General features: G+C 69.8%; 54 protein-coding genes and 2 pseudogenes (1 of these 56 cut by a window edge). 38 read left to right on the top strand and 18 right to left on the bottom strand.

Annotated features, from left to right (window positions below; all coding sequences use genetic code 11):
- The 3 genes from ACIBBB_RS25600 to ACIBBB_RS25590 form a co-directional block, all read left to right on the top strand.
- On the top strand, positions 1-4,697 hold the 3' portion of the coding sequence (locus tag ACIBBB_RS25600) for an amino acid adenylation domain-containing protein (RefSeq protein WP_398985819.1). Its footprint begins 4,177 nt before the window's first position; 4,697 of the gene's 8,874 nt are visible here — the last part of the coding sequence; the start codon falls outside the window, past its left edge; the stop codon is at positions 4,695-4,697.
- Positions 4,698-4,702: 5 nt separating this feature from the next.
- Entirely contained in the window at positions 4,703-9,661 is a 4,959-nt protein-coding gene (locus ACIBBB_RS25595) for an amino acid adenylation domain-containing protein (RefSeq protein WP_398985816.1), read from the top strand.
- A gap of 196 nt (positions 9,662-9,857) precedes the next feature.
- Positions 9,858-10,592 (top strand): thioesterase II family protein, encoded by a 735-nt coding sequence (locus tag ACIBBB_RS25590; RefSeq protein ID WP_398985814.1) that lies wholly within the window; start codon positions 9,858-9,860, stop codon positions 10,590-10,592.
- Positions 10,593-10,611: 19 nt separating this feature from the next.
- On the opposite strand, the gene ACIBBB_RS25585 is transcribed toward ACIBBB_RS25590, so the two are convergent.
- The 4 genes from ACIBBB_RS25585 to ACIBBB_RS25570 are packed head-to-tail and all read right to left on the bottom strand — an operon-like array spanning position 10,612 to position 15,191.
- A complete protein-coding gene (locus ACIBBB_RS25585; protein WP_398985940.1) occupies positions 10,612-10,932 on the bottom strand; it encodes a leucine zipper domain-containing protein in 321 nt (106 codons plus the stop codon).
- A gap of 15 nt (positions 10,933-10,947) precedes the next feature.
- Positions 10,948-11,223 carry a phosphopantetheine-binding protein gene (locus ACIBBB_RS25580; RefSeq protein WP_398985812.1) on the bottom strand — a complete coding sequence of 92 codons (276 nt, stop codon included), beginning with the start codon at positions 11,221-11,223 and terminating at the stop codon, positions 10,948-10,950.
- Between the two features lie 60 nt (positions 11,224-11,283).
- The gene (locus ACIBBB_RS25575; protein WP_398985810.1) at positions 11,284-12,666 is read right to left on the bottom strand and encodes a peptide ligase PGM1-related protein; all 1,383 of its coding nucleotides are present in this window, start codon (positions 12,664-12,666) and stop codon (positions 11,284-11,286) included.
- Positions 12,660-15,191 (bottom strand): amino acid adenylation domain-containing protein, encoded by a 2,532-nt coding sequence (locus ACIBBB_RS25570; RefSeq protein ID WP_398985808.1) that lies wholly within the window; start codon positions 15,189-15,191, stop codon positions 12,660-12,662. Before ACIBBB_RS25570 ends, ACIBBB_RS25575 begins: the two co-directional genes overlap by 7 nt.
- Before the next feature lie 696 nt (positions 15,192-15,887).
- On the opposite strand from ACIBBB_RS25570, the gene ACIBBB_RS25565 reads away from it, so the two are divergent.
- Together ACIBBB_RS25565 and ACIBBB_RS25560 are read left to right on the top strand one after the other, a co-directional pair.
- Positions 15,888-16,952 carry an LLM class flavin-dependent oxidoreductase gene (locus tag ACIBBB_RS25565; protein ID WP_398985806.1) on the top strand — a complete coding sequence of 355 codons (1,065 nt, stop codon included), beginning with the start codon at positions 15,888-15,890 and terminating at the stop codon, positions 16,950-16,952.
- Entirely contained in the window at positions 16,949-17,881 is a 933-nt protein-coding gene (locus ACIBBB_RS25560) for a 3-oxoacyl-[acyl-carrier-protein] synthase III C-terminal domain-containing protein (protein ID WP_398985804.1), read from the top strand. The genes ACIBBB_RS25565 and ACIBBB_RS25560 overlap by 4 nt, the downstream gene beginning before the upstream one ends.
- Before the next feature lie 75 nt (positions 17,882-17,956).
- Here ACIBBB_RS25560 and ACIBBB_RS25555 read toward each other — a convergent pair whose 3' ends face one another.
- The gene (locus ACIBBB_RS25555) at positions 17,957-18,916 is read right to left on the bottom strand and encodes a methyltransferase (RefSeq protein ID WP_398985801.1); all 960 of its coding nucleotides are present in this window, start codon (positions 18,914-18,916) and stop codon (positions 17,957-17,959) included.
- A 497-nt stretch (positions 18,917-19,413) separates the two neighbouring features.
- On the opposite strand from ACIBBB_RS25555, the gene dpgA reads away from it, so the two are divergent.
- The 10 genes from dpgA to ACIBBB_RS25505 all read left to right on the top strand — a co-directional run bounded on the left by dpgA (position 19,414) and on the right by ACIBBB_RS25505 (position 32,246).
- Positions 19,414-20,502 (top strand): 3,5-dihydroxyphenylacetyl-CoA synthase DpgA, encoded by a 1,089-nt coding sequence (gene dpgA / locus ACIBBB_RS25550; RefSeq protein ID WP_398985798.1) that lies wholly within the window; start codon positions 19,414-19,416, stop codon positions 20,500-20,502.
- 20 nt (positions 20,503-20,522) lie between these two features.
- Positions 20,523-21,248 carry an enoyl-CoA-hydratase DpgB gene (gene dpgB, locus ACIBBB_RS25545; RefSeq protein ID WP_398985796.1) on the top strand — a complete coding sequence of 242 codons (726 nt, stop codon included), beginning with the start codon at positions 20,523-20,525 and terminating at the stop codon, positions 21,246-21,248.
- Between the two features lie 95 nt (positions 21,249-21,343).
- Positions 21,344-22,648, top strand: coding sequence for a (3,5-dihydroxyphenyl)acetyl-CoA 1,2-dioxygenase DpgC (dpgC, locus tag ACIBBB_RS25540; RefSeq protein ID WP_398985938.1), 1,305 nt, complete (start codon positions 21,344-21,346; stop codon positions 22,646-22,648).
- Positions 22,649-22,665: 17 nt separating this feature from the next.
- Positions 22,666-23,943, top strand: coding sequence for a PLP-dependent aminotransferase family protein (locus tag ACIBBB_RS25535; protein ID WP_398985794.1), 1,278 nt, complete (start codon positions 22,666-22,668; stop codon positions 23,941-23,943).
- Positions 23,940-25,160 carry a cytochrome P450 gene (locus ACIBBB_RS25530; RefSeq protein ID WP_398985792.1) on the top strand — a complete coding sequence of 407 codons (1,221 nt, stop codon included), beginning with the start codon at positions 23,940-23,942 and terminating at the stop codon, positions 25,158-25,160. The genes ACIBBB_RS25535 and ACIBBB_RS25530 overlap by 4 nt, the downstream gene beginning before the upstream one ends.
- Positions 25,161-25,356: 196 nt before the next feature.
- On the top strand, positions 25,357-26,334 hold the full coding sequence (locus ACIBBB_RS25525) for a transcriptional regulator (protein ID WP_398985790.1): 978 nt from the start codon (positions 25,357-25,359) through the stop codon (positions 26,332-26,334).
- Positions 26,335-26,431: 97 nt separating this feature from the next.
- Positions 26,432-27,178, top strand: coding sequence for a class I SAM-dependent methyltransferase (locus tag ACIBBB_RS25520; RefSeq protein WP_398985788.1), 747 nt, complete (start codon positions 26,432-26,434; stop codon positions 27,176-27,178).
- 89 nt (positions 27,179-27,267) lie between these two features.
- Positions 27,268-28,698 carry an NAD(P)/FAD-dependent oxidoreductase gene (locus tag ACIBBB_RS25515; RefSeq protein WP_398985786.1) on the top strand — a complete coding sequence of 477 codons (1,431 nt, stop codon included), beginning with the start codon at positions 27,268-27,270 and terminating at the stop codon, positions 28,696-28,698.
- Between the two features lie 165 nt (positions 28,699-28,863).
- Positions 28,864-30,462 (top strand): ABC transporter transmembrane domain-containing protein, encoded by a 1,599-nt coding sequence (locus ACIBBB_RS25510; protein ID WP_398985784.1) that lies wholly within the window; start codon positions 28,864-28,866, stop codon positions 30,460-30,462.
- The gene (locus tag ACIBBB_RS25505; RefSeq protein ID WP_398985782.1) at positions 30,459-32,246 is read left to right on the top strand and encodes an ABC transporter ATP-binding protein; all 1,788 of its coding nucleotides are present in this window, start codon (positions 30,459-30,461) and stop codon (positions 32,244-32,246) included. Before ACIBBB_RS25510 ends, ACIBBB_RS25505 begins: the two co-directional genes overlap by 4 nt.
- A gap of 221 nt (positions 32,247-32,467) precedes the next feature.
- Here the strand turns inward: ACIBBB_RS25505 and ACIBBB_RS25500 are convergent, their stop codons facing one another.
- The 5 genes from ACIBBB_RS25500 to ddaH form a co-directional block, all read right to left on the bottom strand.
- Positions 32,468-33,406, bottom strand: coding sequence for a RimK family alpha-L-glutamate ligase (locus ACIBBB_RS25500; protein WP_398985781.1), 939 nt, complete (start codon positions 33,404-33,406; stop codon positions 32,468-32,470).
- A gap of 24 nt (positions 33,407-33,430) precedes the next feature.
- Positions 33,431-34,525 carry a DUF1611 domain-containing protein gene (locus ACIBBB_RS25495; RefSeq protein WP_398985779.1) on the bottom strand — a complete coding sequence of 365 codons (1,095 nt, stop codon included), beginning with the start codon at positions 34,523-34,525 and terminating at the stop codon, positions 33,431-33,433.
- A 113-nt stretch (positions 34,526-34,638) separates the two neighbouring features.
- Positions 34,639-36,534, bottom strand: a complete 1,896-nt coding sequence (locus tag ACIBBB_RS25490; RefSeq protein ID WP_398985777.1) for a condensation domain-containing protein — start codon at positions 36,532-36,534, stop codon at positions 34,639-34,641.
- 638 nt (positions 36,535-37,172) lie between these two features.
- Entirely contained in the window at positions 37,173-38,039 is an 867-nt protein-coding gene (locus tag ACIBBB_RS25485; protein ID WP_398985775.1) for a thioesterase II family protein, read from the bottom strand.
- Positions 38,040-38,121: 82 nt separating this feature from the next.
- Complete coding sequence (gene ddaH, locus ACIBBB_RS25480) at positions 38,122-38,964, bottom strand: dimethylargininase (RefSeq protein ID WP_398985773.1); 843 nt, start codon at positions 38,962-38,964, stop codon at positions 38,122-38,124.
- A gap of 782 nt (positions 38,965-39,746) precedes the next feature.
- Here ddaH and ACIBBB_RS25475 point away from each other — a divergent pair.
- The 11 genes and pseudogenes from ACIBBB_RS25475 to ACIBBB_RS25425 form a co-directional block, all read left to right on the top strand.
- Positions 39,747-39,977 (top strand): phosphopantetheine-binding protein, encoded by a 231-nt coding sequence (locus ACIBBB_RS25475; RefSeq protein WP_398985771.1) that lies wholly within the window; start codon positions 39,747-39,749, stop codon positions 39,975-39,977.
- The gene (locus ACIBBB_RS25470) at positions 39,974-41,224 is read left to right on the top strand and encodes a cytochrome P450 (RefSeq protein WP_398985769.1); all 1,251 of its coding nucleotides are present in this window, start codon (positions 39,974-39,976) and stop codon (positions 41,222-41,224) included. Before ACIBBB_RS25475 ends, ACIBBB_RS25470 begins: the two co-directional genes overlap by 4 nt.
- Positions 41,221-41,958: a thioesterase II family protein gene (locus tag ACIBBB_RS25465; protein WP_398985767.1), complete on the top strand. Its 738-nt coding sequence runs from the start codon at positions 41,221-41,223 to the stop codon at positions 41,956-41,958. Before ACIBBB_RS25470 ends, ACIBBB_RS25465 begins: the two co-directional genes overlap by 4 nt.
- A gap of 52 nt (positions 41,959-42,010) precedes the next feature.
- Positions 42,011-45,130: a type I polyketide synthase gene (locus tag ACIBBB_RS25460; RefSeq protein ID WP_398985765.1), complete on the top strand. Its 3,120-nt coding sequence runs from the start codon at positions 42,011-42,013 to the stop codon at positions 45,128-45,130.
- 38 nt (positions 45,131-45,168) lie between these two features.
- Positions 45,169-55,593: a type I polyketide synthase gene (locus tag ACIBBB_RS25455; RefSeq protein ID WP_398985763.1), complete on the top strand. Its 10,425-nt coding sequence runs from the start codon at positions 45,169-45,171 to the stop codon at positions 55,591-55,593.
- Between the two features lie 32 nt (positions 55,594-55,625).
- Entirely contained in the window at positions 55,626-62,177 is a 6,552-nt protein-coding gene (locus ACIBBB_RS25450) for a type I polyketide synthase (RefSeq protein WP_398985936.1), read from the top strand.
- A gap of 1 nt (position 62,178) precedes the next feature.
- The gene (locus tag ACIBBB_RS25445) at positions 62,179-65,298 is read left to right on the top strand and encodes a type I polyketide synthase (protein WP_398985761.1); all 3,120 of its coding nucleotides are present in this window, start codon (positions 62,179-62,181) and stop codon (positions 65,296-65,298) included.
- A gap of 49 nt (positions 65,299-65,347) precedes the next feature.
- Positions 65,348-68,599, top strand: a complete 3,252-nt coding sequence (locus tag ACIBBB_RS25440; protein WP_398985759.1) for an amino acid adenylation domain-containing protein — start codon at positions 65,348-65,350, stop codon at positions 68,597-68,599.
- Between the two features lie 355 nt (positions 68,600-68,954).
- Positions 68,955-70,301 (top strand): lysine N(6)-hydroxylase/L-ornithine N(5)-oxygenase family protein, encoded by a 1,347-nt coding sequence (locus ACIBBB_RS25435; protein WP_398985758.1) that lies wholly within the window; start codon positions 68,955-68,957, stop codon positions 70,299-70,301.
- Between the two features lie 224 nt (positions 70,302-70,525).
- Positions 70,526-71,296: a thioesterase II family protein gene (locus ACIBBB_RS25430; protein ID WP_398985756.1), complete on the top strand. Its 771-nt coding sequence runs from the start codon at positions 70,526-70,528 to the stop codon at positions 71,294-71,296.
- Between the two features lie 83 nt (positions 71,297-71,379).
- A pseudogene (locus ACIBBB_RS25425) lies at positions 71,380-71,514 on the top strand (IS630 family transposase); the annotation flags it as partial.
- 688 nt (positions 71,515-72,202) lie between these two features.
- Here ACIBBB_RS25425 and ACIBBB_RS25420 read toward each other — a convergent pair.
- Together ACIBBB_RS25420 and ACIBBB_RS25415 are read right to left on the bottom strand one after the other, a co-directional pair.
- A complete protein-coding gene (locus tag ACIBBB_RS25420) occupies positions 72,203-73,045 on the bottom strand; it encodes a DUF4097 family beta strand repeat-containing protein (RefSeq protein ID WP_398985754.1) in 843 nt (280 codons plus the stop codon).
- A gap of 909 nt (positions 73,046-73,954) precedes the next feature.
- Complete coding sequence (locus ACIBBB_RS25415) at positions 73,955-74,923, bottom strand: helix-turn-helix domain-containing protein (RefSeq protein ID WP_398985752.1); 969 nt, start codon at positions 74,921-74,923, stop codon at positions 73,955-73,957.
- A 466-nt stretch (positions 74,924-75,389) separates the two neighbouring features.
- Here ACIBBB_RS25415 and ACIBBB_RS25410 point away from each other — a divergent pair, with 466 nt between their 5' ends.
- A complete protein-coding gene (locus ACIBBB_RS25410) occupies positions 75,390-76,076 on the top strand; it encodes an LmbU family transcriptional regulator (RefSeq protein ID WP_398985750.1) in 687 nt (228 codons plus the stop codon).
- 128 nt (positions 76,077-76,204) lie between these two features.
- Here ACIBBB_RS25410 and ACIBBB_RS25405 read toward each other — a convergent pair whose 3' ends face one another.
- Positions 76,205-76,849: an FMN-binding negative transcriptional regulator gene (locus ACIBBB_RS25405; protein WP_398985748.1), complete on the bottom strand. Its 645-nt coding sequence runs from the start codon at positions 76,847-76,849 to the stop codon at positions 76,205-76,207.
- A gap of 627 nt (positions 76,850-77,476) precedes the next feature.
- Between ACIBBB_RS25405 and ACIBBB_RS25400 the strand changes: the two genes are divergently transcribed.
- From ACIBBB_RS25400 to ACIBBB_RS25380, 5 genes are all read left to right on the top strand, one after another.
- On the top strand, positions 77,477-79,036 hold the full coding sequence (locus tag ACIBBB_RS25400) for an FAD-dependent monooxygenase (protein ID WP_398985746.1): 1,560 nt from the start codon (positions 77,477-77,479) through the stop codon (positions 79,034-79,036).
- Positions 79,037-79,220: 184 nt separating this feature from the next.
- Positions 79,221-79,739 (top strand): hypothetical protein, encoded by a 519-nt coding sequence (locus ACIBBB_RS25395; RefSeq protein ID WP_398985744.1) that lies wholly within the window; start codon positions 79,221-79,223, stop codon positions 79,737-79,739.
- A 79-nt stretch (positions 79,740-79,818) separates the two neighbouring features.
- Positions 79,819-80,661, top strand: a complete 843-nt coding sequence (locus ACIBBB_RS25390; protein ID WP_398985742.1) for a DUF4097 family beta strand repeat-containing protein — start codon at positions 79,819-79,821, stop codon at positions 80,659-80,661.
- Positions 80,662-80,706: 45 nt separating this feature from the next.
- Positions 80,707-81,714 carry an ATP-binding cassette domain-containing protein gene (locus ACIBBB_RS25385; protein ID WP_398985740.1) on the top strand — a complete coding sequence of 336 codons (1,008 nt, stop codon included), beginning with the start codon at positions 80,707-80,709 and terminating at the stop codon, positions 81,712-81,714.
- A complete protein-coding gene (locus tag ACIBBB_RS25380) occupies positions 81,711-82,502 on the top strand; it encodes an ABC transporter permease (RefSeq protein WP_398985737.1) in 792 nt (263 codons plus the stop codon). Before ACIBBB_RS25385 ends, ACIBBB_RS25380 begins: the two co-directional genes overlap by 4 nt.
- A gap of 172 nt (positions 82,503-82,674) precedes the next feature.
- Here ACIBBB_RS25380 and ACIBBB_RS25375 read toward each other — a convergent pair whose 3' ends face one another.
- The gene (locus tag ACIBBB_RS25375; RefSeq protein ID WP_398985735.1) at positions 82,675-82,857 is read right to left on the bottom strand and encodes a hypothetical protein; all 183 of its coding nucleotides are present in this window, start codon (positions 82,855-82,857) and stop codon (positions 82,675-82,677) included.
- A 227-nt stretch (positions 82,858-83,084) separates the two neighbouring features.
- Here ACIBBB_RS25375 and ACIBBB_RS25370 point away from each other — a divergent pair, with 227 nt between their 5' ends.
- Positions 83,085-83,798 carry a DUF4118 domain-containing protein gene (locus tag ACIBBB_RS25370; RefSeq protein WP_398985733.1) on the top strand — a complete coding sequence of 238 codons (714 nt, stop codon included), beginning with the start codon at positions 83,085-83,087 and terminating at the stop codon, positions 83,796-83,798.
- Between the two features lie 259 nt (positions 83,799-84,057).
- On the opposite strand, the pseudogene ACIBBB_RS25365 reads toward ACIBBB_RS25370, so the two are convergent.
- The 4 genes and pseudogenes from ACIBBB_RS25365 to ACIBBB_RS25350 form a co-directional block, all read right to left on the bottom strand.
- Positions 84,058-84,240 (bottom strand): annotated as a pseudogene (locus ACIBBB_RS25365) (dsRBD fold-containing protein); the annotation flags it as partial.
- Between the two features lie 795 nt (positions 84,241-85,035).
- The gene (locus tag ACIBBB_RS25360) at positions 85,036-86,142 is read right to left on the bottom strand and encodes a zinc-binding dehydrogenase (RefSeq protein WP_398985731.1); all 1,107 of its coding nucleotides are present in this window, start codon (positions 86,140-86,142) and stop codon (positions 85,036-85,038) included.
- Positions 86,139-86,951 carry a phytanoyl-CoA dioxygenase family protein gene (locus ACIBBB_RS25355; protein ID WP_398985729.1) on the bottom strand — a complete coding sequence of 271 codons (813 nt, stop codon included), beginning with the start codon at positions 86,949-86,951 and terminating at the stop codon, positions 86,139-86,141. The genes ACIBBB_RS25360 and ACIBBB_RS25355 overlap by 4 nt, the downstream gene beginning before the upstream one ends.
- A 1,462-nt stretch (positions 86,952-88,413) precedes the next feature.
- Entirely contained in the window at positions 88,414-88,797 is a 384-nt protein-coding gene (locus ACIBBB_RS25350; protein WP_398985727.1) for a DUF5372 family protein, read from the bottom strand.
- Positions 88,798-88,880: 83 nt separating this feature from the next.
- Here ACIBBB_RS25350 and ACIBBB_RS25345 point away from each other — a divergent pair, with 83 nt between their 5' ends.
- The 5 genes from ACIBBB_RS25345 to ACIBBB_RS25325 form a co-directional block, all read left to right on the top strand.
- On the top strand, positions 88,881-89,342 hold the full coding sequence (locus ACIBBB_RS25345; RefSeq protein WP_398985725.1) for a reverse transcriptase domain-containing protein: 462 nt from the start codon (positions 88,881-88,883) through the stop codon (positions 89,340-89,342).
- A gap of 619 nt (positions 89,343-89,961) precedes the next feature.
- Entirely contained in the window at positions 89,962-96,051 is a 6,090-nt protein-coding gene (locus ACIBBB_RS25340; RefSeq protein ID WP_398985723.1) for an amino acid adenylation domain-containing protein, read from the top strand.
- 13 nt (positions 96,052-96,064) lie between these two features.
- A complete protein-coding gene (locus ACIBBB_RS25335) occupies positions 96,065-96,844 on the top strand; it encodes a thioesterase II family protein (protein WP_398985721.1) in 780 nt (259 codons plus the stop codon).
- On the top strand, positions 96,841-100,677 hold the full coding sequence (locus ACIBBB_RS25330; RefSeq protein ID WP_398985719.1) for an SDR family NAD(P)-dependent oxidoreductase: 3,837 nt from the start codon (positions 96,841-96,843) through the stop codon (positions 100,675-100,677). Before ACIBBB_RS25335 ends, ACIBBB_RS25330 begins: the two co-directional genes overlap by 4 nt.
- A gap of 250 nt (positions 100,678-100,927) precedes the next feature.
- Positions 100,928-115,343 (top strand): amino acid adenylation domain-containing protein (locus tag ACIBBB_RS25325; protein WP_398985717.1); only part of this gene is annotated, 14,416 nt, incomplete at its 3' end.

Raw genomic sequence — 115,343 nt, 5'->3', positions numbered from 1 at the left:
AGATCTTCGAGCACCCCACGGTCGCCCAGCTCGCGGAACTGGTCGAAGGACGCGCGGAGGAACGCGTGACCCTCGCCGAACTGCCTGGTGGCGGCACGGGATGGGCTCCGCTGATGCCGACGGCGAAGCACGTGCTCGCGCTCGGTGGTGGCCTTGGCCGGCTCTGCATGTCCGGCATGCTGACCGTGCCCGAGGGCATCGACCGTGCGGGGCTGATGGCGACGGTGCAGGCCGTGCTGGATCGGCACGACGTGTTGCGTTCCCGGCTCGATCGGGCGCGGCCGGGCCTGTGGATCGAGCCGCCCGGCAGTGTGGACGCCGGCGCGCTGCTGCGGGAAGTCTCCTACGGCGACGCCGATGTGAACGCCGAGCTGGACGCGGCCGCGGATCGGCTGGACCCGGACGCGGGTGTCATGGCGCAGTTCGTGTGGTTCACCTCCGACACGGGCGCCGGCCGGTTGCTGATCGTGCTGCACCATCTGGCCGTCGACGGGGTGTCGTGGCGGATCCTCGTACCGGACCTGGTCTCGGCCTGGCAGCAGGTCCGCGACGGCCGCACCTCGGAACCGGCGGACACCGGAACCTCGTTCCGCCGGTGGGCGCACGCCCTGGCCGACGAGGCGGCCAGTCCGGAGCGGGTGGCGGAACTGCCCGTGTGGCAGGAGATCCTGCGCGAGGACGATCCGGTACTCGGAGCACGGGAGCTGGACCCGGCGCGGGATGTCTCCGCGACCGTGGACACGGTGCGCATCCAGGTGCCGGCAGACGTCACCAAGACCGTACTGAACATGGGGCCCGCGGTCTTCCGGGGCGGTGTCGACGACGGGCTGCTGGCCGCTCTGGCGCTGGCGCTGGCCCGCTGGCGTCAGTCGCGGGGTGTGCCCGCCTCCTCGACGCTGGTCCGGCTGGAAGGGCACGGCAGGGAAGAGCAGATGGTGCCCGGCGCGGATCTGTCTCGCACGATCGGGTGGTTCACCGCGATGTATCCGGTGCGCCTCGACCTGGCCGGCGTCGACGTGGCGGACGCGTTCGCCGGTGGTCCGGCCGCCGGCCGGGCGATCAAGGCGGTCAAGGAGCAGTTGCGGGCGGTCCCGGACAACGGCATCGGCTTCGGCCCGCTGCGCCATCTCAACCCGAAGACCGCCGCCGCGCTGTCCACGAGCCGGGAGCCGCAGATCGGGTTCAACTACCTCGGCCGGACTTCCGGCGCGGACATCCCCGAGGAACTGCGTGGCCTGGGCTGGGCACCGGACACCACACAGCGCGACCTGATCGCCGCTCCCAACGCGGACATGCCGGTGCTGTCGGCGCTGGAGATCAACGCGGTGGCCACCAGCACCCCCGACGGTGAGGAGCTGACCGCCTACTTCGGCTTCCCCACCGGTGTGCTCTCCCGGGACGAGGTGACCGAGCTGGCCGGGCTCTGGGTCCAGGCGCTGACCGCCCTGGCCCAGCACGCCGCGACACCCGGAGCCGGCGGAATGACCCCGACGGACGCGCCCCTGGTCAACGTGAGCCAGGAGGAGATCGACACCTGGGAGGCCCGGTTCGGCCACCTGGCCGAGGTGTGGCCGGTGACCCCGGCGCAGTCCGGGATCGTCTTCCACTCGATGCTGGCCGGATCCTCGTTCGACGCCTACCACGTGCAGCTCGTGTTCCACCTCTCCGGTGAGGTCGACCCGGAGCGGATGCGCCGGGCCGGGCAGGCGCTGCTGGGGCGCTACTCCAACCTCCGTACGGCGTTCGTCAACCGGGCCGACGGCGATTACGTGCAGGTGGTGCCGGCGGAGGGGGTGACCCTGCCGTGGCAGCACCTAGACCTGACCGGGGGCGGCGAGGCGGAGCGAACCGAGACGCTCGAGGAGTTCCTCACCCAGGACCGGGCCGCCCACTTCGACGTGGACACCCCGCCGTTGATGCGACTGACGCTCGTCGTTCTCAAGCCCGATCGGGCCGAACTCGTGATGACCGTCCATCACGCCCTGTACGACGGCTGGTCCGCGCCCTTGCTGCTGCGGGATCTGCTGCTGCTCTACGCGTCCAACGGCGACGCGAGCGGTCTGCCCAGCACGCGGAGCTACGGTGAGTTCCTGGCCTGGCGCGCGAGGCAGGACCAGGACGAGGCGGCACGGGCATGGGCGGCCGAACTCGACGGGGTCGAGGAGCCGACCCTGCTCGCTCCGGGATCCGCGGGCGGCGACGGCCTCGACCAGGTCGAATTCCAACTCCCCCTCGACGTGGGGAACCAGCTCAACCGGCTTGCCTCCGAGCTGGGCGTCACCATCAACACCCTGGTCCAGGGCGCCTGGGCGCTGCTGCTCGGCCAGCTCACCGGCCGCCAGGACGTGGTGTTCGGCGCCACCGTCTCCGGGCGCCCGCCCGAGGTGCCGGGCATCGAGTCGATGGTCGGGATGTTCATCAACACCCTGCCCGTACGCGTGGAGTACGCGCCCGGCGATACTCTCGCCGAAGTCCTTACCCGGCTTCAGGGCCGGCAGGCCCGCCTTGTGGAGCACCACTACTACGGGCTCACGGAGATCCAGCAGTCCGCCGGTCTGCAGACCCTCTTCGACACGCTGGTCGTCTTCGAGTCCTACCCGGTCGACCAGGAGGGCATCGGCGCCGCCACCGAGGCCGCGGACGGAATCGCCTTCACCGGCCTGCGCCCGTCCAACGGCACGCACTACCCACTGGCCCTGATGGCGGCGGTCGAGTCGCACTTCCAGTTCCTCCTCCAGTACACCCCCGATGACTTCGCCCGGGACACGGTGGAGGCGTACGCGGCTCGATTCGTGCGCATCCTGGAACAGCTGGCGGCCGAGCCCGAACTGAAGATCGCGCAGCTCGATGTCCTGGAGCCGGCCGAACGCGACCGACTCCTCGTCGAGTTCAACGACACGGCCGTCCCGACTCCGGACATCACGATCACCGGGCTCGTCGAGGCGCAGGCGACCCGGACCCCGGACGAGGTCGCCGTGCTCGCCGGGGGCGAGTCGCTCACGTACCGGGAGGTGAACGCCCGGGCCGACCGCCTGGCGCGAGAACTGGCCCGCCGTGGCGTGGGCCCGGAGTCGGTGGTCGCGGTGTCACTGCCGCGGTCGTCGGACCTGGTGGTCGCCCTGCTCGCGGTCTTGAAGGCGGGCGGCGCGTATCTGCCGATCGATCCCAGGTACCCCAGCCACCGCCTCCAGGCCATCCTCGACGAGGCGCGACCGCGCCTCGTCCTGACGGACTCCACGACGGTCGCGGCGCTGCCGGAGCACGACGCCCCGGATGTCCTCCTCAACGCGCTCGACCTGTCCGGAGACGAGCCCGTCCTCGAACTGCCGCTCCACGCAGGCCAGTTGGCGTACGTGATGTACACCTCCGGCTCCACGGGCAAGCCCAAGGGCGTCGCCATCACCCACGGATGCGTGGTCAACGGCGTGCTGCGGCTCGCCTCTCGCGTGGGCATGGAGCCGGGCAAGCGGCTCCTCGCCGGCACGTCGGTCAACTTCGACGTCTCGGTGTTCGAGATCTTCACGGCCCTCGCCACCGGTGGCGTCGTCGAAGTCGTCCAGGACGTCCTGGTACTGGGCGAGCGGAAGGGCTGGAGCGGCAGCGTCATCTCCACGGTGCCGTCCGCCTTCGCCGAACTCGTCGACGAGATCTCCGACCGCACCAGCGTGGAGACGGTCGTCTTCGCCGGCGAGGCCCTCCCCTCGTCGCTCGTCGAGAAGACGCGGGACGCCTTTCCGGGCGTACGCATCGTCAACGCCTACGGGCAGAGCGAGTCGTTCTACGCCACCACCTTCACCATCGACGGCGACACGCGGGGCTGGGCGGGCAGTGCGCCCGTCGGCACCCCGCTCGGCAACATGCGGACCTATGTCCTCGGCCCCGGCCTGACTCCGGTGCCACCGGGCGCGGTCGGCGAGTTGTACGTCGGCGGGAACGTGGGCCGGGGCTACCACAGCCGCGCCGCACAGACCGCAGAGCGCTTCGTCGCCGACCCGTTCGGCCCGGAGGGCGCACGTATGTACCGCACCGGTGACCTGGCCCGCGTGAACCGCGCTGACCAGCTGGAGTACATGGGCCGCGGGGATACGCAGGTCAAGGTGCGCGGCTTCCGCATCGAGCCCGCCGAGGTCGAGGCCGCGCTCACCGCACACCCCGGCGTCGCGCAGGCCGCCGTCATCGCTCGCGACGGGCGCGGCAGCGGCACCGGCAGGCAACTGGTCGCGTACGTCGTGCCCGCCATGGGGGAGCACGGCGATTTCTCGGGCCCGGAGACGAAGGAACTGCACGCCTTCGCCTCGGAGCGGCTGCCGGACTTCATGGTGCCGTCCGCCTTCGTGGTCCTCGACCGGCTGCCGCTCACCCCCAACGGCAAGCTGGACCGGGCCGCGCTGCCCGAACCGGAGTACACCGGTGCCGCCTACCGGGCACCCCGCACCCCCCGCGAGGAGACCCTGGCCAACCTGTTCGCCGAGGTGCTCGGCGTGGACCGGGTCGGCATCGACGACGGCTTCTTCGAGCTCGGCGGGCACTCCCTGCTCGCCACCCGGCTGATCAGCCGCGCCCGCGCCGAGATGGCGATAGAGATACCCATCCGCAAGATCTTCGACCTGCCGACAGTGGCCGCGCTCGCCGCCTGGACCGAGGAATCGGCCGCTCCCCGCCGTCCCGGCCTGCGCAAGATGTTCGTAGAGGAGTAAACCCAATGATTCCGCTGTCATTCGCACAACGCCGCATGTGGCTTCTGCACCAGATGGAGGACGGGTCGGAGAACGGGAACATGCCGGCGGCCTTCCGGCTTACCGGTCCCCTGGACCGGGGCGCCCTCACCGCGGCGGTCCGTGACGTGGTCGACCGGCACGAGGTCCTGCGGACCGTCTACGTGACGAATGACGACGGTGAGCCTCATCAGCGGATCCTTCCGGCGGCGGAGGTCTTGTTGGAGGTGCCGGTCATCGAGGTGGCGCCCGATGACGTGTCCGACGCGGTCGCCGATGCCATTGCCTACCGGTTCGACCTGGCGGGCGAACTCCCGGTGCGGGTGCGCCTGTTCCGCAGTTCCCCCCAGGAACACGTCCTCGTCCTGGTGATCCATCACATCGCCACGGACGGCTCCTCGGGTGCGCCGCTGGCACGGGACCTGGCCGCTGCCTACAACGCCCGCAGGGACGGCGGGGCTCCGCGGTGGGAGCCGCTGCCGGTCCAGTACAAGGACTACACGATGTGGCAGCGCGAGCTGCTCGGTGATGCGGCGGACCAGGACAGTCTTGCCGCGACGCAGATCGCGTACTGGCGCGAGGAACTGGCCGGGGTGCCGCAGCCGCTGAACCTGCCCCTGGACCGCCCGCGGCCCGTGCAGAGGAGTTCGCGCGGCGGCGCGGTCGGGATCGTCGTGGAGCCGGAGGTGGCGGGCGGGCTGCAGAAGCTCGCCGACGAGCGCGGGGCGACCATGTCGATGGCCCTGCACGCCGCGCTGGCGGTGCTGCTGAGCAAGCTCGGCGGCGGGGAGGACGTGACGATCGGCAGTCCGATCGCCGGGCGGACCGACGAAGCGCTGGCCGATCTGATCGGGTTCTTCGTCAACACCCAGGTGCTGCGGGTGGACCTCTCCGGTGATCCGTCGTTCACCGAGTTGCTCGCGCAGGTGCGGAACAAGTCGCTGGCGGCCTACGAGCACCAGGACGTCCCGTTCGACATGCTGGTCGAGGCGGTCAACCCCGAGCGCTCCGCGGCCTACCAGCCGCTGTTCCAGGTGATGTTCGCCTGGCACAACTGGACGCGGCAAGAGCTCGAACTCGCCGGACTTCAGGTGGAGTTCGAGCAGTACCTTACGTCGACCGCCATGTTCGACCTGTTCTTCAACATGGCCATGGACGACTCGGGCTCGCTGCGGGGTGACCTTCAGTACGCTACCGAGCTGTTCGACCGGGGGACGGTCGAGGCCGTCGCCGCCCGGTTCGCGCTTGTCCTGGAGCAGTTGGTCGCGGATCCGGGCATGTGCGTCGGGGACGTCGACGTGGTGCTCGCGGGGGAGCGGCAGCAACTGGTCGTGGAGGTGAACGACACCGACGAGCCGCTCCTGGAACTGGACCTGGTGGAGTCGCTGGCCCGGCAGGCCGAGGTGTTCCCGGGGGCGGCCGCGGTGGTGTGCGGCGATGAGTCGGTGACGTACAGGGAGCTGGACACCCGGGTGAACCGGCTGGCGCGGTGGCTGGCCGACCGCGGTGTGCGCGCGGAGTCGCTGGTCGCCGTGTGCCTGCCGCGGTCCGTGGATCTGGTGGTGGCGCTGCTCGCGGTGCTGAAGGCCGGTGCGGCGTACGTTCCGGTTGATCCGGACCACCCGCGTTCGCGGATCGACCACATCCTCGAGGATTCGGATCCGGTGCTGGTGCTCGATGCCCAGCTGCTGGCGGGTGCGGATTGTTCGGGGTATCCGGACGTGGCGCCGACTCCGCGTGTCTCGCCGGAGAACACCGCGTACGTGATCTACACCTCGGGTTCGACGGGGAAGCCGAAGGGCGTGGCGGTCTCACGGGGCGCGTTGGCGAACCTGCTGGCCACGATGCGTCGGAGGGTTCCGCTGTCGTCCGCGGATCGAGTACTGGCGGTGACGACGGTCTCGTTCGACATCGCGGCGATGGAGTTGTACCTTCCGTTGATCTCCGGTGCGACGGTGGTGCTGGCGGGGAAGGAGGCCGTCGTCGAGCCGTCGGCCGTCGTGGAGATGATGCGTCGCCACGGGATCACCGTCGTGCAGGCCACACCGGCGTTCTGGCAGATGCTGCTCATGGACGAGCCGAACGGCGCGGAGGGTCTGCGGATCCTGGTCGGCGGGGAGGCCCTGCCCGCGCGGCTGGCCGAGACCCTGGCCGACCAGGCCGGTGAGGTGTTCAACGTCTACGGTCCGACCGAGACGACGATCTGGTCGACCGTGGCGCCCGTGAAGATGGGGGCTGGTGCGCCGCCGATCGGGCTGCCGGTCGGGAACACCCGGGTGTACGTGCTCGACTCGCGGCTGTGCCCGGTTCCGCGCGGGGTGCCGGGTGAGCTGTACATCGCCGGTGCCGGGGTGGCCCGCGGATACCAGGGGCGGCCCGACCTGACCGCGGAGCGGTTCGTGGCCTGCCCGTTCGGCGAGGCGGGCGCGCGGATGTACCGCACCGGGGACCTGGCGCGGTGGGACGGGAACGGCCGGCTGGAGTACATCGAGCGGACCGATTTCCAGGTGAAGATCCGGGGGTTCCGGATCGAGCTGGGCGAGATCGAGCATGCGCTGACCGGGCATCCCGGAGTGGCCCGGGCCGCGGTCGTGGTGCGGGAGAACCAGGACGGCGACAAGCGCATCGTCGCGTACGTGGTGCCCAAGCCGGATGCCGCGGCGGCCGATGCCGGTGCTCAGGTGGATGAGTGGCGCCGGGTCTACGACGACAGCTACGCCGATTCGGGCGATGCGGTGCTGGGTGAGGACTTCCAGCTGTGGAGGTCCTCGTACGACGGTGAGCCCATCGCGCGCGAGCAGATGCTGGAGTGGCAGGGCGCGGCGGTCGCGCAGGTGCTGCGGTTCGCTCCGCGACGGGTCCTTGAGATCGGCGTGGGTTCCGGTCTGCTTCTGGCGAGGATCGCCGGAGAGGTCGAGGAGTACTGGGGCACCGACATCTCGGCCACGGTGGTGGACCGCGTCCGCGCCCAGGCCGAGCAGAACGGCTACGGCCAACGCGTCCGGCTGAGCGTCCAGTCGGCCGACGACACCTCGGGACTGCCCCGGGCCGGGTTCGACACCGTAGTGCTCAACTCGGTGGTGCAGTACTTCCCCGGTGTCGACTACCTGGACCGGGTGCTGCGCCAGGCCATGGAACTGCTCGCACCCGGCGGCCGGGTCATCGTCGGTGACGTCCGCAACGCCACGACGCTCAGGGTCCTGCTGACCGCGGTGCAGCGTGCGGCGCATCCCCGCGCGTCGGACGACGAGTTGCGGACGCTGGTGGAGAGGGCGCTGCTCGCCGAACGGGAGCTGGTGGTCGCTCCGGAGTGGTTCGCCGCATGGGCGCGCGGTCACGCCGGTGGCGTGGACATCCGCCTGAAGGCGGGGAAGGCCCACAACGAGCTGACCCGGCACCGCTACGAGGTCGTCCTGCACAAGGAGCCGGCCGACGTGCTCGACCTGGCCGGAGTGCCCGCGGTGGCGTGGGGCCGGGAGGTGTCCGACCTGGCTGACCTGGGCGGCCGTGCGGACCGGGCGGGCGGCCCGATACGGGTGACCGGGATACCGAACGCGCGGCTGGTCGGGGAGGCCGCCGCGGTGCCGTCAGCCGGTGCGCCGAGTGCGGCCGCCCTCTCCGGCGGGCCGCTTGATCCGGAGGAGCTCGCCGCATGGGCGCGGCGGCAGGGCCGGGACGCGGTCATCACCTGGTCGGGCGAGGCCGTCCACGGCTTCGACGCGGTGCTGCTGCCCGAGCCGCGGACCGTCTCCGGAGGGTTCGTTCCCGGCGCTGTGGCCGGGCGGGCCCGGGCGAACGCCCCCGCTCTCGCCAAGTCGATCGGTTCACTGCTGGCCGAGCTGCCCGAGTACGTGCGCGGGCGCCTCCCGGACTACATGGTCCCGGCCGCGGTGGTGCCGCTCTCGGAGATTCCGCTGACTCCGAGCGGCAAGCTCGACCGGCGAGCGCTGCCGTCGGAGCACGCGGCCACCGTGGGCAGCCGAGAGCCGCGCAACTCCCATGAGGAAAAGCTGTGTGCGCTCTTCGGCGAGCTGCTCGGCCTGGAGCGGGTCGGCGTCGACGACGGCTTCTTCGATCTCGGCGGGCACTCGATCCTGGCCACCCGGCTCAGCGCCCGCATCCGCAACCAGTTCGGCATCGACGTCCCTCTCAGGACGATCATCCAGTACCCCACGGTGGCCGAGCTGGCCGCGCTGCTGCTCCTCGGCAGCGTTCCCGACGAACACGCCGACTCGTTCGCGGTCGTGCTGCCCCTGAACAGGGATCCCGGTACGGGCAAGCCGCCGGTGTGGTTCTTCCACGGAGGAGGTGGCCTTGGCTGGGCGTACTTCACCTTCGCGCCGTACCTGCAGGACCGGTCGGCCTACGCCCTGCAGTCCCGCGGCTCCGACGGTATGAGCGCGGTGGCGGGGTCGGTGGAGGAGATGATCGAGGACTACGTCACCCAGATGCTCAAGATCCAGCCGCAGGGGCCCTTCCACCTGGTCGGCTGGTCCTACGGCGGCACGGTCGTGCACGCCGTCGCGGAGGCGCTGGACCGGCGTGGGCACGAGATCGCCCTCGTGGCCATTCTGGACGCCCAACCGGCGAGCGCGTGGAAGCCGGTGGCCCGCTGGGCGCCGTCGGCCTACCGGAAGGACGTCGAGGAAGTCTTCGGCCAGTTCATCAATCCCGATGACATGGGCCACTTTCTGGACAACATGGCGCAAGTGGGGGCCAACAACCAGTCCAGGATGGCGGAGTTCGAATCGCCGGTCTACCGCGGCGATGTGCTGTTCTTCAACGCGAAGTCGGACAACAAGGAGGCGTCCTGGGCGTCCAGGTGGCGGCCTTACGTCCTTGGTGCCATCGAGGAGTACGACGTGGACGCCACCCACCACGACCTGCACATGCCCAAATCCGCGGCCCGGATCTGCGAGGTCATCAACCGCAAGCTGGCGGAGTGACCGGACAGCCCCGCGCTGTCGTCTCTTGCACGGGGATTCCGCAGCCGTTTACTCGGCGTGGACCAGTTCGGCATCGACGCCTGTTTCTTCGCATTCGGCGGGCACTGAGCCCTTTCCGAGTTCGCGATATGACCGGACACCGATTCTCCGGAATCGGTTTGACGAACCATCGAATGGATGATTGGGGTTGGTCGGGGTGAAGGCATCCGGCACGTCCGCGGACCACGGGGAGCGGACCACGCTGCTGTGCGTGCCGTTCGCGGGAGCAGGCGCTTCGTTCTTCCACCCGTGGCAGGCGTTGTCCGCCGGCCGGTGGCGCGTGGTTGCCTTCGAACTGCCCGGCAGGGAGCGGCGGATGCTGGAGACGCCGTACCTCAATGTCGTCGAGGCGGCCAAGAACGAGGTCGACGGCATTGCCGCGACCCTCGGTGAGGGGGCGCGGGTCGTGCTGTTCGGGCACAGCCTGGGCGCGGTGCTCGCCTACGAGTTGGCGCACCTGCTGAGCGCGCGCGACGTGCACGTCGAGCGGCTGGTCGTCAGTGGTTCGCCGGGGCCGTGGACACAGCGCGAAAGGCGGGCGACGGGGCTCCCGGACGAGGAGTTCCTCGCCCGGGTCGAGGAGTTCGCGGGATTCAGGCACGAGGCTCTCGATCACCCGGAGATGCGTGAACTCATCGTCCCCGTGCTACGGGCCGACTGCGAGATGCACGAGAACTACGTGCCGAGCACCGACGAACCGGTGTCGGTGCCGATCTGCTCGATACGGGGCAGCTACGACGGTCTGGTCAGCGCGGAACAGGGCCAGGAGTGGCGGAGAGCGACCACGGGCGCGTTCAGCTATGCGGAGTGCCCGGGGGACCACATGTACCTGGTCGATCGCGCGCGGGAGGTGCTGGACGTGATCGAGGCGGAATCCGCGCGCGATCGCTAGCGGGTGCGTCACCGGTCAGTCAGTAGCTGTCTCTCATTCTCGGTTCTGAGTAGCCTTCGCTCCTACGTCGGCTTGGTGTCCAAGGGCACCGGGCGGGCCGGGGAGAGGAACTGCCGGGCTTGTGTGGCGAACGGCTGAGGCCGGGTGCCCGGCCTAGTGACACTGAGGGGCGCTCGCGCTGCCCTCGTCGGCGAGGTCCACGTACTGTAGGCCGATCAGTGTGGTGCGGTGCGCTTGAGCGGTCCTTCAGCCCTTCCAGCCCTTCCAGCCCCTCGGCCTCGAAACGGCGGAGCCAGATGTAGTAGCACTGACGGCTGACGCCGTACCCGGGGCCGGGCAGCCCCGGGTAAATCTGTCAGGAAGGCGTGGTGGCCAGCCGGGAGTCGATCAGTGCGGCGAGACTGCCGAACTTCTTTTCGACGACCACCTCGATCGCGTCCACCGGGACGCCGAACATCGCCTGGATCCGTGCGGCCAGGTGGACGGCGGCGATGGAGGTGCCGCCGCAGTCGAAGAAGTCCGTGTCGTCGTTCACTTCGTCGCAGCCGAGCAGGTCCGTCCAGAGTCCGGCCAGCTTCTCCTGCACGCCTGCTGCGCCGTCCGTGCCTGCTGTGTGCGCTGTGCCTTCCACGGGGTGCCTCCGGGATTCGATGTGCTGGAAAGTGGTGCTTGGGACTGGGCTTTGAGAGCTTCAGGGCTTTCCGGCCGTGGTGAAGAGCGGGTCCAGGGCTCGGTCGCGGGCCCACGCCTCGTCCAGGTCCTCGGCGACGACGCAGTACATCACCCCGTTGGTGCCGTCGAAGGCGTTGGTCAGGACCACGCCCGTACGGGTCTCGGGGGAGTACGCCTGGCCCGTCTCGATCAGACGGGTCTCCGTTTCGGCGAATGACGGGGTTGACCAGCCCTGCGGCCAGACCCGTTCGAGGATGATCCGGTCCTTGCCGTACCCCGGGCCGACGACCGCTTCGCCGATCACCCCGTAGATGTGGGTCGACCCGGTGACCCGGCCGTTGAACTCGGTGAACAGCACCTCACGGTCCGGGGTGACGATCGCGTCCGGGCAGAGGACGCCCCGGTAGCCGATGGCATGCAGACCAAGGGCCAGCCGCTCGGCGCCCTCGATCAGGTCCTCGTACGCCACCGGCTCCAGGCCGGGGGCCGGCATCACCTGGCCGACGGCGTACGGTGCGGACAGCAGCTCGCCGGTTCCGGCGAGACGGGGGCCGTCGTCGTCCACCAGGTACTCGGCGAAGAAGGCGGAACTGTCCGGTACGTAGCGCTCGGCCACCGGACGTCCCCGGCCCTGCGCGGTCAGCCAGTCCCAGCGGTCCGCCAGGTAGCTGTGCACGTCCGCGCGGCCGTGGACGGTCACGGTACGGCGGGCACCGATCGGGCGGACGGGCGTTCCGGTGGTGAGGATCTCGTTGCCGTGGCCACCGGAGAGGAAGTCGTGCTTGACGATGACGGGCTCGCCCCCGTCGAGGAGGTCGAGGATGGCTTGTTCCGCCACCTCCCGGCTGGTGCAGACCTGCCCAGGAGGCATACCGACGCCCAGCCCACCGGCCACCATCCGGAACGCCGACTTGCTGTTGGTGAGCAGCCCGCCCGACTGGGCCACGAATCCGTGTCCCGGCATGGCGTGCTCCACGCCCAGCGACCGCGCGAGCCGGGCCACCGCCGGGTCCGGCCACAGCGCCGACAGGTGCACCACCTCGCGGTCGCCGACCGCCGCAGCCAGGGCGGCCGTGCACTCGGGAGCCGCGAGCCGCTCTGGCCTCAGCGTGCCCTCGGAGCCGGATGTGGCGGGTGGCACCACGAACGCGAGGGTGTCGGGGTCGGTGCCGGTCAGCCTGGTCACGTAGGAGAGGAAGCCATCCTCGGGGTCCGTCGGCAGCACCAGGATGTCACCGTCCCGGGCGAACCAGATCAGGCGCTGCACCCACCAGCCGGTCCAACCCCGGTCGTCGCGTACGTCCTCGCTGAAGTCGTTGCCGACGAGGATCCGGGTGGTACCGGGGAGCGCTTCCCGCCCGGCGGCCGGGCCGCCGTCCCGCTCGTGCGGCAGGTTCAACACGACTGCTCCTGTTCGACGTGTGTGCTGATCGCCCGGGCCACTGCGACCACGGTCGGGTCCTTGAGGAAATCGATCAGGGGGAGGTCCGCCCCGTACTTGTCGCGTACGGCGGACAGCATCTCCAGCACCCGCAGGGAGTCGCCGCCGCTGAGGAGGAAGTGGGAGTCGGCGCCTATCCCGGTGACTCCGAGGACGCGGCACCAGATGTCCGCCACCGACTGCTCGACGGGCGTCAGCGGGGCGGTGCCGGTGTCGCCGGACTCCTCGTGCAGGGGCAGGGCGGATCGGGCGAGCTTCCCGGTGGGGCCGACCGGCAGACTCTCCAGGGGCGTGATCCGCCACGGCACCGCGTAGTCGGGCAGGATCCTGGCCAGGTAGCTGGTCAGCTGCTCGGGATCGGGCGGGAACGGCGTCGAGGGGGTGACATAACCGAGCAGCCGGTCCCCGCCGGACCGCTCGTCGGCGACGATCGCCGCCTGGGCCACGGTCGGATGGGCACGCAGCGCGGCCTCGATCTCACCCGGTTCGAGCCGGTGCCCGCGGATCTTGAGCTGCCGGTCCTTGCGTCCCTCGAAGACCAGGGACCCGTCGGGCCTGCGGCGCACCAGGTCGCCGGTGCGATGGTGCCGGGTGCCGTCCGGGCCGGTTCCGAAGGCGCGGGCGGTCGCCTCGGGCTGCCGCCAGTAACCCGCCGCCACGCGGTCGCTGATGATCTCCAGCTCGCCGTAGACCTCGGCCGGGTGCCCGTCCAGGTCCAGCAGGCGGATCCGTACGCCGTCGACCGGGCGGCCGACCGGCAGCACGGCGCCGTTCAGGTCGGCGGGCCCGGCCAGATGCTGCAGGGCGAGCGTGCACTCGGTGGGGCCGAGACCGTTGACGAGGGCGGCTTCGGGCGGGAACGCGGACAGGAAGTGTCTGAGGTCCTGGCGGGTGGCCTGCTCACCGCCGAGGACCACCATGCGCACCGCGGCCAGCCGCGGGTCCCCGGGGCCGGAGTCCGGAAGGTCGCCGACCAGGTGGCGGAAGAGCGTCGGCGTGCAGTGCAGCACGGTGGCACCGGCCGCGGCGAGCCGCTCCCGCAAGGCATGTGCGGGCAGCAGCGGGTCGATGACGTGCAGGCTCGCGCCGCTCAGCAGCGCACCGAACAGATCCATGACGGCGGCGTCGAACGTGAAACGGGCCAGCAGCGGCAGCCGGTCGCCGGGGCCGAGGCGTATCCGGTCGGCGTAGACCAGCGCGTGTTCCAGGGCGTGGTGGTGGAGCTGCTCCACGGCTTTGGGCCGGCCGGTGGAGCCGGAGGTGAAGAGCAGGTACGCCGGGGCGTCGGGAGCTGCCGCCGTCTCCGATGCCTCGGAGACGGCCGGGGCGGGGGATCCGGCGTCCGGTTCGACGGAGCGCAGCGGCACGACCCGCTTGCCCTTGGCCAGTGCGGTGGCACGGCCGGACAGTGCCGGGCTGCAGGCGAGGGCGGCGATGTCGGCACCGGCGAGGATCCGCGACAGCCGACCGTCCGGCATCCGCGGGTCGAGCGGCACATAGGCGGCCCCTGTCTTGAGGACCGCCCACACCCCCAGCACGGCGTCCACGTCGTGGCCGCACAGCAGCGCCACCCGGGTGCCGGGTCCGGCCCGCCGGCGCAGCCGGGTGGCCAGGGCCGTGGTGATCCGGTCCAACGCGGCGTAGCTGTACGAGCCGCCGGGGCCGCTCAGCGCAAGCAGGTCTCCGTGCTCGGCCACCACCGTGCGCAGCCGCTGCGGCAGCGTCTCGTGCGGACCGGCGGGAGCGGGGGGCCGGTAGCCGGGCGGGGCGGGCGCCGACCAGGCCGGGGGTTGGGACCCGGTGGTCAGATGGTGCTCGCGCAGGGGTAGTTCGGGCTCGCGGGCGGCCGCCGTCAGCAGGGCTGCCAGGTGGCGCAGCAGCCAGGCGGCCGTCGTACGGGCGAACAGGCTCGCGTTGAACCCCAGGCAGAGCACCGCGGCACTGCCGGAACGTCCCAGGGTGAGGTCCAGCTCCGGCTCGCCGTCCGGGTCCGGCTCCGCACCGGGCGCCAGCAGGACCACCCGGACCGGGCCGGAACCGTCGGGGGCCGGGGACGGGGCCGCGGGCGGCAGACCGGCGGCCTCCTGCAGGTCGCGTGCGGTGCTGTCCGCGGTGCGCCGGGTGGACTCGGTGAACGTCAGGGAGGGGTCGAGGGTCACCCGGACCGGGAGCGGGCCGGTCGCCGGGGCGTGCGGTGCGAGTGCTTGTGCCGGGAGGGTCAGGCCGATGACGGGGTCGGTGGTGCCGGTGTGGCGGCGCAGCACTTCGGCGAACGCGGTGAGGAGCACCGGCACGGTGCCGTCGTGGCCCGGGGTGCCATCCGGTCCGAGAAGGGCCGTCGCCTCCTCGTCGAGCGCGATCTCCTCCGCGGCCCGCCGGTATGCGCGGGCGGTCAGCCTGGAGTTGTCCGTGGCGAGTTCGACCGGTGCGGCGTCGGCGAGCCGGGACTGCCAGTAGCCGGGCTCCCCGCCGAGCGTGCTCCCCATGCTCCTCCTCGATCTTCGTCCTTGGCCCTCGTCCTTGGCCCTCAGCGTCCTCGACCGCCATGGATGCCGGTGCCCATGGGGCGGCGATGCGCGCGGTTCATACCACGGGCAGAAGGCGACACCGATTCGGCGTTCCGTATCGGGTGGTAAATTCGGTGCCTGCGGCTCCCGCCACGGCTCCGGGGGAAGACCCGGGTCGATTCAGGGGGTGACGGGGATTCGGCGGCGGCGCAGGGGAATGACTGCGGTACGGCCGCATCCAAGCGCATCACCCGAACAATGTGAGGGACCGCCCGTGTATACCGTGCATCTGCTGCCTGAGCGCAGTCACTCTGACACGGGTCGTTTGGAGCGTCAAGGTTCGATCACGGAAGCCTGTCGCTATGCCCGAATTCAACACTGATTTTGGGAATATGGCGTTTCATTAGATTTTCCCCGGGCGTTCCTTTGCCGTCCTTGACGCCCCCTGGCGCCCGGGACCATAATTTGACTGTGCTCGTGATTCGTTCGTGATGCGCAGCATGGTTGTTATTGCGTGCTGATTTTTTTGATCGGGGACCTCTTTCCGGAATTCCCTGGTCCGCTTGAACGGTGCATTTGAGCGTTTCCTTTCCTGTCGCCCGCCTGGCTTTTGTGCCACTGCCGACCGGGAGGGCCGGACCCGTACCGGGAAGGCCGGACGGAGAAAGTCAGGAGATGACCACCCTGCGCGTACCCACCGGAGCAGCCGGCGTGGAGATCTGCTCGGTCACCCCCGAGTCGGCCGATGATCATGAAAAGTTCGCTATCGGGTTCCGGGACCGGCTGACGGTCACCGCACGGGCCTCCGAGGAAGCAGGCTGGTCCGGCATCCTCGTCCCGCACAACCTCCATGAGGTGGACCCCTGGCTGGTGTCGGCCCACCTCGGCTCGGTGACGACTTCCCTCGTGCCGCTGATCGCCCTGCAGCCTGCCGTCATGCCGCCGCACACCGCAGCCGCATGCGCCGCTGCCTACGCCACGCTGTACGGCCGACCGCTGGACTTCAACCTGGTGGCGGGCGCCCGTGACGACGAGATGCGCCGCATCGGCGACACCCTCAGCCATGACGAGCGCTACGACCGGATGCGCCAGTACGGTCGGATTCTGCGGGCGCTGCTGAACGGCGAGGAGGTCGACGAGTCCGGCCCGTACCACACCTACCGCGGCTACCGGCTCGAACCGCGTCCGAAGGTGCTGGAGAAGTGCCGGATCTTCGTCGCCGGCTCGTCGCCGTCGAGCCTGGCCGTCGCCCGGGAGATCGCCGACGTCGTCGTCACCCATCCCGCGCCGTTCGCCGAGTGGAACGAGTCGTTCCTCCAGCCGCTGCTGGCAGGTGGCTATACCGGCGGCGTAGGCATCCGCATCGGCCTGCTGTGCAGGCCCGACGGCGACGAGGCGTGGCGCATCGCCCAGGAACGTTTTCCGGAGTCGTGGCTCGGACGCCAGGAGACCCTGCTGAAGACCCAGTCGCAGAACGTCTGGTCGCGTGAGCTGGCCCGCAGGGCCGTCGCGACCGGTCGCGACAACGACGGCGGCGCGGAACGCGGGACGTACTGGCTCGGGGCCTTCAGCAGCGGCCGGGCCAGCGCACCGTTCCTCGTGGGCGACTACGACGAGGTGGCCGGGCGGCTTGCCGAGTACGTGGCCGCCGGGGTGGGCCACGTCCTGCTCAACGGCGGTCTCGAAGAGGACTATCCGTACATCCGCGAGGCGGTCGCACGCGCCGTGGTGCGGTCATGAGCGGCCCCTCGAATCCCGCGGATCCCGGGCCCGACGTGCCGGTCGTGCATCTGTCGGCCATCGGTCATGCGCACGGTGAGCCGCGCCCCGTACCGGAACTCGACGTGCTACTGGCCGCACCCCTGGCGCCCGGTGGCGGTCTGGAGACCTACCGGGTCAGCGACCTGGAGACCTGGGAGCTCGCGGCACTCGCCGCCGGACAGACCTTGCGGGCCTGTCCGGCCCCTCCCGACATGCTGTTGTACGTCAGCCAGAACGACGCCGACACGGTCGACTCACTGGCCCACCTCATGGAGCGTCTCGGCCTGCCGTCCGTCGACCACTTGGTGGTCGCCGGGCACGACTGCGGCAACTTCGGGCCTGCCCTGCGCCTCGCCCGTGACCTGCTGCGCGACCCGGCACGTGAGCGGGTGCTCCTGGTCATGGCAGACCGGGCAGGCAGGGCCAGGCAGCGTGCGATGGCCAACGGCATGTCGGTGTTCAGCGACGGCGCGGCCTCCTGCCTGGTGACCGCTCAGGAGCCCGCGGGCAGTGGCCCCTGCTTCGCGGTGGAGGGTGTCGCCACCCGCACCCGAGTACGGCCGGAGGCCGGCAGCGCACAGGCCGACATCCTCGCGACGGTGGAACTGGCCCGCGGCAGCGTCGCCGACTTGGTACGGCTCACCGGTCGGGCGGCTGACGAGCACGACCATGTGGTGTTCGCCAACTACCGCACCGATTCACAACAGTTTCTCGCCCAGGCCATGGGGTTCCCGGACACGAAGCTGCTGCTCGGCTCCGTCGGCCGGCTGGCGCACTGCTTCTCCGCGGACATCCTGGTCACCCTGGACGAGCAGTACACGGCCGGGGGGCTGAAACCCGGCAGCCGACTGCTCGCCGCGGCGACCGGCCCGGCCTCCTGGTCGACACTGGCGCTGCGCGTGCTGTGAGCCGCAGGCCCGCGCAGCTGCGGGGCCGCGGGCTGTTCCGTTCCGACCGGCTATGCCGCCACCACGTCTGACCGGCTATTTCGTGCCGACCGTGAGCCCGTGCTCGTACGAGAGGCCGCTCGTCGTCCTTACGTCGCCGAAGCCCGCGCGGCGCAGCCACTTCTCGTAGTCACGGGCCGGGTAGGCCATTCCGGTACCGCTGGCCAGCACGTTGAAGTACAGGCCGAGGCGGGCGCCGAAGATGCCCTCGGTCTCGTCGTCGGAGACGTTGTAGCCGTAGACGAGGACCTGTCCGCCCTCGGGCAGGGCGTCGTACGCCTTGCCGAGCAGGAGCAGGATCTGGTTCTCGGAGAAGATCTCCAGGACATGGCTGAAGAGCACCGCGTCGGCGTCCGCCGGGAAGTCGTCCCGGAACATGTCGCCCGGGTGCAGATCGACCCGGTCCGGGTAGGCCGTCGCCGCCCGGTCGAGCCGGGAGACGCTGGGCATGTCGAAGACGGTGCACTTCAGGTCGGGGTGGCGCGCGGCAAGGCGGGCCGACGTGGTGCCGTCCCCGCCACCCACATCCAGCAGATGCCGCACCACGGCGAACTCGGGTTGGGCGACCAGGGCGTCCACCGAGCGCAGCGTGAAGGCGCTCATCGCCCGGTGGAAGACGGTCTCCAGGGCAGGGTTGCGAGAAAGGCGCTGGTAGAGCGTCGGCTCGTCACCGGGGTGTGCGGCCAGGGCGGTGTTGGTGCCGGCCAGCAGCGCCGTGGTCATGTCGGCGAAGGCCGGATAGTAGACCTCTTTCCAGCCGACCAGGATGTGTGACCAGCTGTCCTCGCCGTCCGGCACCAGCAGGTCGGTCGCGACCGTGGAGTTGAGGTATCCGCCGTCGTCCCGGCGGGTCAGCAGCCCGGTGGTGCAGACCGCCTGGAGCAGGACGCGCAACTGGTGGGCCGGGACGCCGGTCGCCGTGCGGATCCGTTCCGCGTCGCAACCGGGCTCGTCGGCCAGCAACCGGAAGATTCCGAGTTCGACTGCCGTGGTCACCGCATTGAACAGCGCAGGCGCATTTACCAGGAAATGGAATCGTTCCAGAACGGGATGGTCATCCCCATATGAAACGGGCACTTTTGTCCTTGGTTTGAATGTCGGTATTTGGACGGCGGAACTCGGGCGTCGGGCGGCGAAAGGAGCTTATTTTCGCGATCGTATGGATGTGATGAGTCGGGCGTCAATGGCGCCCCAATGTGACGCACGTCACTTCGATTGCGGATTGCGGTAGCCAAGTCCGCTTGCTTGAATGCAGAAATAGATGCCTGCGACGGTTGATGTGGAATAGATAATCCCGCGCAGCGAGCTAAGCGCATTACCACAGCGCAATCCTTTCGGGGAAGCAGAGACTTTCTCGACAAATCACGAGCTCCACCTACGGAGTGTTTCGGGGGCGAGACGTGGCACAGACGGTCAGCACGCCCGGCCCGGCACGGCTGGACAGCATCGCGTTGAACACCGATTTATCAGAAAATGGCGCGGGGCAGGGAAAAATGTTTCCCAGGATCACCGGCGTCGCCACAGCAAGTCCAGAGACCTCCTACACCCAGCAGGAAATACTGGACACCTTCGGTGTCACCGACCCGCGGGTGCGGTCGTTGTTCCTGAACAGCGCCATCGAGCGGCGCGGACTCACCCTGCCCCCGGCGGCCGGTGACGGCCCTCCTGCAGCCGAGACCCAGGGAGAACTGCTGCGCAAGCATGTGCGCAGCGGCCTTGCCATGGGGCGCGAGGCCGTCACCGGGTGTCTCACGGACTGCGGGGCCGCGATCTCGGACATCCGCTACCTGTGCTGCGTGACCTCGACCGGCTTCGTCACGCCCGGGTTCTCGGCGCTGCTGCTGAAGTCCCTGGGTATCGCCCCGGACTGCGCCCGGCTCGACGTGGTCGGGATGGGCTGCAACGCCGGGCTCAACGGCCTGAGCGCGGTGGCCAACTGGGCCGCCGCACACCCCGGCGAGCTGGCGCTGATGGTGTGCATCGAGGCATGCTCGGCGGCGTACGTCTTCGACGGCACCATGCGCACGTCCGTCGTCAACAGCCTTTTCGGCGACGGCGCGGCGGCCGTCGCCGTCCGCGCGGAACCGGCTCCCCGCGCCCCAGGGGACGCCGATCCGGCGGCCGGCCCCGGAGGCCCCACAAGCCCCGCGATCCTGCGCTTCTCCAGCCGCATCATCCCGGACGCCATCGACGCCATGCGCTACGACTGGGACGACGACCAGGGAAAGTTCAGCTTCCATCTGGACCCGCAGGTGCCCTACGTCGTCGGGGCACACGCCGAACTCTCCCTCGCCCGCCTGCTGGACGGCACCCCCCTGCGCGCCTCGGACATCGCCCACTGGATCGTGCACTCCGGCGGCAAGAAGGTCATCGACGCGGTCCGGGTGAACCTGGGGCTGACCCGGCACGACCTCCGGCACACCACCGGGGTGCTGCGCGACCACGGCAACGTGTCCAGCGGGTCGTTCCTGTTCTCCTGCCGGCGGCTGCTCGACGAGGGCTGTGCCACACCGGGTGATTACGGGGTCCTGATGACCATGGGACCGGGCTCGACCATCGAGATGGCCTTGGTGGGCTGGTGACGGAAGGAATCGCTGCCGCGATGGCAAGGGAATTGGGCCTCAGTGAACTGCCCGACGGGCTCGGCATCATGGTGAGGTTCGACGGGCCGCGGTCCCTCGCGGACCTGACGTCGGCCGTCCACACCGTCTGTGCGGAGGCGGAGAGCCGCGCGAAGCCGACCGTCGTGGTGCTCAGCTTCGACGCGCTCTCGGCCGACTGCCGGGAATGGCCGGGCAAGGTGGACGTCCAGCAGGTCAACCGGTGGGAGCGTGCGGTGCGCCGGCTGGAGCGGCTGCCGGTGGTCAGTATCGCCATGCTGCGCGGCACATGCGGAGGGCCGACCCTGGACCTGCTGCTCGCCGCCGACTTCCGGATCGGCAGCTCCGACGTGCGGCTGCTGCTGCCGGTCAACGCGGAACACTTCTGGCCCGGCATGGCCGTCCACCGGCTGGTGCAGCACCTCGGCGTGGCCCGGGCCCGGCAGCTCGTCCTGTGGGGCACCGACATCCCCCTGGAGAAGGCGCTCGACCTGGGACTCATCGACCATGTCGACGACGACACCGACGAGGCCGTGCGCACCGCCGCCATCCTCACCGGGAGGGTGTCCGGCCGGGAGATGGCCGTACGCCGCCAGCTGCTGCAGGAGGCCGCGTCGGCCGAGTACGACGACGCGCTCGGCGCGCACCTGGCCGCCTGCGACCGGGAGCTGCGGCGGCTACGCGGGCTGACCGGCGACCTGCCGGTGGCCGTGACGGAGCGGCCGTGAGTACCGATGACCCCGTGTCCTGCCAACAGGACAGTGTGGAGACGCCCGCGGCCGGCGGGTTCACCGGGCCCGGCGGATCAGGCGTGCGGGCACCGGTGTTCACCGGCGACCCGGACGAGGACCGCACGGAATTGGCGCGGTACGCGGCCGCCGGTGCCGACGCGCTGGCCGCCCTGCCCGCCCGGCCCCTGCGCAGCCCGGCCGAACAGCTCGACGCCGAGACGGTCCTGACGGCGTGCCGGGCCGCCCGGCGCGCCTTCCTGGGGCGGCACGCCGAAGCCGTCTACGACCGGCTCACCGAAGGACTCACCCGCCGGGTCCGGCTCCCCGACCTGGTGTACGCGGCGGCCGACCGGTTCCCCGGACTGGTGCCGACCCGTGCCCAGATGGCCGCGGAGGCCGCCGTCGTGCAGGCGGAGAAGGACGGCCACGAGATCGACCAGGGACTGTTCGCCGGGGCGGTGCTGCGCTCGCCGGTGGCGGGCCGGCACCTGGTCGAGACGATGCTGATGCCCACCGAGGCCGCCCGTGGTCTGCTGGCGGACTTCCGGCGCACCGGCCGGACGGAGCTGGAGACCGTCGACGTCGAGCGCATCGGCCACGGCGCGCACCTCACCGTCCGCAACGCCCACTGCCTCAACGCCGAGGACAACCGTCTCATCCGGGACCTGGAGACGGCCGTCGACCTGGCCCTGCTCGATGACGGCGTCAAGGTCGGCGTGCTGCGCGGCGGACCGGTGGACCATCCACGCCACCGCGGCCGGCGGATCTTCAGCGCCGGTATCAACCTCAAGGACCTGCGGAACGGCGCGATCTCCTTCGTCGACTTCCTGCTCGGCCGAGAGCTCGGCTACGTCCACAAGATGCTGCGCGGCCTGCTGACGGACCCGGCCCCCGGAGCGTGGTCGCAGCGCACGGTCAGCAAGCCGTGGGTGGCCGCCGTCGACGCGTTCGCGATCGGCGGCGGGATGCAGCTGCTTCTGGTGATGGACCGTGTCATCGCCGAGAAGGACGCCTACTTCAGCCTGCCGGCCGCGGAGGAGGGCATCGTGCCGGGCCTGGGCAATCTGCGGCTGACCCGGCTCACCGGCGCCCGGCAGGCCCGCCGGATCATCCTCGGCGGCGAGCGGATCCCGGCCGCCGGACCGAAGGGTGAGCTGCTGTGCGACGAGGCCGTCCCGGCCGGGGAGATGGCGGACGCCGTCGAACGGGCGGTGCGCGACCTCGGTGCCCCCGCCGTCGCGGCCAACCGCCGGATGCTCCAGCTGGCCGAGGAACCCCTGGACCACTTCCGTACCTATCTCGCCGAGTTCGCGGTCGCCCAGATCGAGCGGGCCTACAGCGACGACGTCCTGGCCAAGGTCGAGCAGCGCTGGCAGCGCTCGCGGGCCCGGGGATGACGAGGCGGACGGCTGCCGTGTTCGACGTCACCGACCTGCACGGCTCCCTGAGCGACCCGCTCCTGGGCTCACTGGACTTCCTCAACCAGGTGATGGGCCGCTACCCGGACGCCGTCTCCTTCGCGCCCGGCGCACCCCACCCGGACACCCTGGAGGGCATCGACCTCGCCGCCTGCATCGGGCGATTCATCGAGCACCAGGTGCACCAGGGCACCAGCCCGGAGCGTGCCCGGCGCCTGGTGTACGAGTACGGGCCCGCCCAGGGGCTCATCAACGGCATCGTCGCCGACGCACTCCGGCGCGACCACGGGATCGACGTCCCGCCGGACAGCCTGGTCATCACCGTCGGGGCGCAGGAGGGCATGCTGCTGACGCTGCGTGCCCTGTTCGCTTCGGACCACGACGTGCTGGCGGTCGCCAACCCCTGCTTCGTCGGCATGACCGGTGCGGCCCGGCTGCTCGGCATCGGCCTGGTGAGCATCGACGAGGCCCCGGACGGCATCGACCTCGACGCACTGGCCGCCGCCTGCCGCGCGGCCCGGAGCGACGGACGCCGGGTGCGTGCCCTGTACGTGGCCCCGGACTTCTCCAACCCGGGGGGGACGACCCTCTCGCCGGAGTGCCGCCGCAGGCTCCTCGACCTCGCCGGACAGGAGGACTTCCTGGTCATCGAGGACAACACCTACGGATTCACCTCCCCCGACGCACAGCCGCCGCTGAAGGCGCGGGACACCGACCGGCGCGTGGTGCACATCGGCACCTTCGCCAAGATCGCCTTCCCCGGCGCCCGGGTCGGCTATGTGGTCGCCGACCAGCCGGTCACCAGGGACCACGCGGCCCGCCCGCTGGCCGTCGAGCTCGCCACGCTCAAGACCGTGGTGACCGTGAACACCTCACCGGTGAGTCAGGCGGTGATCGGCGGGCTGCTCCTGCAGCACGGCGGCTCCCTGGCCGCGCTGAGCCGCCGCAAGTGCGCGCTCTACCAGCGCAACCTGACTCATCTGACCAGTGCTCTCGACCAGCATCTCGGGGACCGTCCGCACGCGGACGTCACCTGGAACCGGCCGGCCGGCGGCTTCTTCGTCCGCATGCGGCTGCCGGTCCCCGCCGACACCGCACTGCTGGAGGTGTCGGCGCAGAAGTACGGGGTTCTGTGGACTCCGATGGCGCAGTTCTACCTGGACGGCGCGGGCGAACGGCAGCTGCGCCTGTCATGCAGCTACCTCACCCTCGACCGGATCGACGAGGGAGTGCGGCGGCTGGTTGCCTTCCTGGAAGGAGAAATCGGCACATGACCGAGACCGGAGAGTGCCCAGCGACAGGCGCGGCCGGCCACCCCACCGTCCGCACCTCGCCGTTCGACCCGCCCAGGGAGCTGACCGCCCGCATCACGGAGGAACCACTCCGCAGGCTCCGCTATCCGGACGGGCATGTGGGCTGGCTGGTCACCGGCCATGAGCTGGCCCGCGCCGTCCTGGCCGACCGGCGCTTCAGCGCCCGCTCGGAGTTCAAGCGTCCGCCTGTGTCCCGGCCCAGCATCGAGCCGTTCTACGGCGTGCCGGCGCTGCCCGGCTGGATGGTCGACATGGACGCCCCCGGGCACACCCGGCTGCGCCGGATGCTCATGGGCCGTTTCACGCTGCGCCGGATACGGGACCTGCGTCCACGGATCGAAGCCCTCGTCACGGAGTTGCTGGACGGCCTGGAGCACCGCGGCGGCCCCGTCGACCTGGTGGAGCACTTCTGCCTGCCGGTCCCGACCGTGATGATCTGCGAACTGCTCGGCGTACCCTACGCGGAGCGTGCCCTCTTCCAGCACCACACGGAGGTCCTGTTCAGCCTCTCCTCCACGGCGGACGAGGCAGCCGGGGCGATGGACAAGCTGTACGTGCTGCTGCGCCGCCTGGCGAAGGGCGGCCCGGACTCCCCCCGGGACGGTCTGCTCGCCGAACTCGCCGCGGGCGGCACGGACCCCGAGGAGACCGCAGGTATCGGCACCCTGCTGCTGACCGCGGGGCACGAGACGACGTCGAGCATGCTGAGCCTGTCCGTCTTCGCGCTGTTGTCCCACCCGGAACAACTGAACCGGTTCGTCGCCGCCGCCTCGGGCCCTGATGGCACCGGCAACGCCATCGAGGAACTGCTGCGCTATCTCACCGTCTTCCACTTCGGGGTGCCGCGCACCCCGCTGGAGGACGTGGAGCTGGCCGGTCGGCTGCTGAGGGCCGGTGAGGCGGTCACCGTGTCCCTGCCCGCCGCCAACCGCGACCCGCGGGTCTTCGGGGACCCCGACCGCCTGGACCTTGGCCGCCGGACCTCCACCCACCTGGCCTTCGGATACGGCGTCCACCAGTGCCTGGGCCAGAACCTGGCCCGCCTGGAACTGGCGGTCGCCCTGCCCGCGCTCTTCCGCCGCCTCCCGGCCCTGTCCCTCGCCGTCCCCGCCGACGAGGTCCCCCTCGGTGGTGACATGGGCGTCTACCGCCTGCACCGGCTCCCGGTCATCTGGTGAGCGAGGGTCGGCGCGGGCCGCGTGTCCAACTGCGCGCGCCGCTCAGTCGGACACCGTTTACGGGCCCGCCCGGTAGTCCCGTACTCCTCAGCCCTCTCAGTCCTGTCCGTCCAGCCACGCCTGCTCATTGCCACCGACCATCAGTGCCACCGACCGCATCAGACCACGCAGGGGAGAACGCATCGTGGGAACGGCCGTGCCAGCGGAGAAACCCGACCCGACCGGATCCGAGTACGTCGCGACGCTGTTCGAGAGGGTCGACCGGCTTCCGGCCCAGGCGGTGCCCATCGCCCGGCTCGGCGGCTCGCTGTCGGTGCGCGCGCAGGCCGAGGACGTCATCCATACCCGGCGGCTCGCCGACGCGGGCGCCGACATCCCGCCGATCCTGGTGCACCGGCCGACCTTGAAGATCATCGATGGCCTGCACCGGATGCGTGCGGCGGTCCTCAACGGCCGGGGGACCGTCGAGGCCAGGTTCTTCGACGGGACGGAGCACGACGCGTTCCTGCTCGCGGTGGCGGCCAACGTGAAGCACGGCCTGCCGCTCAACGCCGGCGAACGCCACGAGGCAGCGCAGCAGATCGCCGCCCTGCACCCCGGCTGGTCGAACCGGGCCATCGCGGCCGTGGCGGGCGTCTCGCCGCACCGGGTCGCGGAGATCCGCCGCCGTACCGGGACGCCCGGCACGGCCGCCACCATCGGGCTGGACGGCAGGAGCCGACCGGTCGACGGCTCGGAGGGCAGACGGCGGGCGGCCGAGCTGTTCCTGGACAACCCCGGGTACACGGTCCGTGAGGTGGCACGCCGCGCCGCCATCTCGCCGTCGACCGCGGCGGACGTCAGGTCCCGCATCGCGCAGGGCGACGACCCGCTGCCGCCCCGGATGCGCGGCGGCGAGCAGGACGCGGCGGGTTCCGAGAGCCTGGCGGCGCTCTTCGACGTGCTGCGCCGGGATCCGTCGCTGCGGTTCAGCGAGTCGGGCCGCACGCTGCTGCGGATGTTCGAGTCGTGCACCCGTGTCGACCAGCAGCACGACCAGATCCTGCACCACCTGCCCGCCCACCGCGCCGACACCATCGGCCGGCTCCTGCTCGCCTGTGCGGAGAGCTGCCTCGCCATGGCCGAGGAACTGCGCACGGCCCAGCGCGCACCGCGCCGGACCTCCGTCTCCTGATGCCACCCCCGTCCCTACCCCTGCGGCGCCCGGGCCATTAGGGTCACGTGCGCAAACCGGCCAACACATCGTTGCAAGACGGGAGTTCGAGTAGCACATGATCGATGACGGGTTCATGCGCGCCGTCTCCGGGCTGATCGTCCCGGAAATGGGCACGGACGCCACCGCGAACCTCCTGTACTGGCTCATCCGCACCACCCGCCCGCAGAGCGTCCTCGAAGTGGGCATGGGCTACACGACTCCGTTCCTGGCCCAAGCCCTGGTGGACAACGCCGAGGCGTACGAGTCGGAGAAGGCACTGCTCGACGACCCGCGGGGCGCCGAGACCCAGCCGATGGCGCACCGCGCGTACTACGACGAGCCCTACCGGCCCCAGCTGGTCTGCATCGATCGCATGACGGACCCGACGTCCTCGGCGACGCGGGTCCTCGACGTCCTCGACGAGCGCGGGCTCACCGGCGTCACGTCGGTGATCGAGGCTGATCTGCGCGAGGCGGCCGAGCAGGTGCGTGAGCGCCTCGGGCTGGTGGACTTCGCGTGGATCGACACCTGGGACACCCTTGCCTTCCTGCGACAGTACTGGCAGTTGATCAATCCGGCCGGCGGGGTGCTCGCCATCCACTATCTGATGACCTATCCCCAGGGCCGCGCGATCCTTGAGTACGCGAAGTCGCTCGCCGGTCCGGACGGCGGGAAGCTGGAGATCACCAATCTCCGTGAGCCGCACCGGTTCGGGCAGAACAGCACGACGCTCATCCGCCGGGTCCGGGACTACGCCGACCCCGAGGACCTCAGGCCGCAGGGGACCGAGAACGACCCGGTCGACGTCCTGGCGCGGGGCTGAGCACCCGGCGCCGCGAGGTTCCCGTACCACCAACTTTCGTTCCGTCAGATTTCGTTCTGTCAGCCAGCCATGCGAGTCGAGGAGTGGGAATGCCGAGCAGTCATGACGTGATTGTCGTCGGGAACGGCGCACTGGGATCGTCCATCGCCTTCGAACTCGCCCGCCGGGGGACCGATGTGGCCCGGGTCGGGGGCGGAGCCCGGCGGCACGCGGCCTCCACGGCTGCCGGTGCGATGCTCGGCTGCTTCGGGGAGGTGACGGAGCCCCTGATGGCCACGGAGCACGGGCGCTCGAAACTCTCCCTGGACCGCCAGGCCCGGGAGCTCTGGACCGGCTGGCTCGACGAGCTCTCGTCGTATTCCGGTGACGAAACCGGCCTCGTCACCGCGGACGGCACCTTCGTCTTCCTGAATTCCGTCGGCACGTCGGCGATCGACACGACCAATTTCGCCGTCATCCAGTCGGCTCTGACCCAGTACGACGAACCGTACGAACTGGTCGATGCGGAAAGCATCGACTGGATGCGGCCGAACGAGCTGTTCCGCCCCCTTCAGGCGCTTTTCATGCCCCGCGAGCACGCCGTCAACACCACCCGCCTCTTCCAGAAGCTGGACGCGGCCTTCATCAAGGCGAAGGGCCGGATCGTCGAGGAACACGTCACCACGCTCGTGACCGACGGCGACCGCGTGACGGGCGTGGTGCTCGCCGACGGCGGGACGCTCACCGCACGGCATGTGATCGTGGCCGCCGGCGCGCACTCGGTGGGTCTGCTCGCCGGCCTGGAGGACGTGCACCGCAGGATCCCGCCGATGGTGAGCGGATATGGCGTCTCCGCGCTGGTGCGCACCCAGGACCGTTCGCTGCCCCGTTCGGTTCTGCGGACGCCGAACCGTGCGCTCGCCTGCGGCCTGCACTGTGTGCCGCGCGGCGACGGGTTGCTCTACCTCGGCGCGACGAACATCATCTCCGACACCCCGCGTGAGCACCCCGACCTCAAGGACCTCAAGTTCCTGGTCGACTGCGCCATCGACCAACTCCACACCGGTCTGGAGGATGCCGCCCTGGTGGCCCCCCAGGTCGGCAACCGGCCCATCCCCGCCGACGGCTACCCCCTGTTCGGGGCCACCGGAGTGGACGGGCTGTGGCTGGCGAGCGGCACTTACCGCGACGGCCTGCACCAGTCGCCGCTGCTCGCCAGGGAAATGGCGGACCTCATCGAGAAGGGCACCGGAACGGTCACCGAACTCGCCGACTTCGCCCCGGTACGCGCCCCGCTCGCCCCCGGAACCCGCGACGAGGTCGTGGCCAACGCGGTGGCCCACATGGTGGCCACCGGATACGAGCGCAAATGGAGCATCACCGGCGAGTGGACCGCAATCATCGAGGAAGCGCTGACCGAGAAATACCGGACGAGGGCCCAGGAACTCGATGCGGAATTTACCCCTCCGGCGGAGTTCCTGGTGACCATGAACGACCATAAGCGGGCGGCGCTGCAACGATATTATGCCGCGTGGCGATAGGGCGCGGGGGCCAGGCGGGCTCGCGGGCATAAAACCTCTTACAACGAAGTTTCTTGGTGGCCCATGCGAGATCTTCCCTCCGGTGAGGAAATACCGGACTGTAGTTCCCCACACCGTTTCCTTCTGGGACTTGCGAAGGATCTGCGTACTCCGATCGCTCTCGGCGTGTTCTACGGGATCGTCACCATGCTGGCGCGTTCCTGCGTGCCGCTCGTGACCGGTCTCATCATCGACAGGGGCATCCTCGGCCACAGCCAGAAGGCGTTGCTGACCTGGGGCGCGGTGATGTTCGCCGTCGTTGTGCTCCAGGCGGCGACGACCACGCTCCAGGAGCGCTGCGACTGGGCGAACACCATGCGCGCCTCCTTCCGGACGATGCAGCTGGTCAACCGGCACGCGGCCCGTCTCGGCGCGACCCTGCGCGAGCGGACCTCCGCGGGCGAGGTGATGAACATCGGGGTCGGCGACATCACGCCGATCGGCTCCGCGCTGGCGGCGACCTCCCGGGGCGCCGGAGCCATCGTCGGCGTGGTCGTCGTCGCCGTCATCATGCTGACCTCCGCCTGGCAGCTCGGGCTGATCGTGCTGCTCGGCACCCCGCTGATCGTCTGGCTGCTCACCAAGATCCTGCTGCCCGTGAGGCGCAGGTTGCGGGAGGCGCGTGCACAGCAGGGCGCCCTGTCGGAGATCGCGGTCGACATCGCGGGCGGACTGCGGGTGCTGCGCGGTGTCGGCGGCGAGGAGCACTACGCACAGCTCTTCAGGACCGAGTCGCAGCGCGCCCGGGTGATAGCGACCGACGTGGCGCGGGTGCAGGGCGGTGTCGCCGGTGTGCGGACCGTGCTCACCGGCGTGTTCTCGCTGGCCGTGGTCTGGCTCGCCGCACGCCTGGTGCTGTCCGGCCAGCTGCAGGTCGGCGAGCTGGTCGCCTTTTACGGGTACACCGTCTTCCTCACCACCCCACTGCGCTGGATCACCGACTCGGTCGATCACCTGAACCAGGGCAGGGTCTCCGCCGACCGGGTCCGTACGTTCCTGACGCTGGAGCGGAACCTGCCGGACGGTCAGGAGGGCCGGGAGCCCGCGGCCGGGGCCGAGCTGGCGGACCCGGAGTCAGGCCTCGCCTTTCCCTCCGGCACGTTCCACGCGGTGGCCTGCGCCGCCCCGTCCGACGCCGCGGCCCTCGGCGACCGGCTGGGACGGTACGTCGACTCCGCGGCCACCGCCGACGGCACCCCGCTGGCGGACCTGTCCCTGGCAGCCGTACGCGAGCGTGTGCTGATCGTGCGCAACGACGACTACCTCTTCGCGGGAGTCCTCGGCCACGAACTGGATCCCACCCGCCGGGCTTCGCAGGAGCAGGTACGGGACGCCGTAGCGACCGCGTCCGCGCTGGAGATCATCGACGTCCTGCCGACGGGCCTGGAGAGCGAACTGCAGGCCGGCGGCGGGAACTTCTCGGGCGGCGAGCGCCAGCGGCTGCGGCTGGTCCGGGCGCTGCTCGCCGATCCGGAGATCCTGGTCATGATCGAGCCGACCAGCGCCCTGGACGGGGTGACCGAGGCGAAGGTGGCGCAGCAGCTGCGGGACCGGCGCACGGGCCGGACGACAGTGGTGTTCACCACCAGCCCGGCCGTCCTGGGCGTCGCCGACCGGGTCTGGTACGTGGAGGACCGCAAGGTGACCGCCTCCGGCACGCACGAGACCCTGCTGAGGAACACGCGCTACGAGTCGCTGGTGACAAGAGGAGTTGATCTGGCGTGACCGCGCTGCCCGTTGCGTCGCGGAAGACAGTGCGCAGCTACGCCCGCAGAGTCGTGCTCAAGCACCCGAAAGAGCTGGCCCTGGCGCTGGCCATGCAGGCCCTGACAGCGGCGTGCGCGCTCGTCACGCCCTGGCTGCTGGGCCGCCTGGTGGAGCAGGTGCAGGACGGGGTCGACCGGGTCACGGTGATGGCGCTGCTGATCATCGCCTTCCTGCTGCTGCAGGCCCTCACGCTGGGCCTGGCCACCTACTTCACATCCCGGCTGGCCGAGAAGGTCGTCGCCGAGCTGCGGGAGGACTTCGTACGTGACGTCCTCGACCTGCCGCTGGCCACGGTCGAGAGCGCCGGGGCCGGCGACCTTGTCAACCGCTCCACGCGGGACGTCGACGTACTCGCCCAGGCCGCCCGGGTGAACGTGCCGAGCACGCTGGTCACGCTCACCACCATGGTGGTGATGATCGGGGCCCTGCTGCTTGTGGGCTGGGTGATGATCTTCCCGTGCCTGCTGGCGGTGCCGGTCCTGTGGCCGATCGCCCGCTGGTACCTGTCCCGGGCGCGGGACGGCTACCTCCGTGAGCGGGCGTCGTATGCCAAGGCGACCGAGTCCCTGGGCGAGACGAGCGCGGGTGCGAGGACCGTCGAGTCCCTGGGCCTTGGCTCCTGGCGCGCCCGGCGGCTCCGTGAGGACATCGGGATCGCGTACGCCGCCGAGAGATACACGCTGCATCTGAGGTCCGTGTTCCTGCCGGTCACCGACACGGCCATCGCCATTCCCACGGTCGCCACCGTCGTCCTCGGCGGGCTGTTCTACGAGCACGGCTTGGTGTCGTTGGCCGGGATCACCGCCGCGACCCTCTACACCCAGCAGCTCGCGGGCCTCATCGACGTGCTGCTCTACAACCAGGACAAGCTCCAGCTCGCCGGTGCGTCCGTGGCCCGTCTGCTGGGCGTCGCGCAGGAGCGGTCCGAGGGGGCGCGCGGGCCGTCCGGGCCGCGCCGTGTTCCGGCCGCCGCCTCGCGGGACATCGAGGTGCGGGGGGTCTGCTACGGGTACACGGCGGACCACGACGTCCTGCACGACGTGAGTTTCATGGTGGGCGAGGGAGAGCGGATCGCCGTCGTCGGCCCGTCGGGTGCCGGCAAGACCACGCTGGGCCGGCTGCTCGCCGGGATCGACATACCGCGCACGGGCACCGTCTCGCTCGGTGGCGTGCCGCTGAGCGACATCCCCCGTGCCGAACTGCGCTCGGAGATCGCGCTGGTGACGCAGGACTACCACTTCTTCAAGGGGTCGGTCCGGGACAATCTGCTCCTTGCCAAGCCGTCCGCGGGCGACGACGAGCTGCGGGAGTGCCTGGAGGCGGTCGGCGCCTGGAACTGGGTGTCCGATCTGGGCCTCGACACCCGGCTGGGCAGCGGCACTCGGGAGATCTCCCCCGCCGAGGCGCAGCAGGTGTCGCTGGCCCGGCTGGTGCTCAGCGACCCACACACCCTGGTACTCGACGAGGCGACGTCGCTGCTCAACCCCAAGGTGGCGAGGAACCTGGAGCGCTCGCTCGCCGCGCTGCTGGCCGGCCGCACGGTGATCTCGATCGCCCACCGGCTGCACACCGCCCATGACGCGGACCGGGTGATCGTGATGGCGGAGGGCCGGGTCGTGGAGACGGGGTCCCATCAGGAGCTGCTCGCCGCGTCCGGCCCGTACGCCGCCCTGTGGAACTCGTGGCAGGGCACAGGGGAACTGTCCACCATGCCCGTCGGGGAGCCGGCCGCCGGCAGTTGACGCGGGGGGGGGGGGGGGGGCCCCCCCGCCCCCCCCCCCCCCCCCCCCCCCCCCGCCCCCCCCCGGGGGGCCCCCCCCCCGGGGGGGGGCGGGTTGGGGCGGGGGGGTGGGGCCGGGCCGCCCGGGGGGGGGGGGGGGGCGGCGGCGGGCTGGGGGGGGGGGGGGGGGGGGGGGGGGGGGGGGGGGGGCGGGCGCCCCCCCCCCCCCCCCCCCCGCGTCCGCTACCTCCGCTGCCCCGCCAGGTGTGCCCGTACATAGGGGAGTGCCGTGGTCTCCTCAAACGATCCGGGGGAGAACGCGGGGTGCACGTTGGCCTCGAAGACGACACCGCCGCCTTCCGGGGCCAGATCGACACCGGTGAACGGCAGCCCCATGGCCTTCGCGGAGGCGACGGCCAGCCGGCAGAGTCCGTCCGGCCATGCGTCGGTCGCCAGCGGCTCCACGGCTGCCCCCTGTGATTCGTTGCAGGGGGCGTCCGGGTCGTCCTGGACGTGCTCACAGACCTGGAGCACGGTGCCGTTCAGGACGATGATGCGGAACTGGTGCCGCTTTCCCCGCGCGTTGAAGTTGAGGGCGTCACGCGCCATCAGCCATTTCCGTTCCGCGTCGCCGTAGTACGCGGCCGCGCGGCGGAGCTGGGACGTCGAGGTGATGTGGAAGACGTCCGCACCGCCCATGCCGACCGCAGGCCGGGCCCATACGTTCCCGCCGAGCCGCCGGAAGGCGTCGAGTGCCTCCGCATCACCGGGCCCGTCGAGTACGACGGTCTCCGCGTAAGGAATGCCGTGCCGTGTGAACCTGTCCACCATCAGGTCCTTCTCGGTGGCCGCACGCCAACGCTCCGGAGCGGTGGCCAGCGGCCATGCGGCCTGCCGGTGCAGCACGTGCTGCACGTCCTCGAAGTCCCGCCGCCTCTCAGGCGGTATCTCATAAACGATGACGACGGAGGCCATCACCGGCCCCTCGGCCAGTGGCGTGGTGATGCTCAATCCCTTCGGCGCGCTCTCCACGCGACCTCCGCCACCGGGGAAGAAGTTCTGGGCGTCGACGAGTACGGGAGATCTCCCGGTGCAGTGCTTGACCGCGTCGACCAGATACTCCCGGCTTCCTTCCATCGAACTGTGATCGGTGATCAGCACCGGTCCCGCCTCGCTGTCCATCCAGGCCTCCGTCGTCGGATCCGTTCACTGAGACGCTTGGTCCCCGGCCCCCGGGCGGGTGCCGCCCGGGAAACCCGGGAGGGCGTCGAGCAGCGGGCCTGCGCCGAAGCGCACGACGTCCGTCACGGGGAGCCCGGTCTCCCAGCCCGTCCTGTCGATGGTCTTCCGCGCCTCGGCGTCGTCGAGCCCTGCGGTGTTGAGAGAGATCGCGACGACCCGGCTGCTGCGTCCGTGGTGCAGCCAGTTCACGGCTGTCTCGTTCATCTCCACCAGTTCGGTCAGCGGCGGGATACGGCAGTTGTCGTAATGCCGGACGTGGGAGTCGGCAACGCGGTGGCACAGGACCATGAAGTCGGGAAGCGCGCCGTGCAGCAGTCCCAGGGTGAGCCCTGTGGCTATGGGGCTGTTCAGTGCGGCCTGGCCCTCGACGAAGACCCAGTCACTGCGTTCCGAGGCGCTGCGCACCGCCTCGTCCATGTAGCCGTTGAGGAAGTCGCTCCTGATGGCGTCCGCGGGAATGCCGGAATGAGCGATCATTATGCCGATCTGTCCCGTGGCGACGAACTCGGAACCGACCCCGCGGAGTTGCGCCGTGCGATGCATCTCCAGTGTGGTGGTCATCTTGCCGACGTATGTGTCGCTGCCGACCGTCAGGACCACGTTGGTCCCGGGCCGGCGCGGCAGATACCGGGCCGAGCGCGCGCCCTCGGGCGGCTTGCGCACATCCCACAGGGCGACCCCCTTCGCCGCGGCGAGAGCGGAAAGCTCGGGGTCGTTGCCGAGGAAGTAGTGGAGGCCGCTGATCACGTGGAGGCCGTGTCCCACGGCCGTGCGGACGGCCTCCCGGAGTTTCGGGGGAAGCTCGGAATGCATGGGTTCGAGGCCCAGCAGCAGCGTGTCCGGTCCGTAAGCCAGGGCGGCCGCCAGGTCGGGCACGATGGGCACCCGGGCGGACAGCTTCGCGCGGAGGACGGCCGCCGGGTCCTGGCCGCTGGTGCGGCTGTCGATGATGCAGACGACATGCTCGCCCCGGTACCGCAGGACCCCCTCGGTGGTCTTCGAGTCCTGCCAGGCGAACTCACTATCGACATAAATCGCGATCTTCTCTGACTTGATCATTTTCGTCCACTGTGACGGATCCGGCTCGACCACCGGCTCCGCCTCCTGAGTGAGTGGGGTCCCGGGCGAGCCGGGTAGCCCCAGGGCTGTCGCGGGGGTGCTACAGGGGGCGTTCAGTCCAAATAGCTGGCGCCGTCGAGGTGCGGGCCGTTGCGGGGCGCAAGGCCGCGGGCGGCGCCGCGCAGCGTGCAGGCGGAGTTCAGGTGGTGTGATCTGAGGCCTACGAGGCCCCGTCTGGCCAGTGCCTCGACGACCGCGGGGCCAAGGATGACGCGGCCACCCGCGGCCACGTAGGTCTGTGCCACGCTGTCGACCTCATGGCCGTGCGTCTCGCGGATCGCCTCGCACAGCTCCTGTTCCGCCCGGGTGACCGGAGCCATCGGCGACGGTTTTGGGGGCGGTCGCCAGCCCTCCGCGGGAACCTCCGGCGGCCACCATCCCGACGCGTCGTCCTCCGGTACGTAACGCTGCGGTGCCGCCACGTCCAGGTGGTCGTGGAGCATGCCGCACACATGGTCGTGGACGTCGGTGAGCGGGGTGCCGGGTGTCAGTGCCACCCGGGCCAGCAGCTCGCCGGCCTCGACGCACACCCGCGCCGCGCGCACGCCCGGTGCGCCCTCCAGAACCCGCCGGAGGGTGTCGGGCGCTACCCAGTTCCCGCCGGTCCACCAACTGTCTGTCACCATGCCGAGGTCCGGCGGCAGCAGCACATCGGCGTCGCCGACCCGGGCCGTGGGCCGGTCGGCCATGAACTGCAGCAGGTCGGGCAGGACATCGGCGAAGGAGTGCGCAACACGCCGCGGCAGCATCGCGGCGTCCACGTCCAGGTCCAGCACGACCGTGTCGCCCCGCACATAGACGTAGACCATGAAGAGCCACGGCCGCCCGTTCACCTCCCAGGTGTCGCTGCGGGCGGCGATCCGGCCCGTGGACCCGGCTGGTCCGGCGGCGCCGGCGCCCCGGGACACCCCCTGGTAGTTGAAGCAGGGCGGCATCACGAAGCCCACGCCGCGCTCAGCCAAGGTCTGGGCCCGCTCCTCCGGTGCGACGGGGCCGTGCCGTAGGTCCTCCTCGTAGGCGCGCAGCATCCCTGTGCACAGGCCGTGCAGGGCGTCCTCGAAGGAGGCGTCGTCCTCGATCGCCAGTGGGATTTCCATGGGCCGCATCTGGCATTCGATCCCGTGGTCCTGCTGCGTCCGGTTGGACACATAGTTCGCGAACAGCATGGTGCGCTGACCGTGGTACCGGCTGAGCAGCCAGGCGACGGCGAACAGGAACACCATCGGCCGGGTGGCCGGGCCCCCCGCGCAGATGCGGTCCACCACGGGGAGCAGGTCCTCGTACGTGGTGGACGACAGCAGGAACCGTTCGGGGCCCGGCTCTCCGGCGGAGGGCAGGGGAGCGGGTATCTGAGGTGTACGGACGGCCACGTCGGGGCCCCTGCGGCCGGGTGACGGGGGGCGGCCGGACTGCCGGAGCTCGGCCAGGGCCCGGTCAAGCGGCTGGGTGAGCGGTGCCGGGGTGTCGCCGCCATGTGCCAGGTCCAGCAGTTGCTGCTGCCAGTTCGCCAGTCCGGTGCCGTCGCTGACGATGTGGTCGAACACCAGGTTCAGGCAGCGGACCTCGGGGCCCTCGGTGAACAGCCGGACAGCCCACAGCGGCCCCACCCGGTCCACCCCCGCGATCATGGGCCCTTCCTCCTGGGCCCGCCGGAACGCATCGAGCTCGGACACCCTGCTCAAGGACACCGGCGGTCGGAACGTCTCATGGCCGAAAACGATCTGCACCGGAAGCCCGTCCGGGCCCATGACGAAGACGGTACGCAGAATCTCGTGCCGCTCGGCGAGTACGGTCAGCGCCCTGATGACGCCGTCCGTGGACAGGCCCGGGGGCATCTCCCACCATTTGGACCAGGTCGCGAAGAGCTCTCCCTGACCTCGCCAGTACGAGCGCAGCCAGGTGCGTTGCTGAGCCAGCGTCAGGGGGCCGCTGCGCACGATACTCGTCAAGGTCTGGCCTTTCTGGCTCCCCGGCCGGAACATCACACCCGTCGGCCGTACCAAGAAATTGAAGAGGTGTGGCGCACCGGCTATTCATGCATCGACCTCGGGCGCCATCCGTTTTTCATTCCGCTACGCGCCGTGCCCGTGAATTCAAGACGCAATTTCATGCTGGCATGGCCTCTGAGGCCAGTCAAGAGCCGCCAGGAGCAGCCAAAGAGGGCCGGCGATACCGCACGGACTGCAGAATTTCGTCCGTTTCGGGGTAAATTCCAGGCAGATGGCACGCCTCGGTGTGCGACAGCGGTAAAGCACTCCGCGGCAATGCGAATCTCTTGACGGTGCAGCCCGGATCTCCTATATTGCGATGAGGATTCATTCGCTTTCTTTCGCCTCTCGATTGCATTTCGCTGCACTGAGGTTTTCTCAACGGAATGAACTCTGTGAAGCGGGTTGAACGCCGCGTTCGTGGCCGCGATGCACTGCCCGGCCCGCGCCGTACAAGGCGGCCGCCGGCGGTTCACTCTCAGCCCTCTTGGCGTCGGTCAAACCGCTACCCTGCGCGTATCTCACACCCCACAGCTACCGACCCGACTCAGACCCAGCCCGGCGAGCGTCGCCTGCGCCACGTCGGCCACGCCGGCGTTCTACGGCTGGGGGAGCGGCAGTTGGAGAAGCGGCGCGAGGGCGGGGGCGGAGGCGGCCGGCGAGGCAGTCGGCCGTGGTTCGCCTTCCGCTGTGTCCCGTGCGGTGAAGGCCGTCAGATCCTGGAGGATGGCCCGGCCGACCTCGCGCTCGCGCGTCTGCAGGTAGAAGTGGCCGCCGTCGAAGAGCCGGGCGCTGTGTCGCCCGGTGGTGTACTCGGCCCACTTCCCGAAGCCGTCACGCGGCACACCGGCGTCCTGCTTCCCGCAGTAACTGCTGATGGGGCACCCGACTTTGTGGCCTGCGTGGTCCTGGTAGGTCTCGACGGCCTTGTAGTCGGCACGCAGCGAGGGAAGCGCCATGGCCAGCAGATCTTTGTCGGCGAGCAACTCGGGTGGTGTGCCTCCGAGTCCGGCGAGATGACCGGTGAACTGCTCGTCGTCCATGGTGTGGACCCTCCGGCCGAAGGGGACGGAAGGGGCGGCCCGGCCCGAGACGATCAGCCCTGCGAGCGGGCGCCCCCGGTGTCGTTCGAGCCGCAGCGCCACCTCGTAGGCCAGGAGGGCACCCATGCTGTGTCCGAAGAGGGCCAAGGGCCGGTTCCGCCAGGGGCGCAGGGCGTGCGCGGCGTGGTCCGCCATTCGCCGGAGATCGTCCACGGCGGGCTCGGCCAGCCGGTCCTGCCTGCCGGGGTACTGCGCGATCAGTACCTCGGCCGCGGCGGACAGCTCCGCGGAGAGGGGAAGATGCGCCGACGCCGAGCCGCCGGCGTGGGGGAAGCAGACCAGGGTCGGGCCGTCGGCTCCGGGGTCGTGGAACTGCCGAATCCACGCGTTGTGGACGGTTTTGTAACGGCGTGTGATGGTCATTGTTCCTCTCGCACCTCTCAGCGCGGCTGTCCCGCCGACGGGACAGCCCGCGGACCGCACCGCCCTCACGCGGCTGTGCGCCTCACTCCCGGAGTTCGAGTGTGCAGCACTTGACGCTGCCTCCGGCCTTCAGCAGCTCGTTCAGATCGGCGCCGACAGGATGGTAGCCGCGCTCACGCAACCGCGCGGCGAGGCCTACGGCTGCCTGGGGCAGGACGACGTTGAAGCCGTCCGACAGCGCGTTGAGGCCGAACACGGCGGCATCGGCCTCCTCGGCGAGGATCGCGTCCGGGAACCGCTCGGCCAGCTCCGCCCGGCTCTGAAGGGAGAACGCTTCCGGGTAGTACATGATCTGCTCGTCCCCGAGCACGGACAGTGCCGTATCGAGGTGGTAGAACCGCGGATCGACGAGGGTCAGGCTGATCACAGGGCGCCCGAAGAATTCGCGCACCTCGTCGTGGGCCCGGGGGTCGGAGCGGAAGCCGGTGCCGGCCAGAATCGCCCCGCCGGTGAAGAGGAAGTCGCCCTCGCCCTCGTTGACGTACTCCGCCTGCCCGACCGTGGACCAGCCGCCGCGGCCGAACCACTCCAGGTAGGCCGCGGACTCGTCCCTGCGCTGAGGATGCCGAAAGCGCGCGACGAGCGCCTTGCCGTCCACGACGAGGGCGCCGTTCGCGGCGAAGACCATGTCGGGAAGTCCCGGTACGGGCTCGATCAGCTGTACGTCGTGGCCCAGGGTGACGAAGGTGTCGAACAGGCCTTTCCACTGCGCCAGTCCGGTCTGCGTCGAGGTGGGGCGGGCCGGGTCCATCCACGGATTGATCGAGTAGGTGACGTCGAAGTATATGGGGCGACACATCAGATAACGCCGGGGTGATGCCTTTCGCTGTTCGTACGTCGTCTGTTCCGCCTGTTCGTGCGGCACTTCAACTCCCTTCTGTCGGTGGAACTTCGAGAATTCAGGAACCCGTTCCGGAGCGGCTCCCGGAAGAGAAAGGAATAACGTAGCAAAACCAAAAGTCAATGCCCGCCCGGTCCAGGGCAGTTCGCGGCAGCCGTCCTGCGATTCGAGCGAGGCGCTGCGACACCATGACCCTGTTCGCCGAACCGACGATCGGTGGCCCGCTCGCGGACCTCGGGGGAGGGGGCCGGCTCGGCCGCAGCGTCTCCCGGAGGTGATCGACGGCGGCGCCGAGGCTGGGCCTTTCGCCGTACACCTTCCCGTGATTCCGGCTTCCGCATTACTGTCCTGTCGGCGGGACAACCGGTGCCCGGCGGGATACCCGTATCGTCGTCTCTTGCACTGTGTTTCTCCGGTCATTTACCTTGGCCTCACGATGGCCCGCCGGACGGGCCGGTGAAGAAGAGGTGCTTTCCACCTCGGGAGCGGCGACGCCGCGGCGCGAGTCAATTCCCGTACGGCCTGTGAGCGTCGGACACCATGCGGCACGGGTAAGCAGCGGATATTCACGAGATACTCGTTCCGGCCATTCAAAGGATTTTGTCTCGCCGGCGGGACAGCGGAAAGGGCTCCCAGCAGCCGTGTTGGTGGTGACGGGTCCGAGGGCCGGGCCGGCAATGGCGTGGGCGGGAGATCCCGTCCGGCGGAGGAAGGGAAGGCTGGCAATGGAATTGCCGCCGCAGGTTTACCAGCGAGGTGGACAGGACGAAGCGTCAGAGCGGCAGGCCGCGCCTTCGAGTGTGCCGGTGTCACTCGTGGAGGAGATCTCGGCGCTGTGGGGGGAGTACCTGGACGGCCGTGAAGTCGGGCCGGACGACGACTTCTTCGCGCTCGGCGGCAATTCGCTGATCGGGATAAGGATCATCGACCGGGTGTCCCAGGACTACGGTGTCGAGCTGTCCGTGCGCGCCTTCTACCTGGCGCAGACCCCGGCCCGGGTCGCCGAGCTGATCGAGCAGGAGAGGACACGGACGTGAGGTTGACGCCGGGCCCCGCGCGCGATGTCGACCTCGATCGCGTCGACCTGTTCGACCTGGACCTCTACACCTCGGGCGATCCGCACCCGATCTGGGACGTGATGCGGGCGAAGGCGCCCCTGCACCACCAAGTCCTGCCGGACGGCCGGGAGTTCTGGTCGGTGACCCGCTACGACGACGTCTGCCGGGTGCTCGGCGACCACCGGGAGTTCACCTCGGAGCGCGGCACGGTGGTCACACACCTCGGGGTGGACGACGTCGCCGCCGGCAAGCTGATGACGTCCACCGACCCGCCGCGGCACACCCAGGTCCGCAGGGCGATCGGCGCCAAGCTCACCGCGCGGGCCTTGGCGCCCTGGGAGGACCGGATCCGGCAGGCGATCGTGCGCTTCCTTGAGCCGGCTCTCGACGGCGGCACCTTCGACCTGGCCGAGCAGGCGCTGCTCCTGCCGGCGATCGTCACGGGCCCGCTTCTGGGGATCCCGGAGCGGGACTGGGCCGAACTCGTGCAGCTGACCGCGATGGTGACGGCCCCTTCGGACCCGCACTTCCAGTACGGCAGTGAAGCCGCGACGCTGGCCATCTCCCACCACGAGCTGGTCACTTACGTCACCGAGTGGGTCAAACGGCGGCGATCGGCCGGAGGCGAGGACGGGAGCCTGCTCGACCACCTCATGAGCGTCCGCGTGGAGGACGCGCCGCTGACCGACGAGGAAATCGCCCTCGACGGCTACAGCATTCTCCTGGGCGCCAACGTGACGACGCCGCACACCGTCTCGGGCACGGTCCACGCGCTCATCGAGCGGCCCGAGCAGTTCGCGAAGGCGCAGGCAGACCCGTCGCTGGTCCCGAACCTCGCCGAGGAAGGACTGCGTTGGACATCGGCCGCCTGTAACTTCATGCGGTACGCGGTGAGTGACACCCGGATCGGCGGGGGCACGGTCCCGGCCGGCGGGGCGGTTGTCGCGTGGATCGGGTCGGCCAACCGGGACGAGTCCCAGTTCATCGACGCGCACGAGTTCGACATCACGCGCAGCGGCGCGAAGCGCCAGATCGCGTTCGGGTTCGGGCCCCACTTCTGCATCGGAGCACCGCTGGCCCGGCTGACCCTGCGCGTCTTCTTCGAAGAACTGCTCCAGCGCTTCGGATCGATCGAACTCGATGGCGAACCGCAGCACCTGCGCTCGTACTTCATCGCCGGTATGACCCACCTCCCCATCGTCGCCAAGAAACGAAAGACGCCATGACCTCCGGCTTCACCACCGCCACGTCGCCGTGGTTCGTCCGGCTGCGACCCACCGACCACCCCGCCCGGATCTTCTGCTTCCCCTTCTCCGGGTCCGGGGCTTCGGCCTTCAGCGCCTGGCCGGCCGCGATCGACGACGTCGAGGTCTGCCCGGTGCAGTTCCCCGGCCGCGAGAGCCGGATGGCCGAACCCCACTACGGCACCTACGAGAACCTCGCCGCCGGCCTGGTCGAGCCACTGGTCCCGCTGCTCGACCGGCCGTTCGCGTTCTTCGGGCACTGCGCGGGTGCGCTGCCCGCGTTCGAGACCGTGGTCCGGCTCGCCGAGCAGGGTCTGCCCCTGCCGGACCGCCTCTTCGTGTCGGGCCAGCCGGCACCGCACGAGGCCTCGCGCGACCGGATGCTCACCATGACGGAGTCCGAGCTGCGCACCGAGTTGGAGACGTTCCTCCGCGGCCGGGGGATCCAGCCGAGGCCGGACATGATCGACATGGGCATGGCCGTGCTGCTCCGTGATCACGCCGCCGCGGGTGAGTACCGGCGGGCGGAGCCGGTCGCGGTGCCGTGCCCCATCGTCGTACTGCATTGGCGGGACGACTCCGACGTGAGCCTCGACGACCTCGAGGGGTGGCGTCAGTACTCGGACTCGGTCGATATCCGGGTCGTCGACGGCGGCCACTACGACTTCATGAACGCGCCGGAAGAGCTACGGGAGTTGCTGACCTCTTGGCGGTGAAAGCAGCGCAGCCCGCACGAGCCGTACACCGAGGGAACCGGAAGGGATACGTATGAGTGGCGCAGCCACCGATATCGCCGTCATCGGGATGTCGTGCCGCTTCCCCGGCGTGCGCGACCTGGGTGAGTTCTGGCGCTTGCTGCTCGACGGGAAGTCGACCGTCGGAACGTTTCCCCAGCAGCGGGCGGCCGGCTCGAAGTACCCGTCCCACCCGGACGCCGCCACCGTGAACTCAGGCTCGTTCTTCGACTCCATCGACGGGTTCGACGCGGAGTTCTTCGGTACGGCTCCGGCGGAGGCGGCCGCCATGGACCCCGTGCAGCGGCTGGGATTGGAACTCGCCTGGGAGGCGGTCGAGGACGCCCGTGTTCCGGCGACCGCACTCGCGGGCCGCGAGATCGATGTCGTGGTCGGCGCGGCGTCCTCCGGGTACGAGCTGCTGCGCAAGCTGTCCGGCAGCGACCAGGATGACCACTACGCCGCGCTCGGCTCCAGCGGCGCGTTGGTCGCGAACCGGATATCGAGCCTGTTCGACCTCCGCGGCATGAGTTTCTGCGCGGACTCGGGTCAATCCTCGTCACTCGTGTCGTTGGCGCTGACCTGCGACCGGATACGGAGCGGCGCGGTCGACATGGCGGTCGCGGGCGGCGTGCACCTGATCGTCGACCCGGAAGCGGGCCTCGGCCTGGCGAATCTGGGCGCCTTGTCGCCGGACGGCCACTGCTTCCCCTTCGACGAACGCGCCAACGGCTTCATCCGGGGAGAGGGCGGGGCGTTCGTCCTGCTGAAGCGGCTCGACCACGCCGTCGCCGATGGTGATCACATCTACGCGGTGGTTCGCGGCTGGGGCGTCAGCAGCGGTGGTGCGTCCTCCCGGATGCCGGATCCCAGCCCCAGCGGGCAGGCGGCAGCCGTACTGTCCGCTCTCCGGCACGCCGCTGTTCCTTTCGACGGTGTCGACTACGTCGAGGCCCACGGCACTGGCACACGACTCGGCGATCCGGCTGAGCTGTCCGGTCTGCGCGAGGTGTTCCGGCAGACCGGCCGGAGCCGCACCCTGACGATCGGCTCGGTGAAGGCGAACGTCGGGCACCTGGAGCCGGCCGCGGGGATTGTCGGCTTCGTGAAGGCAGTGCTCTGCGTGGACCGCGCTCACCTGGTTCCGAATCGGAACTTCCGGGCTCCGAACCCCGCCGTTCCTGACTTCCAGAAGGACTTCGACGTGCTCCGGGCCCCGCGGCCCTGGCCGAGCTCCCCGGGCCGGCCGCGGCGGGCAGGGGTGTCGTCGGTCGGGATGGGTGGCACCAACGCGCACGTGCTCATCGAACAGGCTCCCGAGGAGCAGCCGGAACCCCGTTCCACGGGCGAGGACTTGCCCTCCGCGGTCGTTTCCGGGGTGGTGCCGTGGGTGCTGTCGGCCCGTACGGAGTCGGCATTGCGGGAACAGGCGGCGCGGTTGCGGGGTCTCGTGGCCGCGGACGCGTCGCTGTCGACGGCCGACGTGGGGCATTCGCTGGTGTCGACGCGGCCGTCTTTCGAGCACCGGGTGGTGGTACTGAGCGGCGACCGTGAGGAGGCGCTGACCGGTCTCGACCTGGTGGCGGCGGGCGGTGACGCGGCACGGGTGGTTCGCGGCGTCGCCGCGGGATCGCTGGGCCCGGTCGTCTTCGTGTTCCCCGGCCAGGGGTCGCAGTGGCTGGGCATGGGAAGACAGCTGTACGCGGAGTCGGAGGTCTTCGCGCGCGGCATCGACGAGTGCGCGCGTGCTCTGGAGCCCTGGCTGGACTGGTCACTGGTGGACCTGGTGACCGGTGCGGAGTCGGCGCCGTCGCTGGAGCGCGGGGACGCCGTGGTGCAACCCGCGTTGTTCGCGATGATGGTGTCCTTGGCGAGGGTGTGGCGGTCGCTGGGAGTGGTCCCCGATGTGGTGGTGGGGCACTCGCAGGGCGAGATCGCCGCGGCGTGCGCGTCGGGCGCCCTCTCCCTCGACGACGCGGCGCGGGTTGTCGCCCTGCGCAGCAGGGCTCTGACCGATCTGGTCGGCCTGGGCGGGCTGAATGCGGTGGCCGCGCCCCTCGCATGGGTCGAGGACCGATTGGGGCCGTGGTCGGGGCGGCTGTCCGTGGGCGTGGTCAACGGGCCGGCCTCCGTGGTGATCTCCGGGGACCTCGAAGCACTGGGCGAATTCGCCGCGATGGCGGCCGATGACGGTGTCCGGGTGCGCCGGATCAAGGTCGCGTACGCGTCCCACTCCCACCAGGTCGAACGCATCCGCGATCAGGTACTCAAGGCCGCCGCGGAGGTCGCACCGAGGGAAACAGCGGTGGAGTTCCACTCCACGGTCACTGGAGGACAGCTCGACCCCCGGAAGCTCGACGCCTCGTACTGGTACGACAATCTGCGCTCGACGGTGCGCTTCGGCGAGGTCGTCGAGCGCCTGATGCGTGACCGCGGTGGCGTGTTCGTGGAAATCAGTCCGCATCCGTTGCTCCAGGTGGCGATGGAGGAGACCGCCGACGCGCTGGCGACTTCACCGGTGGTGGTGGGCACCCTGCACAAGGACGACGGGAGTGCGGGCAAGATCCTTACATCGCTGGCCGAACTGCACGTGCGGGGTGTGCCAGTGAGCTGGGAAGCGGTGTTCGCCGCGGACCGGCCGCGCCGGATCGGCCTGCCGACGTACGCCTTCCAGCGGCGGCGCTACTGGCTGACAGCACCTGATGAAACCCGCACCACGCATACGGGCCCCTCCGTGCACGCGATCGGAGCAGGTGCTCACCAGCCCGCCGGCGTCGGCAGCAAGGCAGCGGACCTGAGTTCGGAGTCATCGGCGCTCGATCTTGTATGCGCCGAAACGGCGGTGGTGCTGAGCGACAAGGACGCGGGTCTGACGGGCGCCGATCTGGCGGCAAGGTCGACCGAAACTTTCAAGGATCTGGGTTTCGACTCCTCGATGGCCGTGCGGCTCCGCAACCGGCTTGCCACGGCGGCCGGTGTGCGGCTCCCGGCCACTGTCGCGTTCTCCTATCCCACTCCGCAATCGCTCGGCGGCCACATCTTCTCCCTCCTGGAACCGGAGGCGCCCGACGTCACGGAGGTGACGGGGGAAACGAGTCCGGAAAACCGGAGTGATGACGAATTGTACGAATTGATCGACCGCGGATATATGTAGCACCACCTGTTCGTCAAGCAACGTTGGGGGAGGCCCTGGTGGAAGGCGTCGACAAGCTCCGGTCCTACTTGCAACGCGCCGTCGGCGATGCGCAGGCCCTGCGCGAGCGGGTGCGCGAGCTGGAGGAGTCCGGCCGCGAGCCGATCGCGATCGTGGGCATGTCCTGCCGCTATCCGGGAGATGTCCGCGCCCCCGAGGACCTGTGGCGCCTCGTCAGCGAAGGCGTCGACGCCATCACCGACTTCCCCACCGGTCGCGGCTGGGACACAGAGAAGCTTCTCGATACCGACCCGGATCGACCCGGTGCGTCCTATGTCACCAAGGGCGGCTTCCTGTCGGGTGCGGGGGAGTTCGATGCCGGTTTCTTCGGGATCAGTCCGCGTGAGGCGACGGCGATGGATCCGCAGCAGCGGTTGTTGCTGGAGACGGCGTGGGAGGCGTTCGAGCGGGCGGGCGTGGATCCGGCCGAGCTGCGTGGCAGCCAGACGGGGGTCTTCGTCGGCGCGATGAGTCAGGAGTACGGCCCTCATCTGCACGACGGTGCTGCTGGGTTCGACGGGTATTTGTTGACTGGCAACACCGCGAGTGTCCTCTCTGGTCGTGTCGCCTATTCCTTCGGGTTCGAGGGGCCGGCGGTGACGGTGGATACCGCGTGCTCGTCCTCGCTGGTCTCGATGCACCTGGCGGCGCAGGCGCTGCGCACCGGCGAGTGCTCCCTGGCCCTGGCCGGTGGCGTCACCGCCATGGCCACCCCGGGCATGTTCGTGGAGTTCAGCCGCCAGCGCGGGCTTGCGACCGACGGGCGGTGCAAGGCGTTCGCCGAGGCTGCTGACGGCACCGGTTGGGCGGAGGGTGTGGGTCTGCTGTTGCTGGAGCGGCTGTCCGACGCGCGGAGGAATGGTCATGAGGTGTTGGCGGTCGTGCGTGGTTCGGCGGTCAATCAGGATGGTGCGTCCAATGGGCTGACCGCTCCCAATGGGCGCTCGCAGGAGCGCGTGATCCGGCAGGCGCTGGCCAGCGGGGGTCTCACGCCGGGCGATGTCGACGTGGTTGAGGCGCATGGCACGGGTACGACGTTGGGTGACCCGATCGAGGCGCAGGCGCTGCTGGCGACTTATGGTCAGGACCGGCCGGAGGATCGGCCGTTGTGGCTGGGTTCGCTGAAGTCGAACATTGGTCACAGCCAGGCTGCGGCGGGTGTGGGCGGCGTCATCAAGATGGTGATGGCCATGCGCCACGGCCTGCTGCCCAAGACGCTCCACGTCGACGCCCCCTCGCCCCACATCGATTGGGCGTCCGGTGCGGTGGAGTTGTTGACGGAGGCGAGGTCGTGGCCGGAGACCGGTCGTCCGCGCCGGGCCGGTGTGTCGTCGTTCGGTGTCAGCGGGACGAACGCGCACTTGGTGCTGGAACAGGCTCCGGAGGTTGAGGAGTCTTCTGCCCGGAGTGTGGTGGGGCCGGTGGTGGTGACGGATGGGGTGTTGCCGTGGGTGGTGTCGGCGAAGTCTGAGGCTGCGTTGGGGGAGCAGGCGCGGCGGTTGTTGGATCATCTTGACCGTGATCCGGGGGTGACACCGGTTGAGGTGGGTCATGCGTTGGTGGCGGGCCGGTCGGTGTTTGATCGTCGGGCGGTGGTGGTCGGCCGTGAACTGGCTGATTTCCGGGGTGCGTTGGCGGCGTTGGCTTCCGGTGAGCCCTCCCCGCATGTGGTGACCGGGTTGGCGGCCCAGCCGGGGAAGACGGTGTTCGTGTTTCCCGGTCAGGGTTCGCAGTGGGCCGGTATGGGTGTGGGTTTGATGCGTACGTCGCCGGTGTTCGCCCAGCAGTTGGATGAGTGTGCGGCGGCGCTTGAACCGCACACGGGCTGGAATCTGGTTGATGTTCTGGGTCAGGTGCCGGGTGCTCCGAGTCTGGAGCGGGTTGATGTGGTGCAGCCGGCCTTGTGGGCGGTGATGGTGTCTCTGGCTCGTCTGTGGGAGCACGTGGGTGTGGTTCCGGATGCGGTGGTGGGTCATTCGCAGGGTGAGATCGCCGCCGCACACATTGCCGGCATTCTCACGCTGGAGGACTCCGCCCGGATTGTGGCGCTGCGCTCTCAGGCCATCGCAGGAATTGCCGGTCGGGGTGGGATGGTGTCGGTTCCCCTTCCCATGGTGGATGTTGAGGATCTGATCGTCCGCTGGGCGGGACGGGTGTTCGTGGCGACGGTCAATGGGCCCTCGTCCACGGTGGTCGCGGGGGACAGCGATGCTGTCGAGGAGTTGCTGGCTCACTGTGAGAGTGAGGGCATCCGGGCTCGTCGCGTTCCGGTCGACTATGCCTCCCACACCCCACATGTGGAGGCTCTCCATGACCGGTTGCTGGAGTTGTTGGCACCTGTCGCACCTCAGCCGACCACGGTTGCTTTCTATTCGTCGGTCGCTGGTCATGTTGGTGGTGTGATGGCTGATACCACGGTGATGGGTGCCGAGTACTGGTACGAGAACCTGGCCACCACCGTCGATTTCCAGGCCGCTACCCGGGCCCTGTTGGACGACGGGCACACGTTGTTCATCGAGTCCAGCCCCCATCCCGTTCTTACCCACCCCGTCCAGGAGACCGCCGAGGACCACACGAGCACCGGCGAGATCGCCGTGACAGGGACTCTGCGCCGGGACGAGGACACCTGGCAGCGTGTACTGACCTCGCTGGCCACCGCCCACACCCACACCACCGTCAACTGGGCCGGTTTCTACCCCACCACCCGGCCCACCCACCTCGACCTCCCCACCTACCCCTTCGAGCACCGGCACTACTGGCTGCTGGACACCGACCAGGCCGGCACCGATCCCCACGCCCTCGGCCTGCACGCCGTCGACCACGGTCTGCTCGGTGCCGCCGTCGACCTCGCGGACGACGACGGCCACCTGTTCACCGGGAGCCTGTCGCTGCGCAGCCACCCCTGGCTGGCCGACCACGCCGTCCACGACACCCCCCTCCTGCCCGGCACCGCGTTCGTCGAACTCGCCCTCCACGTCGGCCAAGCCACCGGCACCCCCCATCTGGAAGACCTGGCCCTCGAAGCACCCCTGATTCTCCCGGCCGTCGGCGGTGTTCACCTGCAGGTACACGTGGAGGTATCTGACGGTGACGGCCGCCGGGCCCTCAGCATTCACTCCCGACTCGACGACGGCACACCCGACCGGCCCTGGACCCGTCACGCCATCGGCACGCTCGCCCCCCAGGCGTCCGCCACATCGAACGCGGCCGAGTGGGCGAAGTTGGCGGCCTGGCCGCCGGCTGGCGCCACTCCCTTGCCCGCCGACACCCTCTACGACCTCCTGGCGGACCGCGGTTACCGCTATGGCGCCACCTTCCAGGGTGTGACCGCCGCCTGGCGCCATGGCGGCACCCTCTACGCCGAGGTCACCCTCCCCACCGACGCCACCGACATCGACCGCTACGGCATCCACCCCGCGCTCCTCGACGCCACGCAACACCCGATCGGCATCGGCGGTCTTGAGCAGCGCCCGGACGAGGTGCTTCTTCCGTTCGCCTGGTCGAACGTCCAGCTTTACGCCGTGGGTGCCCGGGCACTGCGCGTCCAGATCACCCCTTCTGGCGCGGGGACGCTGGGCTTCAGGCTTGCCGATCCCGCCGGGCTGCCGGTCGCCGAGGTGGGGTCGCTGGCCATGCGGCCGATCACCACCGAGCAGCTGGCGAAGGCCGCCGCGACGGGAGGAGACGACCACCTGTTCCGCCTGGCATGGACCCCCACGCCCGTCGCGGAGACCCTCAAGACCGGTCGAGTGGCGTTCCTGGGCCCCACTCTTCCGGAGGCACTGGTCACGTCGCTGCCCGACGATGTCGCGGTCGAGAGTTACCCGGAGCTGGCGCAGCTACTGGCGGACGATACCGCCCCCCTCCCGGACCTGGTCATCGACATCGGCCTGCTGGAGCGTTCCGGCTCGGCCGAGGACGTTCCCGGCTCCGCGCGCGAGGCCGTTCAGTACGCCTTGGACATGGTCCAGTCATGGCTGGCCGAGGAGCGCCTGGCCGACAGTCGGCTCGTGTTCGTCACCAGGCGAGCCGTCGCGGTCCACGCCGACACCGAGTCGCCAAGCCCCGCAGACGCCGCCGTCTGGGGCCTGATCCGTACGGCTCAGACCGAGAACCCGGGCCGCTTCACCGTGATCGATCTGGACGACGAGAACGCCGTCTTCGCCGAGTCGTTCCGTGCGGCGCTGGGAAGCGACGAGCCGCAGGTGGCCCTCCGCGACGACGATCAGCGGCAGCTGTACGTCCCCCGGCTCGTGCGGGAGATCCCGTCCGACGACGCCAGCGTGCCGGAGCCGGCCGTGGGTGGCACGGTCCTGATCACCGGCGGCACGGGCACCCTCGGCACGTTGTTCGCCCGCCGTTACGCGATGGCTGGGCAGGCCGGTCATCTGCTGCTGGCCGGCCGGCGTGGCCCGGACGCTCCGGGTGCGCCCGAACTCGCCGCCGAACTGGCCGAGTTGGGTGTGAAGGTCACCATCGCCGCCTGCGACACCGCCGACCGCGACGCCCTCGCGGCGCTCCTCGCGGCCATCCCCGACAACCACCCCCTCACCACTGTCGTGCACGCCGCGGGCGTCCTCGACGACGGCACCATCACCTCCCTGACGGCGGAGCGGGTCGAGCGTGTCTTCCGCCCCAAGGTCGACACCGCCTGGCACCTGCACGAGCTCACCCGCGAAATGGATCTCACCGAGTTCGTCCTCTTCTCCTCCCTGTCGGGCGTCTTGGGCAGTCCGGGACAGGGCAACTACGCCGCGGCGAACGTCTTCCTCGACGCGCTGGCCCAGTGCCGTCGCGCCGAGGGCCTGCCCGCCACCTCGCTGGCTTGGGGACTGTGGGCCGACGGCAGCGATATGACCGGCCACCTGGTCGATACGGATCTGACACGCCTGGCTCGCCTCGGGGTCAAGCCCATCACGGCGGAAGAGGGGTTGGCGTTGTTCGAGGTCGCCCGTGCGACGCGCATCGCCTGCCCGGTCCCCGCCAAGATCGATCCCGCCCTGCTCCGTCCTCACCGGGAGACCGGCACGATTCCCCCTGTCCTTCAGGGCCTCGTACGCGTTCCCGTCAGTAAGGCCACCGCCGGTACGGCGGCCAACGCGATCGGCCTCCGCGATCGCCTTGCCCGCCTCTCCCAGGAGGAGGCCGAGGACACCGTCGCCACCCTCGTCCGCACGCAGGTCGCCCTCGTCCTGGGCCATGCCACGTCCGACACCATCAACCTCGCCCAGGCGTTCAAGGACCTCGGTTTCGACTCGCTGACCGCGGTCGAGCTGCGCAACCGCCTCAGCACCGCCACCGGCCTCCGCCTTCCCGCGACCCTCATCTTCGACTACCCCACCCCGCACCGTCTGACCGCCCACCTCCTCGCCACCCTCGTCCCGACCGGCCACGCACCTACTGCCGCCCCGGCCGCAACGGTCACCGACATCGCCACCGACGAGCCCATCGCCATCGTGGCGCTCGGCTGCCGGTATCCGGGCGGCGTGCAATCGGCGGACGACCTATGGAATTTGGTGGCGAGGGGGACGGATGCCGTCGCGGAGTTTCCGAGTGCCCGTGGCTGGGATGTCGAGGGGCTGTACGACCCCGATCCCGACCGGCCGGGCAAGACCTACGTCCGCGAGGGCGGCTTCCTCTACGACGCCGACGCCTTCGACCCCGCCTTCTTCGGCATCAGCCCCCGCGAAGCCCTCGCCATGGACCCCCAGCAACGCCTCCTACTGGAAGTCGCCTGGGAAACCATCGAACGCGCCGGCATCGACCCCACCACCCTCCAAGCCACCCCTACCGGCGTCTTCACCGGCGTCATGTACGGCGACTACGGCAGCCGCCTCAGCTCCGTCCCCGAAGACCTGGAGGGCTACCTGCTCAACGGCAGAGCGGGCAGCGTCGCCTCCGGTCGTGTCGCTTACACCTTCGGGTTCGAAGGGTCGGCGGTGACGGTCGACACCGCCTGCTCCTCCTCCCTGGTGGCCATCCACCTGGCGGCGCAGGCGCTGCGCACCGGCGAGTGCTCCCTGGCCCTGGCCGGTGGCGTCACCGTCATGTCAACGCCTGATGTCTTCATCGAGTTCAGCAAGCAGCGCGGCCTTTCCGCCGATGGGCGGAGCAAGTCCTTCGCAGCCTCCGCCGACGGCACCGGTTGGGCGGAGGGTGTGGGTCTGCTGTTGCTGGAGCGGCTGTCCGACGCGCGGAGGAATGGTCATGAGGTGTTGGCGGTCGTGCGTGGTTCGGCGGTCAATCAGGATGGTGCGTCCAATGGGCTGACCGCTCCCAATGGGCCTTCGCAGGAGCGCGTCATCCGCCAGGCCCTGGCCAACGCCCGGGTTCGGGCCGACGAGGTCGACGTGGTCGAGGGGCACGGGACGGGTACGACGTTGGGTGACCCGATCGAGGCGCAGGCGCTGCTGGCGACTTATGGTCAGGACCGGCCGGAGGATCGGCCGTTGTGGCTGGGTTCGCTGAAGTCGAACATTGGCCACAGCCAGGCTGCGGCGGGTGTGGGCGGCGTCATCAAGATGGTGATGGCCATGCGCCACGGCCTGCTGCCCAAGACGCTCCACGTCGACGCCCCCTCGCCCCACATCGATTGGGCGTCCGGTGCGGTGGAGTTGTTGACGGAGGCGAGGTCGTGGCCGGAGACCGGTCGTCCGCGCCGGGCCGGTGTGTCGTCGTTCGGTGTCAGCGGGACGAACGCGCATGTGATTGTTGAGCAGGCTCCGGAGGGTGAGGTTGCCTCCGTTGACGGTGTGGTGGGGCCGGTGGTGGTGACGGATGGGGTGTTGCCGTGGGTGGTGTCGGCGAAGTCTGAGGCTGCGTTGGGGGAGCAGGCGCGGCGGTTGTTGGATCATCTTGACCGTGATCCGGGGGTGACACCGGTTGAGGTGGGTCATGCGTTGGTGGCGGGCCGGTCGGTGTTTGATCGTCGGGCGGTGGTGGTCGGCCGTGAACTGGCTGATTTCCGGGGTGCGTTGGCGGCGTTGGCTTCTGGTGAGCCCTCCCCGCATGTGGTGACCGGGTTGGCGGCCCAGCCGGGGAAGACGGTGTTCGTGTTTCCCGGTCAGGGTTCGCAGTGGGCCGGTATGGGTGTGGGTTTGATGCGTACGTCGCCGGTGTTCGCCCAGCAGTTGGATGAGTGTGCGGCGGCGCTTGAACCGCACACGGGCTGGAATCTGGTCGATGTTCTGGGTCAGGTGCCGGGTGCTCCGAGTCTGGAGCGGGTTGATGTGGTGCAGCCGGCCTTGTGGGCGGTGATGGTGTCTCTGGCTCGTCTGTGGGAGCACGTGGGTGTGGTTCCGGATGCGGTGGTGGGTCATTCGCAGGGTGAGATCGCCGCCGCACACATTGCCGGCATTCTCACGCTGGAGGACTCCGCCCGGATTGTGGCGCTGCGCTCTCAGGCCATTACCCAGATCGTGGGTGATGGTGGGATGGTTTCGGTGCCTCTTGCGGTGGTGGACGTTGAGGGTCTGATTGCCCGGTGGGAGGGGCGGGTTGCTGTCGCCGCGGTGAACGGGCCGTCGGCCACGGTGGTTGCGGGTGACGCGGACGCGCTGGCTGACCTCGTCGCTCACTGTGAGGGTGAGGGTATCCGGGCGCGGAAGATCCCGGTGGACTATGCGTCGCATTCCCCCCATGTAGAGGCTCTTCACGACCGGCTGCTGGAGCTGCTGGCTCCGGTCCGTCCGCGGGAGCCCAGTGTGGCGTTCTATTCGACCGTGGCCGGTTACGCGGGCGGAGCGATGGACGACACGTCCGTGATGGGTGCCGAGTACTGGTACGAGAATCTGCGTACCAGCGTGGCGTTCGAGGCGACCACCCGTGCCCTGCTGGACGACGGCCACACCCTGTTCGTCGAGGCCAGCCCCCACCCCGTACTCACCCACCCCGTCCAGGAGACCGCCGAGGACCACACGAGCACCGGCGAGATCGCCGTGACAGGGACTCTGCGCCGGGACGAGGACACCTGGCAGCGTGTACTGACCTCGCTGGCCACCGCCCACACCCACACCACCGTCAACTGGGCCGGTTTCTACCCCACCACCCGGCCCACCCACCTCGACCTCCCCACCTACCCCTTCGAGCACCGGCACTACTGGCTGCTGGACACCGACCAGGCCGGCACCGACCGCGCGACCGGCGCCTCCGCGGCCCCGGTCGAGGCCGAGTTCTGGGACGCGGTCGACCGGGAGGACCTGGACGCTCTGATCAGCACGCTGGGACTGGGCGACGCCGAGGGCGAGCGCGACAGCGTGCACACGGCCCTTCCTGCTGTGCTGTCCGCCATGTCGTCGTGGCGGCGGCGCCGGCTGGATCGCTCGGTCCTGGAAAGCTGGCGCTACCGCGCGAGGTGGAAGCCGCTGGCCGGCGCCGGGACCGGGGCGACGCCGGGACTGGAGGGGAGCGCCTGGCTGGTGGTGGTCCCCGAGGCGACCGCCCAGGACCCCGCGGTGGAGACAGTGCTCGATGCCCTGCGGGAACGCCGTGCCCAGGTGATCCGATGGGACGTCGCACCGGCCGACCTGCGGGACCGCGACGCGCTTGGCCGACGGCTCGCCGCCATGCTCGAAGAGGGCGGGGTCCCGGGCCGCCTCACCGGTGTGCTGTCCCTCGCCGCACTCGTCGACGAGGGCCTGGGCGCCGCGCACGAGCCGGTCTCCGATGGCCTCGCCGGCACGGTCGCCCTGGTGCAGGCGCTGGAGGACGCGGGCGTCGAGGCCCGGCTGTGGTGCCTGACGCGCGAGGCGGTGTCCACGGGGAACGCCGACGCCGTCGCCAACCCGCTGCAGGCCCAGATCTGGGGCCTGGGCCGAGTGGTGGCGCTGGAGCGGCCGGAGCGGTGGGGCGGGCTCGTGGACGTGCCCGCCCGGCTGGACGGGCGCCCCGCGGAGCTGCTGTGCGCGGTCCTCGCCGACGTTGACGGAGTGGACGGCGTGGGTGGAGTCCATGGCGAGGACCAGGTGGCGGTGCGCACCTCGGGAGCGTTCGGTCGGCGGCTGTCGCGGGCACCGCTGGGTGACGCGCCGACGCGGGACTGGCGTCCGCGGGGCACGGTGCTGGTGACGGGCGGCGCAGGCGCGGTCGGATCCCACGTCTGCCGCTGGCTGGCCCGGGCCGGAGCGCCGCACCTTCTGCTGGTCAGCAGGCGCGGCAAGGACACGCCCGGCATCGCGGAGTTGGAGGCGGAGCTGACGGAATTCGGGTCGCGCGTGACGGTGGCCGCGGTCGATGTCGCCGACCGGGACGGGCTGCGGGAACTGCTGGCGTCGGTTCCGGAGGAGCACCCGCTGACCGCGGTGATCCACGGCGCCGGGGTGCTCGCCGACGGGTTGGTGGAGTCCCTCACGGCGGAGCAGTTGGAGCGGGTACTGCGGCCCAAGGTGGCCGCCGCCACGGCGCTGCACGAACTCACCGCCGATCTGGAACTGGACGCGTTCGTGCTGTTCTCCTCCGCCGCCGGCGTCTGGGGCAGCGGCGGGCAGGGCGGGTACGCCGCGGCGAACGCCTTCCTCGACGCGCTGGCCCAAGTGCGGCGGGCGGCCGGGCTGCCCGCGACCGCCGTGGCCTGGGGGTCGTGGGGCGGCGGCGGCCTGGTGACCGGCGAGGTGGAGGAACGCCTGCGCCGGCAGGGGCTGCCGCCGATGGCGCCCGAGACGGCGGTGGCGGCGCTGGCCGCCTCGCTGGACCGCGAGGAGACGCAGGTGACGGTGGCTCAGGTGGAGTGGGCGGAGTACGCGCCCGCCTTCACCGCGGCCCGGCCCAGCCGGCTCATCGCCGATCTCCCCGACATCGCCGTGCCCGCGGCGGCGAACTCCGGCGATGACGCCGATGGGGCGTCGGAGGGCGACCTGATGGCCCGTCTGAAGGGATTGCCCGATGACAAGTTGGACGAAGCCCTGCTGGAGACCGTACGCGCGCACGCTGCGGCGGTCCTCGGTCTGAGCGGGGCGGACGCGCTCGGCGCCGAGCGAGCGTTCAACCTGTCCGGTTTCGACTCGCTGACCGCCGTGGAGCTGCGGAACAGGCTGCGGCGCGTGACCGGGCTGCAACTGCCCAGCACGCTGCTGTTCGACTATCCGACGCCGGTCGTCGTGGCACGGCACCTGCGGGAGGAGCTGTTCCCGGAGCGGACGGCCGGCGGCGGCGCCCCTGGCGGAACGCCGGCCGACGTGTCCGACGTGGACGACGCCGCGGTGCGGGATCTGGTGCTGTCGATTCCGCCGGCGCGGCTACGCGAGTCGGGGCTCTTGGAGTCGCTGCTGAGTCTGGCGAGCAGCTCCACTGTCAACGGCGCCGAGGCGAACGGTGCGGGTCACGCGCCGGAGAACGGCGACGGGCCGTCGCTGGACGAGATGGGCGCGGACGACCTGGTGCGCATGGCCATGAAGAACGACGTTCCTGACGAGATGCGGAGGTCATGATGACCGAATCGAATGATGCCGTAGTCGAGGCGTTGCGGGCATCTCTCAAGGAGACCGAACGGCTGCGCCGCCTGAACGCCGAGCTGTCCGCGGCGTCACACGAGCCGATCGCGATCGTCGGCATGGGCTGCCGTTATCCGGGCGGCGTGCGCTCGCCGGAGGATCTGTGGGATCTGGTCGCCGCCGGGCGGGACGCCATCTCCGGCTTCCCGCAGAACCGTGGCTGGGATCTCGATGAGCTGTACGCGCCGGAGCCGGGCACCCACGGCAAGTCGTATGTGCGCGAGGGCGGCTTTCTGCACGACGCGGACGAGTTCGACTCGGGCTTCTTCGAGATCAGCCCGCGCGAGGCGATGGCGATGGACCCGCAGCAGCGGCTGCTGCTGGAGACCTCGTGGGAGGCGGTCGAGCAGGCGGGCATCGATCCGACGACGCTGCGCCGGAGCCGTACGGGCGTCTACTTCGGGGTCGCGCGTCAGGAGTACGGGGCGCCGATGCACGAGTCGCCGGAAGAGATCGAGGGTTACCTGGTAACGGGCACCTCGACCGCGGTCGCCTCCGGACGCGTCTCCTACGTGTGGGGACTTGAGGGTCCGGCCGTCACGATCGACACGGCGTGCTCGTCGTCGCTGGTGACGCTGCACCTGGCCACCCGGGCACTGCGGAACGGCGATTGCTCGCTGGCCCTGGCGGGCGGCGCGACGGTCATGACGATGCCAGGCGTGTTCATCGAGTTCAGCCGCCAACGCGGGCTGGCCCCGGACGGCCGGTGCAAGCCGTTCGCGTCCGCCGCGGACGGCACGGCCTGGGGTGAGGGCGTGGGCGTGCTGCTGCTGGAGCGCCTCTCCGACGCGCGGAAGAACGGCCACCAGGTGCTGGCGGTCGTGCGCGGCTCGGCGATCAACCAGGACGGGGCGAGCAACGGCCTCACCGCCCCTAACGGCCCCTCCCAGCAGCGCGTCATCCGCCAGGCCCTGGCGGACGCCCGGCTGACGGCCGACCAGGTGGACGCCGTCGAGGCGCACGGGACGGGCACGACGCTGGGCGACCCGATCGAGGCGCAGGCGCTGCTGGCCACCTACGGCAAGGAGCGGCCGGCGGACCAGCCGTTGTGGCTGGGGTCGGTGAAGTCGAACATCGGCCATCCGCAGTGCGCGGCGGGCGCGGCGGGGGTCATCAAGATGGTCATGGCCATGCGGCGCGGCACCCTGCCGAAGACGCTGCACACGGACGAGCCGACACCGCACGTGAACTGGTCCGCGGGCGCGGTGGAACTGCTCACCGAGGCGCGGCCGTGGCCCGAGACGGGTGATCGGCCGCGGCGGGCCGCGGTGTCGGGGTTCGGCGTGAGCGGGACCAACGTGCACCTGATCCTTGAGCAGGCGCCGGAGGAGGAGGCGGCGCCTGAGGAGGAGACGGCGCCCGACACCGCCTGTCACTTGTCGGCCGAAGCCGGCGTACCGGTGCCGTGGGTCGTGTCGGCGAGGTCGGAGGAGGCGCTGCGGGCGCAGGCGAGGAAGCTGCGTGATTTCGCCGCTGGCGACGCGGGCCTGGACATCGCCGATGTCGGTTGGTCGCTGGTGTCGAGCCGGGCTCGGTTCGAGCATCGAGCGGTGGTGCTGGGCCGCGGTCGGGACGAGTTGCTGAGCGGTTTGACGTCGTTGAGCGAGGGCGCGGAGTCCGCCGGGGTGGTACGCGCTGTTGCCGGGGACCTCGGGGAGACGGTCTTCATGTTCCCGGGGCAGGGGGCTCAGTGGGCCGGGGTGGCACGGCCGTTGTACGAGGCGTTCCCCGTCTTCGCGCGGAGCCTCGACGAGGTCTGTGAACGCTTCGCCGCACATCTCCCCTTCGCCCTGAAGCCGCTGCTCCTCGCCGACGAGCCCCCGGAAAGCGAGCGAACGGACATCGCGCAGCCGGCGTTGTTCGCCCTGCAGGTCAGCTTGTACCGGCTCCTGGCGTACTACGGTCCGCGGCCGAACCACCTGATCGGTCACTCGGTCGGCGAGATCGCGGCCGCTCACGTCTCCGGTGCCATGGACCTGGACTCCGCGACCAGGCTCGTGGCCGCTCGCGGACTGGTCATGCAGAAGGTCACCGAGCGGGGCGCCATGCTGGCAGTACGCGCTTCGGAAGCCGACATGAGCACTCCGCTCAGCCGGTACGGCCGCGTCGGCGTCGCCGCCGTCAACGGTCCGGAGTCGGTCGTGGTCTCCGGCACCCGCGACGAGGTCCACGACCTCAGGGAACGGCTCGTCGCCGACGGCACGTCGGCGAAACTGCTCAAGGTCGACCACGCGTTCCACTCCCCGCTCATGGACCCGATCCTGGACGAGTTCGCGGGGTCGATCGGCAAGCTCCCCGCCGGCGAGATGCTGATCCCGGTCGTCTCGACCCGGTTGGGCCGCGAGGCCACGCTCCAGGAGCTGACGTCCGTCGAGCACTGGGTGAACCACGTTCGCGAACCCGTTCGCTTCTTCGACGCGGTGGAGTGCGCCCGTACGGCCGGGGCGAGCGTCTTCCTCGAAGTGGGCCCGGGATCGACGCTCGCGAGCATCACCAAGGAAGCCTTCGCCGGTGAGGGCGTGGACGACACGGTGGTCCTGTCGTCGTCGCGGCGGGACCGCGGGCCGGCCGAGGCACTGATCGGCTCGCTGGCCCAACTGCACGTCCGGGGCGGCGTCGTGGACTGGGACGCCCTGTTCGGGGCGCGACGACGGGTGGATCTCCCGACGTACGCGTTCGAGCGGCAGCATTACTGGCTGGACTTCCGGGCCGGGAACGGTACGGCGGACGTGGCCTCCGCCGGCCTCTCGGCTCCGGAGCACCCACTGCTGGGCGCCATGGTGGACCACCCCGGCACCGACGAGGTGGTGTTCACCGACCGGTGGTCCCTGCGGACCCACAGCTGGCTGGCCGATCACGCCGTGTTCGGCACGGTCGTCGTACCGGCGACGGCCTACATGGACCTGGCGCTGTCCGTCGGCGACCTCGTCGGGTGTGCGGCGATCGAGCAACTCTCCTTGGAGATTCCCCTGGTCCTTCCCCGCTCGGGCGACGTGCGGGTACGGGTAGTCGTCGGTGCGGCGGACGAGACGGGACACCGCCCCCTGGACGTGTACTCGCGCCCCGGCGAGGACGGCCGGACGGTGGGCGGCTGGATCCGTCACGCGACGGGGAGCCTGTCACCGAGCACACCGAGCACACCGCAGGCGACCGCGCGGACCGATGACGCGCGCTCACTCGCCGTGTGGCCACCGGCCGGGGCCGAGCGACTCGATATCGACGGTCTCTACGATTCCCTCGCGGAGACGGGTTTCGACTACGGTCCGACCTTCCGCGGGCTGCGGGAAGTGTGGCGACACGGTGATGATCTCTACGTGCTGGCCACGTTGCCGGAGACCGACGACGGCTCGGCCGGCGGCGGGTTCGCCCTGCATCCGGCGCAGATCGACTCGGTGCTGCACGCGGTGGTGCCCGGCGGTGTCCTCGACGTGGACGGCGGGCGGGGCTGGATGCCCTTCTCGTGGTCCGGCGTGAACCTGTTCGGGGTGTGCGGCCCGAGCGTGAAGGTCCGGATCACCCCGGCCGGCGAAAGCGTCGTGTCCTTGGACATCGCCGACGAGCACGGTCGCGACATCGCCCACGTCGAGGCCCTGACGTTCCGGCCGGCCAGTGCCGAGCAACTGCGCTCGGCGCGAGGCGGGCACGAGCAGTCGCTGTTCGAACTGGAATGGCGACCGGTCCAGCGGAGCGGGCGGCAACCCCGCCGCGGGCGGTGGGGCGTTCTCGGTGCGAAGAACGGCCTGGCCTCTCGACTCTCCGAGGCAGGCGACGAGAGTGTCGTGCTCCACGAGTCCATGGACGACGTCCTCTCGGGGGAGGCACCCCGGGACATCGTCCTGTGCCTGGACGACTTCGTCCCCGCCGACACCGATCTGCTCGCCGCGGTCGGCGGCGCGGACACGCGCGTGCTGCTCTGGGTCCAGCGGTTCCTCGCCGAGGAGCGGCTCGCTGGATCCACGCTGGTGGTGCTCACCCGCCTGGCCATCGACACCGGTGGCGGGGAGAGCGTCGACAGCCTCCCCGGCGCGTCCGTGTGGGGCCTGATACGGTCCGCCCAGACGGAGCACCCCGGCAGGTTCCGGCTGGTGGACGTCGACGACGAGCAGACATCGTTCGCATGCTTCCCGGACGCGCTCGGCCTCGGTGAGGACCAACTGGCACTGCGGGGCGGGGCGTTCCTCACGCCCCACATGACGCCGACCCCACTTGCGCACCAGCACATCGAGCCGCCGGCGGCCGTCGGCGCTCACCGGCTGGGAATTCCGGACAAGGGGACCCTGGAGAACCTGACATGGGTTCCCTGCCCCGAGGTGGAAGCACCCCTGACGAGCGGGCAGGTGCGCATCGCCGTGCACACCGCGGGGCTCAACTTCCGGGACGTCACCCTGGCCCTGGGTCTGGTGGAGAAAACCGCCTTCGGCGCCGGGCTCGGCAATGAAGGCGCCGGAACGGTGCTGGAGGTCGCGGACGACGTCGCCCGTCTTGCGCCGGGTGACCGGGTGATGGGTGTGATCCCCGGCGCCTTCGGCCGCGTGGCCGTGGCGGATCACCGCACGCTCATGCCCATCCCCGACGGGTGGAGCTACGCCGAGGCGGCGTCCGTGCCGAGCGCCTTCCTCACGGCCTACTACGCGCTCTTCCACCTGATGAAGCTTGAGAAGGGACAGCGGATTCTTGTCCACGCCGCGGCAGGCGGCGTGGGGATGGCCGCCGTTCAACTGGCCAGGCACGCCGGTGCCGAGGTGTACGGAACCGCGAGCCCGGCCAAGTGGCCCGCCCTGCGCGCGCTGGGACTCGATGACAATCACCTGGCGTCGTCGCGGGATCTGGAGTTCGTGGAGAAGTTCCTGGACTCCTCGGACGGTCGCGGTGTGGATGTCGTTCTGAACTCCCTCGCGTTCAAGTTCGTCGACGCGTCGCTGAGGCTGCTGCCCGAGGGCGGGAACTTCCTTGAGATGGGGAAGACGGATATCCGTGATCCCCACCAGGTGGTGGCCGATCACCCCGGAGTCGACTACCGGGCCTTCGACGCCTACGAAGTGAGCCCGGACCTGCGCCACGAGTTGTTCCGAGACGTCATGGAACTGTTCGCCGACAAGCGGGTGTACCTGAACCCGATCTCCGTCCGGAACATCCGCGACGCGCGCAGGGCATTTCGCGAGATGAGCCAGGGCCGCCACATCGGCAAGCTGGTCATCGAGGTGGGCGGGGGCTTCGGCGGTGGGACCGTGCTGGTCACGGGCGGGACCGGGGGACTGGGTTCGCTGGTGGCGCGGCACCTCGTCGCCGAACACGGTGTGCGGAGTCTGGTGCTGGCGAGCCGTCGGGGAGCGTCGGCCGACGGGGTTCGTGAGTTGGTCTCGGACCTGGAGGGGGCGGGCGCGGCTGTCAGAGTCCGGGCATGCGATGTCGCGGACCGGGCCGCCGTGGCGGACATGCTCGCGGACATGCCGGGGGAGTACCCGCTGACGGCGGTCGTGCACGCGGCGGGTGTGCTGGCGGACGGCACAGTCGAGTCGCTCACTGCGGAGAGCCTCGAACGCGTGCTGCGTGCCAAGGTCGGCGGTGCGGTCAACCTGCACGAACTGACCAGGGAACGCAACCTGTCGGCGTTCATCCAGTTCTCCGCCATCGCGGGCACGCTCGGCAGCGGAGGACAGGCGAACTACGCCGCGGCGAACGGGTTCCTGGACGGTCTGGCGGCGCAGCGCAGGGCGTCCGGCCTGGTCGGCATGTCGCTGTGCTGGGGCTGGTGGGAGCAGAGCAGCGGCATGACCAAGGACCTGGACCAGGCGGACCTCTCGCGGAGCCGACGGCTGGGCATCGCCCCGATGCCCACACCCGAGGCGCTGGCCCTGTTCGACTCTGCCTGCGCGATCGACAAGCCCGTGCTCATCCCTGCCCGGGTGGACCTCGCCACGCTGCGGAACAAGACCGGCGACGAGCCGCCGCCCCTCCTGCGCGACCTCGTCGACGGCAGCCGTCCACTCCGGACCCGGACGAGTACGACCAAGGACAGCGGCCCCCTCGACCTGCCCGCCCGGCTGGCCGCCCTGTCGGAGGGCGAGGCGCAGGCAGCCGTGCTGGACCGGGTCCGCGAGCACGCCGCCATCGTGCTCGGGCACGCGTCCAGCACGGCCGTCGACGCAGACCAGGCATTCACCCACCTCGGATTCGACTCGTTGACCGCGGTCGAACTGTGCAACCGCCTGGCTTCCTCGACCGGACTGCGCCTGTCGTCCTCCCTCGTCTTCAGCCACCCGACACCACGCGAGCTGGGCCGTCACCTGTGTGGCCTGCTGCGTCCGGCGCCGGACACGAACGCGGCTGAGGACGCGGAGATCCGAGAAGCGCTGCGGACTGTCCCGATCGACAGGCTGCGGAGCGCGGGCATCTTGGACCTGGTTCTGGCGTGCGCCACCGAAGGGCCGGCGCCGGACGCGGGAACCGGTGCGGACGAACTGGCCGCCATGGACCTGGATGCTCTGGTCGACCTGGCTTTGGACGAGAGGGGTAACTGACATGACCGACTCCGCGGATCGCACGGCGGACGGCGCGGACCGGGTCCAACGGGCGCTCCGCACGCTGCTGGAGGAGCGCGACCGCCTCCGGCAGGAGAACGACGCTCTGAAAGCCGGCCGCGGCGAGCCGATCGCCGTGGTGTCCATGGCGTGCCGCTACCCGGGAGGCGTGTCGTCGCCCGAGGAACTGTGGGACGTGGTCCGCAGCGGCCGGGACGTCGTGGAGGAGTTCCCGAAGGACCGCGGGTGGCGGGACGTGTACGACCCGGATCCCGACGTCATGGGCAGTTCGTACGTGCGGCACGGCGGGTTTCTGACGGACGTGGCCGACTTCGACGCGCATTTCTTCGGCATCAGTCCGCGTGAGGCGCTGACGATCGATCCGCAGCAGCGCCTGTTGCTGGAGACGTCGTGGGAGGTCTTCGAGCGGGCGGGCATGGTTCCCGCCGGTGTGCGCGGGACCGACGTCGGTGTCTTCACCGGGGTGAGTTCGTCCGAGTACGGGGTGCGTTTCCTGGAGAGGAGCATGCCTGAACTGGAGGGGTACCTGATCCAGGGCAGCACGCTGAGCGTCGCGTCCGGCCGCGTGGCGTACGAACTGGGGCTGACCGGGCCGGCGGTGTCGGTGGACACGGCGTGCTCGTCGTCACTGGTCGCCATGCACCTGGCGGTGCAGTCCCTGCGTACGGGGGAGTGCTCGCTCGCGCTGGCAGGCGGGGCGTTGGTGCTGTCGACGCCCGCGGTCTTCGTGGAGTTCTCCCGGCAGCGCGGTCTGGCGGCCGACGGCCGGTGCAAGTCCTTCGCGGACGGAGCCGATGGGACCGGTTGGGCCGAAGGGGTGGGCGTGCTGCTCCTTGAGCGGCTGTCCGACGCCCGTCGCAACGGCCACCCGGTGCTGGCCGTCCTCCGCGGTTCCGCGGTGAACCAGGACGGGGCGAGCAACGGGTTGACCGCTCCCAACGGCCGCGCTCAGGAGAAGGTGATCCGCAGAGCACTGGCGGACGCGGGGGTCTCGGCCGCCGAGGTGGACCTGGTCGAGGCCCACGGCACCGGAACCGTGCTGGGGGATCCCATCGAGGCGGACGCTCTGCTGGCGACCTACGGGCAGGACCGGGCCGAGGGCAGGCCTCTCTGGCTGGGGTCCATGAAGTCGAACATCGGTCACGCCCAGGCCGCTGCCGGGGTCGCCGGCGTCATCAAGGCCGTGATGGCCCTGCGCCACGGGTTCCTGCCGAAGACCCTGCACGTGGATGTCCCCTCGCGGCACGTGGACTGGTCATCCGGTGCGGTCGAACTTCTGGTGGAGGGGCGTCAATGGCCCCGGGCGGACAGTCCGCGGCGGGCCGGGGTGTCGTCGTTCGGGGTCAGCGGCACCAACGCGCATGTGATCCTGGAAGAGGCACCACCGCTCAAGCAGGAGGACGAGCCCCGTCCGGGCCCGGCCGTCGCCGACGGGCTGGTGCCGTGGGTGCTGTCGGCCAAGAGCGCGGCGGCCCTGGAGCGGCAGGCAGCCGGACTCGGTGATTTCGCCGCTGCCCAGCCGGATGTCGATGTCGCCGATGTCGGTTGGTCGTTGGTGTCGAGCCGGTCGGGTTTCGAACACCGTGCGGTGGTCCTGGGCCGCGGTCGGGACGAGTTGCTGGGCGGATTGGCGGCGTTGAGCGAGGGCGCGGAGTCCGCTCGAGTCGTACGGGGTGTTGCCGGCAACCCCGGTGGCGTCGCCTTCATGTTCCCCGGACAGGGGTCGCAGTGGGTCGGCATGGGCCGGCAGTTGTACGACGCCTTTCCCGTCTTCGCGCAGAGCCTCGACGCGTGCGCCGCCGCTCTGGCCGAGTTCGTCGACTGGTCGCTGCTCGACGTGGTGCGCGGCGTGGAGGGCGCGCCCTCACTGGACCGGGTGGATGTGGTTCAGCCGGCGCTGTTCTCGGTGATGGTCTCCACGGCCGCCCTGTGGCGGTCCTGGGGGGTGGAGCCGGCCGCCGTGGTGGGACACAGCCAGGGCGAGATAGCCGCGGCCTACGTGTGCGGTGCGCTGTCGCTGCGCGAGGCCGCCAAGACCGTGGCGCTGCGCAGCAAGGCTCTGGTGGCTCTGATCGGTCACGGCGGGATGGCGTCGGTCGCGGAGTCCTCGGATCTCGTGGACCAACGTCTCGCTCCGTGGAACGACCGGGTGAGTGTCGCCGTTGTCAACGGTCCCGGCTCCGTGGTGGTGTCCGGGGAACCGGACGCACTCGACGAATTCGTCGAGAAGATGAAGGCCGAAGGCACTCAGGCCCGGCGAATATCGGTTGACTACGCCTCCCATTCACACCAGGTGACCCGAGTCCGCGACCAAGTGATCGAACCGCTGTCCGACCTGCGCCCCCAAACGTCGACGCTGCCCTTCTACTCGACCCTGTACGGCGAGACCATCGATACCGCGGAGTTGAACGGCACCTACTGGTACAACAACCTGCGCGAGAAGGTCCTCTTCGAATCCTCTGTCCGGCGGCTGGCCGACGACGGCTACCGGGTGTTCATCGAGATGAGCCCGCACCCCGTTCTGACTGTCCCGGTACAGGAGATCGTCGAGGACGTGGACGACGCCATGGTCCTGTCCTCGGCGCGGCGGGACCGGGGAGAGGTGGAGGCCGTGGTCGGTTCGCTGGCCGAGTTGCACGTCCGGGGCGGCGCCGTGGACTGGAACGCTCTGTACGGGACGCGTCGGCGGGTTGATCTGCCGACGTACGCCTTCGCGCGGCGGCGGTACTGGTTGAACTCCTTGCACACGGCCGTCGCGGCGGAACTGCCCGCGGCGGAGCTGCCCGCGGGGGACGACGAGCCCGTCGCCCTGCCGGACAGGGTCTCCGGCCTCCCCGACGACGAGGCGACGGCACTCGTGCTGGACCACGTCCTTGAGAGGGTCGCCGCCGTGCTCGGACACCCCTCCAGCGAGACCGTCGATCCCGACCAGGGGTTCACCAGCATCGGATTCGACTCGCTGTTGTCCGTGGAGCTGAGCAAGCGTCTGGCCGCGACGACCGGACTCAAGCTGAGGGCGAATCTGGTGCTGAAGCACCCGACACCGAGACTGATCGCCGGGCACATCATGACGTCGATGGCCGGCAGCGCCCGGCAGTGACCCCGCGGTATTTGGTGGCGCTTTTTCTTAGCTATTTGCTGATGAGAGGATGATCTCTGTGCGGTCGTTTGGTGTGTCGTCTGCGCATGAAGGGTTGTGGCGGGCGCAGAAAATGGCGCCCGACATGCTGAACCATGCGCTGACCATGTGGGATGTGGACGGCGAGCTCGACGCGGCGGTCATGGAATCCGCGTTCCTCCACGTGATGGGCGAGGCGGAAGTGCTGCGCGTCAACTTCGTCGACAACGGGAGCGGATTGCGGCAGGTGCCCCGGGAACTGGGGGACTGGCGGCCGTTCCTGCTGGATCTCAGCGCCGTGAGCGATCCCGAGCAGGCGGCGCGCGACGCGGTGGCCGACGTGCTCCGGCAGCCGTTCGACCTGGAGCGCGATCTGCTGTTCCGCCTGGGCGTGGTCAGACTCGCGGCGACCCGCTCACTCGTGGTCATCGCCTACCACCACCTCATATCGGACGGCTTCGGGATAAGTGGGCTGCTGTCGCGCCGCCTCGCCGAGGTGTACACGGCGCTGGTGCGGGGCTCGGAGGTATCTGAGCTGCCGCACCCATGGGATGTCGAGTCGTTCGCCGCCGAGGCAACGGCGTACCGCGCCTCCCAGAAGTTCACGGATGACACCAAGTTCTGGCAGGACTACCTGTCGGACGCGCCCGCGCCCGCGCAGGTTCCGCGCGTCGCCATGTCCGACTCGACGCGGTCCACGCTCTCCGAACCGATGAGCACCGACGATCGCTGGTCGGAAGTGGCCGGCTCCATCGGCATGGCGAGCCGGACGCTGACCGTTCCGCACGCCGAGGCGGCCGTCTGGACCGAGACCGCGAAGTCCATGGGTGTGTGGATGTCGTCAATGCTGACCGCGGCCGCGGCGGTGTTCTTCCGGCACCGCTGCGACGATCCGGAGTTCCTCTTCTCGCTGGCCGTGGGCAATCGCCTCGGGGTGGCGAGCAGGACGCCCGGTCTGGCGGTGAACGTGGTGCCGGTGCGGGTGCGTGTTCCGCTCGGTGCGACCTTCACCGATGTCACCGAAGCGCTGGGGGACGAGACGTACGAGGTCTTCGATCACACCGCCTGCCACTACTCGGACATCCAGCGTGTGAGCGAAACCGTCCTGAGCGGTCGCGGCAGTTTCGGTGCCGTCCTGAACGTTGTCGAGTTCGCGGAGCAGCTCCACTTCGCCGACAACCCGGCGCGTTACCTCGGAGGGACGACAGGAGTCTTCGACGAGCTGTCGGTCAACGTCGGGACCGACGGGAGCGCCGACAGCGACCTGTTCATCGGGCTCGACGCCCCCGCGAGCCTGTACTCCCGCGCGGACCTGCGCTTCATCGGCGAGGAGCTGATCGCGTACATCCGTGCCGTGGTGGCCTCCGGAGGGCAGCTGCCGATCGGCGTGCTGGACGTGGTGAGCGGTGCCGAGCGGGACCGGGTGCTGACGGCCCCCAACGACACGGATGTGCCGGTGCCGGGGCTGACGGTTCCGGAGCTGTTCGCCCGCCAGGTGGAGCGCGCTCCCGACGCCGTCGCGGTGGTGTCCGGGGACTCGGCCGTCTCGTACCGGGCGCTGGACGAGCGGTCCAGTCGGCTGGCCGAGGCGCTGCGACGCCGGCACGTCGGGCCCGAGGCGGTCGTGGCGGTGGCCATGCCTCGATCGGTGGACCTGGCCGTCGCCCTGCTGGCGGTGGTGAAAGCGGGCGGAGCCTACCTGCCGATCGACCCGGCATTCCCGGCGGAGCGGCTCAAGTCGGTGGTCAGCGACTCTTCGGTGCGCGCACTGCTCACCGGTGCCACGACAGCCGAGGTGCTCTCGGCTGATCTGGATGTTCCAGCAATTCTGTTCGACGACATCTGTTCGGACACCGCCGCCGACGACAACGACGGGGTGCGGGAGGTGCCGGTCCCGACGCACCGGGACAACCTGCTGGCCGTGATGTACGGCTGCTCTGGACCGACGGGTGCGGCGACGGGAGTCGCCGTGACGCACCGGAACATGGAGCGGTTCGTCCTGGATCGTCACTGGCGGGAAGGCGGCCGCGGCTCCGTGCTGTGGCATTCGCCGCACGCCTCCGACGCACTCCCTCTCGAATTCTGGGTGCCCCTGCTGAACGGCGGCCAGGTGGTCGTGGCTCCTCCGGGGGAGCTGGACATCGATGCGCTGACCGAGTCGCGAGCGGCGAACCGGATTTCCACGGTGTGGCTGCCCGCGGGTCTGTTCTCGGCGATCGCGGCCGAACACCCCGAGCGCCTGGCCGGATTGGGCGAGGTGTGGACCGGTGGTGACCGTGTGTCCACGGCCGCGGTGCGACGGGTGCGGGAAGCCTGCCCCGAACTGACGATCGTCAACGGTTACGGTCCGACGGAAACGACCGTGTTCGCCGCATGCCACCGCCTGGCGGCGGACGAACCGGTGCACGATACGGGCGCGGTCGGCCACTCGATGGACAACACGGCCCTCTACGTGTTGGGGCCGGGGCTGGCGCCGGTCCCCGCGGGCGTGACCGGAGAGCTGTATGTGGCCGGGCCCGGCGTGGCGCGTGGTTATCCCGGGCGACCCGGGCGGACGGCGGAGCGGTTCGTGCCCTGTCCGTTCGGCCCGGTCGGCGGGCTCATGTACCGGACCGGTGACCGGATGCGCTGGGGTACCGACGACCGGCTCGAGTATGTGGGCCGGGCCGACGCCCAGGCCGACATACGTGGTTTCCGGGTCGAGCTGGCTGAGGTCGAAGAGGTGCTGTCCGAGCACCCCGGACTGACGCGGTCGGTGGTGGCTGTCAAGGAGGACACCTCCGGGCAGCAGCGGCTGGTGGCCTACGTGGTCCCGGTGGGCGGCAGCGACCTCGGGTCCGGCCTTGCGGTTGAGGAACTGCGTCGGTTCGCCGCGGGGCGGTTGCCGGAGTTCATGGCGCCGTCGGTGTTCGTGGTGCTGGAACGCCTGCCGGTGACGGCGGGCGGGAGGGTGGACCGGGCATCGCTGCCGGAGCCCGAGTTCGATGACGGCTCGTACCGGGCACCGCGCAACGACACCGAGTGGGTTCTGGCCGAGGCGTTCGCCGACGTCCTTGAGCGGGACCGGGTCGGCATCGACGAGGACTTCTTCGACCTCGGTGGCAACTCGCTGCGGGCGATCAGGCTGGTCGGCCTGATCCGGGCGGAGCTGAAGCAAGAGGTGTCCATTCGCACGTTGTTCGCAGCGCGCACCATCGCCGGTTTGTCAGACACATGGAAGGATCTTGCCCGGTCGAGCAGGCCGGCCCTGCGCAAGAGGACGATGGACGGAGAAGTCCTCTGAGCGGAGTTTGAGGGGGTGCGTACCCGCCGGGCCCGGCATTTCGAATTCCGTCTGTCTCGTGATACGAGGGGGAACGGACTTGGGGTTCCCACGTATGCATTTCGTGTCCCGTCGGCGGGACACGAAATGCGCAGCCCCCATAAAAGGAACGACTCCCACGGATACGCTGATGGATCGGTGCGTGTCGGGTGAGTCCGGCGTACTTGAATGGTTCACCGTGCCGGTCTACGTTGGCGGCGCGACCGATGGAATTCAAGCTCGCCCGGACGTGGGTCCTTCCCGGAGCGGAAGATTACCGGTCGAAGATGCGAACAGCGCATCGCATAGCCATGCCATGCCAACGGGAGGATCATCTATGAGTGTTCGTGAGCACGAGTCGTACGACGTGGTCGGCATTGGGTTCGGTCCGTCCAACCTGTCGCTCGCCATCGCCCTGGAAGAGTACCGGGCGAACGGTCTGGGGAATGAGATCAGCGCTCTCTTCCTGGAGCGTCAGTCCTCCTTCGGCTGGCACCGCAACATGCTGTTGCCGTCAGCGACCATGCAAATATCCTTTCTCAAGGACCTGGTTACCTTTCGCAATCCGACGTCGAGTTTCAGCTTCATCGCGTACCTGCACGCGTCGGGGCGGCTCCCGCAGTTCGTCAACAACCAGGACTTCTTCCCTACGCGCCAGGAGTTCCACCAGTACCTCGAGTGGGCGCAGGCACAGGTGGCCGATCGCATCGAGTACGGCTCGGAAGTGACATCGATCCAGCTGCCGCCGGGCGCCGATCCGCAGCACTCGGACCGTCTGCGACTGGAGGTGGCGGATGCCACCGGTCGGGTCAACCGCGTGGTCGAGGCACGGAACGTGATGATCTCGACGGGCCTGGTCCCGAGTATGCCCGAGGGCACCGAGCGTGACGAACGGGTCTGGCACAGCTCCGAGTTCCTGGAGAAGTACCGCCGGATGAACCCCGAGGAACTGCGTCGGGTGGCGGTGGTCGGGGCGGGCCAGAGCGCCGCCGAGATCACCAGGTTTCTGTACGACGAGCTTCCGCACGCCCAGGTGTGCTCGGTCATCCCGTCCTACGGCTACTCCGTCGCGGACGACACCCCCTTCGCGAATCAGATCTTCGACCCCGCGGCCGTCGACGACTACTACTTCGGCACCGAGCAGACGCGGGAGGCGTTCTGGCGGTACCACCGCAACACGAACTACTCGGTCGTCGACGACGAGGTGATCCGGGATCTGTACCGCAGGTCGTACGACGACGAGGTACGAGGTGTCCGACGCCTTCAGTTCCTCAATCTGACGAGGGTCACCGGTGTGAAGCGCGCCGGCGCCGAGACCCGCGTCTCACTGCAGGTGGGCCCCGACGGCGAGGTGCGCGAACTCGACTTCGACGCACTCGTCTGCGCGACCGGCTACAACACCATGAAGCCCACAGAACTGCTCGGCGATCTCGACCGTTACTGTCTGCGAGACGAGGCCGGCCGATACCGGGTGGAGCGGGATTACCGCATCGTCACCGCCCCTGAAATGCGGTGCGGCATCTATCTTCAGGGCGGTACCGAGCACACCCACGGTCTGACCTCCTCGCTGCTGTCGAACATCGCTGTACGAAGCGGCGAGATCGCCAACTCGATCGTCGCCCGATGCGGAGGGCGGAACGCCGAGCGAGCAATTCCCGCCGAGGTCGGAGGCGACATCCGCTGAACGCCCGCAGAATAAAAGGCGGGACCGGCGCCGCGCCCGTGACGCCCGGTCCCGCCCGCGGTTGTTCGCCTGAAGGAAGATCTCCGGTATGCAGAAGTAGCGATCGACCGGAAGTTGTCGGAGTAGAGCTTGGCCGAGGTCGCTTGAACGCGCCCAAAGATATTCTTCTTCACCGATCGTGCTGAATCACTGCATGTGTCCGGCGTATGGAAAGGGATCCTTGGATGAGGACTCCGGTGGAAGAGCGGTGGGTACGCCGCTTCCGTGATGACGACGGGTGCGGGACGAAGCTCCTCTGCTTCCCTCATGCCGGCGGCTGGGCGAACGCATATCGCACCTGGCCACTGGGACTGCCTTCGGATGTCGGCGTGCTCGCCGTCCGGTACCCGGGCCGGGAGGACCGGCTCAGCGATCCGTTCCCGTCCGGGCTGGAAGCCCTCGCGGACGACCTAGCCGACGCGCTCGGCGAGCTGACGCGGCATCGGCTGGTGCTGTTCGGTCACAGCATGGGTGCTTCCGTGGCGCACGAGGTGGCGCTGCGCCTCCAGAAACGGGGGCATCCACCGGCCGCCTTGTGTGTGTCCTGCAGCCGTCCGCCGCATGCGCTGGACGGCCGGAGGCAGCTCTGCGGCACGGACGAGGAGATCATCGCGGGTGTCCTGCGCCCCGACGAGAGCCGTGCCTCGGTCTTTGAGGACCCTGACCTGCTGGAGATCCTGCTTCCCGCGGTCCGGGCGGACTACCGGTTGATGGACGACTACCCCGGTGGCCTCCGACCTCCGCTCGACTGCCCGGTGTACGGCTACATCGGCGACGATGATGACGAAGTGAGCCCGGAGCAGATGCGCGGCTGGGCGGACATGACACACGCCGCCTTCCGGCTCCGGGTGCTGCGAGGTGGGCATTTCTACCTCAGAGCCGAGGAGGCCACCCTGCTGGCGGACCTGAGCGACGTACTGCGCGGCGTCAAGTACCGTGCGGGAGCCGCCTCATGAGGGCGCGACAGACCACGTCCTAGCTTCCTGGTCCGCTCCGGTGCGGTACACAGGGTCCCGGACGTCCTCGCACGGACCCGCAATCGACCGTTTCCCGGGTCCGGCGTGCGTTCGGCCTGCAGTCGCACCGGTCCGAGATGTTCAAGCTGTCCACGGACCCGTTCTTCGTCGACAAGGTCCATGACGTGGTGGGGCTGTATCTCGATCCGCCGGAGCGGCCAGTCACGACTACGTCCGTGCCGGCACCGCCAGCCGAGCACGGCATGTCCGAGCGCGAAATCATCCGCTGCCTCAAGCGCTATGTCGCGCGCGAGACCTACCGCCGCGTCCACCCGGTGACAGTGGCCCCTGTTCCCGCCTCCGCCGCTTGACGCAACATAGGGGCATCTACGCCACCCACAGGACCGCGGTGGTCAGATGCGACAGGCAGGCACGGCCGGACGGGACGTGCTGCGGACCCGCGTATGAGGTGCCGGTCTCGTACGTCGGCCTTACATGGGAACACGCAGGCCCCGGAGAGCGGGGGATTTCTCTCCGGGGCCTGCGAGGGCGGCACCGATGAACCGACGGGGACCGGCATCGGTACCGTGATCGTGGCCAGCGCTCAGCTGGTGGTGCCGTCAGCCGCTGTGCTGGATGGTGACGTCGTCTGCGTTGACCGACAGTGGCGTGATCGGTGCGGACATCGCCCCGTAGCCACCTTCGCTCTCCGCCTCAGCGGCGACTGGAATCTCGCGCCAGGTTGTCATGTATGGGCGGCGAACGGTGGTGCCATTATGGCATCGCCTTGGCTCCCGCGCAAGCCTCGCGCTCTCGAACCACCGCTGGCGATGTGGCGCCGTGCCGCCTCCCGGACCCCCAGGGGAGCAGGCATGATCGACTGCCTCCGGTGCGGCGCTGAACGACTCATTCCGCAGCGGAACGCTTCACCACGACGTCGCCGATCACGGTCCGGGCCTGGACGCGCACGACCTTGTCGGCCTGTTCGTACGCTTCCAGGAGCGAGAGGGCCGTGTAGACGGTGCCCGCGGCCGAGTCGAGAGACAGGCGGGCGCTGCTGGTCTCGGCCACACCGATCCGGATGCTGCCGAAAGTGGTGGCGGTGACCACGGAGCCTTGTACCACCTCCTCGACGTCGATGTCGCCGTGGGTTGTCCGGGCCTCGACGTCGCTGTGCGCCCGGCTGATCCTTATGGCCCCCCTCTCGGCGTGCAGGCGGGCGACACCGCGTACCTCTCCCACGGTGGCGTCGCCCTCGCCCTTCGCACCGATCGTGGCCCTGCCCTCGATCAGCCCGAGCCGGACGTCGCCACGGTCCGCCGTGGCCTCGACAGTGCCGACCGCGCGGTCGACCGTGATGTCACCGAGGGCGGCGGTCAGTTGCACGCTGCCCGTACGTTGGAGCCTGATGTGCCCCATGCCCGTGCTGAGGTGGCACTCGCCCAGCTCTCCTACTCCGAGGAAGTCCGCCGCCAGACCGTGGCCGTGCAGGCTCGATCCGGTTGGCACGGCCATCAGCACGACGACGGCGCCGCCGTTCCCGCCCGGCTCCGGGACGTTCACGAGCAGCCGGCCGTCGGTGTAGTCGATGCGCAGCTGTTCGGCGGTCCGTACGTCGTCCTCGTCGTCGCTGTCGCGCGGATACGCCACGACCATCGTCTCGGGGCGGTCACGCGCGACGATTTGGACCTCGCCGAACACCAGGCTGAGCACCACCCGGACAGGTAATGGCGTGTCGAACATCGGCATGACGGGCCGCCTTCGGGATGTCTGCGGCCGCCGGTCTGGTGCAGACGGCAGCCCGAACGACGCAGGTTCACGCTTCGGCGCGGGGGGCTCGTCTCCGGTCCCGGGGACGCGAGCCACCGAGGCACGGTCCCCTACGACCGGGGAAAGCAGTGGATCCTGGCCCGCCCTCACCACGTCGGGCGCCCTTCGCGGTGCGCGCCTCGCGCCGCGCGTCCTGGGCCTTCTGTCTCTTGCCGCCCACCGCGGGCTCCTTCCGGCACTGGCTGGGGGAGAACAGGCGGGGGCGCCTCGCGGTTCGGGACGCATTTCTCCGATGACGTCATGTGGCGCCACATTAGCGCCATTACGGGATGCCTGCGCGGGTGAAGGGCTTGGAACGCCGTGTGACAGGGAGCGGAATCGGTCACCTGCGTACGGGCGTCGCCCTGGGAATCGAGGCGGAAGTGCCCGCCCGGGAAGACCGCCGGTTCGTGCATTCCCGTGGTGCGGGAGGTCCGGTCGCACGCCCCCGCCGGGCGGCGTGGCGAGCCTTGTCCCCGGTGAGGACCGGCAGGAGGCCGTCCAGCGGCGGGCCGGACGTGTGTACCGATAGGTATCGGCAGCCCGTGTTCGGTCGCCCGCGGAATTCGCGCGCTGCCCAGTTCGCGGGAGTCGGGCAGGCCCCCTGGGGTGCCACCAGGCGATCAGATGACGCCAAAGTCAAGTCGTGCGGGGTCCTGTGTCCAGGCCGTCGGCAGGTGCAGGCACCAGTCGACGGGAACCTGAGCGTCGTTCACGTACAGGAAGGAGCCAGTCCCAGCTGGCAGGTGTCCCGCCGTAATGCCCGGCTGAACGCTTTCGGTAGGCAGCTGCTGGTCGAACGGCGAGGGTCCAATAGCGGCCACGCCGAACGTGGCCGCGCGGAGACCGTCACGCGGTGGAGTGGGGGTGGTTCTGTTCGCGCCAGGCCCGGGGTGAGATTCCGTACGTCTGTTTGAATACTTTGCTGAAGTGGGTCGGGTCCGGGAAGCCCCAGTTCCGCCCCGTCGCGGCGATGGTCCGCAGCCGCCCGTTCGGGCCGGCCAGCTCCCGCCTGCATTCGGCCAGGCGGCGGGTGCGGATCCAGTCTGCGAGGCTGATTCCCGAGCGGGACAGCACGGTGTAGAGATGCCGTACGGAGATGTTGTGCGCGGCGGCTATCCGTGCCGCCGACAGACCGGGGTCAGCCAGATGTTCCCGGATGTAGTGCGTGACCCGCAGGCTGAGCGTCGCTTCCCACGGCCCTTTGGCCAGGCTGGAGTTGCCGTGCTGGGACGTCAGGACGGCTCGGAGAAGTTCGACGCTGGGTCGGACGGCGGCGTCGGCGTGCGCTCCCTGGTGCAGTTCGTCGGTGACGGCCAGTCGGGAGAAGTAGGTGAAGGCGAGACGTGCGAGGGGGTTGTCGGGTCCCAGGGGGACCGCGCTGATGTCCCGCAGCAGCCGGTCGGGGAGCGCGAGTGCCGCGCGGGGGAAACGGATGAAGCGGTGGTCGACTCCTTCGTCGAAGAGAAGGGTGTAGGGAGCGATCGATTCGTAGACGGCCAAGTCGCCCGGCCTCAGGAAGCACTGGCGGCCGTCCTGTACCACCGTGCTGCTGCCCGTCATCTGAACACCGAGAATGACGGCCGCCTCCTCGTCCTTCCGGGCGAGCGGTTCCGTGCGACGGATCGTGACCGCGGTCGCCCGCGCCGAACAGATCCTGAGGGGCCCCACCGTGCCGAGTCCTATGCGGACGGAGATGTCCTCAGCCGGCGGACGGTGGTCGATGTCGACCGTCGCCATGGATTCCCACACCGCGTTCCGGACCACTTCCTTCCGATCCCGCGGCGGTATGAACGCGGTGTCCAGGACCGGGCTCACGAGGCGGACCTCCGTCCGCGTCGCTCACAGCGCCGGCCTGGCAGTACCTCGGCCCGTTCCCCCACAAGACCCCCCTTTCGATACGGCCGGTTCCCGACAGCAGTCTGGCGGGATTCTCTCTCGCTGCGCAACGGCTTCGACGGGCACACGCAAGGGCCCCCTCGCCTGATGCGGCGCGACCTTGAGGCGGTGCACCACTGACAAAGTTTCCTGCGCGGATGACAAAGTCCAAAGCCCACGGTGACCCTAAGGTCCATGGGCGAGGCCAGAGAAGGGGGCGGTTGCACGTCCGCATCACGAGCCTTGTCCAGGCCATCCTCTGCCTGCATCACGCCGGCTCAGGCCAAGGATGGAAGAGGCTCACTGCTTTTGGCATACGTGCAAAATAACGGGGTGCACGCTTTCCTATTCGTGGGGAGCCATCTCGAATCCGATCGGTCGATACGCGCGTAGACGGGGAGGCGTGATGGCAAATCAGGTCGAGGACGGCAAAGACTCCAAGGCGCTCATGTTCGGCAGGACCGCGGAGGCTGTGTCGAGGACCCGAAGATCCGCCGGCGGGGCGGAGCCGCGGCGCGATCAGGTGCTCACCACGAAGATGGGGCTGCACATACCCGCCGGACTCGCCTTCGAGGATTGGGAACGTGCGGGGCACCAGCTCTCCGGGCTGCTCAACTCGTCGTCGTGGTGGCTCGGGGACTGGCTCGTCTACGGCAAGGACCACTACGCCGACCGCTATGAGCGCGGTATCTGCGCGGCCGGGCTCCAGTATCAGACGCTGCGCAATTACGCCTGGGTCTCCCGGCGGTTCGAACTGGATCGGCGGCGCCCCGCGCTCAGCTTCCAGCACCATGCCGAGCTGGCGTCGCTCCGCGTCGATGAGCAGGATGCCTGGCTCGATCGTGCCGAGCGGATGAAGTGGAGCACCAAGCAACTGCGCAACGCCATCCGGGCCCAGCGCGAGGACGCTCCGAAGCAGACGGACGTCGTGGCGACGACAAGCCGGCTCGACGTGCCCGACAACCGGCTTCAGTGGTGGCACAAGGCGGCGGCACAAGCCGGCACCGAGCTGGAGGAGTGGGTGATGGCCACGCTCGACGCCGCCGCCGACCAGTTACTGAAGGAGACCGACCGGCAATCGCCTCTCGTGTGACGAGATCGCGGGCATGGTTCGGTACGACCGTCGCGCTGGAGGCAGCCGGGGGGCGTCCGTCCGGGGGATGAGAGTCGCGGGGTCCGTACTCGCCAAGGGTTCGGACCCCGCGTCACGGAAAAAGACCGTTACGGCAGACGGCTCATGAGATCGGCTGTCTGTTCGTGCCGGGTGCATCCGCGCCCGGCGAACGACTGCACCACCCGCTCGCGAATCTCGGGACTCTGCTCCTGGCTGAGCTTGAACATTCCCTCGGCCTTGGTCACGAGGACACGGAAAGCGCCGACGCCGGGCACTATCTTGCGGAAATAGTCCAGGGATTCGCTCATGTCCCAGCTGTTGCCGAATTCCTTCTCGAAGGCCCGTACCGTCGCCTGTACGACAGCCAGTGTCTCCGCCGTCGACTCGATCTTCTCCACTACTCCGCGCACGTGCACTGAGGTGAAGTTCCATGTCGGGGCGGCCGGCGTGACGTCGTAGACGGTGGGCGAGACATAGGCGTGCGGACCGGTGAACGTCAGCAGGATCACTGACCCGGTTTCCAGCGCCGCCCAGTGCGGGTTGGCGCGGTTCATATGACCCAGCAGAGGCATGCCGGCCAGGTCCGCGGTGGGTCGTCCCTCCCACTGGGGGTCGGTGATGACCGGAAGGTGGGTGGCGAACGGCCCGTCAGCGGGAGTCCCGTTGCTGGCCATCAGCGCCAAGGAGTTCCCGCGCATCAGATCGACCATCCAGGAAACGTCCGGTTCCCGATAGTGGTTGGGGACGAACATACAGCACCCACCTTTCGTGGTGTGACGAAAACATTGCCTGTCCGGCATCGCGGCCTTGAGACGCGGCAATGGAGCGACGAATAGTCGATGAAACAGCCGTACTGTCCCGTTGGCAGGACAACGGGGTCATCGCCTCTATCGTGGCCCGCTGTCGTCTCCGGCGCAATGATAGGGAAGAACCAGCACCTGCGAAACCTTCGCCGGGAACGGAAAGAGGAAAGTCAGCCGTATTGAATCAGAACGGCGCTGGATTTCCATGCTGCAGTGGGTACTTGGAATAGGGCCCATTCAACCCCTGGGATGAATTAATGGAGAAGACCACCGCGCCAGGACTTCGCCACGCCCAAGCACCGAAATCGCGTCGGCCACCGGACAGTTGCCCACCGGCGACGCCTCATCACCCCCACCGAAACGGCGAGGTCGGAGGAGTCTCCAACGGTGTGAGGGATCCTTCCCGCCGCGTCGGGCCGTCCCGCCGGCGGGACGGCCTGTTCGACAGCCGCATGCCCCGTCCCGGCACCGGCGTTGTCTTGACCGGCTGATCCACTTGCGTGACCTTGGAGGCGATGCGACGACGTCAGAGGCCCGCACGACGTCAGAGGCGCGGTGGAACGAGGGGGAAACGACGTGGGTGACACCAGCATGGACACGGACGTGGTGATCGCGGGAGCCGGACCGACGGGCCTGATGCTCGCCTGTGAGCTGCGGCTGGCGGGCGTCGACGTAGTGGTGGTCGAACGGCTCGCGGAGCGGACGGGCGAGTCGCGGGCAGGCGGGATGCACTCTCGCACCTTGGAAGTGCTGGACCAGCGCGGAGTCCTGGACCGCTTCCTGGCGGCCGGTGAAGTGACGCCGGTGGCCCACTTCTCCGGGCTCTGGCTGGACTTCGCCGGGTTCGAGTCCAGGCACCCCCTCCCGTTGATGATCGTGCAGTCCACCATCGAGCGGCTGCTGGAGGAGTGGGCCGCCGAGCTCGGCGTGCGGGTGCGCCGGTCGTCCGAGGTGAGCGGGATCCGTCAGGACGGGGCCGGCGTGACGGTCGAGCTGGGCACGGCGACGGGGACGGCACCCGCGACGGTGCGCGGCCGCTACCTCGTGGGCTGCGACGGCGGGCGCAGCACGGTGCGCAAGCTGGCGGGCATCGCCTTCCCCGGCACTCCAGCGACGATGACCTCGCTGCTCGCCGACGTCGAACTCCCCGATCTGCCCGAGGACTACATCTTCGCGCGGCGCTGTGAGACCGGCTACTTCTCGGTGTTCGCCCTGGAGCCGGGCTGGCACCGGGTGATCACCTCCGAGTACGACCGCGTCGCGGACCGCGACGACACCGTGACGTTCGAACAGGTCCGGGAGGCGCTGATCAGGCTCGCGGGCACGGACTACGGCATGCACAACCCGCGGTGGATCTCCCGGTTCAGCGACGCCGCACGTCAGGCCGCCCGGTACCGGGAGGGCCGGGTGCTGGTCGCGGGCGACGCGGCGCACATCCACTTCCCGGCCGGCGGGCAAGGGCTGAACATAGGAGTGCAGGACGCCGCCAACCTCGGCTGGAAGCTCGCCTCGGTGGTGCGCGGCCCGGCGCCGGAGAGCCTGCTGGACAGTTACCACGATGAGCGCCACCCCGTCGGGGAGCGCCTTCTGCACAACACCCGGGCTCAGGTGGCCCTGGCCCGCCCCGGCGCCCAGACGGACGCGCTGCGGGACGTGTTCAGTTCGCTCCTGGTGTTCGACGAAGTCAACGAGTACCTGCGCGGCATGATCACCGCACTGGACATCCGGTACCCGGTCGACGGCGGCCACCCGCTGGCGGGCCGCCGGGTCCCCGACGCCGACCTCAAGACGCCCGACGGCGCCACCCGCGTCTACGAACTGCTGCACGCCGCCCGCCCCGTACTGCTCGACCTGCGCGGCAGCGCCGAGGTGGCGGCGGCTGCCGAGGGCTGGGCCGGTCGTGTCGATCTCGTCGAGGCACGGAGCGAGGACGACAACTGGACCGTCCCGGCCGCCGGTGAGATCCCCGCCCCCGCCGCTCTCCTCATCCGCCCCGACGGCCATGTCGCCTGGGCTGCCGCCCCCGGCGGAGCGCTCGACACCTCCGCGCTCCGGACCGCTCTCACCACCTGGTTCGGCCCGGCGCTGCCGGAGTTCATGGGTCGCGAAGGACTCGTCCGAACGCCAAGCGCTTGATCTCGAACGGTGAGAAAATGCCCGGCCAGCCTCGTGCGACACCAACTTGCGACAACTTGGTGCCGTAACCTCGCCCCGTCTGACCTGCAACGACGGGTCCATCTGGCGCCACGGAACGCCACCTGCGCCATGCTTTGGCCCTTCGGACTTGCCAATGGCGCAATAGTGGTGCCACTATTGCGTCATGGACCTCACGCCGTATGTCGAGACACTCCGCAGGGAACTGACGGTGGCCGCAGAGGCAGCGGGTGACGAAGCCCGCACGCTCGCCGAGCGGCTGACCGCGCCGCTGGAGTCGGCCACCCGCCTGACCCTGCTCAATGTGTTGTCCGCCGCCATGGACGAGATCACCCGTGAACTCGCCCCCGGCTCGGTCGACGTACGGCTGCGTGGCCTCGAACCCGACTTCGTGGTGGTGCTGCCGCAGTACGAGGAACGGGCCGAACCGCTCGACGCGCCGGCGCCCGCACCGGCCCCGGTCCCCGCGGAGACGGACGAGGGCGGCACCGCGCGTGTCAATCTGCGTCTGCCCGCCCACCTCAAGACCCGCGCGGAGGAGGCCGCGAGCCGCCAGGGTCTGTCGGTCAACGCATGGCTCGTACGCGTCGTGTCGGCCGCGGTCGACACGGGCGGCGCCGCCACCCTCCGCACCCCCGAGAGGACCAGGAACATCGGCCAGGGCTTCACGGGCTGGGTGCGTTAACCAGTTGCTTTGAACGGCTTCACCCACACCACGTCCCACCAGCGGAGACGTCACGAACACCCAAGAGGACGGTAGAGCCATGCCTTCTTTCGACACTCCCGAGCCGATCTCGGTCACGGCTCACGTGGAGGCCGGTTCCATCCAGTTCACCGCGGGCGACCGCCTCGACACCATCGTCGAGGTGCGGCCCCGTGACCCGAAGAAGGACCAGGACGTAAAGGCGGCCGGCCAGACCGAGGTCTCGTACGCGAGCGGCGCACTGACCGTCAGGACTCCCAAGTCCAATCTGCTCGGCCGCACCGGGACCGTCGACGTGATGGTCGAACTGCCCACAGGCTCGGGTATCCGCTTGACCGGGGCCTGGGCGCAGGTGATCGGCGAGGGCCGGCTGGGTGAGGTCCGTGTGAAGACCTCGTCGGGTGATGTCCGGCTCGACACCACCGGTCCGTTGCAGCTGACGGCGTCGCACGGTTCGATCACGGTGGACCGGGTCGAGGGAATGGCCGAGATCACCACCAGTTCCGGGAGCCTGCGCGTGGGCCTGGTCGACGGCCCCGCGGTGTTGAAGAACTCGCACGGCACCACGACCGTCGGCGCCGCGACCGGTGAGCTGCGGGTGAGCGGCGCCAACGGCGACATCGAGATCCACCGCGCGGAGGACTCGGTCACCGCCACGACCGCCCACGGCACCCTGCGCGTGGACGAAGTAGCTCGCGGCACCGTCCAGTTGGAGACCTCCTACGGCGCCATCAACGTCGGCATCCGCGAGGGCACCGCTGCCTGGCTCGACGTCAAATCCGACCGCGGGCAGGTGCGCAACACGCTGACCACGTCCGAGACCCCGGAGAAGACCGAGGACAGCGTCAAGATCCGCGCCCGCACCCGCTGGGGCAGCATCGACATCCGCCGCGCCCGCGTCTGAGAGTCCATCTTTCAATCCATTCGATCCTTCGAACGGGAGGGCCCCATGTCTTCACCTGTCATGCCCACGCCCACGCGCGCCAACGGCCAGGAAGAGACCGCCGCCGTCTCCGCCGTCGGCCTGCGCAAGTCCTACGGCGAAAAGCTTGTCCTCGACGGGATCGACCTGCGTATCCCGGCCGGTTCCGTCTTCGCGCTGCTCGGCCCGAACGGCGCCGGCAAGACCACCGCCGTGAAGATCCTCTCCACCCTCATCTCCGCCGATCCCGGCTCGGGCGAGATCCGCGTCGGCGGCCACGACCTGGCCGCCGATCCGCAGGCCGTGCGTGCCGCGATCGGTGTCACCGGGCAGTTCTCGGCTGTCGACGGTCTGATCACCGGCGAGGAGAACATGCTCCTCATGGCGAACCTGCACCATCTGTCCAAGAGCGAGGGGCGGCGGGTCGCCGCTGAACTCCTGGAGCGGTTCGACCTGACGGAGGCGGCGAAGAAGCCCGCCGCCACATACTCCGGTGGTATGAAGCGCCGCCTCGACCTCGCCATGACACTGGTCGGCAGCCCGCGGATCATCTTCCTCGACGAGCCGACCACCGGGCTCGACCCGCGCAGCCGCCACAACATGTGGGAGATCATCCGGGGGCTGGTCTCCGGCGGTGTCACCGTCTTCCTCACCACCCAGTACCTGGAGGAGGCCGACGAACTCGCCGACCGCATCGCGGTCCTCAACGACGGCAAGATCGCCGCCGAGGGGAGTGCCGAGGAGCTGAAGCGGCTCATCCCGGGTGGGCACATCCGGCTCCGCTTCACCGACCCGGCCGCCTACCAGTCCGCCGCCTCCGCCCTGAACGAGGTCACCCGCGACGACGAGGCGCTCGCGCTGCAGATCCCCAGCGGCGGCAGCCAGCGCGAGCTGCGCTCCATCCTCGACTGGCTGGACTCGGCCGATATCGAGGCGGACGAGCTGACCGTGCACACCCCCGACCTCGACGACGTGTTCTTCGCCCTGACCGCCAAAACCAGCGTCCCCAACCAGACCAAGGAGGATGTCCGATGAGCTCCCTGTCCCTCGCCGTCCGCGACTCGAACACGATGCTGCGCCGCAACCTCCTCCACGCCCGGCGCTACCCCTCCCTCACCCTGAACCTGCTGTTCACGCCGATCATGATGCTGCTGCTCTTCGTCTACATCTTCGGCGACGTGATGAGCGCGGGCATCGGTGGCGGCGGTGCGGACCGCTCCGACTACATCGCCTACATCGTCCCGGGCATCCTGATGCTCACCATCGGCGGCACCACGGTCGGCACCGCGGTGTCCATCTCCATGGACATGAACGAGGGCATCATCGCCCGCTTCCGCACGATGGCGATCCACCGGGGGTCGGTACTGATCGGGCACGTCATCGGCAGCGTCCTGCAGTCGATCATGAGCGTGGTCTTCGTGGGCCTCGTCGCCCTGGCCATCGGCTTCAGGTCCACGGACGCGACAATCCTGGAGTGGATCCTGGCGATCGGGCTGCTGACGCTCGTCGCCCTGGCACTCACCTGGATCGCCGTCGGCATGGGCCTGGTCAGCCCCAACGCCGAGGCCGCCAGCAACAACGCGATGCCGCTGATCCTCCTCCCGCTCCTCTCCAGCGCCTTCATCCCGGTCGACACCATGCCGGGCTGGTTCCAGCCGTTCGCCGAGTACCAGCCGTTCACCCCGGCCATCGAAACCCTGCGCGGACTCCTCCTCGGTACCGAGATCGGCAACAACGGGTGGCTCGTCATTGGCTGGTGCCTGGGCCTCGCGGTGCTCGGATACCTCTGGTCGAGCTCGGTGTTCAACCGCGACCAGAAGTAATCGCCATGGGCACGCGGGCCACCTCCCGCGGCTCTCGTCCCGCCCCGGGGCGGCGTCCTCCGACCCCGCGTCGGCGTCCGCCGCCCGGTCGGCGTCCTCGGCCGAGTAAGACGACGCCGCCGGCGAACCCACGGGGACGTGGCACGTCCTCGTTCGCGGTGCTGTGCGCGGTTCAAGGCTGGTGGATCAGCTCGATGAGAATGGCGGCGATCAGGAACCAGACTCCGATTCCGAGGTGCCACCGGCTGTCGTACGCGGTCGCGAGGGCACCGGTCGCCAGGGCCATGCCGGTGAGAGCGAGCGAATTGCGCCGCATTCGACGGTCGTCCGCGTTCCGTGGGGTGCGGGGGCGCATCCGCCGACCGTAATCCCGTAAGGATCTCGCGCGGGAAATCGGTGCTGATCCTTGTCGACTCCTTGGCGCCGTTCCGTGTCGGCCGCGGAGCACGCGGCACGGGCCGGAACATGCCCTGATGACCGCGCCCCCTTGCGGCGCCCGATCACTGCCTGCGTCCGCGGCCTGGAAGCGACCGAACCGGAAACGCGGGTCACCGTTCTGATCTCGGAACCGAGCCGAAGCACGTGTGGCAGCGGATCCTTCAGAACCGGCGCGGGGTGGTCGTCGCCCGCGCCGTACGCCCTCCTGGTGCCACCACTCTGTCGGCCGCCGCCTGGTTCGATTTCCTCCATGCCCGGCCCTACCAGAGCTTCGACATTCATGGACGCGCGGACGTCGAGACGGCGGTCCTGCTCTTCGTCGCGGGTGTGATCGTGTCGCAACTGGCCGCAAGAGCCCGCATCCTGAGGCGGGTCGCGGTCGACCCGTCCGGCGCGTTCCAGCGCGTCCTCCGGCGAGGTCGGCCGGCGCACGCGGCGGGGGCGATGCTCAGCATGATCACGGCGGTGATCTTGTCGGCGGTCGCACTGACCGCGACCTCTCAGGTGTCCGATGAGCCGCTGGACGAATACAGCAGCAAGATTAGTCTTTTCGAGGACGCCGATTGCGACACCGAGGAAGATACCCCGCCCGATCGACTCTTCTTGGACTGTTTGTTTGAGCACCAGTCGACCACGCAGAAGGATGCGGCATTCCGGGGGAGGGAGGTTGCAGCGCGGCAGGCGGACATCCAAGCGAAGGGCAACTTGGCAATCATCTTCGGCCTGCTCGGGGTGACCTTCGCGGTCTGCGCCGTGGCGTCCAACAGGGGCAGCCGGACCGAGCCAACCACCGGCACCGGGGTAACCCATGCCCCAGGTGGGGTACCCACGCCTACCCAATCACCCTCGCAGCCGTAGTCACGGCCTCCAACGTGATGGTGTGCGGTTTTTGTGGGTGGTGGTGTGGGTCGGAGGGACTGGTGGTCTGTCGCGGTGCAGTTGGCGGTGTGTCACTCGGTCTCATCCGAGCTGCCGGAATCTTTCTGGCCGGTGGTGGTTTTGGCCGGCTCCGGAAGCCCTTCGTGGGTTGACGTAGAGACAGGGCTCCGGCATGTCTTTGAGGTTGGGCAGCGGCAGCAAAGGCGGCGAGGTTGCTGCGCGGAAGTGTCCCCGCGATGTCGATCTCCGCGTGTGCCTTCTCCAGGAGCTGCGACGCGAGCTCCGCCAGGGCCCGTGAGCCCGCGATCTCCTCGCCCACCCGCAGTTGCTCCGGGTCGGTCGGGTGACGCAACGCGTAACCCCGGCCCCTCAGTTCCGAGCCGTCGGCAAGTCTGACCAGTGCCGCAGCGGTGGTGCGGTTTCGTCGCGCAGTGCGGGGAACGTGAACTCTCCCGCGTCACGAAGTCGCCTGCACAACCGCCGGCCGACTGGGATGCCCACCTGCAGCAGCAACGCGCCCGGCCCGAAGGACGCTGACCAACCGCTTCCCGCAGTCTGCCCGCCGGGAGACCCCAGCTCGCGCTCAACGACATCGTGCTCGACGACGCTGCCGACCCACACACCACTGGCTCGCCTGGTGCAAGCTCTCTATGAACGACTGGACCGCCTCCACGACGAGTGAGCCGGTGCAGTTCGCAGGACGGCCGCGGACCGGCCGGGGATCCGGGGGCGCCCCGTCCCCGGTTAACGGGGACTGTGCCCCGTAGCGGTCCTCGACGATCCACAGGGACTCAGTCCCTGAGTGTCCTCCCGGGCGCTGATACCGGCCTCATGTCCCGAGTGCTCCGGCTGCTCCGCTTGAGTGCTCGCTTCACTCGCGCGACCGGCCAGGGTCGTTCTGATCAGGCATCTCACTCCAGATCGACCGTGACGTGCAGCCTGGAGCTCTCCCTCGCAGTCTGGATGTGGCCACTACAGACGCAGTTGGGATCAGGCTGAGAGCCCGTCCCAGCGGGGTCATTCCCGTACTGGAACGGTGAGTTGATCAGTTGATGGGGGCCAGTTCCGCCTCCAGGTCGGCGAGGCCCAGCGACCCTGGGACAGGGCGATCACGTGCCACCCGCTTGAGGTCGAATCCAGTGCCGGCGGCCTTGCGCGAGGCGTCCCGGCCGTGTTGGCCGGCCCGCTCGCCGAGTGCCCCGATGAGGGCTGGGGGTCAGCTCGTGAGGACCGCCTTCATCACTGACCCGTTGGCGACCGCGGCCAGAGCGTCCGCGTGCCGGTCCAGCGGGAAGGGCGTCACCAGGCTCGCCAGGTTGAACCGGGCGGCGAGGGTCGGCAGCAGTCGTACGTACTCGACGAGGTGCGCTCCGGTGAAGGCCCAGGAGCCGATCACATTGAGCTGGCGGTGCACGATCTGGTGTGGGTTGAGCACCGTGTCGCCGGCGTCCGTGTATTGGCCGATGACCAGATACGATCCGCCCCTGCGGGCGAGGGTGAGTCCTTGGGCGACGGCCTGGGGTACGCCGGCGCACTCGATGACGAGGTCGGCCCCCTCGCCACCGGTGCCCGAGCGCACCTCGCTCAGGACCCGGTCAGGATCGGTGGCGTCGGCGATGTTCAGGTGTACGTCGCCGATGCCCGCCTTGACCGCGAGCTCCAGTCGCTCGTCCGGGCCGCCGACGACGATGACCTTGGCAGCTCCGGCGAGCTGGGCGAAGGCGGCAGCAGCGAGGCCGACGGGGCCGCTCCCCTGGACGACCACGACCTCGCCGAGCCGCACCGGGCGGCGTTCGTACAGGGCGTGAATGACGGTGGGGCCCGCGCAGGCCAGCGACATCGCGGCGAGCGGGTCAACGCCTTCGGCCGCCTTGACCACGGTGGTGCCTGGCTGCAGGACGATGTGATCGGCCCACGAGCCTGACAGCGCGGGGCCGTCCAGAGTGGATCGGTTGACCCCGTATGTACGGCGGTTCTCGCACAGGGTCGGCTCGCGCTGCAGCCGACAGGCGGGACAGGTGCCGCAGGCGATGGACGAGGCCCACATGACTGAGTCGCCGGGCCCGAGCTCGGCGCCGGTGGCATCATGCGTGGCACCCGGACCCAGTTCCCGCACCACGCCAAGACCTTCGTGGCCAAGTACGAGCGGAGTGGGGATCGGCAGGTGCCCTCGCTGCAGGTGTAGGTCGGTGCCGCAGATGCCGCCGTAGCCGCAGGTGACGATCATGCCGCGGTCGGGAGCCGAAGGGAGGTCGAACTCGCGTAGTGCAAGAGGCCGGTTGAATTCCTCCAGGACTACCGCACGGCCTGTTTGCGCGGTCATACGGGCATCCCCTCGAGGCAGTCGAGGAAGGTGCCGTCGAGGGGCCGAAGCGGTTCGGTGTCCCGGCCTACCAGGTAGTCCGGTCGCGGCTCGCCGTTCCAGCTCGGCAGGTTGATGACGTCGTTGTACGTCGCTATGAGCAGGCGGCGGGCGAAGGGGGACATATTGGGGGCCGATCCGTGCACGATCTCCGGGGAGAAGAGCACCACGGAGCCGGCCTGTCCCTTCGGGCTCGTCATGCCGTGCCGGTCGACGAGCCCGGCCATTCGCCGCGGGGACAGAGAGATGTCGTCCGGGTCGAGGTGCTGCTTGGACTTCACCTCTGACTTGCGTTCGTCGTGCACGAGCCCGGCGTGGTGCGAACCGGGCAGGAAGATGACAGGGCCGTTGAACTCGGTGACGCGGTCGAGGAACACGCTTACGCTGACCTGTCGCGGGGCGGGCAAGCTGTCGGAGATCTGCCAGGCGAGGTAGTCCTGGTGCCAGGCCCACCTCTCACCACCGAACGCGGGCTTTGCGTTGATCTTGAACTGGTAGACGTACACGTCGTCGGTGAGCAGCTGCTGGACCGGGGTCAGCAGGCGCGGGTCACGGATGAGCCGGGCGTATTCGGGCTGCCGGTGGTGGGAGGCATACACCGCGCGCACCCCCTCGCCCCCATCCTCGATCACCAGATGCGGCCCTGACGTTTCGCAGTCGCGCTGGAACGCCGCACGCAGCCGATTCACCTCGTGCTCGTCCAGCAGAGAATCGAGCAGCAGAAACCCGTTCTCGTGATACTGCTTCACCTGTTCCTGAGTCAGACGCATTCTTCTTTTTCACTCCTAATGTGTAAGGGAGTTCATGTAGGAGGCGGTTACGTGAGTTCGCGCCGGAGTTTCACCCCCCCCATGAAGTGTCCGCCGTCCACGATGAGCTGCTGCCCCGTGATGCGGGCCGCGCGCGATGTCACGAGGAATTCGAGAGCGTCGGCTATGCCTGCGGGGTGCCGATCCGCTTCTGGGGAATGGGACCGATGACCGCCGCGCGCCGTTCGGAGTGTCGAGCTGATAGCGCTCGGTGACTTCTGGGTTGTCGGTAAACCGGACGTACCGCCGCCGATGAACTCCAGGCGCGTCGTCCAAGCCTTCCGGGACGGGCCCCACCCTCGTACCTGTGGACTGCTGAGGTCAAGGAGAGAAAGAGCTGCTGTGACGGCGTCGGTGAGGTGCCCCACCGACATCCTCGGGCGGCCGGCACAACACTTCGCGTCATTCCGGTGTCCCGTCCACAGGACACCGGAATGACGTACGTCGGTACGGGCGGGGATCCCCGCCCTATGAGGCATCCCCCAAGGCGCGAACGCAGGGATTCATGCTGGGAGTGTGGGGTTATCTGCCTGCTGCACAGATGATGAGGGTTTTGGCCCCTCGGAGTCGCCCTTGCGGAGGGAGACTCCAAACCGCCTGCTGCCGCGTTGGCTGAAGACCGTCGTGGTGAGCGTCGGAGGAAAAAAGCGTCCTTGAAAGGGCGTCAGGTGGGGGTCGGGAAGGCGAACGCAAGTGAACCACTGATGATGCGTCGAAATGCTTGAACCATCCGGTGGGACCGCGGCGGGTGTGCAGGCGCTTGGTGCGGATCCAGTAGTAGACGTCGTAGTCGTGGACGCCGAGCCGGACGGCCGCGTCCTGCACCGGGATCTCACCGTGCCGGGCCGCGTCAGGGATGGTCCTGATACCGGCACCTGCGGGGTTGAGGTGGCCGGAGCGTGCAATGCGTTGGCGGCAGTCGGCCTCGACGGCCGGGTTCCAGGCACGCACCAGCGTCCCCAGCGGTCCTGGCGGGCCGGCAGCCGGCCGTGGGTGATCCAGTAGTAGGCGGCGCCGTAGATCACGGCCAGGATTCGGGCGACGTCGTCGATCCCGATCTCCCGTCGTGGAACGGGACGGTGCGTGGTGCCAGGATCCGATAGGCGTGACGGGCCCCCAGCGGACCGCCTTGGCGGCCGGCCCAGGGACGCGGCCAGGTCCACCAGCGCGTACTGCCGTGTGGTCGACTCCGTATGGTCGCGGACCTGCAGCATCGTCGACTGCCGCAGGTAGATGATCGCCAGCCGGGAGCAGTGCGAGGCGGTGACTTTCCCCTCTCCGTTCACGTCCGCCACCTCCCGCTCGCAGCGACGCCTCGATCATGTTCGCCACCGCCGTCACGGCGTCCCGTACGGTGCCGGCCCTCGATGTTCATCAGGCCTCGATCCCTGCCGCCGGTGGCGGCCCACCTCACGTCGGCGCCTCATGACGACCCTCCGCCTTCTGACCGGTCAGCACAGTGTCTGGCCAACGCGTCCAGCAACGTGCGCAGTTCGACGAGCGACTCCTGCGCGACCCGCCTGTCCTCGGGCGCCGGTCCGCGGTCGGTCCATTCCAGCGGCAGCGTCGTCCTCGCCCCCGAGCCCGTGTCGACCACGAACATCCGGCCCCCGCCATGCTTCATCGAGTACAGCACCTCGACTCGACGGCCGGCCGGCGGATGGAATCGGTGCGTCACCACCAACCAACCCGAGTACTGCCTGGGCGATGCGGCTGTACGCCGTCTCCGTCCCGACCGTGGGTGACCGTGTCGCGCAGACGGGTGGTAGCGATGGTCCTGGAGGAGAGGGTCGAACCGACTTTCCATCCGGATTCATACGGCTATCGCCCGGGACGCGGGGCGATTGACGCGGTGGCACATGCCCGGCGCGGTGCTGGAAGTACGACTGGGTGATCGATCTGGACATCAAGGTGTTCTTCGATTCGGTGCCGTGGGACCTGATGCTCAAGGCGGTGGGCTCGGTCTGCGAGCTCCCCCGGGTGCTGCTTTACGTCAAACGGTGGCTTGCCGCCCCGGTGCAACGTTCGGACGGCACGCTGATCGAGCGGGCCATGGGCACCCCACAGGGTTCGGCGGTATCTCCGGTCCTGGCGAACCTGTTCAAGCACTATGCGTTCGACATGTGGCTGGATCGGAGTTTCCCGGACACGTGCTCCGAACGCTATGCCGACGATGCGGTCATTCACTGCCGCAGTCTCGCCCAGTCGAGAGCGGTGCTGGCCGCACTGGAGGCGTGTATGGACTCGGTCGGCCTTCAATCGCACCCCGACAAAACGCAGATCGTCTATTGCCCGGGACGCGAACCGCGAGGACTCCTTCGAGCACACGCGGTTCACGTTTTTGGGCTATGACTTCCGCGAGCGCACTGTGGACGGGGGCGTACGGGGCTGTGAGGCGGCAGCCCCGAGGCGGTCGCCTTCGCCACCCGCGAGTGGTGGTGCCGTCTGCGCCAGACCCTGCGCCATGGTCAGCCACTACCGGCGCCGCGGCGACCCGCTACCGCCCCGGCCGCGGCCCGGGAAACGCTTCCCGGGACTTGCTCGACAATGCCTCTTGCCTCCGGACTCTCCCGAACCCTATGTGGGTCCGTGTCCGTCTGACTCGGGGCACGTCACATGCCTGCGTTCGCCCCTTGGGGGGATGCCTCATACGGGCGGGCCGCCCGCACCGACGTACGTCATTCCGGTGTCCTGTGGACGGGACACCGGAATGACGCGAAGTGTTGTGCCGGCCGCCCGAGGATATCGGTGGGGCACCTCACCGACACCGTCACAGCAGCTCTTTCTCTCCTTGACCTCAGCAGTCCACAGGTACGAGGGTGGGGCCCGTCCCGGAAGGCTTGGACGACGCGCCTGGAGTTCATCGGCGGCGGTACGTCCGGGGGTATTCCCCGCCCGGTCATCGACACCGTGGTCAGCGGCTTGATGTGAACCACTTCTCCGATCGATTTGTCTGTGTGGGGTGATGGATGTGCGTGATCCGCTGGAGCGAGACCGTCCACTGACGGCGAGGGAGGGGGCGGCCGGACGGCTCCTCGACACGACGATTCCCGAGTCGCTCGCGCGGCAGGTACAGCTGACTCCCGACGCGATCGCGGTGGTCTGCGGGAATGATTCACTGACCTACAGCCAACTCGACGCCAAAGCCGATCAGTTGGCTGCTGGGCTGGCACAGCGCGGTGTGGGACCGGAGTCGCTCGTCGCGATCGCGCTGCCGCGGTCCGCGGAGTCGATCGTGGCCCTGCTGGGCGTGCTGAAGGCCGGCGCCGCATACCTGCCGCTGGACCCCGACCACCCGGTCGAGCGGGTCAGGTGGATGCTGCGGGACGCGCGGCCCGTCCTCCTGCTGACCGCGGCGGACACCGCATCACACCTGTCCAGCCCTTGCCCCTCCGCGACCCTGGCGGAGCTGGAGGGCGGTGACCGCGAGAAAGAAGCCGACGGCGCCCGGCACCCGTTGGCGCTCGCTTACGTCATCTACACCTCCGGATCGACCGGCACTCCCAACGGAATCGGAGTCACCCACCGTGACGTGGTGGGACTGGCCGTGGACCAGCGGAATCGCCGCGGCGCACACGAAGGAATACTGCTGCACTCGCCGTTGGCCTTCGACGCCTCTGTCTACGAGATGTGGGTCCCGCTCCTCAACGGCGGCAGGGTCGTCGTGGCCCCGTCCGCGGACCTCACTCCCGACGCGCTGGCCGAGCAGGTGACCCGGCACGGACTCGCCACGGTTCTGCTCACTTCTGCGCTCTTCAACCTTTTGGTGGCAGAGGACCCACACTGCCTGGCCGGCCTCCAAGAAGTGTGGGTCGGTGGCGACCGCGTGTCGCCCCACTCCGTCGGCCGGGCCATGACGGCCTGCCCCGACACCGTGTTTGTGAACGGCTATGGGCCGACCGAGACCACGTGCATCGCCACGAGTCACCAAGTCGACCCCGCCAGGGCGCGGGGCGCGGAGGTCCCCATCGGGCAGCCTCTGGCCACCATGCGCGCCTATGTGCTTGACGAACAGCTGCGGCCCGTCGCACCGGACGCCAGTGGCGAGCTGTACGTCGCGGGCATCGGAGTGGCGCGCGGCTATGAGCGCCGGGTGACGCTCACCGCGGAGCGGTTCGTGGCCTGCCCCTTCGGCCCTGCCGGTGAACGGATGTACCGGACCGGGGACTTGGTCATCCGGGACGCCGACGGCGAGCTCGTGTACCAGGGACGCGCGGACCACCAGGTGAAGGTGCGCGGCTTCCGCATCGAACCCGGCGAGATCGAGACGGCCCTCCTTGCGCACCCCGCGGTGGCGCAGGCCGCCGTGACAGCCCGCCAGGGCCGCAGGACCGGCACCGAGAAGCAGTTGGTCGGATATATCGTGCTCGCCCGGGACGCCGTACCCGCGCCCGATCCGGTGGAACTGCCCGGTGAACTGATGGAATTCGTGGCGCAGCGGCTACCGGAGTTCATGGTGCCCGCCGCGCTCATGGTCCTCGACCGGCTCCCGCTGACCCCGAACGAGAAGCTGGACCGGGCCGCACTGCCGGAGCCGCGCTTCGCCGGTACCGCCTACCGGGCGCCGCGGCCCGGGACCGAGGAGATCCTGGCAGGTGTCGTGGCCGAGGTCCTCGGTCAGGCTCGCGTCGGAGCCGACGACGACTTCTTCGCCCTCGGCGGCGACAGCATCCAGTCCATCCAGGTGGTGTCGCGGGCCAGGGCCCAAGGCGTGCTGGTCAGCTCGCGACAGGTGTTCGAGCACCGGACGGTGGCCGAGCTCGCCGCGATCGCCGGCGCCGACAGGGGGGACAGGAGGCCCTTACTGGCGGAGCTCGATGGCGGTGGAGTGGGATGGCAACCGCTGATGCCGGTGGCGCGCTGGATCCAGGAGACCGGCCCCGGCTTCGACTCGCTGCTCCAGGCGGTGGTCCTGGAACTGCCGCACGACATCGAGCGGAACGGCCTTGCCGCGACCCTGACGGCGGTCCTTGACCGGCACGACCTGCTGCGAGCGAGGCTGCTGCCCGACGGACTCCTTGTCGCCCCGCCGGGCTCCGTGGACGTGGATCCGCTGATCCGCACCGTGACCTGTGACGGGCAGTGGTCCGGTGAGCCGTGGCGCCGGTTGCTCGTGGCCGAACTGCGGGCACTGGCGACCCGGTTGGACCCGGTGGCCGGTACCGTGGCGCAGTTCGTGTGGTTCCAACCGCCTTCCGGGCCGGGACGGCTTCTGATCGGCCTGCATCACATGGTGGTCGACGGGGTCTCGTGGCGGATCCTGATGCCCGACCTGGCCGCGGCGTGGAAGCACATCCGAGCCGGCGCCGCTCCGGACCTGTCGGCGCCCGTGACATCCGTACGACGGTGGGCACACGCGCTGGTCGAGGAGGCGTCGGCCGCCGAGCGGGTGGCGGAGCTCGCCCAGTGGACCTCGATCGTCGAAGGCCCGGATCCGGTCCTGGGCACTCATCGCCTCGACCCAGCGGTGGACGTGCAGTCCACGGTCGAGAAGGTACGCGTGCGGCTGCCGGTACCGGCGACCGAGGCGCTGCTGACCGCGGTACCCGCGGCCTTCCGCGGCGGGGTCAACGACGTGCTGCTCGCCGGACTCGCCATGGGGGTGGCCCGGTGGCGTCGCGCCCGAGGGGTCGAGGAGCCCTCGACGCTGCTGCGCCTTGAAGGGCACGGCCGGGAGGAGGAGTCGGTGCCCGGCGCCGACCTCTCCAGCACCGTGGGGTGGTTCACCAGCATGTTCCCCGTGCGCCTCAACCTGTCCGGGATCGACCTCGATGAGGCGTTCGCGGGCGGTCCGGCAGCAGGCGCTGTGATCAAGAGGGTCAAGGAGCAGCTGCTCGCCGTGCCCGGCAAGGGCCTGGGCTACGGGCTGCTGCGCTTCCTGAATCCGCAAACCGCCAAGGTGCTGGGCAAGCAGTCGATGGGCCAGATCGGCTTCAACTACCTGGGCCGTTTCTCGGCCGCCGACATGCCCGAGGAACTGCGCGGTCTGGGCTGGACCCAGAGCGCGGAACTCGCGGAGTTCACCGAGCTCGCCGAACTGGACGCGGGTCACGACGCGGCCATGCCCGCGCTGTGCGAGGTGGACATCAACGCGATGGTGACCGACACCGCGGCGGGCCCCCGCCTTGGCGCGGTCTTCGGTGCCCCGGCAGGGGTGCTCTCCCCGGCGGAAGTCCGCGAGCTTGCCGAACTGTGGCAGGCCGCACTGGAAGGACTGGTCCGCCACACCGCCGAGCCCGGCGCGGGCGGCCTGACGCCCTCCGATGTGCCGCTGGTGTCGGTCTCGCAGGGTGAGCTGGAGACGTGGGAGAAGCGGTATCGCGGTCTGGTCGACGTGTGGCCGCTGACGGCTTTGCAGTCTGGACTGCTGCATCACTCGAAGCTGGCGGACACCGACGCCGACATGTACCAGGTGCAGCTGGTCTTCGGCTTCGAGGGCGAGGTCGACGCCGCGCGGATGAGGGCGGCCTGCCAGGCCCTGCTCGACCGGCACGCGAGCCTGCGCACCGCCTATGTGCCCGACGCGGTCGGTGACTTGGTGCAGCTGGTCGTCGCGGGCGCCGTGCTGCCCTGGCGCGAGATCCGGCTGTCCGAGGACGAGTTCGGGTCCTTCCTCGCCGAGGACCGAACCGCGCCGTTCGATACGGCGGAGCCCCCGCTGGTGCGGGTGACTCTGGTCCGTGTCGGACCGGACCGCACCGAGCTGGTCCTCACGGCCCACCACGTCCTCTTTGACGGCTGGTCCGAGCCGGTCCTTCTGCGTGACCTGCTGTGGCTGTACGCCGACGGATCCGCGCTGCCGAAGGCGCCGTCATTCAAGGACTTCCTCGGCCACCTCAGCCGCAGCGACCAGGAGCGGTCGGTGCGGGCCCATGCCGACGCGCTCGACGGCATCACCGAACCCACGCTGCTGGTGCCGGACGAGAACGAGGCCGTCGGCTTCGGCCAGCTGGAGCTTGGACTGACCTCCCACGAGGCGCGGGAGCTCGCGCTGCGGGCCATGGAGACGGGCAGCACGCTCAGCAATGTCCTGCAGGCGTCATGGGCGATTGTCCTCTCCGAACTCACCGGCAGCACGGATGTGTTGTTCGGCACCACGGTCTCCGGTCGTCCGCCGGCGCTGGCGGGTGTGGACACCACCGTCGGGCTGTTCATCAACACCCTGCCGGTCCGGGTGAGGTGCGCACCGGGGAAGACGCTCGCCGAGGTCGTGACCGGGCTCCAGTCCGCGCAGGCCGCCCTGTTGGAACACCACGACTGCACTCTCGTCGAGATCCACGAGGCGACCGGGTTCGATGTGCTCTTCGACACCCTCGTTGTCGTCCAGTCGCATCCGTTCGACACCGCCGGCATCGCCGAGGCGAGCAGCGCGGCCGGTCTCTCCGTGCCCACCTTCCACAACATCGCGGGATCGAACTATCCGCTCGTAGTGATGGCCGATCAGGACCCGCTCCTCCGGCTGCGTCTGCAGTACAAGCACAGCGCCTTCGACCGCGCCGCGGCCTCCGGCATCGGGGCCGGGCTGCTCCGCGTGCTCCGGGCGTTCCTCGCCGACCGCCATGGCCGGGTCGGAGCGGTGAACGTGCTCGCGCCGGCGGTACGTTCCGCGTCGAGGCCAGTACCGGCCGCGCCTGAGGAACTGGTACCGGAGCTGTTCGCGCGCCTGGCGGCCGAGCGCCCGGACTCCGTGGCACTCGTCGTCGAAGGGGTGAAGACCAGCGGGCCGGAGCTGGACACGCGGGCGGACCACCTCGCGGGCGTACTCCTGCGGCACGGCTGCGGCCCGGACTTCGTGGTGGCCGTCAGCTGCTCGGACCCGGTGGACCGGGTGGCAGCGGTGCTCGCCGTCCTGAGGACGGGCGCCTGTGCCCTGCCCGTCGACCCCGAGGACTCCCCGGAATGGTCGGACTCCGTCGTGCGCGACGCCCGAGCGGGCGCCGTCGTCGTCGACAAGGAGACGGACGGCCGCGAGTGGGGTGACCTGCCGCGGATCCGGATCGTGCCGGACGCCGGGGACCCCCTTCCCGCCTCCGCCGGCCGGCCGGCCCGCCTCCTCGCCGGGCACCTCGCGTACCTCGACTACGCGCCGGACGCGACGGCCCGGCCCTATGGGGCGGCGGTCACCCACGCCGGCCTGGCGACCGGTGTCCAGCGGTTCGCGTCCACCACCGCGGCACCGCTGGAGACCGGCCCCGCGACCCCCGCGACCGACATCCTGCTCGCCCTCTGCGCCGGCCGCAGGGTCGAGGTGCGTGAGGGCGCACCGGACACGCACCCGGTGCACGCGGACTCGACCCGCGTCCGCGTGCTCAGCCCGTCCCTCGCCCCGGCCGCCCCGGGCGCCGTGGGCGAGCTGTACGTGGCCGGCGAGTGCGGGCGCGGCTACCTGGGACACCACGCGCTCACCGCCCAGCACTTCGTCGCAGACCCCTACGGCGCGCCCGGATCACGCATCTACCGCACCGGCCTGCGCGGACGCCTCACCCCCGAGGGCCACCTCCACCAGGTAGGCCACACCGCCACGCGACAGCACCAGCAGGCCGTGGAAACAGTCCTGTTGACTCACCCGGACGTGGCACGTGCCGCGGTCATCACGGCCGACGGACGCGACATCGCCTACACCGTCGCCGCGCAGGGCAGGCGGATCGTGCCCGACGAGCTGCGAGCCTTCGCCGCACAGCGGCTGCCGTACCGCCTCATACCCCGCACGGTCGTAGTCCTTGACCAGCTGCCCACCACTGCCAACGGACGCCTCGACCTCAAGCGACTGCCCGAAGCCATTGGCACACCCCGACGCACGGCGGGCAACGAACGCGAAGAGTACCTGGCCCGCCTCTTCACCGACGTACTCAAGCGGGAGCACATCGGAATCGACGACAGCTTCTTCTCACTGGGCGGAAACTCTCTGCTTGCGACCAGGCTGATCGGCCGTATTCGCAATGAGCTCGGAGTGGAGCTTTCCATTCGCTCGGTATTCCAGCACAAGACCATTGCCGAACTGGCAGCGCACTGGGACAAGATCGTCACAGCGAGTGGCCCCCGACTGCGCAAGATGAGCTAGGGAGAAGCCCAGCATGTCCGTACTGAGCCCGGAACTTGTCGGCGAGACCCCGTACGTCTGGCGCGCCAGGCAGCCGGGCAGCCGCCATCAGCTGATCTGCTTTCCGCACGCGGGCGCGGGCGCGACTGCCTATGCCAACTGGGCACCGCTGCTGCCGCCGGAGATCGAGCTGGTCGCCGTCCAGTTGCCTGGCCGTCAGGACCGCATCGCTGAAGAGCCGTTCAGCGAGGTCGGTCCGCTCATCAGTGTGCTGACCCACGCGCTGCGCCCCGTACTAGGCGGCTCGTTCTCCTTCTTTGGTCACTCCTGCGGTGCGGCACTCGCGTTCGAACTCGCCAAGGCCCTGCGCGCCAAGGGCCGGCCCGGTCCCGAACGGCTGTTTCTCTCCGCGCAGCCGGCCCCGGACGCGACCAGGATCCGGCAGCTGCACGACCTGCCCGAGGACGAATTCCGCGCCCAAATGATCGCACTCGGCGGAATCGACGAGGAAATAGCCGGTGACGAGTTCGTCATGGACTCCCTGCTGTCGGTGCTCCGCGCGGACTTCAGACTCTGGGAGCGCCACCGCGCGGCCCCGGAGGCACCGCTCGACTGCCCGATCACCGTTCTGGCCGGCGACAGCGACCCGCGCGCGCCGAAGGAGACGGTGGGTGAATGGCGCAAGCAGACGAACGCCGAATTCAGTACCCACTTCCACCCCGGTGGACACTTCCACTTCCTCGATTCGCCCGGCGATGTGGTCTCGCTCATTGCCCGGCAGACCCTGGGCTCGATGAAACGGAGGAGCGCGTGACGACGCCGGACGGCATCGGCGCACTCGACGACATCACCGACGACGTCACGGCGGCAGCCCTGAGGGTTCCCGGTATCGACGACGCCGTCGCCGTGGTGCGCAGGCGCGTACGACCGGCCGCCCCGCGGCGCCCTGCGGCCACGCCGTCCGCACCGGACCAGGGCCTCGGGCACGTGGCGCCGGCCGACCTCGACGGCGGCCCCCTGAAGGTCCCGGACGGCGCGCCGACCACCCTGCAGGAGGCCCTGCGTGCGGCAGCCCGCCTTGCGCCGGACAAGGGGACGATTTACCTCACCAAGGGGCACGACGATGTGCTCCAGACCTATCCGGCGCTGCTCGACGAGGCCGAGCGGGTTCTTTCCGGACTGCGCGCCGCCGGTCTGCGCCCGGGTGACGCCGCGCTGTTCCAGTTCGATGACAACAAGGCCTTCCTCACCGCGTTCTGGGCCTGTGTGCTCGGCGGCTTCGTGCCGACACCGGTCGGCGTGGCCACGACGTACCTCGCGCCGAACGAGACCAATCGCAAGCTGCACAACGCCTGGAACCTGCTCGGGCGGCCCGTGTTGCTCACCGACGACACCACCGTGGGAGCGCTCGCCGGGGTGCGCGAGCTCTGGGGCGAGCCGGAGGCGCGCATCCTGACCGTCGGCGAGCTCGCCGCCTTCCCGCCCGACACCGACTGGTACCCGGCCACCCCCGAGTCTCCGGTGCTCAATCTCCTCACGTCGGGCAGCACCGGGGTGCCCAGGTGTGTCCACCACACCAACGCGAGCCTCGCGGCCCGGTCGCTGGCCGTCGCCCAGCACTGCGGCCTGACCGGCGACGACATCAGCCTCATCTACATGCCGTTCGACCATGTCACGGTCGCCATGTACAACGTCCGTGATGTCTTCGTGCGGTGCATGCACATCAACGCGAAGACCGAGCACTCGCTCGGCGACCCGCTGCTCTGGCTCGGCTGGGCCGACCGCTACCGCGTGACCAACACGTGGGCGCCGAACTTCGTCTTCGCCATGGTCAACGAGCGCGCCGAGGAGATCCGTACCCGGCGATCCTGGGACCTGTCCTGCCTGCGCGAGATCACTAACGGCGGTGAGCCGGTGATCGCGTCGACCAGCCACCGGTTCCTCGAACTGCTGGCGCCGCACGGGCTTCCCGCCGACTCCATGCGCCCGGCGTGGGGGATGTCCGAGACCTGCTCCGGGGTCACTTACGCCCGCCAGCACCTCGGCGACCGGAGCGCGGGCACCGTTGCCATCGACCCGTCCTCGCTCAGCGGGAGCATCCGCCACCTCGTCCCGGGCGACAAGGACGCGGTCGTGCTGTCGACGGTCGGCGGCCCCATCCCGGGGGTGCGGATCCGCGTCGTGGACGAAACCGGCCGGGTGCTGCCCGAGGACCGCCTGGGCGAGTTGCGCGTCCGCGGTCTGACGATGATGCACGGCTACTTCGCCAACGAGGACGCCAACCGTGACGCGTACGACGAGGACGGCTGGTTCCGCACCGGCGACCTCGCGTTCGTCCACGACGGCGAGGTGGTGATCGCCGGGCGCATGAAGGACCAGATCATCGTGCGGGGCATCAACTACATGGCGCACGAGATCGAGAGCGTCGTGGAGCGGGCCGAGGGCGTGAAGGTCACCTTCTCGGCCGCCGCCGGGGTGCGCGAGCCGGGCGCCGAATCCGACCAGCTGGTGGTCTTCTTCGTGCCGCTGCGGTGGGATGCCAACGCGCTCGCCGCGGTCACAGAGGAGGTACGGGCCCTGCTGGCCCGGGAAGCCGGGATCGCGCCCGGCCTTCTCGTGCCCGTTTCCGAGGCGGAGTTCCCGAAGACCGGGAGCGGGAAGATCCAACGGGGCGCGCTCGTGGACGAGTTGCGCGCTGGTACCTTTGCCGGCCGGGCGATCGGCGGCGGACCCGAGGAGCCCGAGGACCACACGGACACCTGGTTCTTCCGGCGGCAGTGGACCGAGATACCCGACCCCGCCGACGCGACGGACGGAACCGGAGCCGGCGTCCGGCTCGTCATCGCCGAGGACGACGACACGACACGCCTGGGTATCGAAGGGCCACCGCTCGTCACCGTCCGCAGGGGTGAGAAGCTTACGGAGCGGGCTCGGCACCGCTTCGAGGCAAGGACGGACGACCGCGGCGCACTCCGGCAGCTGCTCGCGGCCGTGACCGAGGCCCATGGCCCGATCGCCACAGTCGTTCTCGCCCCGCCGCTGTCCGGCGGCAGTGACCCCCACGCCCGGCTCACGGCGGCGACGAGGGAGCTGTCCGCCCTCGTCGGGGCGTTCGCCGAAGGGGAGTTCGGCCACCCACTGGTGCTCCTCGTCACCTCCGGCTCGCTGTATGTGCGTGACGGGGACACCGTCGACCTCGGTACCTGCGCACTGCCCGCGCTGGTACGGACCGCCGTCGGCGAGAACCCGCCGCTCGTGCTCCGCCAGCTCGATCTGCCCGCCGACCCCGAGGCGTGGCCTCCGGCCCTGCGCACCGAACTCGCCGATCGGGACCGCACGGGCATCGTCGCCGTACGTGAAGGCCGGCGCTGGAAGCCGCTATTCGCGCCGGTCGAGAAGGAGAGCGGACCGGCCGCGCCGCCGCTGGTCGCGGGTGGGCTCTACCTGGTCACCGGTGGGCTCGGCGGCATCGCGTACGACATCGCCGGTTATCTCGCCGCCGCCTACGGAGCGCGGCTGCTGCTCGTCGGCCGTTCCCCCGCCGACGGCGAGAAGGCTGACAGACTGGCCGAACTGACCGCACTCGGCGACGTCATCTACCAGCAGCTCGACGTCGCCGACACGGCGGCCCTGGAAGCGGCGGTCGCCGCGGCCGAAGCGCGCTGGGGACGCCGGCTCGACGGCGCACTGCACCTGGCCGGAGCCGACCCGACGGCCCAGTGGGCCGACCTCGAACTGCACACCGTGGCAGCCGAGCCGGAGGCGGCGTTCGCCGCCCAGTACCGGGCAAAGGTCGTCGGCACACTCGCCGTCGCGGATGTGCTCGCCTCGCGTCCCGATGCCTCCCTCGTCCTCTTCGGCTCCGTCAACGGGGAATTCGGCGGCCATTCGTTCGGCGCGTATTCCGCGGCCAATGGCTTCCTCGTAGGATTCGCGGACCACTGGCGCCACGTACGCCGCCGCACAGTGCATTGTCTCGCGTGGAGTATGTGGGCCGGCATCGGAATGAACCGCAACCAGTCCGCCGCGCCCGCGCGCAGCCGTGGTTTCCGTTCCATCGACGCCTCGGACGGTTTGCGACTGTTCATCGAAGCAATCGCAACACCCCACCACTACCTGCTCGTGGGCCTCGACCTGGCGAATCCGGCGATCGTCGATGAATTGGTCCCTGAGCAGTTGCGGATCGGTGAACTGCTTATCGCCTACACCGGCGGCGATGTCGACCTGGAGGCGGTGCGCGCGGCCGTGGCGCCGAGCGTACGGGAATGCCCGGTGCCGGTGCGCCTGGTCCAGGTGCCACGGATCCCGAGGGGCACGACGGGAGGCGTCGACGTCGCCCTGCTGCTCGCCGATACGGTTTCCGGCAGGACGAAGCGCCAGTTCACAGCGCCCGCGGATGAATTGGAGCGGCGGATCGCCGCCCTCTGGTCTGACGCGCTGAACTGCCCGGAGGTCGGCAGGGACGATTCGTTCTTCGACCTCGGTGGCAATTCGATACGGGCCACGCGGCTGCTGGCGCTGGTTGATGACACGTTCGCGGTCCGCGTCCCGACGCACGAGCTTTACGAGAACCCGACCGTCGAGGCGATGGCGTTGATCGTCGCGCGAACGCAGGGAACCGAGCAGCCCGTGCGCGGCCGCTCGTGACACCGGCCAGGGCGTTCGTCCGCTCTGTATCCCCTTGACCCCGGAGCGCGCGGGCCGGAGAAGTATGGGTCGTCCCGCCGTCAGCCGAGCCGCGATTCGCGGCCAGTACGACGTGGACCTTTAATCCGGCTCATTCATTCGAGACTTTTTCCGAAACCCATGGCCGTCGAACTCATGCGCCATCGACGCCCGAGTCTGCGCACAAATCGCCCCGTTTGCATAGGAAGACCGATCGAGGAGTAGACGCGAAATGATCCCTCTGTCCTTTGCGCAGCGTCGGCTGTGGTTCATCGACCGGCTCGAGGGCCCGTCGGCGACGTACAACATCCCGTTCGTACTGCGTCTGGACGGAGTGCTGGACGTGGACGCCCTGCGCCTCGCGCTGCGCGACGTCGTCTCCCGGCACGAGAGCCTGCGCACGCTGTTCGTCGAGGACGGCGAAGGCATGCCCATGCAACAGGTCCGGCCTGTCGACGACATTCTGACGGCCCTGCCGGTCGTCGACGTGGGGTCCGACGGCATCGACGCCATGGTGACCGATGCCGCGTCCTACCGATTCGATCTCTCCGCCGAGATACCGGTGCGGGCGCGGCTGCTGCGCGGCGGTCCGGACGAGCACGTCCTGGTCCTCGTCGTGCACCACGCCGCCGCCGACGGTGAGTCGATCGTGCCGCTGAGCCGGGACCTGGCTACCGCCTATGCCGCCCGGGTGCAGGGCCAGGCACCGCAGTTGCCCGAACTGCCCGTGCGGTACCAGGATTACACGCTGTGGCAGCGGGAGCTTCTCGGCGACAGCGACGACCCCGGAAGTACGCTGTCCACGCAACTCGAGTACTGGCGCGGCGAACTCGCCGGGGCGCCGCACCAACTGCGGCTGCCCACGGACCGCCCGCGGCCCTCGAAGGCCAGCCACCGCGGTGACGTGGTCGAGTTCACCATCGACCCCGAACTCGCCGCAGCAGCCAATGCGTTGGGGAACTCCCACGGCCTGACGACGTCGATGGTGATGCAGTCGGCCCTGGCTGTGCTGCTGCACCACCTCGGCGCCGGGGAGGACATCACCATCGGTTCGACCATCGCCGGACGCACCGACAGCGCCCTCACCGACTTGGTAGGATTCTTCGTCAACACCTGGGTTCTGCGCACGGATCTGTCAGGCAACCCCTCGCTGGAGCAGGTGCTCGACCGGGTCCAGGAGAAGGCGCTGAACGCGTATGACAACCAGGCCGTGCCCTTCGAGCGGCTCGTCGAGGCGCTGAACCCGGAGCGTTCCACCGCCTACCACCCCTTCTTCCAGGTCATGTTCAGCTGGCAGACCGCCGCCAGGCTCGATCTCGATATTCCGGGCCTGACGGCCACGTTGGATATCGTCCCGAATCAGACCTCGAAGTTCGACCTGGAGTTCAACTTCACGGCCCGTGAACAAGGCGTGCACTGCATGCTGGAGTACGCCACCGAGCTCTTCGACCGGGCCACTGTCGAGAAGATGGGGGCCCGCTTCGTACGCGTACTGCGCCACCTCGTGGCCGAGCCCGGCGCCCTGCTCGGCACGGTGGATGTGCTGTCACCTGCCGAACGGGAACTCCTTGCCGGCCGCAACAACACCGCCGAACCGACCCCTGAGCTGACCGTCCCCCAGCTCTTCGAGCGGCAGGCCGCCCTGACCCCGGACGCGATCGCGGTTACCTCCGGCACGCAGGAGCTGACCTACCGGGAACTCGACGCGCGGGCCAACCGTCTGGCGCGCGAGCTGGTCCGGCGCGGCGTCGGCCCCGAATCGCTCGTCGGACTCGCGCTGCCGCGGTCCACGGACCTCGTGACCGCCTTCCTCGGCATCCTCAAGTCCGGTGCGGCCTACGTGCCCGTGGACCCTCGGTACCCCAGTGCCCGCCTCGGCCTCATCCTCTCCAAGGCCCGCCCCCGGCTGATCCTGACCGACGAGGACACCGAGGCGGTGCTGCCCGAGGACAGCACCCCCCGGCTCCGGCTCGACGAGGTCGATCTGGACAACGGGACGCCGGACGTCCCCACGGTCGTGACGCACCCGGACAACGCCGCCTTCGTGATGTACACCTCCGGTTCCACGGGGACGCCGAAGGGCGTGGCGGTCACGCACCGCGGCGTGGTCAACGGCATCACACGCCTGGCAGCGGTGGTCGGCCTGGAGTCCGGGTCGCGGATGCTGGCCGGGACCTCGGTCAACTTCGATGTCTCCGTCTTCGAGATCGTCACCACGCTGTCGGTGGGCGGCACCGTCGATGTGGTCCGCGACGTCCTCGTCGTCGGCGAGCGCGGCGGCTGGTCCGGGGGCGTCTTCAGCTCGGTCCCGCCGGTCTTCGATGAACTCCTTGACCAGCTGGGCGAGAAGATCCAGGCCGACACGGTGGTCTTCGCCGGCGAGCCGCTGTCCGCCTCGCTGGTGCAGCGGGTGCGCGAGGCCATCCCCGGCGTGCGCGTCACCAACGCGTACGGGCAGACCGAGTCGTTCTACGCGACCGCCTTCACCGCCGAGGAGGGCTGGACCGGCACGGCCGGTGCTCCCATCGGCGTTCCGCTGGGCAACATGCGGACCTACGTGCTGGGTGCGGGCCTGAAGCTGGTGGCGCCGGGCGTGGTGGGTGAGCTGTATGTGGCGGGCGAGGTGGCCCGCGGCTACTCCGGGCAGGCCCGGCTGACGGCCGAGCGGTTCGTCGCCGACCCTTATGGCCCGGCCGGTGAACGCATGTACCGTACCGGTGACCTGGCCCGCTGGAACGCCGACGGGCAGCTCGAATACATCGGTCGGGACGATGCCCAGGTCAAGGTGCGCGGGTTCCGTATCGAGCCGGGTGAGGTGGAGGCGGCGCTGACCGCGCACCCGGGTGTGGCGCAGGCCGTGGTGGTCACGCGTCAGAGCCGGGCCCGCACCCAGCTGGTCGGTTACGTGGTGTCGGCGGACCTGTGGGAGTCGGAGCCCGGCACGGTGGCGAACGTTGGCGACCTGGACGTCGATCTGACGGCTGCCGTCTCCGCGCGCCAGCTGCGCAAGTTCGTCTCCGGCCGGCTGCCGGAGTTCATGGTGCCCTCGGTGTTCGTGATGCTGGACCGGCTCCCGCTGGACCCGAACGGGAAGGTGGACCGCAAGGCGCTGCCGGAGCCGGAGTTCACAGGCAGCGACTACCGGGCGCCGCGCACCTTGGTGGAGAAGATCCTCGCCGAGGTGTACGCCGATGTCCTCGGCCTGGACCGGGTCGGTATCGACGACGACTTCTTCGCCGTCGGCGGTGACAGCATCCGCTCGATCCAGGTGGTCGCGCGGGCCCGGACGCGGGGCGTGGAGGTCACGCCGCGGCAGATCTTCGAGTCGCGCACGGTGGCCGAGCTGGCCGAGGCGGCTGTCGACGGCCTTCAGGACAGGCCGGTCCTCCCGGAGCTGGAGGGCGGCGGTGTGGGCTTCGTTCCGCTCCCGCCGATCGGGCACTGGCTGCGGGAACTGGGCGCCGGTGTGGACCGGTTCACCATGTCGATGACCGTGGATCTCCCGGTCGGGGCAGACGAGGCCGGACTGGTGGCGACGCTGTCGGCGGTCTTCAACCGGCACGACGTGCTCCGTTCGCGCCTGGTCGCGGGCGAGGCGCCGGGCCTTGAGGTGTCCGGCCCCGGCACGGTCGACATCGCACCGATGCTCCACCGGGTCGCGTGCTCGGGTGACTGGGCCGACGGCCGGTGGGAGCAGGCCGCCGCCGAACTCGACGCCGCCACCGACCGCCTGGATGCCCAGGGGGGTGTCATGGCCCAGTTCGTGTGGTTCGATGCCGGGCCGGAGACGGCCGGGCGCCTGATCCTCGTCCTGCACCACCTCGTCGTCGACGGTGTGTCCTGGAGCATCCTGCTGCCGGATCTGGCCGCGGCATGGGGAGAGATCCGCGAAGGACGCACCCCGGACCTTGCGCCGGTGGGCACCTCCGCGCGGCGTTGGTCGCACGCGCTGGCAGAGCAGGCCGCCTCCGCTGAGCGTGGCGACGAGCTGACGCTGTGGCGCTCGATCGTCGCCGGTCCGGACCCGGACCTCGGCAGCCGTCCGCTCGACCCGGCCGTCGACACCATCGCGACGGTCGCGTACGTGCGTAAGGAGCTGCCCGTGGCGGCCACGGAAGCGCTCTTGACGAGCCTGCCCGCCGCCTACCGCGGAGGTGTGAACGACGGTCTCCTGGCGGCACTCGGGCTGGCGGTGGCCAAGTGGCGCAAGAACCGTGGCGTGGAGGAGTCCTCGCTGCTCCTGCGCATGGAGGGCCACGGCCGTGAGGAGGCCACGGCGCCGGGTGCCGACCTCTCCCGGACGGTGGGCTGGTTCACCACCATGTACCCGGTCCGGCTGGATGTGGCGGGCATCGACGTGGAGGAGGCACTTGCCGGAGGCCCGTCCGCCGGAGCCGCGGTCAAGGCGGTCAAGGAGCAGTTGCTCGCCGTGCCGGACAAGGGCATCGGCTATGGTCTGCTGCGCCATCTGAACCCGCGAACCGGCGACACTCTCAAGCCGTACGCCACCGGCCAGGTCTCCTTCAACTACCTGGGCCGGTACACGGCCTCCGCCAACATGCCGGAGCACCTGCGGAGTCTGGGCTTCACCCAGGCCGAGGGGACGACGGAGCTGGTGGCGGACCTGGACGGGGACATGCCCGCGCTGGCCGCGCTCAACGTCACCGCGTATGTTTCCGACGGCGGGCAGGGGCCGCGCCTGGTCACCCGTCTCGACTTCCCCTCCGGGCTGTTCACCCAGGCCGAGGTGGACGAGCTGGCCGAGCTGTGGAGCACCGCCCTCGAGGGGCTGGCGCAGCATGCCGCGCAGCCGAGTGCTGGTGGCCTCACCCCCTCGGACGTGCCACTGGTCGCGGTGGGTCAGGGCGAGCTGGACACGTGGGAGGAGACGTACGCGGGTCTGGTCGACGTGTGGCCGCTGACCGCGATGCAGAACGGTTTGCTCTTTCACACCGAGCTGGCCGGTGCCTCATTCGACGCCTACCAGATGCAGTTCGTCTTCCACCTGGCCGGTGAGGTGGAGCCACAGCGGCTGCGCTCGGCCGGGCAGGCGCTCCTCGACCGTTACCCCAACCTGCGTGCCGCGTTCGCCACCGACAGCGCCGGTGACCGGGTCCAGATCATCCAGAACGGCGTCCAACTGCCCTGGCACGAACGGGACCTGAGCTCCTACTCGGCAGCGGAGCGGGAGGAGCGGCTCAAGCGGCTCCTGGCTGCGGAGCACAGCACCCGCTTCGATCCGCCCAAGGCGCCCCTGGTCCGACTGTCGCTTGTCAAACTGGCCCACGACGCGTGGGAACTGGTCTTCACCGCCCACCACGCCCTGTTCGACGGCTGGTCCATCCCCGTGATCATGCAGGACCTGATGCGCCTGTACGGCTCGGCCGGGGACGCCACCGCTCTGGGCAAGGCGCGCAACTACCGGGACTTCCTGGCCTGGCTCTCGAACCAGGACCGGGAGGTGACGGCCCGCGCCTGGGCGCGTGAACTGGACGGGGTCGACGAGCCGACGCTCCTGCTGCCCGCCGCCTCCGCCACGGAGGGCGAGCCTTCCGGGGTCGGCCAGACAGATGTGCCGCTCACGCCGGAGCAGTCCCGTGAACTCTCCCGCCGTGCGGGCGAACTGGGCCTGACTCTCAACACCTTGGTCCAGGGTGCCTGGGCCCTGGTCCTCGCTGGCCTGACCGGGCGTCGGGACGTGGTGTTCGGCGCCACTGTCTCCGGGCGGCCGCCGCAGGTGGCGGGCGTGGACGAGATGGTGGGCCTGTTCATCAACACCCTCCCGGTGCGGGTGAACTGCGACCCCGGCCAGTCGCTGGGCACTCTCCTCGGCACGCTGCAGGAGCGGCAGAGTGCGCTTCTCGACCACCACCACTACGGCCTTCACGAGATGTACCAGTCCACCGGGCTGCGCAGGCTGTTCGACACGATGGTGGTCTTCGAGTCGTATCCGATCGACAGTGCCGGCCTGAGCGAGGCGTACTCGGCCGCCGGAATCTCGGTGACCGGGATCAGCCCCCTCAGCAGCACCCACTACCCGCTGGTGGTGGTCGCCTTCGCCGAGCCGCACCTGAGGGTGACCCTGCAGCACCAGCACCACCTGCTGGACCGGGAGCGGGCGGCCGACATCGCCATGCGCTTCGGGCGCGTCCTCGCCCAACTGGCCCAGGACCCGCAGACCCGGCTCAGCGAGGTGGACCTGCTGGCTCCCGCCGAGTACGAGCGGCTGCTCGAGGTCAACGACACCGCGGCGGCCACTCCCGAGCTGACCATCCCGGGCCTGTTCGAACGGCAGATGACCGCAGTGCCGGCCAAGGTCGCGGTGACGTGCGGCGAAGTGGCCTACAGCTACGCCGAGTTGGACGACCGCGCGAACCGGCTCGCCCATGAGCTGGCCCGGCGCGGGGTGGGCCCGGAAATCGTGGTGGGTCTTGCGCTGCCGCGCTCGGCCGACCTGGTCGTTGGCATGCTGGGCATCCTCAAGGCAGGCGGAGCGTATCTGCCGATCGACCCGAAGTACCCCAGCACCCGCCTGGACTTCATCCTGGGCAGCGCCCGCCCGCAGCTGGTTCTCACCGATGCCGACACCGTAGGAGTGCTTCCCGAGGGGGACGTCCCGACCCTGTTCATCGGTGACCTGGACTTCGAGAACGCCGGCGACAGCGTGGAATCGGCGGAAATACGCCCGGACAACGCGGCGTACGTGATGTACACCTCGGGCTCCACCGGCACCCCAAAGGGCGTGGTGATCAGCCACGCGAACGTAGTCAACGGCGTGACCCGCCTTGCCGAGCGGGTGGGCGTGGGCGCGGACACGCGGATGTTCGCGAATGCGTCGGTCAACTTCGACGTCTCCGTCTTCGAGATCGTCACCACGCTGGCCGAGGGCGGCACCGTCGAGGTGGTCAACGACGCGCTCGTGCTCGCCGAGCGCGAGGCGGTGTCGGCGAGTGTGATCCACACGGTGCCGTCCGTCTTCGCCGAACTGGGCGACCATATGGCCGCCATCGCCGATCTGGAGACGGTCGTCTTCGCCGGTGAGGCGCTGCCCGCCACGCTCGTGCACCGCATCCGCGAGGCGCTGCCCGAGGTGCGGATCATCAACGCCTACGGGCAGACCGAGTCCTTCTACGCCTCCACGTTCGCCATCCAGGCGGGCCAGGAGTGGCAGGCCGCCGACATCACCCCGATCGGAACGCCGCTGGGGAACATGCGTACTTACATCCTCGGTGCGGGCCTGGGTCCAGTACCGCCGGGTGTGGTGGGCGAGTTGTACGTGGCCGGGAACATCGCGCGCGGCTACCTGGGTCGTGCAGGCCTGACTGCCGAACGCTTCGTCGCCGACCTGTTCGGCCCGGCCGGTGCCCGCATGTACCGCACCGGTGACCTGGCACGCTGGAACGCGGACGGGCAGATCGAGTACGCCGGCCGGGAGGACGACCAGGTCAAGATCCGCGGTGTCCGTGTCGAGCCCGCCGAGGTCGAGGCCGCCCTGGCCGCGCACCCGGGCGTCGCCCAGGCCGTGGTGGTCCCGTACGAGGGCGCGGGGGCGGCCAACAGGCAGCTGGTCGCCTATGTGGTGCCGGACCTGGACGGCACCGAGCACATCGAGGAGTCCGCGCAGCAGGTCCAGAAGTGGGAGCAGATCTACGACGAGGTCTACTCGGCCGCCGGCACCCCGTGGGGCGAGGACTTCACCGGCTGGAACTCCAGCTACACCGGTGAGCCGATCCCGCTGGAGGAGATGCACGGCTGGCGCGATGCGGCAGTGGCGCGGATCCTGCGCGACAGGCCGCGCAGGATTCTCGAACTCGGCGTCGGCTCGGGCCTGTTGATGGCGCACCTGCTGGCCGAGGTGGAGGAGTACTGGGCCACCGACCTGTCCTCGCAGGTCATCGGTCGCCTCACCGGCGAGGTGGAGCAGGCCGGGTACGCCGACAAGGTCACCCTGCGTCACCAGAAGGCCGACGACGTGAGCGGCCTGCCGCGCGGGCACTTCGACACGGTCGTCCTCAACTCGGTGATCCAGTACTTCCCGCACGCCGCCTACCTGGACGACGTCCTCGCCAGAGCCTGGGAATTGCTGGCGCCGGGTGGACGGATCGTGGTCGGTGACGTGCGCAACGCCGGTACACTGAGCTTTTTCCGCAGTGGCGTGCAGCAGGCCCAGTACCCGCAGGAAGCGCCGCCGGTGGCCCGTGCGGCTATCGCCCGCGCGTTGCTCACCGAGCCCGAACTGGTCCTGGGGCCGGAGTGGTTCACCCAGTGGGCCACACGGCACGGCGCGGAGGGGGCGGACATCCGTCTCAAGCCGGGCCGCGCCCACAATGAACTTACCCTGCACCGCTACGAAGTCGTGTTGTACAAGGGGTCGGTGGAGGCCCTGGACCTCAGCGAAGCGCCCACCGTGACCTGGGGCCGCCAGGTTGGCGAGCTGTCCGGTCTTGAGGAGCTGTGCCGTGCCCAGGAGGGCCCGGTGCTGCGCGTCGCGGGCATTCCCAACGCCCGCCTGACCGGGGAGGCATCCCTGGCCGCCGAGGCCCGGGTCCATGACGTGCCCGCCGCGTCCGGGCCCGCCGTCGACCCGCAGGACCTCCATGAGTGGGCAGCCGCGCGCGGCTGGAGCGTGGTCCTGACGTGGTCGGCGGAGGCCGTCGAGCACTTCGACGCGCTCGTCCTCACCGACGGCACAGCCACCGCCCGCCCGCTGACCGGTGGCTTCATTCCCTCGCACCGCGCCAACCTTTTCCTGGCCAGCGACCCGGCCGCGGCCACGCAGATCGGTGCCTTGGTCGGCTCGCTGCGCGGCTATCTGCAGGAGCGGCTGCCCGCCCACCTGGTGCCCGCCTCCGTGGTCGCTATCGCCTCGGTGCCGCTGACGGCCAACGGCAAGCTGGACCGCCGGGCGCTGCCGGCACCCGACTTGTCCTCCCAGTCCACGGGCCGGGCCCCGCGCACCCTCCGGGAAGAGCTGCTCTGCGACCTGTTTGCCGAGGTCCTCGACCTGGAGCGGGTCGGCGTAGACGACGACTTCTTCGACCTGGGCGGCCACTCCCTGCTGGCCACCAAGCTCATCAGCCGCATCCGCACCACCTTGGGCACCGAGGTGGAGCTGCGCACCTTCTTCGCCCACCCCACGGTGGCCCGGCTCGTCCCGCACCTGGACATCGGCGCCCGCACCCAGGCACCGCTCGTACGCGTCGCCGAGCGGCCCGAGCGTCTGCCGCTCTCCTTCGCCCAGCAGCGCCTGTGGTTCGTCCACCGTTTCGAGGGTCCTTCGGCCACGTACAACATGCCGGTCGTTCTTCGCCTGAGCGGTGAACTCGACGTACCGGCCTTGGAGTCGGCCCTTAATGACGTCCTGGCACGCCACGAGACCCTGCGCACGGTCTTCCCCGCGGTCGACGGCAGGCCCGAGCAGCAGGTCCTTTCCCCCGCCGAGGCGCGCCTCACCCTGACGGTGCGACAGATCGACAGCGAGGACGAGGTGGCCGAGGCCCTCGCTGCGGCGGCCCGGCACACCTTCGCGCTGGAGACCGAACTCCTCGTCCGCGCCCAGCTGTTCCGCTGCGGGCCGGAGGAGTCCGTCCTCTCCCTGGTGGTCCACCACATCGCCGCCGACGGCTGGTCCTACGCCCCGCTGGCCCAGGACCTGGCCACCGCCTACACCACGCGAGTGGCCGGTCACGCCCCCGACTGGACCGAACTGCCGATCCAATACGCCGACTACACCCTGTGGCAGCACGAACTGCTCGGCGACGAGTGCGATCCGGAGAGCCTGTACAGCAAGCAGTACGCCTACTGGGCGGAGCAGCTCGCGGGCCTGCCCAAGACGGTCACCATCCCCAGCGACCGGCCCCGCCCCGCCGTGCTGGAGGGCAAGGGCGACCTGCTGCGTTTTACTCTGGATGCCGAACTGCACCAGGGCATAGCGGAGTTGGCCAAGGTCACCGGTACTACGCCGTTCATGGTCCTGCAGGCCACCATGGCGGCCCTGCTCACCCGGCTCGGTGCGGGCACCGACATCGCGGTCGGCAGTGGCATCGCCGGACGGACCGACGAGGGCCTGAAGGACCTGATCGGTCTCTTCGTGAACCTGCTGGTGCTGCGGACGGACACCTCCGGCGATCCGACCTTCGCCGAACTCCTGGCACAGGTCCGCAAGACGAGCCTGGACGCCTACTCCCACCAGGACATCCCCTTCGAGTCCCTGGTGGAGAAACTCAACCCCGAGCGCTCTCCTTCCCACCACCCGCTCTTCCAGATCGCCCTGGCTCTGCAGAACAACGAGGAGGCCCACTTCGAGCTGCCCGGCCTCCAGGTCCGCGCAGACGGCTCCGGCACCGGAACCGCCCGCTACGACCTGCTGTTGAGCCTGGACGAGACCTTCGAGGACCGTACGACGCCCGCGGGCATCACCATTGCCGCCGAGTACTCCACCGAACTCTTCGACGCCCCCACCATCGAGACCTTCATCACGCGCTGGCAGCGGCTCCTGACCACCGCGGTCACCTACCCCTCGCACCGCATCAGCTACGCCGACCTGCTCACCGCCGAGGAGCGCCGTCAGCTCCTGGCGGCTGAGCGGGAGCAGCCGGAGCGGGTGGCCGTGCAGGCCACCTTCCCGGAGCTGTTCGCGGCCCGGGTGCAGGCGGCGCCGCACGCAGCGGCGGTGGAGTCGGTCGATGTCTCCTGGTCGTACGCGGAGTTGAACACGCGGGCGAACCGCATCGCGCACTGGCTCGTCGCCCGCGGCATCGGCCCCGAGCGGCAGGTCGCCGTGGCCATGCCCCGCAGCGCCGACCAGGTCGCCGTCGCCCTGGGCATCGTCAAGGCGGGTGCCGCCTACATGCCCGTCGACCTGGACTACCCGGCCAACCGCATCATGTACATGGTCACCGACGCCGCCCCCGCAGCCCTGCTGGTGACCCAAGCCGCCATCAAGGACCTGCCGGAGGGCCTGCCCACCGACGTCCTGGCCATCGATGCGGCCGACATCCAGGCCGCCTGGCAGGACAGCCCCACCACCGACCCGAGCGATACCGACCGCACCAGCCCGCTCCGCCCGGCGCATCCGGCCTACGTCATCTACACCTCCGGCTCCACCGGCCGGCCCAAGGGCGTCACCGTCACCCACACGGGCATCGCCGCGCTCAGCCACAGCACCCGGCAACGGCTGGGGCTGAACCCGCAGGCACGCGTCCTCCAAGTCGCAGCCCCCAGCTTCGACGCCGCCTTCTGGGAACTGGTACAGACCCTGACCACCGGCGCCACCCTCGTCGTCCCGGCCGAACGCCGCGTCGTCGGCGACGACCTGGTCCGCACCCTGGCCGAACGCCGCATCACCCACGTGATGCTGCCCCCCAGCGTGCTCGCCGCGCTCCCGGCCGGCACCCCGCACACCCTGACCGAGCTGCGCACCGTCACCGTCGGCGGCGAGGCCTGCCCGCCGGGCCTGGCCACCACGTGGGCCACCGGAGGGCGCCGTTTCGTCAACGCCTACGGGCCCACCGAGACCACCGTCTGCGGCTCCATCAGCACCCCTCTGACCACCGACCACACCCCCATCGGCACCGCCATCGCCGACAACCGCGTACGCGTCCTCGACGAACGGCTCGCCCCGGTCCCGCCCGGCACCCCCGGCGAGCTCTACATCACCGGGCCCAGCGTGGCCCGCGGCTACCTGGGCCGCCCCGCGCTCACCGCCGAGCGCTTCGTCACCGACCCCTACGGGCCCTTGGGATCGCGCATGTACCGCACCGGCGACATCGTCCGCCAAGGCCCCGACGGCCAGCTCGACTATCGTGGCCGCAGCGACGACCAGGTCAAGATCCGCGGCCTGCGCATCGAACCCGCCGAGATCGAGACCGCCCTCACCGAACACCACAACGTGGCGCAGGCCGTCGTACTCGTCCGCGACATACGCGGAAGCAAGAAGCTCGTCGGCTACGTCGTCCCAACCGGCGCGCGGGAAGCCGGCGACGACAGCTACGACATCACCGCGGGCGTCTCGGCCAAGGAACTGCGCCGCTTCGCCGCCGGACGCCTGCCCGAGTTCATGGTGCCATCGGCCTTCGTGGTCCTCGACGAACTGCCACTCACCCCCAACGGCAAGCTCGACAAAGCCGCCCTGCCCGAGCCGGAGTTCACCGGCGGCGCCTACCGCGCGCCCCGCACGGCCGAGGAGCAGGCCCTGGCCGCTGCGTACGCCGAGGTTCTCGGCCTGGAGCGGGTCGGCATCGACGACGACTTCTTCGCCGTCGGCGGCGACAGCATCCGCTCCATCCAGCTCGTCTCCCGCGCCAAAGCGCACGGCATCGAGATCACGCCGCGGCAGATCTTCGAATTCCGGACCGTGGCCGCGCTGGCCGTGGCCGCCGCGGACAGCGGGCCGGTCACGCCCGTCCGCGAGGAGCCGGCCGGTGGTGGCACGGGCTTCATGCCACTGCTGCCGGTGGCCCGTTACATCACCGAACTGGGCGGCGGCTATGACCGGTTCGTGATGTCTACGACGGTGGATCTGCCGCTTGGGATCAACGAGACGGGCCTGGTCGCCACGCTCTCCGCGGTCGTCGACCACCACGACGTGCTCCGCTCCCGCCTCATACACACCGGCGGGCAAGGTCTGGAGGTGGCCCAGCCGGGTTCGGTCGACGTGGCCGCGCTCATCCGCCGCATGCCCAGTACGGGGGACTGGCAGGACACTGCCTGGCGGGACCGTGCGAAGGCGGAAGTCGACTCGGCTGTACGGGAGGTGGACCCCGCGTCCGGGTCCATGGCCCGGTTCGTGTGGTTCGACGCGGGCCCGGAGACCGCCGGGCGTCTGATCCTCGTTCTGCACCACCTGGTGGTCGACGGCGTGTCCTGGCGCATCCTCGTCCCGGACCTCGCCGAGGCGTGGGAGCAGGTCCGTGCGGGCCGTACACCGCAGCTCGCCCCGGTGCCCACCTCGATGCGCCACTGGGCCCACGCCCTGACCGAGGAGGCCGGGCAGGTGGACCGCGTGGCTGAACTCCCACTGTGGCAGGGCATCTTGGAGGGGGGTACCGACCCGCTGATCGGCTCCCGGACCCTCGACCCGGCCGTGGACGTGCGCGCCACGGTGGAGACCGTGGAGATGAACCTGGCTCCGCAGGCCACCGAAGCGCTCCTGACCACGCTGCCCGCCGCCTTCCACGGCGGCCCCAACGACGGCCTGATCACCGCCCTGGCCCTGGCGATGGCCCAGTGGCGCAAGCGCCGTGGTGTGGACGAGTCCTCGCTGCTTCTTCGCCTGGAGGGGCACGGCCGCGAGGAGGCCGCCGCACCCGGTGTGGACCTCTCGCGCACGGTGGGCTGGTTCACCAGCATGTTCCCCGTGCGCCTGGACGTCGGCGGTGTCAACATCGACGAGGCCGTCGCGGGCGGCCGGTCCGCGGGCCAGGCCGTCAAAGCGGTCAAGGAGCAGCTCAACGCCATCCCCGACAAGGGCATCGGCTACGGTCTCCTGCGCCACCTCAACCCGGATACCGCCGAGACCTTGAAGGCGTACGAGACCGGGCAGGTCGCCTTCAACTACCTTGGCCGGTTCGCTCCGGGCGACCAGCCGGGCGGCGCGGGGTGGGCGATCGTCACCGACATGGAAGGGGTCGTCGCCGACCTGGACGCGGACATGCCCGCCCTGGCGACTGTGGAGATCAACTCCTACGTCCTCGACTCCGCGCAGGGCCCGCAGCTCAGCGCCCACATTGGCTTCCCCGCCGGGCTGCTCGCACGGGAGGACGCCCAGGAACTCGCATACCTGTGGCGCACGGCCCTCGAAGGCCTGGCCCGGCATGCCGCCGCGCCGGGCGCGGGCGGTCTGACACCCTCGGACGTGCCCCTGGTGCGAGTGCGCCAGGGGGACCTGGAGGCGTGGGAGGAGCAGTATCCGGGCCTCCAGGACGTGTGGCCGACGACGGAGGCGCAGTCCGGCCTGCTCTTCCACAGCCAGCTGGCCGACTCCTCCTTCGATGCCTACCACGTGCAGTTCGCCCTGCACCTGGCCGGCGACGTGGAGCCGGAGCGGATGCGAGCCGCCGGGCAGGCGCTGCTCGACCGGCACCCCAGTCTCGGCACCGCCTTCGTCGCCGGGTCCTCCGGCCGGCAGGTCCAGCTCGTCCTCGGCCACATCGAACTCCCCTGGCGGGTCGTGGACTTGAGGGACCTCGACGAAGGCGGCCAGGAGAAGGCCTTCGAGCGGCTGCTGGCCGAGGACCAAGCGGCCCACTTCGACCCGGCCGTGCCACCGATGCTACGGATGACGCTGGTGCGCAGGGCCGAGGACGGCGCGGAGCTGGTGTTCACCGTCAACCACGCGCTGTTCGACGGCTGGTCCTTCCCGCTCCTGCTCCAAGACCTGATCCGCGCCTACGCGGCCGACGGGGACACCTCGGCGCTGCCGCGCGTGCGCCCCTACCGCGACTTCCTGGCCTGGCTCGTGCGGCAGGACCGCGAAGCGGCCTGCCGGGCCTGGGCCCGGGAGCTGGAGGGCATCGAGGAACCGACCCTGCTCGTCCCCGCGGCCACCGGCGGCGCCCGCGCCGGCGCCCCCCGGGGGCGCGGGGGCCCCCCCCCCCCCGGCGGCCAGGGCCCAGTCGCCCAGTACCCGTCTACCCGGACCGCCCACG

This window comes from Streptomyces sp. NPDC051217, from assembly GCF_044455465.1.
Classification (GTDB): Bacteria; Actinomycetota; Actinomycetes; order Streptomycetales; family Streptomycetaceae; genus Streptomyces.
Note: the sequence above shows the minus strand (reverse complement) of the source record. Positions and strands in the feature narration are given on the sequence as shown.

What these genes read in the sequence shown, in the direction of transcription:
- ACIBBB_RS25530 (WP_398985792.1), top strand. Translation starts at nt 23,940, where the DNA reads ATGACCGAGACCGGAGAGTGCCCAGCGACAGGCGCGGCCGGCCACCCC.
- ACIBBB_RS25440 (WP_398985759.1), top strand. Translation starts at nt 65,348, where the DNA reads ATGATCTCTGTGCGGTCGTTTGGTGTGTCGTCTGCGCATGAAGGGTTG.
- ACIBBB_RS25445 (WP_398985761.1), top strand. Translation starts at nt 62,179, where the DNA reads ATGACCGACTCCGCGGATCGCACGGCGGACGGCGCGGACCGGGTCCAA.
- ACIBBB_RS25430 (WP_398985756.1), top strand. Translation starts at nt 70,526, where the DNA reads ATGAGGACTCCGGTGGAAGAGCGGTGGGTACGCCGCTTCCGTGATGAC.
- ACIBBB_RS25375 (WP_398985735.1), bottom strand. Translation starts at nt 82,857, where the DNA reads ATGCGCCCCCGCACCCCACGGAACGCGGACGACCGTCGAATGCGGCGC.
- ACIBBB_RS25390 (WP_398985742.1), top strand. Translation starts at nt 79,819, where the DNA reads ATGCCTTCTTTCGACACTCCCGAGCCGATCTCGGTCACGGCTCACGTG.
- ACIBBB_RS25495 (WP_398985779.1), bottom strand. Translation starts at nt 34,525, where the DNA reads ATGATCAAGTCAGAGAAGATCGCGATTTATGTCGATAGTGAGTTCGCC.
- ACIBBB_RS25520 (WP_398985788.1), top strand. Translation starts at nt 26,432, where the DNA reads ATGATCGATGACGGGTTCATGCGCGCCGTCTCCGGGCTGATCGTCCCG.
- ACIBBB_RS25380 (WP_398985737.1), top strand. Translation starts at nt 81,711, where the DNA reads ATGAGCTCCCTGTCCCTCGCCGTCCGCGACTCGAACACGATGCTGCGC.
- ACIBBB_RS25360 (WP_398985731.1), bottom strand. Translation starts at nt 86,142, where the DNA reads ATGACCGCGCAAACAGGCCGTGCGGTAGTCCTGGAGGAATTCAACCGG.
- ACIBBB_RS25460 (WP_398985765.1), top strand. Translation starts at nt 42,011, where the DNA reads ATGAGTGGCGCAGCCACCGATATCGCCGTCATCGGGATGTCGTGCCGC.
- ACIBBB_RS25385 (WP_398985740.1), top strand. Translation starts at nt 80,707, where the DNA reads ATGTCTTCACCTGTCATGCCCACGCCCACGCGCGCCAACGGCCAGGAA.
- dpgB (WP_398985796.1), top strand. Translation starts at nt 20,523, where the DNA reads ATGGCAAGGGAATTGGGCCTCAGTGAACTGCCCGACGGGCTCGGCATC.
- ACIBBB_RS25405 (WP_398985748.1), bottom strand. Translation starts at nt 76,849, where the DNA reads ATGTTCGTCCCCAACCACTATCGGGAACCGGACGTTTCCTGGATGGTC.
- ACIBBB_RS25420 (WP_398985754.1), bottom strand. Translation starts at nt 73,045, where the DNA reads ATGCCGATGTTCGACACGCCATTACCTGTCCGGGTGGTGCTCAGCCTG.
- ACIBBB_RS25435 (WP_398985758.1), top strand. Translation starts at nt 68,955, where the DNA reads ATGAGTGTTCGTGAGCACGAGTCGTACGACGTGGTCGGCATTGGGTTC.
- ACIBBB_RS25335 (WP_398985721.1), top strand. Translation starts at nt 96,065, where the DNA reads ATGTCCGTACTGAGCCCGGAACTTGTCGGCGAGACCCCGTACGTCTGG.
- ACIBBB_RS25570 (WP_398985808.1), bottom strand. Translation starts at nt 15,191, where the DNA reads ATGGGGAGCACGCTCGGCGGGGAGCCCGGCTACTGGCAGTCCCGGCTC.
- ACIBBB_RS25560 (WP_398985804.1), top strand. Translation starts at nt 16,949, where the DNA reads ATGAGCGGCCCCTCGAATCCCGCGGATCCCGGGCCCGACGTGCCGGTC.
- ACIBBB_RS25565 (WP_398985806.1), top strand. Translation starts at nt 15,888, where the DNA reads ATGACCACCCTGCGCGTACCCACCGGAGCAGCCGGCGTGGAGATCTGC.
- dpgA (WP_398985798.1), top strand. Translation starts at nt 19,414, where the DNA reads ATGTTTCCCAGGATCACCGGCGTCGCCACAGCAAGTCCAGAGACCTCC.
- ACIBBB_RS25485 (WP_398985775.1), bottom strand. Translation starts at nt 38,039, where the DNA reads ATGACCATCACACGCCGTTACAAAACCGTCCACAACGCGTGGATTCGG.
- ACIBBB_RS25395 (WP_398985744.1), top strand. Translation starts at nt 79,221, where the DNA reads ATGGACCTCACGCCGTATGTCGAGACACTCCGCAGGGAACTGACGGTG.
- ACIBBB_RS25595 (WP_398985816.1), top strand. Translation starts at nt 4,703, where the DNA reads ATGATTCCGCTGTCATTCGCACAACGCCGCATGTGGCTTCTGCACCAG.
- ACIBBB_RS25465 (WP_398985767.1), top strand. Translation starts at nt 41,221, where the DNA reads ATGACCTCCGGCTTCACCACCGCCACGTCGCCGTGGTTCGTCCGGCTG.
- ACIBBB_RS25355 (WP_398985729.1), bottom strand. Translation starts at nt 86,951, where the DNA reads ATGCGTCTGACTCAGGAACAGGTGAAGCAGTATCACGAGAACGGGTTT.
- ACIBBB_RS25500 (WP_398985781.1), bottom strand. Translation starts at nt 33,406, where the DNA reads ATGGACAGCGAGGCGGGACCGGTGCTGATCACCGATCACAGTTCGATG.
- ACIBBB_RS25515 (WP_398985786.1), top strand. Translation starts at nt 27,268, where the DNA reads ATGCCGAGCAGTCATGACGTGATTGTCGTCGGGAACGGCGCACTGGGA.
- ACIBBB_RS25350 (WP_398985727.1), bottom strand. Translation starts at nt 88,797, where the DNA reads ATGGAAAGTCGGTTCGACCCTCTCCTCCAGGACCATCGCTACCACCCG.
- ACIBBB_RS25410 (WP_398985750.1), top strand. Translation starts at nt 75,390, where the DNA reads ATGGCAAATCAGGTCGAGGACGGCAAAGACTCCAAGGCGCTCATGTTC.